This is a genomic window from Enterobacter sp. Lyrl_3, assembly GCF_051948675.1.
Lineage (GTDB): Bacteria > Pseudomonadota > Gammaproteobacteria > Enterobacterales > Enterobacteriaceae > Enterobacter > Enterobacter cloacae.
The window spans coordinates 1-113,731 of sequence record NZ_JAYJLI010000012.1 but is presented as its reverse complement, the minus strand read 5'-3'; the positions used below and the strand labels follow the sequence as shown (position 1 = coordinate 113,731).

General features: G+C 54.6%; 112 protein-coding genes and 3 pseudogenes (1 of these 115 cut by a window edge). 53 read left to right on the top strand and 62 right to left on the bottom strand.

All coding sequences use genetic code 11. The features are described 5' to 3' along the window. The 5 genes from metH to rluF form a co-directional block, all read left to right on the top strand. Positions 1 to 504 carry the 3' end of a methionine synthase gene (gene metH / locus VF709_RS19015; RefSeq protein WP_149896868.1) on the top strand. It extends 3,180 nt beyond the left edge of the window, so only the last 504 of its 3,684 coding nucleotides appear in the window; its start codon lies off the left edge, out of view; the stop codon is at positions 502 to 504. Positions 505 to 619: 115 nt separating this feature from the next. Beyond that, on the top strand, positions 620 to 2,251 hold the full coding sequence (locus tag VF709_RS19010) for a Na/Pi cotransporter family protein (protein WP_038418444.1): 1,632 nt from the start codon (positions 620 to 622) through the stop codon (positions 2,249 to 2,251). Between the two features lie 95 nt (positions 2,252 to 2,346). Next, positions 2,347 to 2,640, top strand: coding sequence for a type II toxin-antitoxin system CcdA family antitoxin (locus VF709_RS19005; protein WP_020686614.1), 294 nt, complete (start codon positions 2,347 to 2,349; stop codon positions 2,638 to 2,640). Then, positions 2,640 to 2,957, top strand: coding sequence for a CcdB family protein (locus VF709_RS19000; RefSeq protein WP_023621410.1), 318 nt, complete (start codon positions 2,640 to 2,642; stop codon positions 2,955 to 2,957). The genes VF709_RS19005 and VF709_RS19000 overlap by 1 nt, the downstream gene beginning before the upstream one ends. A 54-nt stretch (positions 2,958 to 3,011) precedes the next feature. Then, entirely contained in the window at positions 3,012 to 3,881 is an 870-nt protein-coding gene (gene rluF / locus VF709_RS18995; RefSeq protein ID WP_023621411.1) for a 23S rRNA pseudouridine(2604) synthase RluF, read from the top strand. A gap of 67 nt (positions 3,882 to 3,948) precedes the next feature. On the opposite strand, the gene panS is transcribed toward rluF, so the two are convergent. From panS to VF709_RS18900, 19 genes and pseudogenes are all read right to left on the bottom strand, one after another. Next, positions 3,949 to 4,893 (bottom strand): ketopantoate/pantoate/pantothenate transporter PanS, encoded by a 945-nt coding sequence (panS, locus tag VF709_RS18990; protein WP_128311365.1) that lies wholly within the window; start codon positions 4,891 to 4,893, stop codon positions 3,949 to 3,951. A gap of 165 nt (positions 4,894 to 5,058) precedes the next feature. Beyond that, positions 5,059 to 5,514: a hypothetical protein gene (locus tag VF709_RS18985; RefSeq protein WP_149896890.1), complete on the bottom strand. Its 456-nt coding sequence runs from the start codon at positions 5,512 to 5,514 to the stop codon at positions 5,059 to 5,061. A 692-nt stretch (positions 5,515 to 6,206) separates the two neighbouring features. Continuing rightward, positions 6,207 to 6,704, bottom strand: a pseudogene (locus tag VF709_RS18980) (tail fiber protein); the annotation flags it as partial. Beyond that, positions 6,697 to 7,218, bottom strand: a pseudogene (locus VF709_RS18975) (phage tail protein I); the annotation flags it as partial. The pseudogenes VF709_RS18975 and VF709_RS18980, both read right to left, overlap by 8 nt. Next, positions 7,211 to 8,326 (bottom strand): baseplate assembly protein, encoded by a 1,116-nt coding sequence (locus VF709_RS18970; protein WP_149896871.1) that lies wholly within the window; start codon positions 8,324 to 8,326, stop codon positions 7,211 to 7,213. The gene VF709_RS18970 and the pseudogene VF709_RS18975, both read right to left, overlap by 8 nt. Then, positions 8,317 to 8,676, bottom strand: a complete 360-nt coding sequence (locus VF709_RS18965; protein WP_149896872.1) for a GPW/gp25 family protein — start codon at positions 8,674 to 8,676, stop codon at positions 8,317 to 8,319. The genes VF709_RS18970 and VF709_RS18965 overlap by 10 nt, the downstream gene beginning before the upstream one ends. Before the next feature lie 97 nt (positions 8,677 to 8,773). Further along, entirely contained in the window at positions 8,774 to 9,481 is a 708-nt protein-coding gene (locus VF709_RS18960) for a phage baseplate assembly protein V (RefSeq protein ID WP_149896873.1), read from the bottom strand. A gap of 9 nt (positions 9,482 to 9,490) precedes the next feature. Then, the gene (locus VF709_RS18955) at positions 9,491 to 10,531 is read right to left on the bottom strand and encodes a phage late control D family protein (RefSeq protein WP_149896874.1); all 1,041 of its coding nucleotides are present in this window, start codon (positions 10,529 to 10,531) and stop codon (positions 9,491 to 9,493) included. Further along, positions 10,519 to 10,728, bottom strand: a complete 210-nt coding sequence (locus VF709_RS18950) for a tail protein X (protein ID WP_102891703.1) — start codon at positions 10,726 to 10,728, stop codon at positions 10,519 to 10,521. Before VF709_RS18950 ends, VF709_RS18955 begins: the two co-directional genes overlap by 13 nt. Next, positions 10,728 to 11,681: a phage tail protein gene (locus VF709_RS18945; protein ID WP_149896875.1), complete on the bottom strand. Its 954-nt coding sequence runs from the start codon at positions 11,679 to 11,681 to the stop codon at positions 10,728 to 10,730. The genes VF709_RS18950 and VF709_RS18945 overlap by 1 nt, the downstream gene beginning before the upstream one ends. After that, complete coding sequence (locus VF709_RS18940; protein ID WP_149896876.1) at positions 11,681 to 13,942, bottom strand: phage tail tape measure protein; 2,262 nt, start codon at positions 13,940 to 13,942, stop codon at positions 11,681 to 11,683. The genes VF709_RS18945 and VF709_RS18940 overlap by 1 nt, the downstream gene beginning before the upstream one ends. Positions 13,943 to 14,129: 187 nt before the next feature. Beyond that, positions 14,130 to 14,447, bottom strand: a complete 318-nt coding sequence (locus tag VF709_RS18935) for a phage tail assembly protein (protein ID WP_149896877.1) — start codon at positions 14,445 to 14,447, stop codon at positions 14,130 to 14,132. Between the two features lie 52 nt (positions 14,448 to 14,499). Further along, positions 14,500 to 15,024, bottom strand: a complete 525-nt coding sequence (locus VF709_RS18930) for a phage major tail tube protein (RefSeq protein WP_128311344.1) — start codon at positions 15,022 to 15,024, stop codon at positions 14,500 to 14,502. Further along, entirely contained in the window at positions 15,024 to 16,451 is a 1,428-nt protein-coding gene (locus VF709_RS18925) for a phage tail sheath subtilisin-like domain-containing protein (RefSeq protein ID WP_149896878.1), read from the bottom strand. The genes VF709_RS18930 and VF709_RS18925 overlap by 1 nt, the downstream gene beginning before the upstream one ends. After that, positions 16,441 to 16,638, bottom strand: coding sequence for a hypothetical protein (locus tag VF709_RS18920; protein ID WP_128311340.1), 198 nt, complete (start codon positions 16,636 to 16,638; stop codon positions 16,441 to 16,443). Before VF709_RS18920 ends, VF709_RS18925 begins: the two co-directional genes overlap by 11 nt. Then, positions 16,635 to 17,093, bottom strand: coding sequence for a Gp37 family protein (locus VF709_RS18915; RefSeq protein ID WP_128311339.1), 459 nt, complete (start codon positions 17,091 to 17,093; stop codon positions 16,635 to 16,637). The genes VF709_RS18920 and VF709_RS18915 overlap by 4 nt, the downstream gene beginning before the upstream one ends. Positions 17,094 to 17,222: 129 nt before the next feature. Continuing rightward, positions 17,223 to 17,537 (bottom strand): hypothetical protein, encoded by a 315-nt coding sequence (locus tag VF709_RS18910; protein ID WP_149896880.1) that lies wholly within the window; start codon positions 17,535 to 17,537, stop codon positions 17,223 to 17,225. Between the two features lie 12 nt (positions 17,538 to 17,549). Next, positions 17,550 to 18,116: a transglycosylase SLT domain-containing protein gene (locus VF709_RS18905; RefSeq protein WP_375148650.1), complete on the bottom strand. Its 567-nt coding sequence runs from the start codon at positions 18,114 to 18,116 to the stop codon at positions 17,550 to 17,552. 44 nt (positions 18,117 to 18,160) lie between these two features. Further along, entirely contained in the window at positions 18,161 to 18,448 is a 288-nt protein-coding gene (locus VF709_RS18900) for a putative holin (RefSeq protein WP_149896882.1), read from the bottom strand. 417 nt (positions 18,449 to 18,865) lie between these two features. Between VF709_RS18900 and VF709_RS18895 the strand changes: the two genes are divergently transcribed. After that, positions 18,866 to 19,213, top strand: coding sequence for a Mor transcription activator family protein (locus VF709_RS18895; RefSeq protein WP_149896883.1), 348 nt, complete (start codon positions 18,866 to 18,868; stop codon positions 19,211 to 19,213). A gap of 61 nt (positions 19,214 to 19,274) precedes the next feature. Here the strand turns inward: VF709_RS18895 and lysC are convergent, their stop codons facing one another. Further along, a complete protein-coding gene (lysC, locus tag VF709_RS18890) occupies positions 19,275 to 20,624 on the bottom strand; it encodes a lysine-sensitive aspartokinase 3 (protein ID WP_013095032.1) in 1,350 nt (449 codons plus the stop codon). A gap of 375 nt (positions 20,625 to 20,999) precedes the next feature. On the opposite strand from lysC, the gene pgi reads away from it, so the two are divergent. The 5 genes from pgi (at position 21,000) to VF709_RS18865 (ending at position 26,791) form a co-directional block, all read left to right on the top strand. Next, positions 21,000 to 22,649 carry a glucose-6-phosphate isomerase gene (gene pgi / locus VF709_RS18885; RefSeq protein WP_020686615.1) on the top strand — a complete coding sequence of 550 codons (1,650 nt, stop codon included), beginning with the start codon at positions 21,000 to 21,002 and terminating at the stop codon, positions 22,647 to 22,649. Positions 22,650 to 23,016: 367 nt separating this feature from the next. Next, complete coding sequence (gene yjbE / locus VF709_RS18880; protein WP_013095034.1) at positions 23,017 to 23,259, top strand: exopolysaccharide production protein YjbE; 243 nt, start codon at positions 23,017 to 23,019, stop codon at positions 23,257 to 23,259. Positions 23,260 to 23,322: 63 nt separating this feature from the next. After that, a complete protein-coding gene (locus VF709_RS18875) occupies positions 23,323 to 23,961 on the top strand; it encodes a YjbF family lipoprotein (protein ID WP_013095035.1) in 639 nt (212 codons plus the stop codon). Further along, positions 23,958 to 24,695 carry a capsule biosynthesis GfcC family protein gene (locus VF709_RS18870; protein WP_072200518.1) on the top strand — a complete coding sequence of 246 codons (738 nt, stop codon included), beginning with the start codon at positions 23,958 to 23,960 and terminating at the stop codon, positions 24,693 to 24,695. Before VF709_RS18875 ends, VF709_RS18870 begins: the two co-directional genes overlap by 4 nt. Continuing rightward, on the top strand, positions 24,695 to 26,791 hold the full coding sequence (locus VF709_RS18865; RefSeq protein ID WP_029882648.1) for a YjbH domain-containing protein: 2,097 nt from the start codon (positions 24,695 to 24,697) through the stop codon (positions 26,789 to 26,791). Before VF709_RS18870 ends, VF709_RS18865 begins: the two co-directional genes overlap by 1 nt. 55 nt (positions 26,792 to 26,846) lie before the next feature. Here VF709_RS18865 and VF709_RS18860 read toward each other — a convergent pair whose 3' ends face one another. Next, positions 26,847 to 27,299, bottom strand: coding sequence for an acyltransferase (locus VF709_RS18860; protein ID WP_013095038.1), 453 nt, complete (start codon positions 27,297 to 27,299; stop codon positions 26,847 to 26,849). Between the two features lie 96 nt (positions 27,300 to 27,395). Here VF709_RS18860 and psiE point away from each other — a divergent pair, with 96 nt between their 5' ends. The 5 genes from psiE (at position 27,396) to VF709_RS18835 (ending at position 32,295) form a co-directional block, all read left to right on the top strand. Further along, positions 27,396 to 27,806: a phosphate-starvation-inducible protein PsiE gene (gene psiE, locus VF709_RS18855; RefSeq protein WP_000202963.1), complete on the top strand. Its 411-nt coding sequence runs from the start codon at positions 27,396 to 27,398 to the stop codon at positions 27,804 to 27,806. Between the two features lie 146 nt (positions 27,807 to 27,952). Next, positions 27,953 to 29,647, top strand: coding sequence for a PTS transporter subunit EIIC (locus VF709_RS18850; protein WP_013095039.1), 1,695 nt, complete (start codon positions 27,953 to 27,955; stop codon positions 29,645 to 29,647). Continuing rightward, positions 29,644 to 30,687 (top strand): oxidoreductase, encoded by a 1,044-nt coding sequence (locus tag VF709_RS18845; protein WP_040023628.1) that lies wholly within the window; start codon positions 29,644 to 29,646, stop codon positions 30,685 to 30,687. The genes VF709_RS18850 and VF709_RS18845 overlap by 4 nt, the downstream gene beginning before the upstream one ends. A 2-nt stretch (positions 30,688 to 30,689) precedes the next feature. Beyond that, on the top strand, positions 30,690 to 31,550 hold the full coding sequence (locus VF709_RS18840) for a DUF7916 family protein (RefSeq protein ID WP_045294813.1): 861 nt from the start codon (positions 30,690 to 30,692) through the stop codon (positions 31,548 to 31,550). A 40-nt stretch (positions 31,551 to 31,590) separates the two neighbouring features. Beyond that, entirely contained in the window at positions 31,591 to 32,295 is a 705-nt protein-coding gene (locus tag VF709_RS18835; protein WP_062856587.1) for a GntR family transcriptional regulator, read from the top strand. A 103-nt stretch (positions 32,296 to 32,398) separates the two neighbouring features. Here the strand turns inward: VF709_RS18835 and malG are convergent, their stop codons facing one another. The 3 genes from malG to malE form a co-directional block, all read right to left on the bottom strand. Next, a complete protein-coding gene (gene malG, locus VF709_RS18830) occupies positions 32,399 to 33,289 on the bottom strand; it encodes a maltose ABC transporter permease MalG (protein WP_013095043.1) in 891 nt (296 codons plus the stop codon). Between the two features lie 14 nt (positions 33,290 to 33,303). Continuing rightward, positions 33,304 to 34,848: a maltose ABC transporter permease MalF gene (gene malF, locus VF709_RS18825; RefSeq protein ID WP_020686620.1), complete on the bottom strand. Its 1,545-nt coding sequence runs from the start codon at positions 34,846 to 34,848 to the stop codon at positions 33,304 to 33,306. Between the two features lie 113 nt (positions 34,849 to 34,961). Next, positions 34,962 to 36,152 carry a maltose/maltodextrin ABC transporter substrate-binding protein MalE gene (gene malE / locus VF709_RS18820; protein WP_014830274.1) on the bottom strand — a complete coding sequence of 397 codons (1,191 nt, stop codon included), beginning with the start codon at positions 36,150 to 36,152 and terminating at the stop codon, positions 34,962 to 34,964. A 371-nt stretch (positions 36,153 to 36,523) separates the two neighbouring features. Between malE and malK the strand changes: the two genes are divergently transcribed. The 5 genes from malK to ubiA all read left to right on the top strand — a co-directional run bounded on the left by malK (position 36,524) and on the right by ubiA (position 41,632). Next, on the top strand, positions 36,524 to 37,633 hold the full coding sequence (malK, locus tag VF709_RS18815) for a maltose/maltodextrin ABC transporter ATP-binding protein MalK (RefSeq protein ID WP_008500080.1): 1,110 nt from the start codon (positions 36,524 to 36,526) through the stop codon (positions 37,631 to 37,633). A 71-nt stretch (positions 37,634 to 37,704) separates the two neighbouring features. Continuing rightward, positions 37,705 to 39,012: a maltoporin gene (locus VF709_RS18810; RefSeq protein ID WP_013095047.1), complete on the top strand. Its 1,308-nt coding sequence runs from the start codon at positions 37,705 to 37,707 to the stop codon at positions 39,010 to 39,012. A gap of 114 nt (positions 39,013 to 39,126) precedes the next feature. Further along, entirely contained in the window at positions 39,127 to 40,071 is a 945-nt protein-coding gene (gene malM / locus VF709_RS18805) for a maltose operon protein MalM (RefSeq protein WP_023622494.1), read from the top strand. Between the two features lie 180 nt (positions 40,072 to 40,251). Next, a complete protein-coding gene (gene ubiC / locus VF709_RS18800) occupies positions 40,252 to 40,749 on the top strand; it encodes a chorismate lyase (protein ID WP_013095049.1) in 498 nt (165 codons plus the stop codon). 13 nt (positions 40,750 to 40,762) lie between these two features. After that, on the top strand, positions 40,763 to 41,632 hold the full coding sequence (ubiA, locus tag VF709_RS18795) for a 4-hydroxybenzoate octaprenyltransferase (RefSeq protein ID WP_013095050.1): 870 nt from the start codon (positions 40,763 to 40,765) through the stop codon (positions 41,630 to 41,632). A 98-nt stretch (positions 41,633 to 41,730) separates the two neighbouring features. Here ubiA and plsB read toward each other — a convergent pair whose 3' ends face one another. Next, positions 41,731 to 44,151, bottom strand: coding sequence for a glycerol-3-phosphate 1-O-acyltransferase PlsB (gene plsB, locus VF709_RS18790; RefSeq protein ID WP_013095051.1), 2,421 nt, complete (start codon positions 44,149 to 44,151; stop codon positions 41,731 to 41,733). A 154-nt stretch (positions 44,152 to 44,305) separates the two neighbouring features. Between plsB and VF709_RS18785 the strand changes: the two genes are divergently transcribed. The 5 genes and pseudogenes from VF709_RS18785 to VF709_RS18765 all read left to right on the top strand — a co-directional run bounded on the left by VF709_RS18785 (position 44,306) and on the right by VF709_RS18765 (position 47,123). Next, positions 44,306 to 44,674: a diacylglycerol kinase gene (locus VF709_RS18785; protein WP_149896886.1), complete on the top strand. Its 369-nt coding sequence runs from the start codon at positions 44,306 to 44,308 to the stop codon at positions 44,672 to 44,674. Positions 44,675 to 44,782: 108 nt separating this feature from the next. Continuing rightward, positions 44,783 to 45,391 (top strand): transcriptional repressor LexA, encoded by a 609-nt coding sequence (gene lexA, locus VF709_RS18780; RefSeq protein ID WP_013095053.1) that lies wholly within the window; start codon positions 44,783 to 44,785, stop codon positions 45,389 to 45,391. Positions 45,392 to 45,455: 64 nt separating this feature from the next. Further along, the gene (dinF, locus tag VF709_RS18775; protein WP_130627086.1) at positions 45,456 to 46,793 is read left to right on the top strand and encodes an MATE family efflux transporter DinF; all 1,338 of its coding nucleotides are present in this window, start codon (positions 45,456 to 45,458) and stop codon (positions 46,791 to 46,793) included. After that, positions 46,790 to 46,864: pseudogene (locus VF709_RS18770) on the top strand (hypothetical protein); the annotation flags it as partial. The gene dinF and the pseudogene VF709_RS18770, both read left to right, overlap by 4 nt. 49 nt (positions 46,865 to 46,913) lie before the next feature. Continuing rightward, positions 46,914 to 47,123, top strand: a complete 210-nt coding sequence (locus VF709_RS18765) for a CsbD family protein (RefSeq protein ID WP_020686626.1) — start codon at positions 46,914 to 46,916, stop codon at positions 47,121 to 47,123. Between the two features lie 69 nt (positions 47,124 to 47,192). Here VF709_RS18765 and zur read toward each other — a convergent pair whose 3' ends face one another. Beyond that, a complete protein-coding gene (gene zur / locus VF709_RS18760) occupies positions 47,193 to 47,705 on the bottom strand; it encodes a zinc uptake transcriptional repressor Zur (protein ID WP_013095057.1) in 513 nt (170 codons plus the stop codon). 115 nt (positions 47,706 to 47,820) lie between these two features. Here zur and VF709_RS18755 point away from each other — a divergent pair, with 115 nt between their 5' ends. The 4 genes from VF709_RS18755 (at position 47,821) to pspG (ending at position 51,246) form a co-directional block, all read left to right on the top strand. Then, positions 47,821 to 48,309 carry a cupin domain-containing protein gene (locus VF709_RS18755; RefSeq protein ID WP_023620296.1) on the top strand — a complete coding sequence of 163 codons (489 nt, stop codon included), beginning with the start codon at positions 47,821 to 47,823 and terminating at the stop codon, positions 48,307 to 48,309. A 220-nt stretch (positions 48,310 to 48,529) separates the two neighbouring features. Continuing rightward, the gene (gene traF, locus VF709_RS18750; RefSeq protein WP_201747483.1) at positions 48,530 to 49,789 is read left to right on the top strand and encodes a conjugal transfer protein TraF; all 1,260 of its coding nucleotides are present in this window, start codon (positions 48,530 to 48,532) and stop codon (positions 49,787 to 49,789) included. Between the two features lie 82 nt (positions 49,790 to 49,871). Further along, a complete protein-coding gene (dusA, locus tag VF709_RS18745) occupies positions 49,872 to 50,867 on the top strand; it encodes a tRNA dihydrouridine(20/20a) synthase DusA (protein ID WP_130627085.1) in 996 nt (331 codons plus the stop codon). Positions 50,868 to 51,003: 136 nt separating this feature from the next. Continuing rightward, a complete protein-coding gene (pspG, locus tag VF709_RS18740; RefSeq protein WP_013095061.1) occupies positions 51,004 to 51,246 on the top strand; it encodes an envelope stress response protein PspG in 243 nt (80 codons plus the stop codon). 184 nt (positions 51,247 to 51,430) lie between these two features. Here the strand turns inward: pspG and VF709_RS18735 are convergent, their stop codons facing one another. After that, complete coding sequence (locus VF709_RS18735; protein WP_013095062.1) at positions 51,431 to 52,414, bottom strand: quinone oxidoreductase; 984 nt, start codon at positions 52,412 to 52,414, stop codon at positions 51,431 to 51,433. Positions 52,415 to 52,474: 60 nt separating this feature from the next. Here VF709_RS18735 and dnaB point away from each other — a divergent pair, with 60 nt between their 5' ends. The 6 genes from dnaB (at position 52,475) to VF709_RS18705 (ending at position 58,118) form a co-directional block, all read left to right on the top strand. Then, the gene (gene dnaB, locus VF709_RS18730; RefSeq protein WP_013095063.1) at positions 52,475 to 53,887 is read left to right on the top strand and encodes a replicative DNA helicase; all 1,413 of its coding nucleotides are present in this window, start codon (positions 52,475 to 52,477) and stop codon (positions 53,885 to 53,887) included. Positions 53,888 to 53,903: 16 nt separating this feature from the next. Continuing rightward, positions 53,904 to 54,983 (top strand): alanine racemase, encoded by a 1,080-nt coding sequence (alr, locus tag VF709_RS18725; protein WP_095440400.1) that lies wholly within the window; start codon positions 53,904 to 53,906, stop codon positions 54,981 to 54,983. Between the two features lie 125 nt (positions 54,984 to 55,108). Then, the gene (gene tyrB, locus VF709_RS18720) at positions 55,109 to 56,302 is read left to right on the top strand and encodes an aromatic amino acid transaminase (RefSeq protein ID WP_038418465.1); all 1,194 of its coding nucleotides are present in this window, start codon (positions 55,109 to 55,111) and stop codon (positions 56,300 to 56,302) included. A gap of 217 nt (positions 56,303 to 56,519) precedes the next feature. Next, on the top strand, positions 56,520 to 57,233 hold the full coding sequence (gene aphA, locus VF709_RS18715; protein WP_013095066.1) for an acid phosphatase AphA: 714 nt from the start codon (positions 56,520 to 56,522) through the stop codon (positions 57,231 to 57,233). A 112-nt stretch (positions 57,234 to 57,345) separates the two neighbouring features. Continuing rightward, the gene (locus VF709_RS18710; protein WP_013095067.1) at positions 57,346 to 57,762 is read left to right on the top strand and encodes a secondary thiamine-phosphate synthase enzyme YjbQ; all 417 of its coding nucleotides are present in this window, start codon (positions 57,346 to 57,348) and stop codon (positions 57,760 to 57,762) included. A gap of 2 nt (positions 57,763 to 57,764) precedes the next feature. Next, the gene (locus VF709_RS18705) at positions 57,765 to 58,118 is read left to right on the top strand and encodes an MmcQ/YjbR family DNA-binding protein (protein WP_013095068.1); all 354 of its coding nucleotides are present in this window, start codon (positions 57,765 to 57,767) and stop codon (positions 58,116 to 58,118) included. 3 nt (positions 58,119 to 58,121) lie between these two features. On the opposite strand, the gene uvrA is transcribed toward VF709_RS18705, so the two are convergent. After that, a complete protein-coding gene (gene uvrA, locus VF709_RS18700) occupies positions 58,122 to 60,944 on the bottom strand; it encodes an excinuclease ABC subunit UvrA (protein ID WP_013095069.1) in 2,823 nt (940 codons plus the stop codon). 251 nt (positions 60,945 to 61,195) lie between these two features. Here uvrA and ssb1 point away from each other — a divergent pair, with 251 nt between their 5' ends. Both ssb1 and VF709_RS18690 read left to right on the top strand, forming a co-directional pair. Continuing rightward, positions 61,196 to 61,720 carry a single-stranded DNA-binding protein SSB1 gene (ssb1, locus tag VF709_RS18695; RefSeq protein WP_003860284.1) on the top strand — a complete coding sequence of 175 codons (525 nt, stop codon included), beginning with the start codon at positions 61,196 to 61,198 and terminating at the stop codon, positions 61,718 to 61,720. Positions 61,721 to 61,820: 100 nt separating this feature from the next. Further along, entirely contained in the window at positions 61,821 to 62,456 is a 636-nt protein-coding gene (locus VF709_RS18690; protein ID WP_038418467.1) for a hypothetical protein, read from the top strand. 61 nt (positions 62,457 to 62,517) lie between these two features. Here the strand turns inward: VF709_RS18690 and VF709_RS18685 are convergent, their stop codons facing one another. After that, positions 62,518 to 62,799: a YjcB family protein gene (locus VF709_RS18685; RefSeq protein ID WP_008503385.1), complete on the bottom strand. Its 282-nt coding sequence runs from the start codon at positions 62,797 to 62,799 to the stop codon at positions 62,518 to 62,520. Between the two features lie 659 nt (positions 62,800 to 63,458). Here VF709_RS18685 and VF709_RS18680 point away from each other — a divergent pair. Then, positions 63,459 to 65,024 carry an EAL domain-containing protein gene (locus VF709_RS18680; RefSeq protein WP_038418469.1) on the top strand — a complete coding sequence of 522 codons (1,566 nt, stop codon included), beginning with the start codon at positions 63,459 to 63,461 and terminating at the stop codon, positions 65,022 to 65,024. A 6-nt stretch (positions 65,025 to 65,030) separates the two neighbouring features. On the opposite strand, the gene soxS is transcribed toward VF709_RS18680, so the two are convergent. Further along, positions 65,031 to 65,357 carry a superoxide response transcriptional regulator SoxS gene (soxS, locus tag VF709_RS18675; protein WP_013095071.1) on the bottom strand — a complete coding sequence of 109 codons (327 nt, stop codon included), beginning with the start codon at positions 65,355 to 65,357 and terminating at the stop codon, positions 65,031 to 65,033. A 97-nt stretch (positions 65,358 to 65,454) separates the two neighbouring features. On the opposite strand from soxS, the gene soxR reads away from it, so the two are divergent. The 4 genes from soxR to VF709_RS18655 all read left to right on the top strand — a co-directional run bounded on the left by soxR (position 65,455) and on the right by VF709_RS18655 (position 70,342). After that, a complete protein-coding gene (gene soxR, locus VF709_RS18670) occupies positions 65,455 to 65,913 on the top strand; it encodes a redox-sensitive transcriptional activator SoxR (protein ID WP_013095072.1) in 459 nt (152 codons plus the stop codon). 312 nt (positions 65,914 to 66,225) lie between these two features. Next, entirely contained in the window at positions 66,226 to 66,897 is a 672-nt protein-coding gene (locus VF709_RS18665) for a glutathione S-transferase family protein (protein ID WP_149896887.1), read from the top strand. A 298-nt stretch (positions 66,898 to 67,195) separates the two neighbouring features. After that, positions 67,196 to 68,545 carry a guanine/hypoxanthine transporter GhxP gene (ghxP, locus tag VF709_RS18660; RefSeq protein WP_013095074.1) on the top strand — a complete coding sequence of 450 codons (1,350 nt, stop codon included), beginning with the start codon at positions 67,196 to 67,198 and terminating at the stop codon, positions 68,543 to 68,545. 150 nt (positions 68,546 to 68,695) lie between these two features. Further along, positions 68,696 to 70,342: a Na+/H+ antiporter gene (locus VF709_RS18655; protein ID WP_013095075.1), complete on the top strand. Its 1,647-nt coding sequence runs from the start codon at positions 68,696 to 68,698 to the stop codon at positions 70,340 to 70,342. A gap of 75 nt (positions 70,343 to 70,417) precedes the next feature. Here the strand turns inward: VF709_RS18655 and VF709_RS18650 are convergent, their stop codons facing one another. Next, the gene (locus VF709_RS18650; protein ID WP_013095076.1) at positions 70,418 to 71,305 is read right to left on the bottom strand and encodes a LysR family transcriptional regulator; all 888 of its coding nucleotides are present in this window, start codon (positions 71,303 to 71,305) and stop codon (positions 70,418 to 70,420) included. Between the two features lie 102 nt (positions 71,306 to 71,407). Here VF709_RS18650 and VF709_RS18645 point away from each other — a divergent pair, with 102 nt between their 5' ends. Further along, positions 71,408 to 71,818, top strand: coding sequence for a CidA/LrgA family protein (locus tag VF709_RS18645; protein ID WP_020686648.1), 411 nt, complete (start codon positions 71,408 to 71,410; stop codon positions 71,816 to 71,818). Next, positions 71,811 to 72,500, top strand: coding sequence for an LrgB family protein (locus tag VF709_RS18640; protein ID WP_013095078.1), 690 nt, complete (start codon positions 71,811 to 71,813; stop codon positions 72,498 to 72,500). Before VF709_RS18645 ends, VF709_RS18640 begins: the two co-directional genes overlap by 8 nt. Before the next feature lie 31 nt (positions 72,501 to 72,531). Here the strand turns inward: VF709_RS18640 and actP are convergent, their stop codons facing one another. The 3 genes from actP to acs form a co-directional block, all read right to left on the bottom strand. Further along, on the bottom strand, positions 72,532 to 74,181 hold the full coding sequence (actP, locus tag VF709_RS18635) for a cation/acetate symporter ActP (RefSeq protein WP_013095079.1): 1,650 nt from the start codon (positions 74,179 to 74,181) through the stop codon (positions 72,532 to 72,534). Continuing rightward, positions 74,178 to 74,492 carry a DUF485 domain-containing protein gene (locus VF709_RS18630; RefSeq protein ID WP_013095080.1) on the bottom strand — a complete coding sequence of 105 codons (315 nt, stop codon included), beginning with the start codon at positions 74,490 to 74,492 and terminating at the stop codon, positions 74,178 to 74,180. Before VF709_RS18630 ends, actP begins: the two co-directional genes overlap by 4 nt. A 134-nt stretch (positions 74,493 to 74,626) precedes the next feature. Next, on the bottom strand, positions 74,627 to 76,585 hold the full coding sequence (gene acs / locus VF709_RS18625) for an acetate--CoA ligase (RefSeq protein ID WP_013095081.1): 1,959 nt from the start codon (positions 76,583 to 76,585) through the stop codon (positions 74,627 to 74,629). 423 nt (positions 76,586 to 77,008) lie between these two features. Between acs and gltP the strand changes: the two genes are divergently transcribed. Continuing rightward, entirely contained in the window at positions 77,009 to 78,322 is a 1,314-nt protein-coding gene (gene gltP / locus VF709_RS18620; protein ID WP_013095082.1) for a glutamate/aspartate:proton symporter GltP, read from the top strand. 80 nt (positions 78,323 to 78,402) lie between these two features. Here the strand turns inward: gltP and VF709_RS18615 are convergent, their stop codons facing one another. The 3 genes from VF709_RS18615 to fdhF form a co-directional block, all read right to left on the bottom strand. Beyond that, positions 78,403 to 79,077, bottom strand: a complete 675-nt coding sequence (locus VF709_RS18615; RefSeq protein ID WP_038418471.1) for a tetratricopeptide repeat protein — start codon at positions 79,075 to 79,077, stop codon at positions 78,403 to 78,405. A gap of 121 nt (positions 79,078 to 79,198) precedes the next feature. Then, positions 79,199 to 79,351: a Hok/Gef family protein gene (locus VF709_RS18610; RefSeq protein ID WP_440232161.1), complete on the bottom strand. Its 153-nt coding sequence runs from the start codon at positions 79,349 to 79,351 to the stop codon at positions 79,199 to 79,201. 321 nt (positions 79,352 to 79,672) lie between these two features. Continuing rightward, complete coding sequence (gene fdhF / locus VF709_RS18605; protein ID WP_077681898.1) at positions 79,673 to 81,820, bottom strand: formate dehydrogenase subunit alpha; 2,148 nt, start codon at positions 81,818 to 81,820, stop codon at positions 79,673 to 79,675. 252 nt (positions 81,821 to 82,072) lie between these two features. Between fdhF and VF709_RS18600 the strand changes: the two genes are divergently transcribed. Continuing rightward, positions 82,073 to 82,804 carry a response regulator gene (locus VF709_RS18600; RefSeq protein WP_013095088.1) on the top strand — a complete coding sequence of 244 codons (732 nt, stop codon included), beginning with the start codon at positions 82,073 to 82,075 and terminating at the stop codon, positions 82,802 to 82,804. Positions 82,805 to 82,808: 4 nt separating this feature from the next. On the opposite strand, the gene lpxO is transcribed toward VF709_RS18600, so the two are convergent. The 7 genes from lpxO to VF709_RS18565 all read right to left on the bottom strand — a co-directional run bounded on the left by lpxO (position 82,809) and on the right by VF709_RS18565 (position 89,990). After that, positions 82,809 to 83,717, bottom strand: a complete 909-nt coding sequence (gene lpxO / locus VF709_RS18595) for a lipid A hydroxylase LpxO (RefSeq protein WP_023622256.1) — start codon at positions 83,715 to 83,717, stop codon at positions 82,809 to 82,811. 142 nt (positions 83,718 to 83,859) lie between these two features. Further along, a complete protein-coding gene (locus VF709_RS18590) occupies positions 83,860 to 84,867 on the bottom strand; it encodes a carbohydrate kinase family protein (RefSeq protein WP_023622255.1) in 1,008 nt (335 codons plus the stop codon). Further along, a complete protein-coding gene (locus VF709_RS18585; RefSeq protein ID WP_038418474.1) occupies positions 84,867 to 85,727 on the bottom strand; it encodes a ketose 1,6-bisphosphate aldolase in 861 nt (286 codons plus the stop codon). The genes VF709_RS18590 and VF709_RS18585 overlap by 1 nt, the downstream gene beginning before the upstream one ends. Before the next feature lie 10 nt (positions 85,728 to 85,737). Then, complete coding sequence (locus VF709_RS18580) at positions 85,738 to 86,424, bottom strand: D-lyxose/D-mannose isomerase (RefSeq protein ID WP_038418476.1); 687 nt, start codon at positions 86,422 to 86,424, stop codon at positions 85,738 to 85,740. Between the two features lie 83 nt (positions 86,425 to 86,507). Then, complete coding sequence (locus VF709_RS18575; protein ID WP_013095094.1) at positions 86,508 to 87,449, bottom strand: ABC transporter substrate-binding protein; 942 nt, start codon at positions 87,447 to 87,449, stop codon at positions 86,508 to 86,510. A gap of 28 nt (positions 87,450 to 87,477) precedes the next feature. Beyond that, positions 87,478 to 88,473 carry an ABC transporter permease subunit gene (locus tag VF709_RS18570; RefSeq protein ID WP_013095095.1) on the bottom strand — a complete coding sequence of 332 codons (996 nt, stop codon included), beginning with the start codon at positions 88,471 to 88,473 and terminating at the stop codon, positions 87,478 to 87,480. Further along, entirely contained in the window at positions 88,470 to 89,990 is a 1,521-nt protein-coding gene (locus VF709_RS18565) for a sugar ABC transporter ATP-binding protein (RefSeq protein ID WP_038418478.1), read from the bottom strand. The genes VF709_RS18570 and VF709_RS18565 overlap by 4 nt, the downstream gene beginning before the upstream one ends. 181 nt (positions 89,991 to 90,171) lie before the next feature. On the opposite strand from VF709_RS18565, the gene VF709_RS18560 reads away from it, so the two are divergent. From VF709_RS18560 to yjdP, 3 genes are all read left to right on the top strand, one after another. Continuing rightward, positions 90,172 to 92,448, top strand: a complete 2,277-nt coding sequence (locus tag VF709_RS18560) for a hybrid sensor histidine kinase/response regulator (protein WP_062729278.1) — start codon at positions 90,172 to 90,174, stop codon at positions 92,446 to 92,448. Positions 92,449 to 92,568: 120 nt separating this feature from the next. Next, complete coding sequence (locus VF709_RS18555) at positions 92,569 to 93,192, top strand: GNAT family N-acetyltransferase (RefSeq protein ID WP_013095098.1); 624 nt, start codon at positions 92,569 to 92,571, stop codon at positions 93,190 to 93,192. A gap of 78 nt (positions 93,193 to 93,270) precedes the next feature. Then, positions 93,271 to 93,594, top strand: a complete 324-nt coding sequence (gene yjdP / locus VF709_RS18550; RefSeq protein WP_013095099.1) for a DDRRRQL repeat protein YjdP — start codon at positions 93,271 to 93,273, stop codon at positions 93,592 to 93,594. A 52-nt stretch (positions 93,595 to 93,646) separates the two neighbouring features. On the opposite strand, the gene phnP is transcribed toward yjdP, so the two are convergent. From phnP to VF709_RS18470, 16 genes are all read right to left on the bottom strand, one after another. Further along, positions 93,647 to 94,405, bottom strand: coding sequence for a phosphonate metabolism protein PhnP (gene phnP / locus VF709_RS18545; protein WP_013095100.1), 759 nt, complete (start codon positions 94,403 to 94,405; stop codon positions 93,647 to 93,649). 9 nt (positions 94,406 to 94,414) lie between these two features. Next, positions 94,415 to 94,849, bottom strand: a complete 435-nt coding sequence (gene phnO / locus VF709_RS18540) for an aminoalkylphosphonate N-acetyltransferase (RefSeq protein ID WP_013095101.1) — start codon at positions 94,847 to 94,849, stop codon at positions 94,415 to 94,417. After that, positions 94,842 to 95,393, bottom strand: coding sequence for a ribose 1,5-bisphosphokinase (gene phnN / locus VF709_RS18535; protein WP_086528220.1), 552 nt, complete (start codon positions 95,391 to 95,393; stop codon positions 94,842 to 94,844). The genes phnO and phnN overlap by 8 nt, the downstream gene beginning before the upstream one ends. Further along, positions 95,390 to 96,526 (bottom strand): alpha-D-ribose 1-methylphosphonate 5-triphosphate diphosphatase, encoded by a 1,137-nt coding sequence (phnM, locus tag VF709_RS18530; RefSeq protein ID WP_062729273.1) that lies wholly within the window; start codon positions 96,524 to 96,526, stop codon positions 95,390 to 95,392. Before phnM ends, phnN begins: the two co-directional genes overlap by 4 nt. Then, a complete protein-coding gene (gene phnL / locus VF709_RS18525) occupies positions 96,523 to 97,203 on the bottom strand; it encodes a phosphonate C-P lyase system protein PhnL (protein ID WP_040023663.1) in 681 nt (226 codons plus the stop codon). The genes phnM and phnL overlap by 4 nt, the downstream gene beginning before the upstream one ends. Positions 97,204 to 97,288: 85 nt before the next feature. Next, positions 97,289 to 98,044: a phosphonate C-P lyase system protein PhnK gene (gene phnK / locus VF709_RS18520; RefSeq protein ID WP_013095105.1), complete on the bottom strand. Its 756-nt coding sequence runs from the start codon at positions 98,042 to 98,044 to the stop codon at positions 97,289 to 97,291. After that, on the bottom strand, positions 98,041 to 98,886 hold the full coding sequence (phnJ, locus tag VF709_RS18515) for an alpha-D-ribose 1-methylphosphonate 5-phosphate C-P-lyase PhnJ (RefSeq protein ID WP_013095106.1): 846 nt from the start codon (positions 98,884 to 98,886) through the stop codon (positions 98,041 to 98,043). The genes phnK and phnJ overlap by 4 nt, the downstream gene beginning before the upstream one ends. After that, positions 98,879 to 99,943, bottom strand: a complete 1,065-nt coding sequence (locus VF709_RS18510; protein WP_038980855.1) for a carbon-phosphorus lyase complex subunit PhnI — start codon at positions 99,941 to 99,943, stop codon at positions 98,879 to 98,881. Before VF709_RS18510 ends, phnJ begins: the two co-directional genes overlap by 8 nt. Then, positions 99,943 to 100,527 (bottom strand): phosphonate C-P lyase system protein PhnH, encoded by a 585-nt coding sequence (gene phnH, locus VF709_RS18505; RefSeq protein ID WP_014830323.1) that lies wholly within the window; start codon positions 100,525 to 100,527, stop codon positions 99,943 to 99,945. Before phnH ends, VF709_RS18510 begins: the two co-directional genes overlap by 1 nt. Continuing rightward, positions 100,524 to 100,976 (bottom strand): phosphonate C-P lyase system protein PhnG, encoded by a 453-nt coding sequence (gene phnG, locus VF709_RS18500; RefSeq protein WP_014830324.1) that lies wholly within the window; start codon positions 100,974 to 100,976, stop codon positions 100,524 to 100,526. Before phnG ends, phnH begins: the two co-directional genes overlap by 4 nt. Then, complete coding sequence (phnF, locus tag VF709_RS18495) at positions 100,977 to 101,702, bottom strand: phosphonate metabolism transcriptional regulator PhnF (RefSeq protein ID WP_013095110.1); 726 nt, start codon at positions 101,700 to 101,702, stop codon at positions 100,977 to 100,979. A 20-nt stretch (positions 101,703 to 101,722) separates the two neighbouring features. Then, the gene (gene phnE, locus VF709_RS18490; protein ID WP_013095111.1) at positions 101,723 to 102,502 is read right to left on the bottom strand and encodes a phosphonate ABC transporter, permease protein PhnE; all 780 of its coding nucleotides are present in this window, start codon (positions 102,500 to 102,502) and stop codon (positions 101,723 to 101,725) included. Between the two features lie 116 nt (positions 102,503 to 102,618). Next, positions 102,619 to 103,635: a phosphonate ABC transporter substrate-binding protein gene (gene phnD, locus VF709_RS18485; protein WP_038980858.1), complete on the bottom strand. Its 1,017-nt coding sequence runs from the start codon at positions 103,633 to 103,635 to the stop codon at positions 102,619 to 102,621. A 23-nt stretch (positions 103,636 to 103,658) separates the two neighbouring features. Continuing rightward, a complete protein-coding gene (phnC, locus tag VF709_RS18480) occupies positions 103,659 to 104,447 on the bottom strand; it encodes a phosphonate ABC transporter ATP-binding protein (RefSeq protein ID WP_013095113.1) in 789 nt (262 codons plus the stop codon). A gap of 173 nt (positions 104,448 to 104,620) precedes the next feature. After that, positions 104,621 to 105,064, bottom strand: a complete 444-nt coding sequence (gene yjdN, locus VF709_RS18475; protein WP_013095114.1) for a VOC family metalloprotein YjdN — start codon at positions 105,062 to 105,064, stop codon at positions 104,621 to 104,623. Between the two features lie 80 nt (positions 105,065 to 105,144). Next, the gene (locus tag VF709_RS18470) at positions 105,145 to 105,480 is read right to left on the bottom strand and encodes a zinc ribbon domain-containing protein YjdM (RefSeq protein WP_013095115.1); all 336 of its coding nucleotides are present in this window, start codon (positions 105,478 to 105,480) and stop codon (positions 105,145 to 105,147) included. A 600-nt stretch (positions 105,481 to 106,080) separates the two neighbouring features. Here VF709_RS18470 and crfC point away from each other — a divergent pair. Continuing rightward, on the top strand, positions 106,081 to 108,435 hold the full coding sequence (gene crfC, locus VF709_RS18465) for a clamp-binding protein CrfC (RefSeq protein ID WP_013095116.1): 2,355 nt from the start codon (positions 106,081 to 106,083) through the stop codon (positions 108,433 to 108,435). Continuing rightward, complete coding sequence (locus tag VF709_RS18460) at positions 108,432 to 109,307, top strand: diguanylate cyclase regulator RdcB family protein (RefSeq protein ID WP_045294841.1); 876 nt, start codon at positions 108,432 to 108,434, stop codon at positions 109,305 to 109,307. The genes crfC and VF709_RS18460 overlap by 4 nt, the downstream gene beginning before the upstream one ends. Positions 109,308 to 109,350: 43 nt before the next feature. On the opposite strand, the gene kdgT is transcribed toward VF709_RS18460, so the two are convergent. Next, on the bottom strand, positions 109,351 to 110,343 hold the full coding sequence (kdgT, locus tag VF709_RS18455) for a 2-keto-3-deoxygluconate transporter (RefSeq protein ID WP_013095118.1): 993 nt from the start codon (positions 110,341 to 110,343) through the stop codon (positions 109,351 to 109,353). A 649-nt stretch (positions 110,344 to 110,992) separates the two neighbouring features. Between kdgT and proP the strand changes: the two genes are divergently transcribed. After that, positions 110,993 to 112,495 carry a glycine betaine/L-proline transporter ProP gene (proP, locus tag VF709_RS18450; RefSeq protein WP_013095119.1) on the top strand — a complete coding sequence of 501 codons (1,503 nt, stop codon included), beginning with the start codon at positions 110,993 to 110,995 and terminating at the stop codon, positions 112,493 to 112,495. Positions 112,496 to 112,528: 33 nt separating this feature from the next. On the opposite strand, the gene VF709_RS18445 is transcribed toward proP, so the two are convergent. After that, the gene (locus tag VF709_RS18445) at positions 112,529 to 113,482 is read right to left on the bottom strand and encodes a nickel/cobalt transporter (protein ID WP_063252913.1); all 954 of its coding nucleotides are present in this window, start codon (positions 113,480 to 113,482) and stop codon (positions 112,529 to 112,531) included. Between the last annotated feature and the right edge of the window lie 249 nt (positions 113,483 to 113,731).

Sequence of the window (113,731 nt, the reverse complement as noted above, 5' to 3'; positions counted from 1 at the left end):
TTCGCCGTGACCGGAGGTCTGGAAGAGGACGCCCTGGCGGACGCCTTTGAAGCGCAGCACGATGATTACAACAAAATCATGGTCAAAGCGATTGCCGATCGTCTGGCGGAAGCGTTCGCAGAGTATCTGCATGAGCGCGTACGCAAGGTTTACTGGGGCTACGCGGCGAATGAAAATCTCAGCAATGAGGAGCTGATCCGCGAAAACTACCAGGGGATCCGCCCGGCACCCGGCTACCCGGCCTGTCCGGAACATACCGAAAAGGGCACCATCTGGCAGCTGCTGGACGTTGAGGCCCATACCGGAATGAAACTGACCGAATCTTACGCGATGTGGCCTGGGGCATCGGTATCCGGCTGGTACTTCAGCCATCCGGACAGCAAATACTTTGCCGTGGCGCAGCTGCAGCGCGATCAGATTGAAGATTATGCACTGCGTAAAGGCATGAGCGTCTCTGAAGTGGAGCGTTGGTTAGCGCCGAATCTCGGCTACGACGCCGACTGACGTCACTTTTCCTTACAACTAACAGGGCGCTCATTGAGCGCCCTGTCTCTTTCTTACGTTTAAACCCTTATACTGACCTAAGGAAAATGAATAACGATAAGGAGGATAACCTTCCGTGCTGACCCTGTTACATCTGCTCTCGGCAGTCGCACTGCTGGTCTGGGGCACCCATATTGTCCGTACCGGCGTGATGCGCGTGTTTGGCGCACGTTTACGTACCGTTCTCAGCAGCAGCGTGGAGAAGAAACCGCTCGCCTTCTGCGCGGGCATTGGCGTAACGGCGCTGGTTCAGAGCAGTAATGCGACCACATTGCTCGTGACATCGTTTGTCGCTCAGGATCTGGTGGCGCTGGCCCCTGCACTGGTTATTGTGCTGGGCGCTGACGTGGGTACCGCGCTGATGGCACGTATCCTGACTTTCGATCTCTCCTGGCTGTCGCCGCTGCTGATATTTATCGGGGTCATCTTTTTCCTTGGACGTAAGCAGACGCGCGCTGGTCAGCTTGGACGCGTGGGGATTGGCCTCGGGCTGATTCTGCTGGCGCTGGAGCTGATTGTGCAGGCGGTCACGCCCATTACCGAAGCCAACGGCGTGCAGGTTATCTTCGCCTCGTTAACCGGCGATATTATGCTGGATGCGCTCATCGGCGCGGTGTTTGCCATCGTCAGTTACTCCAGCCTGGCGGCGGTGCTGCTGACGGCCACGCTCACCGCCGCAGGGGCGATCTCCTTCCCGGTCGCACTGTGTCTGGTGATCGGGGCTAACCTCGGCTCGGGCCTGCTGGCGATGCTCAATAACAGCGCTGCCAATGCTGCCGCGCGCCGCGTGGCGCTCGGCAGTCTGCTGTTTAAGCTGGTGGGCAGCCTGATTATTCTGCCGTTTGTGCACCCACTGGCGAACCTGATGGACAACCTCTCTCTGCCGAAGGCAGAACTGGTGATCTACTTCCACGTCTTCTACAACCTGGTGCGCTGCCTGGCGATGGTGCCGTTTGCCGAACCAATGGCGCGCTTCTGCGAACGGCTTTTACGCGATGAACCGGAGCTGGATGCGCGCCTGAAACCGAAGCATCTGGATACCTCCGCGCTGGATACTCCTGCACTGGCGCTGGCCAATGCCGCCCGCGAGACTCTGCGCATGGGTGATGCCATGGAAACCATGCTCGAAGGCCTGCAAAAGGTGATGCACGGCGAGCCGCGGGAAGAGAAAGAGCTGCGCCGGCTGGCGGATGATATCAACGTGCTCTATACCGCTATCAAGCTCTATCTGGCGCGCATCCCGCAGGATGAACTGGCGGAAGAGGAGTCCCGCCGCTGGGCGGAAATCATAGAGATGTCGCTTAACCTTGAGCAGGCTTCGGATATTGTGGAACGGATGGGCAGTGAAATTGCTGACAAATCTCTGGCCGCCCGCCGCGCGTTCTCCGTCGAAGGGCTGAAGGAGCTGGAAGCCCTGCACGAACAACTTCTGAGCAACCTGAAGCTGGCGATGCTGGTCTTCTTCTCAAGCGATGTGCCGAGCGCACGCCGTCTGCGCCGCAACAAGCATCGCTTCCGTATCCTCAACCGCCGCTACTCGCACGCCCACGTTGAACGTCTGCACCAGCAGAACGTGCAGAGTATCGAAACCAGCTCCCTGCACCTGGGGCTACTGGGGGATATGAAACGCCTTAACTCATTGTTCTGTGCGGTGGCGTACAGCGTGATGGAACAGCCGGATGAAGATGACGAGCGGGATGAGTATTAATCCCTGAAAGCGCCTCGCAAAACCCATTTGCGAGGCGTGACGCTTTATAAAGAGCAATTTACTCTTCAGACCTTATATTTTGAAGGGAATAGAAAATGCTCGTTTATTACGCTACACTTCGCCAATTCATGCGCATTCCAATGGGGGTTCTCATGCGCACTACCCATGGTATTAAAAAATCGGTCAATGTTTCGTTAGCACCTGAAATTCTTGAAGAAGCGCGACGGCTTAAACTCAATCTCTCTGCTGTACTCACGACCGCTCTACAGGAGCAGTTTCGTGCGCATCAGCGCGCAGAGTGGTTAGCAGAAAATAAAGCGTCTATAGAGGCCATCAACCAGTGGGTTGATGAAAACGGCTCCTTTAGTGATTTTCAGAGGTCGTTCTGATGGAGCAATATTTTGCTTATGAGAATGAAGGCAATGGGAGAAAAGCCTATCCATGGCTTATTAATATGCAGCACCCTGTTGCTAATGTGATGAAACATGTACTTGTCGCTCCCGCCGTTGAATTAAGCCTGCTGGGCGGCATTCGTCCGCCTGCGAAAGTGTGCCCTGTCGTTGAAATCGCGGGTAAGCCCTGCGTTGTCATGATGCATATGCTGTCAGGCATATCTTCAAAAGAGTTAGGTGAACGTGTTGCCGATCTCACTGACAACAGTGCTTCATTGCGGGATGCACTCGATTTTCTGATCAACGGTTACTAGGACTTTTTTGTCAGCCGCAAGGTAAGGTATATTTCGCCCTTCACAGGAGAAACTATGCTGCCAACTCAATCAACCCGATTAAACAAATACATTAGCGAGAGCGGGATCTGCTCACGTCGCGAGGCGGACCGTTACATCGAACAAGGTAATGTGTTCCTCAACGGCAAACGCGCCACTATTGGTGACCAGGTGATGCCTGGCGACGTGGTCAAAGTGAATGGTCAGCTCATCGAACCGCGTGATGCAGAAGACCTGGTGTTTATCGCGTTGAATAAACCGGTTGGGATTGTCAGCACCACAGAAGATGGCGAGCGGGACAACATCGTTGATTTCGTTAACCACAGCAGCCGTATCTTCCCGATTGGCCGTCTGGATAAAGACTCGCAGGGGCTGATTTTCCTCACTAACCACGGCGATCTGGTGAATAAGATTCTGCGTGCCGGGAATGACCACGAGAAAGAGTATATCGTGACGGTGAATAAGCCGGTCACGGACGAATTTATTCGCGGCATGGGCGCCGGTGTACCCATCCTCGGTACCGTCACGAAAAAGTGTAAGGTGAAGAAAGAAGCGCCGTTCGCGTTCCGCATTACCCTGGTGCAGGGCCTGAATCGTCAGATCCGCCGTATGTGCGAATACTTCGGTTATGAAGTGACGAAGCTGGAACGCACGCGCATCATGAACGTCAGCCTGTCCGGTATCCCGCTGGGCGAGTGGCGTGATTTAACCGATGATGAACTGATCGAGCTGTTTAAGCTTATCGAGAACTCCTCGTCTGAAGCAAAGCCGAAGGCCAAAGCCAAACCGAAAACTCAGGCGATTAAACGCCCGGTCGTGAAAGCACCGCAGTCGGAAGAGAAAGGGCGAGGCAAGCCCGCGGGTAAACGCTTTACGCAACCGGGACGTAAAAAGAAGGGGCGTTAAGCCCCTTTTTTCCCCGGCTTGCGCCTGCGGAGAGTGTAGGTCGGGTTAGCGTAGCGCCACCCGACTGTTAAAGACGATATTCATCTGTTTTCTGTGGTTTTTCTTCTATCGGTTTGCCGGACCAGTATCCCGCCAGCAGCGAACCGGACAGGTTATGCCAGACCGAGAAGAGCGCACCAGGCAGAGCCGCCAGCGGCGAGAAGTAAATTTTCCCGAGTGCCGCTGCCAGACCGGAGTTCTGCATCCCTACCTCAATTGCCAGCGTCCGGCAGGTGGATTCATCGAAGCCAAACAGTTTCCCGCCCCAGTATCCGCCCAGCAGGCCAATGGTGTTATGCAACACTATCGCGATAATCACGACAAAGCCCACGGATGCAATGTGCGACGCAGAACCGGCCACCACGGCGCTGATGATGGCCAGAATACAGACCATCGAAAACGCAGGCAGATAGGGCTCAACGGCTTTTACCACGCGCGGGAACAGGTGGTGAATGACAAGGCCCAACGCGATCGGAATCACCACGATTTGCAAAATGCTCAGCAGCATTCCCATCACGTCCACCTGAATATGGGCGTCAACGTACAGGCGTGTTAGCAGCGGCGTGGCAATCACACCCACCAGCGTGGATACCGAAGAGATGGTCACGGAGAGCGCCACATCGCCTTTTGCCAGATAGATCATGACATTGGAGGCGGTTCCGCTGGCCACGCTGCCCACCAGCACCATCCCGGCGGAGAGGTCGGGTGGCATCTTAAAGGCCATTGCCAGCAGCCAGGCCGCAAGGGGCATCACCAGGTAGTGCAGGAAAATCCCTGCAGCAACCGGAGCCGGGCGCGAGAGCACGCGTTTAAAGTCGTCGATTTTTAGATGCACACCCATGCCGAACATAATCAGCATCAGCAACGTGGTCACCCACGGACCAATGCCCGTGAACGTAGTGGGGGTGTAATACGCGAGTATGGAGAGCAGCAGCGCCCATAACGGGAACAGCCGGGTGATGGCGGCAAGCATAATGTTTTCCTTGCGATCGATATAGTTGAGTTTGCTTTTTATAAACTGACCTGGATCGAGCCAGACCATAGCAATGGTGTATCGCTTAAGGGATATTTATTCAAATAAATTATATTCATAATCCGTAGTGAAGGATTACCCGGCCTGGTTAAAGCCGGGTATTGTTTACGGATTGAATTGCCAACTGCTGACGAGAGCATACAGGTGATTGGGTGAGTAGCGCCAACTCTCATTGAGCTGAAGAAATTCAGCGCAGAACTCACTGCAAAATAACCGTTCGCGTTTTTCCCGATTGCCTAATACGATACCTATTGCACCCTGCCAGTCGTAACGTTTTCCGCTATGTTTACGAAAAAATGCTTCCACTTCCTGTTGACTCGCCTGCAATGGTAATTTATCCCACTTGTCGTCAGGCAATGGCATCAATTTTCCCCGTACGCCACGATCGCGAAACGACGCGGAGTAGCATAGATACTCATTTCCGCCGTGTTCTATCGCCAGTTCACAGTGAGAGTAGATACCGCGGGTGACTTTGCGAGTCACCCAGTCGGCCAGTCTGGCAATGCCACGGTGTTCCGTTCTCCCCTTATAGCAGGCGAGCCAGACTGTGTTTGTGCTCATGGTTGCCATGCCTATGGGACCATAATAAGATCAGCAATAAGAACAAGATAGAGTTCGTATACAGTTTGTATCCTTTTTTATTACCATATAACCTTTACAAATCCCTGAGATCCATTGCCAGCGGGATATATTGCAGAAGAACCAGGCAGAGAAGCTACTCCTGAACCGCCTGCTCCATACCCTGAAGCATTATTACTTAAAATGTGTATGTTGCCGTTTATTAAATTATAAACTCCCTTCCCGCCTATCCCGTAGGGGCTATTTTCACCATCCCCTCCGGGAACTGCTTTATAAGCAAGATCTGTCTCAGTGGGACAAGGATTGTGTATGCCAGAAAGATAATGTCCATTTCCACCAAGAGCTTTTAGAGTGCCAAAATAGGAGTCTCCTCCGGGCGAGCCAGCAGAATCTGAAGTAATACTCGAGGGATTTCCAATTCCACCCGCCCCTCCCTTTCCTACGATAATGTTAATCTTTTCACCTGGTGTAACTATTACCGTTGACATAATCGGTGAGGCAGCTAATCCTCCTGGTCTGTATTTATTTGAACCGAAATTTCCCATGCCACCATTACCACCACCAATTAACTCAACAAAGACCTTTGTCACTCCTTTAGGTACAGTAAACACTCCATCTTCAGTATAAAAAGCAAAATTGCCTAAATATCGTGTATCGGCATCAGAACTACTTAAAGCTGCATTCGCCTTATCCATAGCCGCTTTCACCGCGCTCGGCGTCGCTGCTTCGGTGGTACTTGTGCTGTTGGTCGCGTTATTAAGCTTTACAATCCCTTTTTGCGTCAGCGTACCGTCAGGAACACCGCTAATCTGATTCCAGGGATGAGTATGACTAGCCGGTGCTGCTGCATTGGCCTTATCCATTGCCTCTTTTACCGCACTTGGTGTAGCCGCTTCGCTAGTGCTGGTACTTTTAGTCGAAGCATTAAGCTTAACAATACCTTTTTGAATCAACGTACCGTCCGGAATGCCGGTAATCTGGTTCCAGGTATGTGTATGATTCCGCGCTTCAATCATTGCCGCTTTTACCGCTTTCGGGGTGGCGGCTTTGGTTTCATCGTCACTATCAGTGGCATTACTAAGCTGCGTAAAACCTTTCTGCGTGAGTGTTGCATCCGGGTGATGAGTTGAGTTTTCATGTTCGTCCAGCCGTGTATCCACATAATCCCGTGTAAAGGGCGCAGCCAATAACAGGGATAGCGCTTTGGTTAATTATCCAGACGATTAGTGCTTCCAGTTTGGAGCGCACATTTTTGTATTCATGAATAAGATCTACAAGGTTATTAAATAGATGCTCGTTCATGCCTTGATTGCTTAAGTTAACTTCTACTTTAAAGAAGTAAGCTTTCCCGTCATATTCAAACCATTCGGAAACGATACCCGGCAACGAGAGTATTTCGAGTACGCGACGAACGGCCCAAGGGGTTCCTTTATATTTATGTAACTCTATTGCCTGTTTAATTAAATTTCGTCTCTCCTGCTCATCTTTCGCAAATAACCAGCCCTCAAGTCCCTGTATATGAAATTGTGAAGCCAGCGACGGTAGTGCTGAGGCATCAACTAAATCGACCAGATAAACCAGCAGTACTGTAAGATCGATTTGTGAAAAACGTTCGGCAGCTATATTTGCCAGAATAGAGAAACGCTCGTCACTGGCCAGCGGTGGTGGCAAAAGCAATTTATCCATCGCTAACTCCAGCAATGGTCACCTCAATGGCGGTACATTCCGCCCATTCATGTGCTTTTAATACCTTTTTGAGCGGCATATCCAACGCAACATCGTAAACGCCTTCGACCTGTAGCACTTTGATAATCTGGTTTGGCACAATATCCTGGCCTAACCGGGTCTGGCGTTGTTGAACCCATGTACTCAAGGCTTCGCGTGCGGCAGCCAGCGTCGTTTCCTGATCGGCGGTGGTAAAGAGCGTCAACCGAGCGAAAATTTGATAAGGCACTCGTGGCGATTTTTTGGCGCTGACCTTATCGGTTAGCGGACGCTTTTTCTCTTTACAGACTTCCCGTTCGATCTGTTCAAGGAGTTCAGCACCAGGCAGACCGTTCAGGGTAAGCGGATAAATCTCTACGCAGCCTTCCGGCAGTCCTTCATCCGGCCCCAGCACAGCGACGTCAATGATCGACTGGCTGACGGAAAGGGTATGAAAACGATAAGCACCATAGCTTCCTGCGTTACTAAAACTTTCTGGTGCCAGCCGGATTCGCTCACGCAGCGCGTCATCGCTTTCTTCACCACAACCGCCTGTAGATTCGGTCAGGTTAATGACAGTGATATCGTAACCACTCACGCTATCCACCAGCGCACTGATTTGCGCTGGTTGCCAGCCGTTGCCGGATTCTCCAGCGACGACACAGGTTGCGGTTATGGCAACGCTCAGACTTCCAGAGGGGAGGAGGATATCCTCATCTGTGGCGAACATCACGCTGTCGGATGCGCTGGCACGGGTTCCCTGTGGAATCAGTACGTTGCTTTTACAGGCATTTGCCACAGAAAATTGCAGCGTGGTTTTTGCCGCCTGTGGCGGCAGGCGATGAACACCAACCAGTTCACCTAAATAATCCAGCATAGGGGCGCGTGAATACGCGACCAGGTTTTGCTTCGCCGCCTCCTGAACGGCGATGCGGACAAGGTTTTCACGATAAGCAAACAGGTCAATGAGCAGTCGCTCAGCCTGCGCCGGGTAGAGTTTTTTACCGCTGGCTTCTTCATACTGTGCGATCATTTCACTGGTGATTTGCGCAGGGTCGCGATCGATAAAATTGGGTTCGGCTATCGCCATAACACCTCCGTAGAGTTGATTACGCCGTCTGCGGCACGCCATTGCACGTGTAATGTCAGATGTTCACCGTCAATAGCTGGCGTCACCTTCAGCAACTGGCAGCGAGGTTCCCATTTGCGAATAGCTTCCACGGATTCCCGTACAACATGTGGAATGGCTCGCTCGATCGGATAATCGATGTAGCGCCACAGATTGCTGCCAAAAAGTGGCCTGTGGGGATCGCTGCCGCGTGGTGTGCGCAGAATGATATGTATCGCCTGATGAATGTCGTCCAGCCCACAGACATGTTCTTCAGGACGTTGCAAGGCAGGTTGCCAGTGCAGGGTTGAGGGTCGTGTTTTTGTATTCATGGGGCTATTTTCACCCCGATATGATGCGAACGATAATAAAGCGCTTTAGGAAAATATTTGATTAAAAAAGAAAAACCCGCCTTAGCGGCGGGCTGGATTAATAGCCGTGGGAATGGTGATTTGAGTTTCCTCCGCCGTCCATAACGGAACCGCTGACGTTCACGTTGCCCTGAACGTTGACATTGCCGGTGATTACCGCACTGCTGCCAACGCCTCCGCTACCCATCATGCCACCGAGCCAGGTCAGCTTTTTCATTATCGTGACATCACCGGTAAAGGTAGTGAGTGGCGCATTGACGGCAACGTCCAGAGCCTTCACGTCAACAGTCGATGCCTCAATGCTCACATTCGTCGCTTTTACATTTACGGTGTCAGATGTCACCAAAACATGCTGCGCTTTAACCTCAACCTGTGGTGAGGTGAGACGAGTTGTATCCCTTACCTCAATAATAATTTTTTCAATCCCACCGTTAACGGTGAGCTGGTGAGACTTTCGATCGTATTCAAAGGCTGCCCCATCAGAAAAATGTACGTAGCGCTTATCGCGTGATACGAGTGGTGCAGTATCGACGGTAGAATAGACAGCTCCCAGAACAACACCATCTTCACCATTGTTATCAAGCAGAACCTCCACCTGCTCGCCAATATCCGGTAACCAGTAGTCTTTATTTTCTTGCGTATTGCGTTGCAGGACGGGAAGCCAGTTGCTGCGTAAGTTATCGCATTCTGGCAAGGTGACTCTGACGCGAACCGCCGTTTCATCAATATCGCTGATAATGCCTGTCTGACGCGTTACTCCTTTCATATTGCCTCCTTACTGGCTGGTTGCCGGCCCGCGTGAAACGTCGATTTCCGTGGTGTAGCCGCTACGCGAGAAGCGGTGGATTGTTTTATCAATCAACCACTGGCCGGAAAGTACACCAAAACCGTTCAGTTCGATCTTATTACCTGCCGTGAGCTGAGGACAGCCCATCATACTGAGCGTACCGGTCTGCTGGTATTCGTTGTGGCTATCCAGTGCGGCATTGGCCTTCGCCTGAGCTGTACCTGCATCTGGCGCCCGGATGTTTATTTTCAGGGTATCGGCGCTGGTTGCTGCACCGCGTGCAGACGGTTTTTGTTGGCCATCATGCGTATAGATAACCAACTCTTTTTGTTTACTGTTCTGGTGTTGCACCGTGGCATTTTTGTAGATGCGGTTGATCGTATCCTTGAATGAATAGTGTGAAATATCAATTCGGTTAAGCGTCTTCACCGGCGCCAGACAGCGCAACGTCGGCAGATGCGAAAAGATGAGTTCTTTCGTCGTTACCTTCACGGTATAACCATATTCTCCTGCAAGACGTTTCAGAAACGCTACGTCAGTTTCCGCATATTGTGTGACGCGATCGATAGTTAGTGATTCGATTTGTCCGACCAGTGTCAGACCATGCTTTTGTGCAATACGACTGGCGATGGCGAAAAGTGTTGTTTCTTCGAAGCCCTGACTGTTCTTCGTGCGCAGCGCTTTGCTAACGGAAGTGGCTATTCCGTCAATATTGACCGTTGAGGGTGGCGCACTAATATCTATTTTATCAATGACATAAGACCCGCAATTCAGTAGATCCTCACCCTGATATCCCAGATGGAGCGTCAGTGTGTCGCCTTTACCTGGGTACCATTCATTTATCCAGCGTCCGGTACTATCTTCCAGCGTAATTGCAATCACATCCGATTCGTTTTTAATACTGTCGCTGTAGCTGATACTGGTGACATAAGGTGCTATGTCGTAGGTAATTTCCTTATGACCGTACCAAAGGGTGAAAACAGGCGTCAGGGTAGCAATCCCCCCGCCGGAAACCGTTATCTCAGCCATGGTGGTAACTCCGAGGACGTTTGCGTGATGCTGATGACAGGAATAATCAACCGCATGCCTGACGGTAAAACAGGAAGGATCGCGACATGTGGGTTGGCCGCAATGATTCGCTCGTAGGCCAATGCATCGCCGTAATAGCGCCAGGCGAGGTTATCCCAGCGTTCACCCTCTGTCGTAACATGTTCAAGGTAGCGCATTACAAACTCCTCGTAATATCTGCAGCAGCAAGTTGGCTTACTTCAGACGCGCTTTTTTGCATAGTGCTGCGCCCCTGATTGACCAGCAATGCGGCGCTATCGTAAGTGGCTTCTGCTACGCTGCTAGTGATGACATTAAACAGAGATTCGGCTTGTTCAATGAGTGTTGAGGCGTCCCTGGCGCATTCGCGGATCCCCGGCAGGCTGCCTATTAGCGCCTGTATTTTTGCTGCCAGCGCTTTGGGCAGTCCTGCCAGGGTTTGCAGATCCAGAGGTTGTCGCAATAGCGCTTCCACCGAGTCGATCGTCTTTTTCAGTGAGTCGATAATATCGCTACACTTCTTCTTCAACGCTTTGGCTTCCTTAACCAGCTCTTGTGCCTGTGCGACCTTTTTTTTAATGTCATCAATGGTGTCGGCCATGTCGTCCATCATCTCTTTGGCATCGCGCATTCCATCCTCAGCAGCGCTCATAAGGTCATCGAACCAGGCGTCGCTGAGCTCAGGGAAATCATCCAGCATTTCGTCAATATTCGGCTCCTGAGTGGTAATAGCCGGAGGCAGCAGCGGATCCTTCGGATCGCCAGTGTATTCCTGCAACGTCAGGCTCCCGCTCTGGGCTATAACATTGCCACAGGGATCTGTGTGCTGGTGGCTGGCGCTCAGATCGGTAATTACAAACCAGCCGCGATAATCCCCATTGCCAAATACCAACGCCATCGCCTGATGTGCAGTCATCGCGGTGCGCAAGCGATTGAATTCTGTTGACGGCTGGCAAAACTGGCTGTGAAAACTGAATTGCAGAGTGATTTTTTCCAGCTTATCGCCAATAAATTGCACGCCAGGTTTGCCTTCAATACGAGCATGGCTGGCATAATCTACGCCCAGTGTGGTTTCAAAGGCGTCCCAGTATGCAACGACTTCAAATTCAATCTCTCCTAAAACGGCATACATCAGGCATACCCCCGGCGCTGTTGTTGCGCCATTACGTCATTAATCATTTTCTCCAGTTCCCGTTTGCATAGCGTCATGACGTTTTTAACCTCGCCAGCCGTGTTTTGCCCGTGGCCCTGGACTGTAACCTGCGGTGAAAAGTGCACCTGGATATTGCCCAATGATCGGGACGGCAGCGTATAAGATTTTGAGCGGTGTGATGCAGGCGCTGTCGCTGTTGAGGATGTTGCGGCGGGTTTAACCCCAGGCGTGAGTGCCGTTCCGGCTATACTGGCGCCTGGTTTTTCCGTGTTGATCCCTAATGTGCTTTTTGCCCAGTCCGGGATAAGACCTTTTATTTTCTCAATTGCGCTATTCAGGAACGGCAGGGCTTTGAGAATGCCATTGATCAGACTATCCAGAATATTGCTGCCGAATTCGCTAAAGCTGGCGGGAAGAACAATACCAAACCAGTCCAGAACGCTGGCGAAGACGTTATAAAATAGCCCCAGCGGTGACCAGTCCATAATTAGGCGTGTAATACCGCCAATACCACCGTCAAAAGCCGCTTTAATATGAGTCCAGAGGCCGGAGAAGAAACCGGAAATAGGTTCCCAATAGCGATAGATTAAATAGGCTGCGCCAGCGATGGCGGTGATAGTCAGGCCGATAGGGTTCATCAGCAGCGCGCGGCCGAGCCAGATAAATGTTTGGCCGACCAGTTTCAATCCGCCAACCAGAGCACGGCCCAATAAAGACGCCACTATTTTTACGCCGTTTCCAAACGATCTAAGCACCGATAGCGCAGTACTGGCCGCCCCGCCCAATGCGAGGCTGGCTTTTACCCGCAGGAAGATATCGATCAGGCGAATAAAAGGCGATGCGATAAGGTTCGCTGCCAGTTTCATAATATTCAGCGCACCGCTGAATAACCAGATAATACCAACAACCTTAGCGATGCCCTGCACTAGCGCCGGGTTTTCCCGCAGCCAGGCGCTGAATTGCCTCACTAGTGGCGTAATATTTTGTGTCAGTTCACTCATCGCCGGCAAAAGCTCCTGGCCAACGGTAAGCCACAGGTCGTTAAGGGTGAGCTGTAGTGCTTTGGTTTGCTCTGCCGACGATGTCATTCTCAGGTCAAAATCATTATTGATAAGATCTTGATCTGCTGCCCGTATTGTCGACGCTTTTAGCTGACGGTATTCATCCAGATTTGCCAGCATAGGGGCAAGGAAATCAAGCGTTTGCGTATCGCCAAACAGGGCGCCGAGGTTAAATTTATGCGCCATTGCAATTAGCGCCTCTCTACGAGCGGACTGATCCTCCATTTTCATAGTCTGTTTGAAGGTTTCAAGGATCTGTGGATGCATTTTTTCCAACTGCATCTGCACGATATGTGCCATCGCTTCCGTCACGCCTATCCCGTTTTGCTGATGCTCCAGCAACGATCCCTGGAGATCCACGCCCTGACTGGCAAACCAGTTATCCGTCTCTTTTGAAAAGGTTGATTTGAGGAAATGATCGAAATTTTCCGAAGCTGCTCTGAAGCTCGAGCCATTTTTCATGGCGATTTGCATCGTTGCGGTCAGCTCCGCAAGTCCTTCTTTTCCTTGTAGATTGGTTTTGTCGGCAAAAACATTAATCCACTGTGTTTGTTCTTCAACAGAACCGCCACCGCCTTTTGCGACGCTGTACAGCATGTTTTGTGTGGAACGGAAGTTATCAGACGCAATTTTCAGTTTGTCATGGGTGGCAATCGCCGCCCGCGCCCATATTTGCGCACTGTCGCGGGTTGTCGTTGCGGCTTTGGCGATATCAGGCACGTAGTGGCTAAGATCCTGCAATGCGGTGACGCCGCCCTCAACCATCGTGAAAGTAGCGTTTTGCAGCTCTTTTTGATCCTGATTGAACGCAAGGCTCCAGTCACGGATATTCGAGTTTAAGGCGTCCTCCGTGGCATTATTCATGCTGCCTTTAACCGCTATATTGACCATATTGTCCTGGAATTCGTAGGGTAGCTTCCAGTCGGGCGTCTCGACGTTTAAAAGTTTGCCTGATTGTCCGACAAAACTTTGCGTTTTTCCCACTAATTCAGTGAGTTGCTTGTCGTTTTCTTCCCGTCGGAGGGCTGACTCAGTAAGCTGTTGTGTCAGCTTGGTTATTTTAACTTGCTCGGTACTGAGTGTTTGTAGCGTGCTGGCGTTTAGTGAGCCGTAACGGGCTATTGCCTGCGTCAACGCCTCATTACGCGCCTGGAGCTGAGTAATAACATCGTTGGCCAAAATAATTTTCCGTATAAGTGAATAGTGCCCGGTAACAGGTTTGCCAGAAAAGGAGCAGAGAAGAGGTGAACCGGGGCCGGGCCAGGAAACCCGCAGGCGTTAAGCCTGCGAATCGTATTCGTGTTTAATCTGAGTGCCAGCTTCATCCAGCCAGCAGGCGAAATCGTCAGTAGTCAAAGCATCAATTTCAGCTGGCTGAAAGTGAAACCACTTCGCCAGCAACGCCATCGCCTGCCACAACAGCTGTGGGTTCTGTAGCCATACTAAGCATGGATTGAAATCGTTTCTGCAGCGCCTGATAGTCGAGCAAATCCATCTCTGAGAGATCTTCCGGTACCAGCCCGGTCATTGCTGCCATTAGCGGTTCGTCCCATTCTTCCGGTTTATCACTGGCGCGGCGAGCGGTGCGCATATCTTTTACCTTCAGACGGCGTAATCGAAGTTCGGCGATATGTTCTCCGGTGGCAGAGGTAAATGGAAACTGGAGAGTATATTTTTCGGTCATGTTGTAATCCTTATTAATAACTTTAAATTCGGGGCCGAAGCCCCGAAAAAAATCAACCGCCGATATTATTGCGGTATGCGTTTAGCTGATCCGTCCCGTTAACGCGGAAAATATTAGCCAGATAATCCAGTTCCAGCAGTGTTTCACCGTCAATGACCTGTTTAATATAGGTACAACCAAAGGCGCTGCTAAATTCTGGATTTTCATTCTGTTTGAATGTACCCAGCGGATTCTTTTTAAACATCACTGTCATATGCGTGACCAGTGCTAATTGATCTGCTTTCCCCTGAGAGTTATAGCAGTCAATACTGGAGCGGCATTGTAAAGCGACTGCCTGCCACGGATTGGCCGTTTTGCGCATTACTTCATGATAGAAAGAGTTCCATTTAATCTCTCCTTCCAGTTTATCAAAACCCGCTGGCAGCTCGATTTTCCCAACCATACCAAGCGCCTTATGTTCTTGCATAATCATGCTGACATCAGGCAGTTTAATTTCGGTTGCTCGACCTAAAAGATTATTACCATCGAGATAAATATTCGCATTGGTAATACGGTTGATTTGAATTTTTCCAGCCATTAGTGATTGCTCTCCAGAGAAACTAAATATTCAGAGGTAATTTCTGTTTCAAATGTCAAACGCTCCAGTGGCGGTGGCGGTGTGAATTTGTAGCTCAGCAGCAAATGACCGGCAGCCAGTTCCGTTTGTTCGTTACGCGCTGGGTCGTACCAGCATTCGAAACCTAAGAGCGCGCCATCTGCAATGAGTTTGCGTCCCCAGGTATTAACCGATTCAGTTAACGCATCAATCAGCGCCTGGTTAATTGGCATATCCATATATTGTTGACTGAAATAACGAATAGATTCGTTAATAACATCGCCAGTACGGCGCACGTTTTCAAAATTGCGCATATGCGTCACTGTCGGCCAGGCCGCAGTACGGTTACCCCACAGACGCAAACCAGAGCCATAACTATTGAAAACCGTCGTGATACCGTTTTCGTTGAGTTGATTCACTTCACTTTGGGGATCGTCGATCATGGCGCTCAGAGAACGTTCTACGCCGGTAATACCCTGAATTTCCTGGTTTGAGTTGCTCCACCAAAATCCTTTTTCCAGATCGATTTTAGCGCGCAGGCCCGCTGCTCGGGACGAGAGCGGCTCCAGGACTTCCGTATTTGCTGTGCTGTCGTATACTTTTACGTGTGGATAGCACAGGCGAGCACGGTCGGAACTTGTATTAAAATTAATCGTGCCCGTCGATCCTCGCCCTGCCAGTACTTGCTGGAAGGTCGTACCGATCGGCGCATCGATATAACTAATCGCACCCAGATTTTCAGCCTGAGCAATCAGCTCAGTTGCCACAGATTTTTGGGTACAGAATACAGGGGCAATTAAAATTTTTGCAAAAAAACCGAACAGGTTATACGTATCCTGTAGCACTTTCATTCCGGTGCGATCGCCTGCGGCATTTACGGTACCAATTATTTCAGCTGCAGTAACTTTCGTTGGGTCGGAATAGGTATAATTAACAAACGCTTTGGTTCCTGGTGTTAAGTTATTACCCATGCAGGTAATTCTACCCGTCAACATATCGACGGTATAATCTGAATCTTTTGTATAAGGAATGCCGGCATTAATGCTGCGACCAATAGCCAGGGACTGGATTCCCCCATGTTTAAGTTGAATCTTGCTATTGTCATCAACTGTAACGCTTTCACTTGCGATCGTACTTTTGTGTACTGACGGATCTAATACGTTAATGACTACTACGGTGCCTGCACCATGATCATAGATGGCATTTAGCGCCTGCGGAATGGTCGTATTGGCTGTTGCAAAACCAAACTGCGCGGCATCGCTTTCAGAAAGGCATAACGTTGCCTTATTGACAGGACCGCTGATGGCTGTACCAATCAGACCAATCACTGCGGATTTTACTGCTTTAACCGGACGTGGACCGGCTTCGATTTCAAGGGTTTCTACACCATGTAGGTAATTAGCTGCCATGTACAACATCCTCTGCGTTAGTTTCTGTTTCTTCCGTGACAACTGGCGATAGGTGCCGGCGAGCAATCATAGTTTTGACCCACTCATTGTCTTCAGGCAGATCGATCTCGCTATTTGTCCACAATAAAATTTCCTGGCCATTGGAGAGCGTGACGCCGCTTGCCGGGCCGTGATAAACATATTTCATACAGTTTCGTCCTTATAGTTAACGACCGTAAGCAGGGGTAAATCCTTGCTTACCTGATTAGCAATAAACGGCATGCTGGAGGCCAACTCCAGTATGTAACGGCAAAGGCCTGAGTTCTCACCGAGATACTTTTCGTTATCTGGCCAAAGTGGACGATCGCATCCGGGAAGAATAATTCCTCCCAACGCATCACGAATACGATCCAGTGCATTTATTGCTTCACTGATTTTTGGAACAATTACGGTAGCAGCCATCTTGAGTGTTCGTTTCAATACAATTGCATCAGTACTTTCCAGAGAGGTAAAGGTCGAGCCACAATATTGTAATAGTACAGTCACCTTATTTGCTGCTGGAATATATTCCAAGGGGTCTATCTCTGAAATAAACACATCCAGTTCAGGAACGGATTTTTGTAGTCTATTGATTACAGTATTGATAATGGTTAATGTTTCCAATGTCACTCTCCTTAGTTGTCCGGTGAGAGTTGTCTCCCCCCTCCGTAATAGTTCGGGTATATCTTTACTGATTTATCCTGAATTTTCTTCTAATTTAATTTAGTAAAAAAATAAAAGGTGCTTTTTAGATTAATGGCTTCCACGTTGAATGAGTTCTATCTTGCTATAAACGGCATCCAGCTTTGCTTCTATAACAGCTTGTCCTCGAAGGTAGTCTTCTCTGCGAACATAATGCAGAGGAAGGTCTGCTCTGAATTCCAGAAATTCACGTTCTAGTCTTGTCCATCCAATTTCTGTTTCACGCCGGGCAATTTCAAGTGTTTCAAAACGTTCATTCAACTGCTTTAAAATTTGCGCTAAAAGAAGCTTTCCGCATGCAAACATTAATCCTGCGAACGAAAGCAGGAATGAGATAAGTTCCCAAAAATCGATACTGAGCTTCATTATTACCTCTGTTTAAGAGATGCAACTTGCTGGCCCCCATAACAAATAAAGTGATGCCCGATTAAATAAAATGTTTTTGGGATAATGTCGATTCTCACGCCAGTTTGCCGCACTACGTCCGGCATTAACCCGTTCTACATGCCCAAACCAGAGGGAAGGATCAAGTCCTTTTGATGTGGCCAGCCTTTTATCTTTATTAACCCAACCTTGCCCACCATTGTATGCACTCAGCGTAAATGCCATTCGTTGGCAGTTATCTCTCGCCTGGAGAGAATTCCAGAGTCGACGGTCATATTGCACCAACGCACGTATGGCCCAGGTGGGGTTGTAAGGCGCATTATCGCGTAATTCTGGATAAAGCTTGCTTATCCATGTTGCCGTTTCGGGCATAAACTGTGCCATACCGGTAGCCCCCGCCGGAGAGCGCGCCATGATATTCCAGCCTGATTCTTGATGTATTTGTCCGGAGAAATCTGCGACAGGCGCGTTAAGCCCCCAAATTTCTCTGGTGGTACGAATCAGTTCATTTCGCCATTGTAATGATTCACGCGGAGGGCTTTTTGCCTCGGCCATTGGCATACTGGCGATTATATATAACAAGTAAATGAATCTTTGCCGCATAGTTACAACCCCAGTGCAACAGCAAGACAGGTCGCCGCAACGAGAATAGCGCGGCGAATCATTGCTGCCGCGCAGCACAAAGATTCTTCCCAGGGACAAAAAGAGTCAGGGCGAGCCCAGGGAAAAAGGCTACGGTCGAGCCAATAACCAACCACCGCTGAGAGTGATACAAGGCTGAGTTTGTAAATAGCAACAGGAATTTGTGCGGGTGATGTCCAGCCGATAAGTGCAAAAAGCAATACAGATGAGATTAACCAACCTGATAGCCGGGGAATCGTTTTCTTTGGCATAAACTGTCTCCTGATAAGTGGAATTCCATACTCACGACATAGCCGGTAAAAAGAACGAAAACCACTTTAGAAAATAATTTCTGTCATCTATTTTTAGTTTTTTTGAAATTTGTTTAAAAGATTTATTAAAAGTGAGGCGTACGATTTCTTTGATGACGCCGAAAAGCGCTTATAAGATGGTGTGCATTATAGATGTCCAATCTAAGGATAAATTCAATGAATGATATAGCGATATGTTCAGATGAATAATTTCTATGGCTAATTAATTAACTCATAATAACTAACTGATTGAGATATATGAGTAAATGTATTCATTAAAAATTTATATGTATTTATGGTGAGTTATTGCTTTTTTCTGATTTCCGCACCTACAACAGTACTGGAAAATACCTGGTGCAAAAAACATGGAGATGAAAAATGATTGATAAGTCTGTGGAGATGACTCGGTTCCCTGAAATTATTAACGATCTGGCGTTTCATGCGTCCCAGGTGCTTATTGAAAGCATAAATCTTGATAGCGAATCAGCAACGAATGTTGGCCAGGCTATAGCTGACAGGATGATGAGGAACTGGGGGGGACAAAGCATCTATTTCCCCAAGGGCATTTCTGGTAGGGCTTCTGAACGGGATTACAAGATCTATAGTGAATGTGACGGTCGTAACTATGCCGAGCTGGCAAAAAAATACAATCTGACGCTACAGTGGATCTACAAAATCGTAAAGCGTGTACATAAGGAAAAGCAGAAACATCAGCACATTGCATAAGGTACAGGCTCGAATATGGCGTAAAGCATTCTACGCAATACGCCATAGTTAGTATTGACGCTTATTCAAACAAATTCTGATGAAGTTTCTGCACCACCTGTTCTGCCTGCTCAGCAGGCACCAGGAAGCAGAGGTTGTAGCTGGAGGCACCGTAGCAAATCATGCGGATATTGAACGGGTCGAGCACACCGAAGACCTCTTTGCCCACGCCACAGGCGCGCGACAGCTTATTGCCGATGATGGCTACCAGCGCCAGGTTTTCTTCTACTTCCACGCGGCACAGTTCTGACAGCTCAATCAGCAGCGACTGCGTCAGCAGGGTGTCACCCGTTGAGGTTGAACCGGTGGTGTCCAGCGTCAGTGCGATACTCACTTCGGAGGTGGTGATCAGATCCACGGAGATGTTATGACGCGCCAGGATGCCAAACACTTCCGCCAGGAAGCCGCGCGAGTGCAGCATATTATGGCTGTGCAGCGTAACCAGCGTTTGCTTACGGCGCAGGGCCAGCGCGCGGAACAGCGGTGGATTTTCGGTTTTCTTGCACACCAGCGTACCGCCCGCTTTCGGATCTTTACTTGAACCGACGAAGACCGGGATATCACTACGCACGGCAGGCAGCAGCGTTGCCGGGTGCAGCACTTTGGCACCGAAGGTCGCCATTTCCGCCGCTTCTTCAAACGCAATCACATCAATACGTTTTGCCGCAGAGACGACGCGTGGATCGGTGGTGTAAATCCCCGGGACGTCAGTCCAGATATCTACACGGGTCGCGTGCAGCGCTTCACCCAGCAGCGCCGCGGTGTAATCACTGCCACCACGGCCAAGCGTGGTGGTGCGTCCTTTGGCTTCGCTGCCGATAAAGCCCTGGGTGATCACGATCCCCTCATCCAGGCGCGGGACCAGCTGCTGATTGGTCAGCTCGGCCAGCGCTTCCACGTCCGGCTCGGCGCGGCCAAAGCGATCGCTGGTGCGCATGATTTTACGCACGTCGAACCACTGTGCCTGAACGTTACGTTCACGCATGATTTCAACAAACAGCAGGGTGGACATGAGCTCACCGTGGCTGACCAGCTCATCGGTCAGGGCGGTGGAGGTGGCCAGAGAAGCCGCTTCTGCCAGCGTGGTGATATTTTCCAGCAGACGCTCCACTTCTTCGCGGATCACGTTCGGGTTCTGCAGACGTTCAAGGATATCGAACTGAATTTTGCGCAGTGCGTCCAGCTTAACGAAGCGCTCGGTGGCCTCCAGCCCTTCAGACAGAGAAACCAGCAGGTTCGTCACGCCAGCAGAGGCAGAAAGCACTACCAGGCGGGTATTCGGATCGGCCAGCACCACATCGGCGCTGCGGTTCATGGCATCGTAATCTGCCACACTGGTGCCGCCAAACTTGGCGACCACAAAACTCGTCATAACAACCTCGTGTCAGGGAATGAATAAAGCGACCATGGCACAAGAATGAAACGAAAACAGGTGCAGGCGCAAAATACGGCCCTATAAATAAAATGCGGGGGAGGTCCTGTCAATGCCGGGATTATGCGGATTTTTCATGGGGGGGTACCCCTGAGAAACAGGACTTATAACAGGGCCATATTTTATGCTTCGTTTTCCCCGGTTTTGACCGACATTTCGCCGCCACGGGTGGGCGCGTCAGCAGCTATACTTTTCGGGTCTTTTCACCTGCGTTTGATGCAGGCCAGGGCAATGGCATAAAAACCATCACAATTTTTATTTGCAGGCGCTACAATCGACCGCAGTCACAATTCTCAAATCAGAAGAGTATTGCTAATGAAAAACATCAACCCAACGCAGACCGCTGCCTGGCAGGCACTACAAAAACATTTTGATGAAATGAAAGACGTCACCATCGCGGAGCTGTTCGCGAAAGATGCCGATCGTTTCAACAAATTCTCCGCGACCTTCGATGATCTGATGCTGGTGGATTTCTCCAAAAACCGCATCACCGAAGAGACGCTGGCGAAACTGCAGGATCTGGCGAAAGAGACGGAACTGGCAGACGCCATCAAATCCATGTTCTCCGGTGAGAAGATCAACCGTACCGAAGACCGTGCCGTGCTGCATGTGGCTCTGCGTAACCGTAGCAATACGCCAATCATCGTTGACGGCAAAGATGTGATGCCGGAAGTGAACGCGGTGCTGGAAAAGATGAAAGCCTTCTCTGAAGCAATCATCTCCGGAAGCTGGAAAGGCTATACCGGCAAAGCCATCACCGACGTGGTGAACATCGGTATCGGCGGTTCTGACCTCGGCCCGTTCATGGTGACCGAAGCGCTGCGTCCATACAAAAATCATCTCAACATGCACTTTGTCTCCAACGTCGATGGTACCCACATCGCCGAAGTGCTGAAGAACGTGAACCCGGAAACTACACTGTTCCTGGTGGCCTCTAAAACCTTCACCACCCAGGAAACCATGACCAACGCCCACAGCGCGCGCGACTGGTTCCTGAAAACCGCAGGTGACAACAAGCACGTGGCGAAACACTTCGCAGCGCTGTCCACCAACGGTAAAGCGGTTGGCGAGTTCGGTATCGACACCGCGAACATGTTCGAGTTCTGGGACTGGGTTGGTGGCCGCTACTCTCTGTGGTCTGCGATCGGTCTGTCCATCATTCTCTCCGTGGGCTTCGACAACTTTGTTGAGCTGCTCTCCGGCGCGCACGCGATGGACAAACACTTTTCCACCACCGCACCTGAGAAAAACCTGCCGGTGCTGCTGGCGCTGATCGGTATCTGGTACAACAACTTCTTCGGCGCAGAGACCGAAGCGATCCTGCCGTACGACCAGTACATGCACCGCTTCGCGGCTTACTTCCAGCAGGGCAATATGGAATCCAACGGTAAATACGTTGACCGTAACGGCAACGCGGTGGATTACCAGACTGGCCCAATCATCTGGGGTGAGCCAGGCACCAACGGTCAGCACGCGTTCTACCAGCTGATTCACCAGGGGACCAAAATGGTACCGTGCGATTTCATCGCCCCGGCTATCACCCATAATCCACTGTCTGATCACCATCCTAAACTGCTGTCTAACTTCTTTGCTCAGACCGAAGCGCTGGCGTTTGGTAAATCCCGCGAGGTGGTAGAGCAGGAATATCGTGACCAGGGTAAAGATCCGGCCACCCTGGAACACGTTGTGCCGTTCAAAGTTTTCGAAGGCAACCGTCCAACCAACTCCATCCTGCTGCGTGAAATCACGCCGTTCAGCCTGGGTGCGCTGATTGCCCTATATGAGCATAAGATCTTCACGCAGGGCGCAATCCTGAACATCTTCACCTTCGATCAGTGGGGCGTTGAGCTGGGTAAACAGCTGGCGAACCGTATTCTGCCTGAACTGGGTGATGACAAAGCGATCAGCAGCCACGACAGCTCGACAAATGGTTTGATTAACCGTTATAAAGCATGGCGCGCGTAATTAAATCGTCATAAAAACGTGCCGGCGATATGCCGGCATTTTTTTATCAGACAATTCCTGATGTCTGTTATTTAACTCAAATTCCCGTTATGAGTTTTATCCGAAAATACCTTTTAACCCGTTAATGAGTGCGGTTTATTTTAGGATTATACGGAGAGTTCTTTTTGTCTTGTGTAATTATATCTTTTTGATTTTTAACGTATAATTTATTAGTTAATTATTCTTATACTTCACATTTATCCAATATTCCGAAAACCCTTCCTCTATTTATCCGTACGGCAAACCCTCTGCTTTAGTTGTGTATACTCGAATCCGCCTGAATTTCTTTTCGGGCAAATCTCCATTCATTCATTGAAGGGAAATTGTTATGAAGAAAGTACTGTATGGCATTTTTGCCATATCTGCACTTGCGGCGACATCTGTCTATGCAGCTCCGGTTCAGGTCGGGGAAGCAGCAGGGTCGGCAGCGACGTCTGCGTCTGCGGGGAGTTCTACCGCGGCCAGCACCAGCACCGTAAGTTCAGCCGTGGGTGTCGCGCTGGCGGCAACCGGTGGCGGTGATGGCTCCAATACCGGAACCACGACCACTACGACGACCAGCACCCAGTAATTCCGGGTGTTTTAATCATAACCACACTTCGGTGTGGTTATTTCGCCCCTTCGGAGAAGAGTCGTGAAGCGACCTGCAATCATCCTGATTTGCCTGCTGTTGCAGGCGTGCTCGGCCACCACCAAAGGGCTGGGCAACTCACTGTGGGACAGCATATTCGGTACGCCGGGTGTGCATTTGACCGATGATGAACTTCAGAACATGCCGTATGCCAGCCAGTACATGCAGCTCAACGATGGTCCGCAACTGTTTGTGGTGCTCGCTTTCGATGAAAACGGGCAGCAGAAATGGGTGACGCAGGATCAGGCCACCATCGTGACGCAACATAGCCGTATTGTGAAAACCCTGCTCGGTGGCGATAACCTTCTTGAGGTCAACAACCTTGCGGCCGATCCGCTCAGCAAACCGAACCAGATCACCGACGGGGCAAGCTGGACGCGGACAATGGGCTGGACGGAACACAAGCAGGTACGTTACGCCACCGCCCGCTCTACCTTCCGCTGGGACGGTACGGACAGCGTCAGGGTAGGCAGCGACGAAACCCGGGTTCGCGTACTGGATGAAGAGGTCACGACCGATCGGGCGACCTGGCATAACCGTTTCTGGGTGGATGATGAAGGGCAGATCCGCCAGTCCCTGCAATATTTGGGTGCCGGATTCTTCCCGGTTAAAACCACGCTGATCAAGGCCGCGAAATCATGAAAACACTTATTCGCGTTGCGCTGATCGCAAGCTTTGCCACACCGCTCGCCTGGTCTGCCGGGACGGTGAAGGTCTACACGCCGGACAGCACGCAGCCCAAAACGTTGACGAACGCCGGCCACCTGATCGATCTCGTCGGCCAGCCAAGGCTGGCAAACAGCTGGTGGACAGGTGCGGTGATCGCCGAGCGGCAGGCAACGGTGGCGGCGGAACAAAAGCACAAGGCGCTGCTCGCCAGATTAACGGGGTTAGCAGAGCAGGAAGACGGCGACGATGCGGCAGCCATTAACAGCCTTCGCCAGCAGCTTCTGGCGCTGAAGGTTACCGGAAGACAAAACATCAATCTCGATCCGGATGAAGTCCGCGTGACGGAAAAAGGCAATCCGGCTCTGGAGGGAGATTACACGCTCTGGCTCCCTGCGCAGCCTTCCACCATCACGGTGATGGGGCTTATCAGCAGCCCGGGTAAAAAACCGTTTACTCCTGGCCGCGACGTGGCGAGCTATCTCGACGAGCAGAGCCTGCTGAGTGGTGCGGATAACAGCTACGCCTGGGTGATTTATCCTGACGGGAACACGCAAAAGGCGCCGGTCGCGTACTGGAACAAGCGGCATGTCGAACCCATGCCAGGCAGCATCATTTTTGTCGGTTTTGCCGACCATTTCTGGACGAAGGCATATGACGGGCTGAATGCCGATATCCTTCATTCCCTGACACAGCGGATACCGGAATAATGAAAAAGACCTATCTCTACAGCATGCTGGCACTGTGTGTGAGTGCCGCCTGTCATGCAGAAACGTATCCGGCACCCATTGGTCCGTCTCAGTCAGACTTCGGTGGCGTCGGTTTACTGCAAACCCCTACCGCGCGTATGGCGCGAGAAGGGGAAATTAGCCTTAACTATCGTGATAACGACCAGTACCGCTACTATTCTGCATCCGTACAGCTGTTCCCATGGCTCGAAACCACGCTGCGCTACACCGACGTACGAACGAAACAGTACAGCAGCGTGGATGCGTTCTCCGGCGATCAGACCTACAAAGACAAAGCCTTCGATCTCAAACTGCGCCTGTGGGAAGAGAGCTACTGGATGCCGCAGGTATCCGTGGGGGCCAAAGATATCGGCGGTACCGGCCTGTTCGACGCGGAGTACATTGTCGCCAGTAAGGCCTGGGGGCCGTTTGACTTCTCGCTGGGGCTTGGCTGGGGCTATCTCGGCACCAGCGGCAACGTGAAAAACCCGTTCTGCACCTACAGCGACAAATTCTGCTATCGCGACAACAGCTATCAGAAAGCGGGTTCCATTAACGGTGACCAGATGTTCCACGGCCCGGCTGCCCTGTTTGGCGGCGTGGAGTATCAGACGCCGTGGCAGCCGCTGCGCCTGAAGCTGGAGTACGAAGGTAACGACTACTCGCAAGAGTTCGCCGGAAAGATTGAGCAAAAGAGCAAGTTTAACGTCGGCGCCATTTACCGCGTCACCGATTGGGCCGACGTTAACCTCAGCTACGAGCGCGGCAACACCGTGATGTTTGGCTTTACGCTGCGCACCAACTTTAACGACATGCGGCCGCACTATAACGACAACGCGCGGCCTGCATACCAGCCGGAGCCGCAGGATGCCATTCTGCAGCACTCCGTGGTGGCCAACCAGCTGACGCTGCTGAAGTACAACGCCGGTCTGGCGGATCCGAAAATCCAGGTGAAAGGCGATACGCTGTACGTGACCGGTGAGCAGGTGAAATACCGCGACTCGCGGGAAGGGATCGAACGTGCAAACCGGATCATCATGAACGATCTGCCGGAGGGGATCCGCACGATCCGCGTAACGGAGAACCGCCTGAACCTGCCGCAGGTGACGACGGAAACGGACGTGGCCAGCCTGAAGCGCCATCTGGAGGGTGAGCCGTTGGGGCATGAAACCGAGCTGGTACAAAAACGCGTTGAGCCGATCGTGCCGGAGACGACCGAGCAGGGCTGGTATATCGATAAATCGCGCTTCGATTTCCACATCGACCCGGTGCTAAACCAGTCTGTCGGCGGGCCGGAAAACTTCTACATGTACCAGTTGGGCGTGATGGCAACGGCGGATCTGTGGGTGACCGACCACCTGCTGACCACCGGCAGCCTGTTTGGCAACATTGCCAACAACTACGACAAGTTCAACTACACTAACCCGCCGAACGACTCGAAGCTGCCGCGCGTGCGTACCCGCGTGCGTGAGTACGTGCAGAACGATGCCTACGTAAACAACCTGCAGGCCAACTACTTCCAGTACTTCGGCAATGGCTTCTACGGCCAGGTCTACGGCGGTTATCTGGAAACCATGTATGGCGGCGCGGGGGCGGAAGTGCTTTATCGTCCGGTGGACAGCAACTGGGCGTTTGGTATTGATGCTAACTACGTTAAACAGCGTGACTGGCGCAGCGCGCAGGACATGATGAAGTTCACCGACTATAGCGTGAAAACCGGCCACCTGACGGCCTACTGGACACCGTCGTTCGCCCAGGACGTGCTGGTGAAAGCCAGCGTGGGCCAGTACCTGGCGGGCGATAAGGGCGGCACGCTGGATATCTCCAAACACTTCGACAGCGGAGTGGTGGTCGGTGGTTACGCCACCATCACCAACGTCTCGCCGGACGAATACGGGGAAGGGGACTTCACCAAAGGGGTGTATGTGTCGATTCCGCTGGATCTGTTCTCATCCGGTCCAACCCGCAGCCGTGCGGCCATTGGCTGGACGCCGCTGACGCGCGACGGGGGCCAGCAGCTGGGTCGTAAGTTCCAGCTGTATGACATGACCAGTGATAAGAACATTAACTTCCGCTGATAGCCCTCATCCTTTTCTGTTGTAGGCCCGGTAAGCGCTTGCGCCACCGGGCCACTCACAAGCGGCGCAGCAGCCTCGCCGGGTTTCCCGCATAAACGCCTTTCTCGGTGATGGATTTGGTCACCACGCTCCCCGCACCAATCACCACCCCGTCGCAGATGGAGACCGCCAGGATGGTCGCCCCGCTGCCTATCGACACATCATTTCCCACAGTAATGCGTCCCCAGCTGTTCCGGTCAGTATTGGGTTTGCCGTCGCGGAACATATCGTTGGCAAACATCACCCCATGGCCAATGAAACAGCGTTCGCCCAGGGTGACGTATTCGCAAATGAAGGTGTGCGACTGAATTTTGCTCTCGTCGCCAATGCGCGTATTGCCCTGAATTTCAACAAACGGGCCGATAAACACACCGTTGCCAAGCACGCAGTCATAGAGATTGCAGGGCTCATACAGGGTGACATTTTCACCACAGGTTACGTTGCGAACCCCGGTAGGTCTGCGCTCCATTCGTTACCTCCGTACATAAAACATAATTAAAAAATATAGATCCACGTCACATTTTTGCGTTATACAGGAACCTCGCCCTGGAGAATGAGGTGCTGTATGACATCCCTGACTCGCCCGCGCGTTGAGTTCATCTCAACTATCCTCCAGACCGTGCTCAACCTCGGTCTGCTGAGCCTTGGCCTGATCCTGGTCGTCTTTTTGGGTAAAGAGACGGTGCATCTGGCGGATGTACTGTTCGCCCCCGAGCAAACCAGCAAATATGCGCTGGTGGAAGGCCTGGTGGTCTACTTTCTCTACTTTGAATTTATCGCCCTGATTGTGAAGTATTTCCAGTCAGGCTTTCACTTCCCGCTGCGCTATTTTGTCTACATTGGGATCACCGCGATAGTGCGGCTGATCATCGTCGATCATAAATCTCCCCTTGATGTGCTGATCTACTCGGCGGCGATCCTGCTGCTGGTGATCACGCTCTGGTTGTGTAATTCGAAGCGGCTGAAGCGCGAATAGGCGCTCTGACGCGGAAGAGATGCGGTCAAAATGTGATCTATATAGATTTAATTTAAAACTATATAGTTTTAAATGTGTGGCAGTTCAGGAATACGCGGTACTGAAATTAACTGCCACATACTTAATCTATTCGACAGGTGATCTGCATGGCCCACTCTTCAATACTGGAGCGGATAACTGACGTCTCGCAAAAGCTGGCATCAGAAGTCCATCTTCGAAGTCTACGGGACAGTTTTATTATTTCTGTCCCGTTCCTTGTCCTGGCTGGACTCTTCATTATGCTTAATTATGTTTTTCTCGATCCGAAAGGCATATTGAGCGGTCTGTTATCCACTGACACCCTGGTACAGCTACGCAATATTGGCGAGCGCGTTCTTAACGGAACAATGAATATTTTATCGCTGATGCTGGTGATATTAATTGCGTATCATATTGCCAGTAAGAAAAAACACCCTACGCCAGTCATACCCGCTATGGTTGCGCTGGCGGTGTTTTATGCATTAATGCCCATTGAAACCGTGCAAACCCTGGCCGATGGTCAGCAGGCTCGGCTTACCGGGATGGTCTCCTATGGCAGTACCAATGCTGGCGGTGTCTTTCTGGCAATACTGACGGCGGTGTTATCAACAAATCTTTTTTTATGGATTTCGAAAAATAAAAAATTACAGATCCGGCTAGGAGATGATGTGCCTTCCATGGTGGTGCAATCCTTCCAGTCGATGTTTTCAATTATGCTAACCGTCGCTATTTTCGCGCTGGTTGCATTTAGCGTTAATCTTTTCCTTCATACTGAAATCCCGACGCTGATTCAGCATCTCATCCAGGCGCCGCTGGTACATTTAACGACTAATTTATCCGGTTTTCTGGTGTTAACGACCCTGACAAATCTTCTCTTTTCGTTGGGGATACATCCGGGTGGGATTATTAATCCCATTCTTGAACCTCCCTTGCTGGTAGCGATGCAGGAAAACATGTCCGCCTTTGCCAGCGGGCAGATCCCACCCCATATTATCGTTCTGCCATTTCGCGATCTGTATGGTCATATGGGAGGAACCGGGAGCACGCTGGCCCTGCTGCTGGCAGTGTTTGTTCGAAGCCATATGTCCAGCCACCGTAACTTTTCCAGAACGGTGATTGCCCCAGGCATTTTTAATATTAACGAGCCGGTCATTTTTGGTTTCCCGGTACTCTACAACCCGTTAATGATGATCCCTTTTATCCTTTATCCGCAAATTAATTTTACGATCGCGTACTTTGCAACCGCCTGGGGGTGGGTCTCAAAAATTGTTGCCTACGTTCCCTGGTCAGTGCCTCCGCTTATTTCTGGCTGGCTCGGATCCGGCGGTGATTTTCGTAATGTCATTTTGCAGATCCTGCTATTAGCGCTTGGGGTCGTAATCTATTTACCTTTTTTAACCGCCTATGAGCGTTCGTTAATCAAACGCAGCAATGAAACGATAATTAATACTCTCGCCTCTGAGTCAGAAATAACGCTGCAGGAGGACAATGATATTCATCGGTTGGATGGGAAAACCATTATTCTGGCCTGCAATGAAGGTATGTCGACCTCTTTGATGGCCAGCAAAATGCGAAAATATTGCGAAAGCCAGAATTGTACGCTCAATGTGTATGCCGTGAATGCAGGTAAACTGGTCGATGAATATAAAAACGCCCAGCTTATTTTGCTGGGTCCGCAAATCGCGTATCTCCAGGAAACCATTCTTCAGGATATCAATCACCACTGCCCGGTGATCCCCCTTGACCCTCAGCACTTCAGCAAACTTGATGGACCGGAGGTAATTCATGCCGCCCTGCCATACTTTAAAAAGGAATCCGTATGATTAACTGCGCCTATATTGGCTTTGGTAAAAGCGCCACGCGCTATCATCTCCCTTATGTTTTATGCCGCAAGGATAAATACAACGTAAAGCGTATTTATGATATTGCGCGTAAGCCAGAGGTTGAAGCGCAGCCGCACTATCAACACATCTGTTTTACCTCCCGGCTGCAGGATATTCTGGAAGATAATACGCTTCAGCTGGTGGTTATCTGCACCCATCCTGATAGCCATTTTGAGTATGCCCGGCTATGTCTGGCACACGGCAAAAACGTGCTGGTCGAGAAACCTTTTACAACCACCCCAGAAGAAGCGAAAACGCTGTTTGCTCTGGCGAGAGAAAAGGGCTTAACCGTCTCTCCGTTTCAAAACCGACGTTTTGATAGCTGTTATTTGACCATGAAACAAGCGATTGAGAGTGGTAAACTGGGGGAAATTGTCGAGATCGAAAGCCATTTTGACTATTTTCGCCCGGCGTCGGAAACCTGTCCCGGCAGTTATTTCGACGGCGCGTTTTATGGCCTTGGCGTGCATACGCTCGATCAAATTATCGCCCTGCTGGGGCGTCCGCAGCAGGTCGGGTACCATCTTCAGCGCCAGAGAAACCCGCTCAACCCTGACGACGCCTTCACCGTTCACCTCTATTACCCGAAGACGACCGCGATCGTGAAAACCAGCCATCTGGTGAAAATACCCTCGCCGAGATTCACGGTACACGGTACGCGAGGCTCGTTTATTCGCTATGGTATCGACCAGCAGGAAACCAGCCTGAAGGCGGGCATTATGCCTGGGCACCCAGGGTTTGGTGAAGATCGTGAATGCGCGGTGCTGGAGTATATTGATGACGCGGGATGTTCTGTCCGGGAGGAACTGCCGGCGGTACCCGGCGACTACGGACGCGTTTATGACGCGCTTTACGACACACTCTCCTCAGGCAAGGCCAACTATGTCAGCGAGCATGAAGCGTTAACCAATCTCGACATTTTGCAAAAGGCATTTCAACAGCCAACGCCTGCCATCGTTTCTCTCGAAGAGGAGGCGTAAAGATGAAACGGCTTCTGAATTGCCGGGCCAGCGACTTTCGTGGCCCCATTACCGGCGATAGCTTACGAGATGCCATCAGCGCCAGCGAAGGGCGCGTCATTATGGCCGAAATTGCCGTGCAGGCGCCCCCGCTGTTTGCAGAGGTGACGAATGCGGAATTGTTGTGCGCGTTTGGCGCCGACCTTCTGCTGCTCAAGGGGATCCATTTTCAGCGGCCCGCATTGAACGGCGGAGAAGAACGTTTTGGCGCCGATCCTGTCAGCCAGGTGAAATGCCTGACGGGGCGTTTAACAGGCGTCAATTTTGAAGTCCTGCCCGCAGACGATCTCTCCAGCCCCGGCGCTTTTCTGCCTGCGCATCTGGAGGCAGTGCGGCATGCGGATTTTTACTGCCTGACCGGCTATGACAAACCCGGGGTGACGGCCGGGCGTATGTGTCAGGCGATAGCGGCGCTCAGGGCGCAAACCGATAAGCTGATTCTGGCCGCGAAATTTTATACTTCCGGGCTGGCGCAACCTCAGGAGTATGCTGGCTATATCAGTGCAGGCGCAGATGGCGCTATCTTTTCGGCACCAGGCGGATGCCGGGGGGCATCGGAAGGGCGCGTCAGCCACATTGCGCAGGCAGTGCAGTCGCTGGGAGGGCTTGCCATCACCACGCTGAGCAGTAGTCAGGAAGGTGCGGATTGTGCTACGGTGCGCGACATTGGCCTGGCCAGTAAACGTTGCGGTAGCGACATGCATAATTTTGGCGACGCAGGGGTGGCAGGCATGGCCGACCCGGAAGCGCTGAATGCCTTATCCCTCGCTATCCGTGGCCGACGGCACACCTGGGTGCGTATGGCAGCATCCCTGTCTCGTTAATTTGAGTCGGCCCTGTAAGGGGCCGTTTGCGGAGAGCGTTATGCCTAAGTATATGGAGATCTACCATGAAGTGCGGCGGCGCATTATGGTGGGCATCTATGCTCCCGACAAAAAATTGCCCGAAGGGGCAAGGCTCGCCGTTGAATTTGGATGTAGCGAGCTAACCATCACCAAAGCGCTGGATTTGCTCGTCCGCGAGGGACTGGTGCTGCGCAAGCGTGGGCTAGGCTCGTTTGTTAAGCGCCAGGTTTCTGCGGCAAGCAACTCACACCTGATAGGCACCGCGCAGCGCTGCGCCACTCAGGGGAAAACCCTTACCACTCGCGTGCAGTTATATACCGCCGTGCCTGCCTCTGCCGATATCGCGCAAAAATTGCAAATCCCTGAGGGTGAACTGGTGCATGAAATCCACAGGGTACGCGTCATAGCGGAGATCCCTTCCATCGTGGAGTACACCTGGATGCCTGTCGCGCTCTTTCCTCGTCTGGCTCTGAGCCATGTTCAGCATTCCATTTACGCGTACATTACCCATGAGCTGGGGTGTACCGTCCATAGCGCACATATGAAAGTCACCGGGCGAAACGCCAGCGAGCAGGAAAGGGTGTGGCTGGAGCTGACCGAACCTACCACGCTTATACAGGTGGAACAGACGGCATTTCTCGATAACGGCAAGCTGTTTGAATACTCCTGCGCCCGCCATCTCTGGCATACCTTTAACTTTGAGACTGACTTTGTGCGTGTCTGACCCATAAAAAAATGGCGCTCCGAAGAGCGCCTAACAACAGTCACAAGTTGGGTTAATACAATACGTCTAAAGTTGAGGGTTGCAGTGGCATAACAGATGAAACTTAACCTTTCACACCGCCCGCCGTCAGGCCGTTGACCAGCCAGCGCTGCGCCAGCAGGAACACCACGGTAATCGGGATGGCAGAGAGTACGGCCGCCGCGGCAAAGTCGCCCCACAGGTAGTTTTGCGGGTTGAGGTATTGCTGCATACCCACGGCCAGGGTGTAACTATTCACATCACGCAGTAACAGAGACGCGACCGGCACTTCGGTGATGGCGGCGATAAACGACAGGATAAATACCACTGCCAGGATAGGCACCGACAGCGGCAGCAGAACCAGACGGAACGCCTGCCATGGTGTCGCGCCATCCAGCGCCGCCGCTTCTTCCAGCGAGCCGTCGATGGTTTCGAAATAACCTTTGATGGTCCACACATGCAGGGCGATACCGCCAAGATAGGCGAAGATCACGCCGCCGTGGGTGTTCAGGCCGATAAACGGCACATACTGGCCCAGGCGGTCAAACAAGGCATACAGCGCCACCAGAGAGAGCACCGCCGGGAACATCTGGAAAATCAGCATCCCTTTCAGCAGTGAAGCCTTGCCCGGGAACTTCATACGGGCGAAGGCGTACGCACAGGTGGTGGAGAGCGTCACGATGCCGATCGCGGTGATGGTCGCCACTTTCACCGAGTTCCAGAGCCACAGCAGTACCGGGAACGGCGGCGGGGTAACGCGGCCATCGGCATGCTCCACGCTGAAGCCCAGCGCAAGCTTCCAGTGCTCCCAGGAGATTTCGTCCGGGATCAGGCTGCCGGTAGCGAAGTTACCCGAACGCAGGGAGATGGCGATGACCATCAGCAGCGGGAACATGATCGCCGCAATAAAAATCAGCAGCCCTAAATGTGTCGCCAGGAGGCGCAGTTTCTGAGATTTGGGTTGTACCATAGCCATGATCGATGCCCTCCTTAGTCAAATTTCATACGTGTGGCTTTCAGGTTCACTATCGCCAGCGCGCCAACCAGCAGGAAGATCAGGGTGGCAATCGCTGCCGCCAGACCAAAGTCCTGACCGCCGCCGCCTTCAAAGGCGATGCGATAGGTGTAGCTCACGAGCAGGTCGGTATAGCCGGCTGGCGTGGTGGTACCGAGACGATCCGGGCCACCGTTGGTCAACAGCTGAATCAGCACGAAGTTGTTAAAGTTGAAGGCAAAGCTGGCAATCATCAGCGGAGTCAGCGGCTTGATGAGCAGCGGCAGCGTAATCTTAAAGAAGTTCTGGAACGGACCCGCGCCATCCATTGCCGAGGCTTCATACAGGTCGTCCGGGATAGCCTTCAGCAGGCCCATGCACAGGATCATCATGTACGGATAACCCAGCCAGGTGTTGACGATGATAATCATCGAACGGGCGGTGGTCGGGTCGCTGAACCAGGCCGGTTTGATGCCGAACAGCGCGCTCAGCATCATGTTGATTTCACCGAAGCTCTGGTTAAACAGCCCTTTGAAAATCAGAATTGAGATAAACGACGGTACGGCATACGGCAGGATCAGCAGCACGCGGTAGATCGCTTTGCCTTTCAGGGCTTCCCACTGCACGAGGCAGGCCAGCACCATACCCACGGCAACGGTCAGGAGTACCGTCAATACGGAGAAGACCACCGTCCAGACGAAGATAGCAAAGAACGGCTTCTGGATCCCTTCGTCGGTAAACACGCGGGTAAAGTTGTCCCAGCCGATAGTCACGGTATAGCCCGGGCTGAGTTTGTCATCGCCCCAGCTGCCGTCGGCGTTTACAGACTGATAGAAACCAATATCGTTGTTCGGACGGTACTTCACGCCGCTCTGGTTATTCGTCAGCGTGCCGTCATCCGCCAGGGTATAGAGTGGCTGCGTGCCGGAGAACTGGCGCAGCGAGCTCATGGTCACTTTGCTTTCGTCCGGCAGCACGGCGGTGAGCTGAGTCAGCGCCTGACGGTTCTGGGTAATGATACGCAGGTTAGCGCGTTCGCCTTCCGGCAGGGCAGGGGCCTCTTTTAAGGCCAGCTTCTGCTCGCCGCCAAATTTGAAAGCATCGGAAATATAGGTTTTGCCGCTCTCGCCGTCAGTCAGTGCTAATTTCCATTCGTCGCCCGCAGGATACAAACCAAAGTTGAAGGTCTTTCCTGCCTGATAAGAACGGTCCAGAAGCACCTGAGTGGCGCGCTCTTGCGCGAGCTGGTTGGTGCTGCTGTAGTTAGTGAATGCGATAGCGATAGTACAGATCAGCGGGAACAGGACAAACAGCCCCATCCCGGCCACGCCCGGATAGACATAACGCCAGGCATATGCCTTACGGTTGGCGAAAATATACAGGCCAGCAGAGCTTAAAATCAGCGTCATGATGGCGAACAGATATTCCCCTTGTACGTACATTAAAACAACAAGGTAACCCACCAGCAGACAGAGCAGACCGATCGCTGACCACTTCAGCACGTCGCTTTGCCACCAATGTTTCTTTTTAATGACATCCATGGGGTTCTTCCTCTACAACGTTTGATCTTTTCTCCCTCTCCTGGGGGTGAGGGCGTGCGGATAGCGACAACCCTCACCCTAACCCTCTCCCAGAGGGAGAGGGGACTACGGCATTACTTAGTAATACGACCCTGCGCATCTTTCAGCGCGGCATCGACAGTCTGACGACCGCTTGCGGCGTTAATCACCGCAGTACGGGTGGCATACCAGAACGCGGCCATCTGTGGGATGTTCGGCATGATTTCGCCTTTCTGGGCGTTATCCATGGTTGCCGCGATGCGTGGGTCTTTCGCCAGCTGATCCTGGAAGGATTTCAGCGCAACGGCACCCAGCGGTTTGTCCTTGTTCACTTCATCCAGACCCTGATCGGTCAGCAGGTAGTTTTCGAGGAACTCTTTCGCCAGCTCTTTGTTCGGGCTGGCGGCGTTGATACCTGCGCTCAGCACGCCAACAAACGGTTTAGACGGCTTGCCGTTGAAGGTTGGCAGCAGCGTCACGCCATAGTTGATTTTGCTCTTGTCGATGTTGGTCCAGGCCCACGGACCGTTGATGGTCATCGCGGTTTCGCCTTTGTTGAACGCCGCTTCCGCGATGGAGTAATCGGTATCCGCGTTCATGTGTTTGTTCTTGATCAGATCGACCAGGAAGGTCAGACCCGCTTTCGCACCCGCGTTGTCCACGCCCACGTCTTTGACGTCATATTTGCCGTTTTCAAACTTGAACGCGTAACCGCCATCGGCAGCAATCAGCGGCCAGGTGAAGTACGGCTCCTGCAGGTTGAACATCAGCGCGCTCTTACCTTTCGCTTTCAGCTCTTTATCCAGTTTCGGGATCTCTTCCCAGGTTTTCGGCGGGTTAGGCACCAGGTCTTTGTTATAAATCAGAGACAGGGCTTCCACTGCAATGGGATAAGCGATCAGCTTGCCGTTATAGCGAACGGCGTCCCAGGTGAACGGGAACAGTTTGTCCTGGAAGGCTTTATCAGGCGTGACTTCCGCCAGCAGGCCGGATTGTGCATAACCCCCGAAACGGTCATGCGCCCAGAAGATGATGTCCGGGCCGTCACCGGTTGCCGCAACCTGCGGGAATTTCTCTTCCAGCTTGTCCGGGTGTTCTACGGTGACTTTGATACCGGTGTCTTTTTCGAATTTTTTACCCACTTCGGCCAGGCCGTTATAGCCTTTGTCGCCGTTAATCCAGATAACCAGCTTACCTTCTTCAATTTTGGCGAGAGCCGGTGCGGAAATCATCATTGCTGCAAGGGCGGACAATGCGAAAACGCGTGCGCCAGTCTTGATCTTCATATCTGCCATCCTTTTTTGGTGATGTGCTCGTGGATACATAAGGTGGTTCAACGTCACTCAGTCTCCTTATTTGACATCCTCTTTCCATCCTCCCAACCCCTACGCCCCACCCCCGGTTTGTGTGATCTGTGTTGCATAAATTTAAGTTATGAGTGCTGGCGCACATAAAAACACGCTGAATTTTGCAGGTGGGGTCACGAATTTCGCCTCAGCCCGCCAGCTGCGGTCGCAGAGCCTGCTCTCTCATCCTCCCGCCTCCTCCCCCATAAAAAAGCCGGGGGGTGGAGGATTCGCGAAAGTAATGGATACCCCATAGTGAACTTATCTTGAATGTTTCTGTCGGTGACAGGTTGTAACGAAGGGAGAAGGGCATGGCGAGCGTACAGCTGCGTAATGTAACGAAAGCCTGGGGCGACGTAGTGGTGTCAAAAGACATCAATCTCGACATCCACGAAGGTGAATTCGTGGTGTTTGTTGGCCCATCTGGCTGCGGTAAATCAACTCTGCTGCGTATGATTGCCGGTCTTGAAACCATCACCAGCGGTGATTTGCTGATTGGTGATACCCGAATGAACGACATTCCGCCTGCCGAACGTGGCGTTGGCATGGTGTTCCAGTCTTATGCACTTTATCCCCATCTCTCCGTCGCCGAGAACATGTCCTTTGGCCTGAAGCTGGCGGGGGCGAAAAAAGAGGTAATTAACCAGCGCGTCACGCAGGTGGCGGAAGTGTTACAGCTGGCACACCTGCTGGAGCGTAAACCGAAGGCGCTTTCCGGTGGTCAGCGTCAGCGCGTCGCGATTGGCCGTACGCTGGTTGCCGAACCACGCGTCTTCCTGCTGGATGAACCACTTTCTAACCTGGATGCCGCGCTGCGCGTCCAGATGCGTATCGAAATCTCCCGTCTGCATAAACGTCTTGGCCGCACGATGATTTACGTCACCCACGATCAGGTCGAAGCGATGACGCTGGCCGACAAAATTGTGGTGCTGGACGCAGGCCGCGTGGCACAGGTGGGTAAACCGCTGGAGCTGTATCACTATCCGGCAGACCGCTTTGTTGCGGGCTTTATTGGCTCGCCAAAGATGAACTTCCTGCCCGTCAAAGTCACGGCGACAGCCATTGAACAGGTACAGGTGGAGTTGCCAAACCGTCAGCAAGTCTGGCTGCCGGTCGACAGCGCCAACGTACAGGTGGGGGCCAACATGTCCCTCGGTATTCGTCCTGAACATTTACTGCCGAGCCACATCGCCGATGTGACGCTGGAAGGTGAAGTTCAGGTCGTCGAACAACTTGGTCACGAAACACAGATTCATATCCAGATCCCCGCCATCCGTCAGAACCTGGTCTACCGCCAGAATGACGTGGTGTTGGTAGAAGAGGGTGCCACATTCGCTATCGGTTTGCCGCCAGAGCGTTGCCATCTGTTCCGCGAGGATGGCACTGCATGTCGTCGGCTGCACAAAGAGCCAGGCGTTTAAGCAATCCCAAAAGAAGACACGAAACCGACAGGTCAAGTGTTCAAAGAAAAGCAATGATCTCAGGAGATAGAATGATGATTACTCTGCGCAAAGTCCCTCTGGCACTCGCCATTGCGGCAGGCATTATGTCTGCCCAGGCAGGCGCTGTAGACTTTAAAGGTTATGCTCGTTCCGGCATTGGCTGGACCGGGAGTGGCGGTGAACAACAATGTTTCCAGGCAACCGGTGCTCAAAGTAAATACCGTCTCGGTAACGAATGTGAGACGTACGCTGAGCTGAAACTGGGCCAGGAAGTGTGGAAAGAGGGCGACAAGAGCTTCTATTTCGACACTAACGTAGCGTATTCCGTTTCTCAGCAGAACGACTGGGAATCCACCAGCCCGGCCTTCCGTGAAGCTAACGTGCAGGGTAAAAACCTGATTGAGTGGCTGCCAGGCTCCACCATCTGGGCCGGTAAGCGCTTCTATCAGCGTCATGACGTTCACATGATCGACTTCTACTACTGGGACATCTCAGGTCCTGGTGCCGGTATTGAAAACATCGATCTGGGCTTTGGTAAACTCTCTCTGGCAGCTACTCGCTCTTCTGAATCAGGCGGTTCTGCAACCTTCGCCGATCGTGATGCCAACGGCGACCGTGTTTATGACAACGTTGTACCTAACGACGTCTTCGACGTGCGTTTAGCCGGTCTGGAAACTAACCCGGGCGGTACGCTGGAGCTGGGCGTTGACTATGGTCACACCAACATTCCTGACGACTACTACCTGCAGCCTGGCGCTTCTAAAGATGGCTGGTTATTCACTGCTGAACACACCCAGAGCATGATGAAGGGCTTCAACAAGTTCGTACTGCAGTACGGTACGGATTCCATGACCTCTAACGGCAAAGGTATTCCACAGGGCGGTAGCGTTGATAACGATGGCTCCATGTGGCGTGTGCTGGACCACGGTGCAATCACCCTGGCAGACCGTTGGGACCTGATGTACGTCGGTATGTACCAGAACATCGATCGTGACAACAACAACGGTACCGAGTGGTGGACCGTGGGTGTTCGTCCGATGTTCAAATGGACGCCAATCATGAGCACCCTGCTTGAAGTGGGCTACGACAACGTCAAATCTCAGAGAACTGACGAGAAGAACAGCCAGTACAAAATCACCCTGGCACAGCAATGGCAGGCAGGCGACAGCATCTGGTCCCGTCCGGCTATCCGTGTCTTCGCAACCTACGCGAAGTGGGATGAGAAATGGGGTTACGCAAACAACAGCGACACTGGCTACACCTCCGGTGTGGCTTACAGTGACACCTCTGCGAAAACCTTCAGCCGTGGCGACAACGATGAGTGGACCTTCGGCGCCCAGATGGAAATCTGGTGGTAATTCGTTAGACCTGACGTAATGACCTGAAAAGAGGGGCGCAAGCCCCTCTCTCCTTAGGGTGCTGCGCGCTATTGCCTGGCCACCGCAGTGCTCACGCTATCAGAGGTAATAACAATGAAAATGAAGAAAAGTCTCGTCGCGCTGTGCCTCTCTGCGGGGCTGTTAGCCTGTGTTCCGGCCGTCTCCTTTGCAGACGTGAATTTCGTGCCACAAAATACCAGTGCTGCGCCCGCTATCCCGGCAGCGGCACTCCAGCAACTGACATGGACGCCGGTTGATCAATCCAAAACGCAGTCGACTCAGCTCTCTATGGGTGGCCAACAACTGAACGTGCCGGGAATTTCTGGCCCCGTTGCGGCTTATAGCGTACCGGCGAACATTGGTGAATTGACCCTGACGCTGACCAGCGAAGTGAACAAACAGACCAGTGTGTTTGCGCCAAACGTCTTGATCCTCGATCAAAACATGACGCCATCGGCGTTCTTCCCGAGCGACTATTTTAGCTATCAGGAACCGGGCGTGATGAGTGCGGACCGCCTGGAAGGCGTTATGCGCCTGACGCCTGCTCTGGGTCAGCAAAAGATTTACGTGCTGGTATTCACAACAGAGAAAGATTTGCAGCAGACAACAAAGCTGGTTGACCCGGCGAAAGCTTATGCCAAAGGCACCGGTAACTCTGTCCCGGATATTCCGGATCCGCTTGCCCGCCATACCACTGATGGCCTGGTCAAACTGAAAGTTTCCACCAACAGCGCTTCCAGCGTACTCGTTGGCCCACTGTTTGGCTCGTCTGGTCCTGGTCCGGTGACTGTGGGGAATACCGCTGCACCTGTTTATACCGCGCCAGCGGCTACGGCAGCCGCGACCGCAGCCCCAGCTCCGGCGAAGAAAGCTGAGCCGGTACTGAACGACACCGAAGAATACTTCAACAACGCCATTAAGCAGGCGGTGAAGCGCGGCGATGTCGATAAAGCGCTGAAACTGCTTGATGAAGCCGAACGTTTAGGTTCAACCACTGCCCGTTCCACCTTTATCAGCAGTGTAAAAGGCAAGGGGTAACCGTTTCCCCACAGTGCTGATTTGTTAGTAGTTTAGTGCGCCTGAGTGGGCGCACTTTTTTTCGTGCCGCTCACGCTGTTGCACCATTGTTGCGATAGTGATCGCTAAATAACGTTTGACCGCCCTCAATGCGCTTTTCTGCGATACAATGCCATTACGTTATGTATCGGAGAGTCCGGCATGTCACACCCTGCGCTAACGCAACTGCGTTCGCTGCGCTATTTCGACCAAATACCTGCGCTTGACCCGCAGCAGCTTGACTGGTTGCTGCTGGAAGATTCCATGACTAAACGTTTTGAGCAACAGGGCAAGACGGTTACGGTGACGATGATTCAGGAAGGGTTTGTCACCTCCGCTGACATTGCCAGTGAGCTGCCGCTGTTACCAAAAGAAGAACGCTACTGGTTGCGTGAAATTCTGCTCTGCGCGGATGGTGAGCCGTGGCTCGCCGGACGAACCGTGGTGCCTGAATCCACCCTTTCCGGGCCTGAGCTGGCACTGCAACGGCTGGGAAATACCCCGCTCGGGCGGTATCTTTTTACCTCGTCTGAACTTACCCGTGATTTTATTGAAATTGGACGCGATGCCGAACTGTGGGGACGTCGTTCCCGTCTTCGCCTGAGCGGTAAACCGTTAATACTGACGGAGCTTTTTTTACCGGCATCGCCGTTGTACTGAGAGGAAGAAAAAAATGGAGTGGAGCCTGACGCAGAACAAGCTGCTGGCCTATCACCGCTTAATGCGTACCGATAAACCCATCGGCGCGCTACTGCTGTTGTGGCCGACATTATGGGCGCTATGGGTGGCGACGCCGGGCGTTCCACCGCTGTGGATCCTGGGCGTGTTTGTGGCCGGTGTCTGGCTGATGCGTGCGGCGGGCTGTGTGGTCAATGACTACGCCGATCGTAAATTCGACGGACATGTGAAACGGACAGCCAATCGTCCGTTACCCAGCGGGCAGGTCACAGAGAAAGAGGCCCGCGTGCTGTTTATCGTGCTGGTGCTGCTCTCCTTCCTGCTGGTGTTAACCCTCAACACCATGACCATCCTGCTTTCCGTTGCGGCCCTCGCGCTGGCATGGGTCTATCCGTTTATGAAACGCTATACCCATCTGCCGCAGGTGGTGCTCGGCGCGGCGTTTGGCTGGTCGATCCCGATGGCGTTTGCGGCGGTCAGCGAGTCGGTACCGCTGAGCTGCTGGCTGATGTTCCTGGCGAACATTCTCTGGGCCGTGGCTTATGACACGCAATATGCGATGGTCGACCGCGATGACGATCTGAAAATTGGCATTAAATCGACCGCCATTCTGTTTGGTCGTCACGACAAGCTGATTATCGGTATCCTGCAGGTCGCCGTGCTGGCGCTGATGGTGGCGATTGGTCGCCTGAACGGGCTCAACTGGGAGTTTTACTGGTCAGTGCTGGTGGCGGGTCTGCTGTTTGCTTATCAGCAAAAGCTGATCGCAAAGCGTGAGCGTGACGCCTGTTTTAAAGCGTTTATGAATAATAACTACGTGGGCCTGGTGCTGTTCCTGGGGCTGGCGATGAGCTATTTTGGCTGAAAAAAAGCCCGGTGACGCTGAAGCTTACCGGGCCTGCATGATATGAAGCGTCAGATTGTGAGCCGGGTAAGGCGAAGCCGCCACCCGGCTTTTTCACATCACTCGCCCTGCGTCGCACTCTCAATCGTCAAACGCACGTCGGAGGTAATCAGCTCTGCCAGCATCTGATACACCTTCAGCGTCTCTTCCGGCTCGGCATCGCCCGTGTCGCTAATGAACCCTTCATCACGCAGCGTCAGTACCAGTGAACTGAAGACCGCTTTGTCGAAGAATTCCGGGGCGTTGATGCCGTGCAGAACGGACAGGCGCTGTGCCAGCGTCCGGCTCTCTTTCTCCAGCGTACCGCGGTTAATGGAGGGGTTCGCGCTCAGCAGCCAGAAGGTGATAGCGTAGCGCTGCAGCGTTTCACGCGCACCCGCCGCCAGCAGTTGCAGCGTGCGGGAGCGTGACGGATTGATATGCAGCTCGTCGTTAACAACGGTAATCAGCCCCTGACGACGCAGCTCCTCGGTCATTTTATCCAGCTCAATCGCCAGTTCATCCTTGCTCCAGCGCAGGAACAGCTCTGCTTTCAGCATCGGATAAAGCGTCTCTACATGACGCAGCAGCTCCTGACGAGAAATACGGCGATGCTGGGTAATGATCGCCGCCATCAGCGACGGCAGCATCAGCATATGCGCGATATTGTTACGATAGTAGGTCATCAGCACCGCCTGCTCGCGCGGGAGAATGATGATGTCGCCAATCGTATCTTTCTCGACTTCAAACTTGTTCATCTGCAGCGCATGGTCGATCAGCTCGCTCGCCGTGCTGGCAGGCGTCGTTGAATCCACCGAGTAGGGAACGTTGCGCATCAGGTCAAGATAGCAATCCAGCTGCTCCGTAAGCTGTTCACGGGTCAGGGAGCGTTGACGTGACGCCAGCAGCGCCGTACAGCACAGGTTCATGGCGTTTGCGGCACCGGCGTTGTTAATACGCACCATCAGCTCAGCCGCGATACCGTTAACCGTTGGCGTCAGCCAGGCTGGACGCACCGCTTCGATAGGATCGATAGACTCGCGCCAATCGGGAACATGGTTGTTCAGATACGTCATCAACGGCATCGGCTCGCCGAAGTTTACGTAGCCCTGACCAAGATTGCGTAGCTTGCTCAGCCCGCGCAGCATCTGCGGCAGGCTCTCTTTCTCTTTAGTCGCCCCGCGCAGCTCTTTGGCGTAAGTTCCCACTTCCATGACGTGCTCATAGCCAATGTAAATGGGCACCAGCGTGATGGGGCGAGTGCCGCCGCGCAGCATCGCCTGGATGGTCATCGACAGCGTGCCGGTTTTCGGATCCAGCAGACGGCCGGTTCGTGAACGACCCCCCTCCACGAAGTACTCAACGGAATAACCGCGGCTGAACAGCTCGCCCAGATATTCACGGAATACGGTGGAGTAGAGCTTGTTGCCCTTAAAGGTACGACGAATGAAGAACGCTCCCAGGCGGCGGAAAATCGGGCCTGCTGGCCAGAAGTTCAGGTTGATACCGGCTGCGATGTGCGGTGGCACCAGCCCCTGGTGATAGAGCACATACGAGAGGAGCAGGTAGTCCATGTGGCTGCGGTGGCAGGGCACATAAACAATTTCATGCCCGTCATGCGCCAGTTGGCGAACGCGCTCGGCGTTATGGACGTTAATGCCCTGATAGAGGCGGTTCCATGTAAAGCCCAGGATGCGGTCAGAAAGACGGATCATCTCATAGGAGAAGTTCGCGGCAATCTCTTCCATCAGCGCAATGGCGTTCTGCTGTGCTTTTTCATGAGAAATCTTTTTACTGCGCGCTTCGTCTTCAACAGCACGGGCGATCGCTTTGGAAGCCAGCAGCTTGTTGAAGAGATCCTGACGCGCCGGAAGGCGAGGGCCAACGGCGGCCAGACGCTGACGAGCGAAATGCATGCGCGCCACGCGCGCCAGTTTTTGCGCGATGATCTTATCGGTGCCGTGCTCGTCGGCCATCCGGCGTAGCGAGACGGAAGGGGAGAAGCGCACAAAGCTGTCGCGCCCCAGCCAGGAGACGGCGAAGAATTTCTGGATGCCATTAAGCATGCGTAACGGTGGGTTCTCTTCCCCTTTTTCGCGGCCCGGACGACGACCAAACATCACCGACACCGGCACCATCTGCACATCCAGATCGGGATTGCTGCGATGCAGGTCGAGATAGTCGTGGAACAGCTTAATGGACTCTTCTTTTGGCGTGTAATAGGTAAACACGCGTGGCCCACCGTGAATGAACACGTATCGCGGCAACAGCGTACCGTCGACTTCTAACGGTTCAAGCGGGTCAGGTAAATCATGCGCCAGACACTGGGCGCGAAGCGTCAGCAAGTCTGCCTTCGAGTTATAAGGCAAAACATACATAATAGGGCGCGACGTATCGAGCCCCAATTCCAGCGCGGGTTCTGCTGGGATAGACTTACTTTTTACCAGGACGCTTAATGGTAAATTAAGTAATTTGTAGTAAATTCGTGGCCAGCCAGACATAAACGATGTAAAGCCTCTGGTTAATAATGCAATTGCGGCGCAAGGATAACAGAAAGCGCGCGAAATTACTGTTGTTACCCGTCATACTTCAGGCTACAGCGCAACACGTTGCGCCTCCTGTTATTGACGCTATTTCAAATAAAAGGTTCTTTTAATGGCCAATAATACCACTGGGTTAACCCGTATCATTAAAGCTGCTGGCTATTCCTGGAAAGGTTTTCGCGCCGCTTGGGTCAACGAAGCCGCGTTTCGCCAGGAGGGTGTCGCCGCGATTGTCGCGGTGATTATCGCCTGTTTCCTTGATGTTGATGCCATTACCCGCGTGCTTCTGATCGGCTCCGTGCTGTTGGTGATGATAGTGGAAATTATTAATAGCGCTATTGAGGCCGTTGTGGACCGTATTGGCTCTGATTTCCACGAACTTTCTGGCCGGGCAAAAGACATGGGCTCTGCTGCCGTGTTGCTGGCGATTATCACTGCGGTCATCACCTGGGTCATGCTGCTTTGGTCACATTTCCGATGAGCCTCGAGGAATAATTAAGTCCCTGGTTTTTTGTGCAGTTTTTGGTTCCAAAATCGCCTTTGACTGTATATACTCACAGCATAACTGTATATACACCCAGGGGGCGGAATGAAAGCGTTAACGACCAGGCAGCAAGAGGTGTTTGATCTCATTCGGGATCATATCGGCCAGACGGGTATGCCACCCACGCGTGCGGAAATCGCGCAGCGTCTGGGCTTCCGTTCTCCGAACGCTGCCGAGGAACACCTGAAAGCGCTGGCGCGTAAAGGCGTAATTGAGATTGTATCGGGTGCTTCACGCGGTATCCGCCTGCTGGTGGAAGAAGAGACGGGTATTCCGCTGGTGGGGCGCGTCGCGGCAGGTGAACCTCTGCTGGCGCAACAGCATATTGAAGGCCACTACCAGGTTGATCCCGGCATGTTCAAGCCGAGCGCGGATTTCCTGCTGCGCGTAAGCGGTATGTCCATGAAAGACATCGGTATTCTTGACGGCGATCTGCTTGCGGTGCATAAAACGCAAGACGTGCGTAACGGCCAGGTTGTGGTGGCGCGCATCGATGATGAAGTCACCGTTAAACGCCTGAAAAAGCAAGGTAATACGGTTCAGCTGCTGCCGGAAAACAACGAGTTTTCCCCCATTGTGGTAGACCTCCGCGAACAAAACTTCTCTATCGAGGGGCTGGCGGTAGGGGTCATTCGCAACGGAGAATGGCTGTAATCTCATCCTGACAGGCTACGGATCTGCCGTGGCCTGATTCCTTATCCACTCCCGGTATTTTTTCATGTCACTGCTTACGGCATCCGATAAGGCATTGTGGCGTCTTGCACTGCCGATGATTTTTTCCAATATCACCGTTCCTCTGCTGGGGCTGGTGGATACGGCAGTTATTGGTCACCTTGATTCACCCATCTATCTGGGCGGCGTGGCGATTGGCGCGACGGCGACCAGCTTCCTTTTTATGCTCCTGCTCTTTTTGCGCATGAGTACCACCGGGCTTACGGCGCAGGCGTACGGTGCTAAAGATCCTTTGCGTCTGGCGCGTGCGCTGGTTCAGCCGTTAATTCTGGCGCTTGGGGCAGGCGCGTTAATCGCTATATTACGTACCCCACTGATTGATCTGGCGCTGCATGTCGTTGGCGGCAGCGAGGCGGTACTGGAGCAGGCACGACGCTTCCTGGAAATTCGCTGGCTCAGCGCGCCCGCGTCGCTGGCCAATCTGGTTCTGTTGGGGTGGTTACTCGGCGTGCAGTATGCCCGCGCGCCCGTAATCCTGTTGGTGGTAGGCAACCTCCTCAACATCGTGCTCGATCTCTGGCTGGTGATGGGCCTGCACATGAACGTGCAGGGTGCGGCACTGGCGACGGCGATTGCCGAATACGGGACGTTTATCCTTGGTCTGTGGATGGTCTGGCGGGTGCTGGTCATGCGCGGGATCTCCGTTACACTGCTCAAGAGTGCATGGCGAGGCAATATCCGCACCCTGCTGGCGCTTAATCGCGACATTATGCTGCGCTCATTGCTGCTGCAGCTCTGTTTCGGCGCACTGACGGTCTTTGGCGCCCGGCTTGGGCCAGATATCGTCGCGGTGAATGCCGTTCTGATGACGCTGCTGACCTTTACCGCCTATGCACTGGATGGCTTTGCCTATGCTGTGGAAGCGCATTCCGGCCAGGCATACGGCGCACGTGAGAGTGGTCAGTTGCGGGATGTCTGGCGGGCGGCCTGTCGGCAGTCGGGGCTGGTGGCGCTGGCGTTCGCGCTGATTTACGCCTGGTTTGGCGAACAGATTATTGCGTTACTCACCTCCCTTCCTGCACTGCGCGAGCTGGCAAGCCATTACCTCATCTGGCAGGTCATTTTGCCGGTGGTGGGGGTCTGGTGCTATCTGCTGGACGGTATGTTTATCGGCGCGACGCGAGGAGCGGAGATGCGTAACAGTATGGCGGTGGCGGCGGCTGGTTTTGCCCTGACGCTGCTCACGCTCCCCTGGCTGGGTAACCATGGTTTATGGCTCTCCCTGGCGGTCTTTCTCGCGTTGCGAGGCCTGTCACTGGGCTTTATCTGGCACCGGCACTGGCAAAACAATACCTGGCTTCCTTCCCGCAACGATATATCGTGACGGTTAAAGATTCCGAATATGAAATCAACTGCCGAATCCTTAACTACAATTATTATCACGTCCAGCAGAAAAGAACGTAACGGACGTTACGACCCGACGCTTAACTAAGAGGACACGATGATGAATAAAGACGAAATCGGCGGCAACTGGAAGCAGTTCAAAGGTAAAGCGAAAGAACAGTGGGGTAAGCTGACGGATGACGATATGACGGTCATCGAAGGTAAACGCGATCAGCTTGTCGGTAAAATTCAGGAACGCTACGGTTACGAGAAAGACCAGGCGGAAAAAGAGGTCGGCGACTGGGAAAAACGCAACGACTACCGTTGGTAACCGTGTGATACCCGACAGTACAAGGAAGTACTCCCTGAGGGCGGCCATGGGCCGCCTTTGTTTTGGCTGTTAACGCGGCTTTTTCTTTACGAGGATAGAGTGGTCATGGTGGCACGCGTCCTGATGCCGGCAGGCCTCCACTTCTACACACGCAGAGCATAATCCGTGTGCTTCAATGACGTTATGGCGCAAGGCAAAGCCCATTCTGGCCGCCAGCGTATGCATAATATCTTCTACGCCTTCCGCCCCTTCTTCTTTCACCACGCCACAACGGTCGCAGATAAACATGGCCGACGTATGGGTTGGCTGGTCAAAAAGATGACACAACACATAACTGTTTGTTGATTCGACCTTGTGTACAAACCCTTGTTCCAGCAGAAAATCTAGCGCACGATAGACCGTAGGCGGTTTAGCCTGTGGCTCGCTTTCGCGCAGCAGGTCGAGCAGGTCGTATGCGCTGATGGCGCCCTGCTGCAGGGTCATCAGACGCAAGACTTCAAGGCGCTGCGGAGTCAGGCGCACATTGCGTTGCGCGCACAGCTTCTCTGCCTGCGCTAACAGCTCTTTTGTGGACTTATCCATTTAGCACCTCGGATGTTATAGGCTGGAAAACCCTCACTTTACCATGTTCTGGTAAAAACGCCGAGATCCGCCAGGCTGTGCTATACCTGACCCATCGCAAACCGGGAAATTAATGATGAAAAAACCTGACTGTATTCGGCACTGGCGAGACGTGGAAGAGCCAGATAATTCAACCTATCCCGACAGCAACGAGCTTTTCTCCATCGGTGCACCGTTGGCTCGTCACCTGGGGCTCAGGCGAATCGGTATTCACCACGAGCGTTTGCCGCCCGGGCGTCGAACCTCCTATCCCCACGCGGAAAGCGACGAAGAAGAGTTCATCTATGTGCTGGAAGGGTATCCGGAAGCCTGGATTAACGGCTATTTGTGGAAGCTAGAACCCGGCGACAGCGTAGGGTTTCCTGCTGGCACCGGCGTCTGCCATACCTTTATTAATAACACCGAAGAAGAGGTGCGATTACTGGTTGTTGGCGAGGCTAACAAGAAGCACAACCGAATCTACTATCCGCTTAATCCGGAGTATGCCGCCACGCGTGAAGATCGCTGGGTTGATCATCCCCCTCAGTTCTTTGGGCCGCACGATGGAAAACCTGGGAAAAAATAATTTCCTCTTCTATAAATATTGAGGGCCGTCACAAATAACAACAGGCCTGTCCGGAGTTTTACTTAAGGAAATAGCGGGTCTTTTTGTACTTATTCACAGCAATAGTTCGTTCCTGTTTGGGTGATAACAAACAGGGTGATGTTATTAACGACAATAAGACGAGCATACTGTGAAAAAACATTTAAAATTTTCGGTGGTTAGCATCGCTGTCTCCCTGTTTATGGCAAATCAGGCGGGAGCAGCCAATACCTGGACAGAATCACGTAGCGACGCAATGGGTGGCACGGGCGTCGCTTCGGGCAGCTATGGCAGCGGGGCGTTAATCAACCCTGCGTTGTTGGCAAAGGCGAAACCGGACGATGATGTGACGGTTATTTTACCGTCCGTCGGCGTGCAGGTGACGGATGAAGACAATCTTCAGGATGAGATTGATACCATCAACGATAAAATCAATCACTATAAGGATGTGGTTGATAGCCTGACCCCCATCGAAGTGATTACCAACCCGCTGGGCTCAATCAATCAGTTCCAGGGAGCGGCAAAAGATCTTGCCGATGAACTGGACTATCTCAAAGGCAAAACCGCACGCGCTACGGCAGGCGCGGGGATTGCGGTGAGTATCCCTAACGATGTGCTCTCCGTGGCCTTTATGGCGAAAGGCTATGCCCACGGGCGCGTCAGCTCTTCTATCGATCAGCAAGATATTGATTACCTGCGCAGTATCCAAAACAGCGATGCGGTGGCGGCGGGCGTGGCACTGGATGCGGCGCTAAACGGTACCGATCAAATCACGAAAAACCTTAACTCTACGGCGTCTGGCCGGGCGGCAATTGTCTCCGATTATGGTGTTGCCATTGCCCGTCAGTTCGATCTGGGTGGCGTCCCGGTTTCCCTTGGCGTCACGCCAAAACTGCAGAAAACCTGGATCTACAACTACACCACCTCAATTTACGATTACGACAGTAACAAGTGGAACGACAGCCGCTACCGGAAAGACGATACCGGCTTTAACGTGGATGCCGGTATCGCGGCCGATTTCGGCGAGCACTGGACGGTCGGGGTGAGCGGGCAAAACCTGATGTCGCGCGATATCGACACCAAGGACATTCGCATCCGCAACGGGCGCACGGGGGAAGTGGTGAGCTATAAAGACACCTATCAAATCCGTCCGCTGGTGACGGCCGGTGCCGCCTGGCACAACGATCTGGTGACTCTGACCGCCGATGGCGATCTGACAGAAACCAAAGGCTTTAAAAGCGAAGATACCTCGCAGTATGTTGGCGTGGGTGCGGAAGTGACGCCGCTGAGCTGGCTGGCCGTGCGGGCGGGTTATCGTGCCGATATGAAAGGGAATGACAGTAACGTCTTTACCGGTGGTGTCGGTTTTGCACCGTTTAACACGGTCCACGTCGACCTGATGGGGCTCTACGGTGAAGATGAAACCTGGGGCGCAGGGGCGCAGTTGAGTATGACGTTCTAAAGGGCACCGGAGGCGTTGCGCCTCCGGCTTTTCTTTATGCTATAGTAGCGCCCCTTTTCCACCAGATGCTTAAAACTTCGCCATGTCGTCAGAACACCAGACTGCCTTTCCCGCACACCGTTTCTCCATTGCGCCCATGCTCGACTGGACGGACAGACACTGCCGCTATTTCCTGCGCCAGCTCTCCCGCCATACGCTGCTGTACACCGAAATGGTCACCACCGGTGCAATTATTCACGGTAAGGGCGACTATCTGGCGTACAGCGAAGAAGAGCATCCGGTTGCCCTGCAGCTGGGTGGCAGCGATCCGGCTGCGCTGGCGCACTGTGCGAAGCTGGCTGAAGAACGTGGCTACGACGAAATTAACCTTAACGTTGGCTGTCCGTCCGATCGCGTGCAAAACGGCATGTTCGGCGCCTGTCTGATGGGGAACGCACAGCTGGTAGCGGACTGCATCAAGGCGATGCGTGATGTGGTCTCCATTCCGGTGACGGTGAAGACCCGTATCGGTATTGATGACCAGGACAGCTACGAATTCTTGTGTGATTTCATCAATACGGTTGCCGGAAAGGGCGAGTGCGAGATGTTTATCATCCATGCGCGTAAAGCCTGGCTCTCTGGCCTTAGCCCGAAAGAGAACCGCGAAATTCCGCCGCTGGACTACCCGCGTGTGCATCAACTGAAGCGGGACTTCCCGCACCTGACCATGTCGATCAACGGTGGTATCAAGTCGCTCGACGAGGCCAAAACACATCTGGCGCATATGGATGGCGTGATGGTCGGTCGCGAGGCATATCAGAATCCGGGTATTCTGAGGACGGTCGATCGCGAGATCTTCGGCGATGAAGGCGCAGACACTGACCCGGTTGCCGTAGTGCGGGCCATGTATCCGTACATTGAACGTGAGCTGAGTAACGGCACTTACCTTGGCCATATCACGCGTCATATGCTTGGCCTGTTCCAGGGGATCCCGGGCGCACGCCAGTGGCGTCGCTATCTGAGCGAGAACGCGCATAAAGCTGGCGCGGATATCGAAGTGCTGGAACAGGCGCTACGCCTGGTTGCAGATAAACGATAAATCTCGCTAAAAATTCGTCAAATTCACCACGCCCTGCACAGCCTTGCGGGGCGTTTTGCTTTTATAACAACACGTTAGAGTTGGCATGGATCTTGTAATGATTGCGACATCATTCGGGAACTCATGGGAGAGAACCATGTTGGAACTGCTTTTTGTGATTGGCTTTTTTGTCATGCTGTTAGCCACCGGCGTGTCGCTGCTCGGCATTCTGGCAGCGCTTGTGGTAGCGACAGTGGTCATGTTTATTGGCGGATTATTTGCCCTGACGATCAAACTTCTGCCGTGGCTGCTGCTGGCCGTTGCGGTGGTGTGGGTTATACGGGCGATTAAATCACCAAAACTGCCCACTTATCAGCGTAATAACCGCTTTCGTTACTAAGGTATTGAGGGGTTCGTCACATACCTGCAACTTTTCCGGCGGCATTGCTTAGAACGGAATAGGATTTACTTATCGAATCTGTCACTATGGCTGCCGCTAAAGAATTCATCGAGCTGTACCCTACATACAGCCGAACTAAAAAAAGAAAGGGCTTCCTCAGGGAAGCCCAATTTCTTTTATGGGATCAGGGAATTAACAGGCTTGACCCCTGCGTTGACCGGCTCTCCAGCACCTCATGCGCACGTTGCGCATCGCTTAGCGCGTACTTCTGCGCATCAGCCACATCCACTTTGATGACCCCGCTGGCAATCAGCGAGAACAGTTCGTTACTGGCTTCGAGCAACTCTTCGCGATTGGTGATGTAGCCCTGCAGGGATGGACGAGTGACATACAGCGAGCCTTTCTGGTTCAGAATACCCAGATTCACACCGGTCACCGCGCCTGACGCGTTACCGAAGCTCACCATCAGACCGCGGCGCTGCAGGCAGTCCAGAGACGCTTCCCAGGTATCTTTCCCTACCGAGTCATATACCACGCGCACTTTCTTGCCGCCGGTTACCTCTTTTAAGCGTTCAACGATGCTCTCTTCCCGGTAGTTAATCACCTGCCAGGCGCCGGCCTGCAGCGCGCGCTGGGCTTTTTGCGCGCTCCCTACGGTGCCGATCAGTTTTGCGCCTAACGCTTTGGCCCACTGGCAGGCGATGAGTCCTACGCCGCCCGCAGCCGCATGGAACAGGAACTGCTCGTCGGGTTTGATTTCATAGGTTTTGCGCAGCAGATAATAGACCGTCAGCCCTTTCAGGAAGGAGGCCGCGGCCTGTTCAAACGAAATGGCATTGGGCAGGAGGGCAACTTTGTCAGCCGGAACGTTGTGTACGGAGCTGTAAGCGCCCAGCGCCGATTGCGCATACACCACGCGATCGCCTTCTTTAACATGCTTAACGGCGCTGCCCACTTTGCTGACCACGCCCGCCGCTTCGGTACCCAGACCGCTCGGCAGTGACGGCGGTGGATAAAGACCGCCGCGAATATAGGTATCGATGTAGTTAATGCCGATGGCTTTATTTTCAACCTGCACTTCATTTTCGCCAGGCGCGGCGGGGGTAAACTCCACCGCGTTGAGTACGTCAGGGCCACCATGCTTGTGAAATTCAATACGTGTTGCCATGCTTCCTCCAGAATGTGGTAATCTTTCGACCCACTCTTTATCTCGGTAACTCCATTCACTATGGCAGGAAACAAACCCTTCAACAAACAGACTGAACCTCGTGAGCGTGATTTTCAGGTCGCCGGGTTAAAAGTCCCGCCGCACTCGATTGAAGCGGAACAGTCGGTGTTGGGCGGTTTAATGCTGGATAACGAGCGCTGGGACGACGTCGCCGAGCGCGTCGTGTCCGACGATTTCTACACCCGCCCGCACCGCCACATCTTCACCGAAATGGCGCGCCTGCAGGAGTCCGGTAGCCCGATTGACCTGATTACGCTCGCGGAATCGCTGGAGCGGCAGGGGCAACTGGACAGCGTTGGCGGTTTTGCTTATTTAGCAGAACTGTCGAAAAACACGCCAAGTGCAGCGAACATTAGCGCTTATGCGGACATCGTTCGCGAACGCGCCGTTGTTCGTGAGATGATCTCGGTCGCGAATGAAATCGCCGAAGCGGGCTTTGATCCGCAGGGTCGCACCAGCGAAGACCTGCTCGATCTCGCGGAATCCCGCGTCTTTAAAATCGCTGAAAGTCGCGCCAATAAAGACGAAGGCCCGAAAAACATCGCCGATGTGCTCGATGCCACCGTCGCCCGTATTGAACAGCTCTTCCAGCAGCCGCACGATGGCGTAACCGGAGTTAACACCGGCTATGACGATCTCAATAAGAAAACCGCAGGCCTGCAGCCGTCGGATTTGATTATCGTCGCCGCGCGTCCGTCGATGGGTAAAACCACCTTTGCGATGAACCTCGTCGAAAACGCGGCGATGTTGCAGGATAAACCGGTCTTAATCTTCAGTCTGGAGATGCCATCTGAGCAGATCATGATGCGTTCTCTGGCGTCGCTTTCTCGTGTGGATCAGACCCGTATCCGTACCGGTCAGCTCGACGATGAGGACTGGGCGCGTATCTCCGGCACCATGGGGATCCTGCTGGAAAAACGTAACATTTATATCGATGACTCCTCCGGCCTGACGCCGACAGAAGTGCGCTCCCGTGCGCGCCGTATCGCCCGCGAGCATGGCGGTATTGGCCTTATCATGATCGACTACCTTCAGCTGATGCGCGTGCCGTCGCTCTCCGATAACCGTACGCTGGAGATTGCGGAAATTTCCCGCTCGCTCAAGGCATTAGCCAAAGAGCTGCATGTGCCTGTCGTGGCGCTCTCGCAGCTTAACCGCTCCCTGGAACAACGTGCCGACAAACGCCCGGTCAACTCCGACCTGCGTGAATCCGGCTCCATCGAGCAGGATGCCGACTTAATCATGTTCATCTACCGTGATGAGGTTTATCACGAGAACAGCGACCTGAAAGGGATCGCCGAAATTATTATCGGTAAACAACGTAACGGCCCTATCGGTACGGTACGTCTGACCTTTAACGGACAGTGGTCGCGTTTCGACAACTATGCCGGTCCTCAATATGATGATGAGTAATTTCTAAGGAAATCAAATGCAAGCGGCAACTGTTGTGATTAACCGCCGCGCTCTGCGACACAACCTGCAACGTCTGCGTGAACTAGCTCCTGCCAGTAAACTTGTTGCAGTCGTGAAAGCGAACGCTTACGGACACGGTCTTCTTGAGACCGCGCGAACGCTCCCCGATGCCGACGCCTTTGGCGTTGCCCGTCTTGAAGAAGCCCTCCGCCTGCGCGCGGGGGGGATCACCCAACCGATTTTGCTGCTCGAAGGCTTTTTTGAGGCTGCAGACCTGCCGACCATTGCAGACCAGCATCTGCACACGGCGGTACACAACGAAGAACAGCTTTCCGCTCTCGAAACCGCTGAGCTGAGCGAGCCAGTCACCGTCTGGATGAAGCTCGACACGGGCATGCACCGTCTGGGCGTACGTCCGGAACACGCGCAGGCGTTTTATCAGCGTCTGTGCCAGTGCAAAAATGTCCGCCAGCCGGTAAATATTGTCAGCCATTTTGCCCGGGCTGATGAGCCTGACTGCGGCGCTACTGAACAACAACTCGACACCTTTAACACCTTCTGCGAAGGCAAGCCGGGGATGCGCTCTATCGCGGCCTCCGGTGGCATTCTGCTGTGGCCGCAGTCGCACTTCGACTGGGCGCGTCCGGGGATTATTCTTTACGGCGTATCGCCGCTGGAGAACAGACCCTGGGGGCCGGACTTTGGCTTCCAGCCGGTGATGTCCCTGGTGTCTAAGCTGATTGCGGTGCGTGAGCACAAGGCGGGGGAACCGGTGGGTTACGGCGGCACCTGGACCAGCGCGCGTGACACCCGGCTGGGTGTGGTGGCGATGGGGTATGGCGACGGTTATCCACGTGCTGCGCCGTCCGGTACGCCGGTTCTGGTCAATGGCCGCGAAGTGAAGATTGTCGGTCGCGTGGCGATGGACATGATTTGCGTAGATCTCGGCCCCGATGCCCAGGATAAAGCGGGCGACGATGTGGTGATGTGGGGTGACGGTTTGCCCGTCGAACGCATCGCGGAAATCACGAAAGTGAGTGCTTACGAACTTATAACGCGCCTGACATCAAGGGTGGCAATGAAGTACATCGATTAAACTGCTGTGAATGCCGGGGGGCAGCGTTGCCTGACCCGGCATGGAACAGGTTAAACGCTCGATCTTCTGTCATATCCGGTTTATTGTTGAATTCCCTGCCTCATCGAATTCCGGAGAACCATCGCGTGTTTCAGAAAGTTGACGCCTACGCCGGCGACCCCATTCTCTCCTTAATGGAGCGTTTCAAAGAAGATCCTCGCAGCGACAAAGTGAATCTCAGCATTGGTCTGTATTACAACGAGGACGGCATTATTCCTCAGTTGAAAGCCGTTGCTGAAGCGGAAGCGCGTCTTAACGCCGCCCCGCACGGTGCTTCTCTTTATCTGCCGATGGAAGGGCTCAATACTTACCGTAACGCCATCGCGCCGCTGCTGTTTGGTGCCGATCACGCGGTGCTCGCACAAAAACGTGTGGCAACCATCCAGACCCTGGGCGGTTCAGGCGCGCTTAAAGTGGGTGCGGACTTCCTGAAAAAATACTTCCCGGATTCAGGGGTATGGGTCAGCGATCCCACCTGGGAAAACCACGTGGCGATTTTTGAGGGTGCTGGCTTTAAGGTGGCGACCTATCCATGGTTCGACAGTGAAACCAACGGCGTGCGCGTTGACGCGCTGCTGGAAAAACTGAATACCCTGCCAGAGCGCAGCATAGTGCTGCTGCACCCGTGCTGCCACAACCCGACCGGGGCAGATCTCACCAACGCTCAGTGGGATGCGGTGATTGAGGTGCTGAAAGCGCGCAACCTGATCCCCTTCCTCGACATCGCCTATCAGGGCTTTGGCGCAGGGATGGAAGAAGATGCCTATGCCATCCGTGCCGTGGCCAGCGCCGGGCTGCCTGTTCTGGTCAGCAACTCGTTTTCAAAAATCTTCTCCCTGTACGGCGAGCGCGTGGGTGGCCTCTCTGTGGTGTGCGAAGACGCCGAAGCGGCAGGTCGCGTACTGGGGCAACTGAAGGCGACCGTGCGCCGCATCTACTCCAGCCCGCCAAACTTTGGCGCGCAGGTGGTGGCGACTGTGCTGGGAGACGAACAGCTAAAAGCCAGCTGGCTTGCAGAAGTGGAATCCATGCGTAAGCGTATTCTGTCGATGCGTCAGGAGTTGGTTAACGTGCTGAAAGAGGCCGTACCGGGGCATAACTTCGACTATCTGCTTAAACAGCGCGGGATGTTTAGCTACACCGGGCTGAGCGCCGCACAGGTTGAACGTCTGCGCGAAGAATTCGGCGTCTACCTGATTGCCAGCGGACGTATGTGCGTGGCGGGTCTGAATGCCAGCAACGTTCATCGCGTGGCGCAGGCATTTGCTGCAGTAATGTAAGTACTTACTCACCATCCCTCTCCCCGTGGGAGAGGGCCGGGATGAGGGCATCAGGCCGCACAAACAGGTTGCCCGGCATTCTGTGATCTTCTTCTTTTTATCCAACCTCATAAGCAAAAACTCCTTCCCTTCATCTCCCGCTGGGGTTATGGTCGGATAGATTTTTGACCAGTCGCTCAAATTAAAACGATAACAAACTGAATATTCAGGGGAAAATATGCGCAAGATCACACTGGCGCTCAGCGCCGCCTGCTTATTGTTCTCGCTTAACAGTACGGTCGTCGCGCGCGCTTCCGCACCGACGCCGCTTTACACCGGCACTACCGCCGCTATTCTGGCTGAACAAGCCCCCATTCACTGGGTCTCTGTAGCCCAGATTGAAAACAGCCTGATGGGCCGCCCGCCAATGGCCGTGGGCTTTGATATTGACGATACCGTTCTCTTCTCCAGCCCCGGGTTCTGGCGCGGTAAAAAAACATACTCACCGGACAGCGAAGCGTATCTGAAAAACCCGGAGTTCTGGGAAAAGATGAACAACGGCTGGGACGAATTCAGCATCCCGAAAGAGGTGGCCCGCGCGCTTATCGCCATGCATGTAAAACGCGGCGACAGCATCTACTTCGTTACCGGACGCAGTCAGACCAAAACGGAAACCGTCTCTAAAACCCTGCAGGATGATTTCCTGATCCCGGCGGCCAGCATGAACCCGGTGATTTTCGCAGGTGACAAACCGGGACAAAACACCAAAACCCAGTGGCTGGAGCAGAAACATATCAAAGTCTTCTACGGTGATTCAGATAACGATATCAGCGCCGCGCGTGATGTGGGAGCCAGAGGGATCAGGGTGTTACGCGCCTCAAACTCGACCTATCGCCCGCTGCCAATGGCCGGGAAGTTTGGCGAAGAGGTTATTGTGAACTCAGAGTATTAAACCGTCGGCGGTGAGTTTGGCTCTTTTTTAATCAAATCTCGTCGCTGCGGGTTTTACCTTTCGTCTTCTTGCTGCACACTTAGAAAGATTCACTTTCATAACGGAGCAGCACATGTGGTACCAACAAACCCTGACCTTAAGCGCTAAACCTCGCGGATTTCACCTGGTGACGGATGAAGTTATCGGGCAGATCCGCGATCTGTCGCGCGTCAAAACGGGTTTGCTGCATCTGCTGCTTCAGCACACGTCGGCCTCTCTCACGCTTAATGAAAATTGCGATCCCACCGTCCGGTCTGATATGGAGCGGCATTTTCTGAAAACCGTTCCGGACAACGCCTCCTACGAGCATGACTATGAGGGGGCGGACGACATGCCTTCGCATATCAAATCTTCTCTGCTGGGCGTATCGCTAATGCTGCCGGTACACAACGGGCGGCTTCTGCTGGGAACATGGCAAGGGATCTGGCTGGGAGAACATCGCATTCACGGTGGTTCGCGTAAAATTATCGCAACGCTACAAGGGGAATAAAGATGACAATTTCGGAGCTACTGCAGTACTGCATGAGTAAGCCAGGCGCGGAGCAGAGCGTTCACAGCGACTGGAAAGCCACGCAGATTAAAGTGGGAGATGTGTTGTTTGCGATGGTGAAAGAGGTGGAAGGCCGCCCGGCGGCGTCGCTGAAAACCAGCCCGGAGCTGGCGGAGCTATTACGTCAGCAGCACGACGATGTCCGGCCGAGCAAACATTTGAACAAAGCGCACTGGAGTACGGTCTATCTTGACGGTTCACTCCCGGGATCGCAGATTTACTACCTGGTGGACGCGTCTTATCAGCAGGCGGTTGAGCTGCTGCCGGAAGCGACCCGACAGCAACTCTCCGTGTGACAATTACAGCAACGGTTTAAGGAAGCGCGCGGTGTGCGAGGCTTCGCACTCTGCAACGGTCTCTGGCGTACCGGAGACGAGGATTTCACCGCCGCCGCTGCCGCCTTCCGGGCCGAGATCGACAATCCAGTCCGCGGTTTTAATCACGTCCAGGTTGTGCTCAATGACCACAATAGTGTTGCCCTGATCGCGAAGCTGGTGCAGAACGTCGAGCAACTGCTGGATATCCGCAAAGTGCAGACCGGTGGTCGGCTCATCGAGAATGTACAGCGTCTGCCCGGTACCGCGTTTGGACAACTCACGCGCCAGCTTCACGCGCTGCGCTTCACCTCCAGAGAGCGTGGTCGCTGACTGCCCCAGACGAATGTAGGTCAGGCCTACGTCCATCAGCGTCTGCAGCTTACGCGCCAGCGCAGGCACGGCATCAAAGAACTCGCGCGCCTCTTCGATGGTCATATCCAGCACTTCGTGGATGGTCTTGCCTTTGTACTTAATCTCCAGCGTTTCACGGTTATAGCGTTTGCCTTTGCACTGGTCGCACGGCACGTAGATATCCGGCAGGAAGTGCATCTCAACCTTGATCACGCCGTCGCCCTGACAGGCTTCACAGCGGCCGCCGCGAACGTTAAAGCTGAAACGTCCTGGCGTGTAGCCGCGCGAACGCGCTTCCGGTACACCGGCGAAGAGTTCACGGACGGGCGTGAAGACGCCGGTATAGGTCGCCGGGTTGGAACGCGGCGTACGGCCAATCGGGCTTTGGTCGATGTCGATAACTTTATCGAAATGTTCCAGCCCCTGAATGTCGCGGTACGGTGCAGGTTCGGCCAGCGTCGCGCCGTTCAGCGCCGTCTGCGCAATCGGGAACAGCGTATCGTTGATCAGCGTCGACTTACCGGAACCGGATACGCCGGTGATACAGGTAAACAGCCCGACGGGCAGCGTCAGCGTCACGTCTTTCAGGTTGTTGCCGCGAGCGCCGGTGAGCTTCAGCACTTTTTCCGGGTTCGCCGCCACGCGCTGTTTCGGCACTTCAATTTTGCGCTTGCCGCTCATGTACTGACCAGTTAACGACTCTGGCACCGCCATGATGTCTTTCAGGGTGCCTTCCGCGACCACCTGGCCGCCGTGCACGCCCGCGCCCGGGCCGATGTCGATCACATGGTCGGCAGCACGGATCGCATCTTCGTCGTGCTCGACCACAATCACCGTGTTGCCGAGGTTACGCAGATGAATAAGCGTTCCGAGCAGACGCTCGTTGTCTCGCTGGTGCAGGCCGATGGACGGTTCGTCCAGGACATACATGACGCCCACCAGGCCCGCGCCAATCTGGCTGGCCAGACGGATACGCTGGGCTTCACCGCCGGACAGCGTCTCTGCGGAGCGGGAAAGCGTCAGGTAGTTCAGGCCGACGTTCACCAGGAATTTCAGACGGTCACCGATCTCTTTCAGTACTTTTTCGGCAATCTTCGCACGCTGGCCGGAGAGCTTCAGGTTGTTGAAGAAGTCCATTGCGTGACCGATGCTCATGTCTGAGATGGTCGGCAACGCCGTGTTTTCGACAAACACGTGGCGCGCTTCGCGACGCAGACGCGTGCCCTCACAGGTGGCGCAGGAGCGGTTGCTGATGAACTTCGCCAGCTCCTCGCGCACCGCGCTGGATTCGGTCTCTTTGTAGCGGCGCTCCATGTTGTGCAGCACCCCTTCGAACGGGTGGCGACGCACGGAGGTATCGCCGCGATCGTTCATGTATTTGAACTCGATGTTCTCTTTACCGGAACCGAACAGGATCACTTTGTGCACGTTCGGGCTCAGGCTGGCCCACGGCGCTTCCACGTCGAACTTATAGTGCTCTGCCAGCGATTTAAGCATCTGGAAGTAGTAAAAGTTACGCTTATCCCAGCCACGGATCGCACCGCCAGCCAGCGACAGTTCAGGATTCTGGATCACGCGGTCCGGGTCAAAATACTGCTGTACGCCCAGGCCGTCACACGTCGGGCAGGCTCCCGCCGGGTTGTTAAAGGAGAACAGACGTGGCTCCAGCTCACGCATGCTGTAGCCGCAAATCGGGCAGGCAAAGTTGGCGGAGAAGAGCAGTTCTTCCGCGTTCGGGTCGTCCATATCGGAGACCACCGCCGTACCGCCAGAGAGTTCCAGCGCAGTTTCAAAGGATTCCGCCAGACGGGTCGCCAGATCGTCACGCACTTTAAAGCGGTCAATCACCACTTCGATGGTGTGTTTTTTCTGCAGCTCCAGCTTAGGGGGATCGGACAGGTCACACACCTCGCCGTCGATACGGGCGCGGATATACCCCTGGCTTGCCAGGTTTTCCAGCGTTTTGGTGTGCTCGCCCTTACGCTCTTTAATGATTGGGGCAAGCAGCATCAGGCGTTTGCCTTCTGGCTGCGACAGCACGTTATCCACCATCTGGCTCACGGTCTGCGCCGCCAGCGGCACGTCGTGATCCGGGCAGCGCGGCTCACCTACGCGGGCATACAGCAGACGCAGGTAGTCATGAATTTCGGTAATGGTACCGACCGTTGAACGCGGGTTGTGGGAGGTGGACTTCTGCTCAATAGAGATAGCAGGCGAAAGCCCCTCGATATGGTCTACATCCGGTTTTTCCATCAATGACAGGAACTGGCGCGCATACGCAGAGAGTGATTCAACGTAACGGCGCTGTCCTTCGGCATACAGGGTGTCGAAAGCCAGTGAGGATTTGCCAGACCCCGAAAGCCCGGTCACGACGATGAGTTTGTCGCGAGGGATTATGAGGTTGATATTCTTGAGATTGTGGGTGCGGGCGCCCCGAACTTCGATCTTATCCATTCACCTTTCCCGGTTGGAACACGGATTGCCTGGTTTGTTTGAAGGACAAACGGCTGTCAGAAACGGCTAATTATGACACAATTTAACCTGTTTGAATATACAGTATTGGAATGCATTTTCTGAATAGCTGTGTAACAATGCCGAGTTCGCGAGAGATTTCTGAACCCGCCACGCAACTATGCAAATTGACGCGTGGAAATGGTACACTCGCGCGTTTACACTATTAAGAAACGTATTCAGGAGACACGAACATGGCCAGCAGAGGCGTAAACAAGGTGATTCTCGTCGGTAATCTGGGCCAGGACCCGGAAGTACGCTACATGCCGAGTGGTGGCGCAGTTGCCAACATTACGCTGGCTACTTCCGAATCCTGGCGTGACAAAGCGACCGGTGAGATGAAAGAGCAGACCGAATGGCACCGCGTTGTGCTGTTTGGCAAACTGGCAGAAGTGGCCGGTGAGTATCTGCGTAAAGGCTCTCAGGTGTATATTGAAGGCCAACTGCGTACCCGCAAATGGACCGATCAATCCGGTCAGGAAAAGTACACCACTGAAGTGGTGGTAAACGTTGGCGGCACCATGCAGATGCTGGGTGGCCGTCAGGGCGGCGGCGCACCAGCAGGTGGCGGCCAGCAGCAGGGCGGTTGGGGCCAGCCTCAGCAGCCACAGGGCGGCAACCAGTTCAGCGGCGGCGCGCAGTCTCGTCCACAGCAGCAGTCCGCACCGGCACCGTCTAACGAACCGCCAATGGACTTCGACGACGACATTCCGTTCTGATTGTCTTCAGCACTAAAGAAAGCCCTGCTGTTGCAGGGCTTCTTGTTTAATTCTCATCACGTTATATTTGGTGCCTGACCCATCTCATCCGCGAGGAGCTATGCCACAACAACTCTTTGATCCCGCAGACGTTCAGAAGACATTCGCAATGCTCACGGTGGATAACCACAACGCTGCGTTGCTGAACGAAATTTCTCCTTGCGCGTCAGTGGATGAAGAACTGTGCTTTGGCCCATTCCCGCCGGGATATCATTTTGTCAGAGCTGAAAATCGAATTGCTGATATTCCTAATGAGCACTTTGAACTGGCGCTGGTCAATGAAATTACGCAGGAGATTGTTTACTACAATCGCGTGATTTATCAGAAAGATGCATTTTTAAATTACATGCCAGTGACGCAAATTCTGATATGGCGCTCGCCTAAACCGTCGCACCGTGGCGTGTTGCGCGATTTGCCAGGAAAAGTGTTTTCTCAGTATTTGCTGGAAAAATACAATGTTATCATCACAGACCGTCACCAGACACGTGATGGTATGAGTTTCTGGCAATCACGTCTGTATGATGCTATCGCCAGCGGCCATCATTTGTACGCCTATGACATGATTACCTGTGAAATGAGACCGATAATGAAAGACAGCGATATCGGCAATCAGGTTGATTGGCTATGGGGCGATGAGGAGCATCATCAGAACCGGCTGGCGATCATCAGTAAACTCCCGCTGCCTGCTGTGGATTGATGCCTTGAAAATAAAAAAGCCTCGTAAGAGAGGCTTTTAACATGCTGTTATGAAACGACCATCAGGTAATCACCATCGGCCAGTCTGGTGGCGTATGGCTCATTGCCTCAACCATCACTACTTTAATATTTTCCCAGACGGCGGCAATATCCAGCAGGGTGATACCAAGCAGACCCGTTGCAAACCAGCAAGCCGCGCCCAGTCCTAACAGCGTACTGATAACCGCAAGACCCGCGTAGTCAGATTTACGAAACTGAATGTTCAGCGTGCTGGCTAAAAACATCAGTACCGCACTCAACAAAGGCCAGCGCAGGAGAACCATGCTGGTCGTAATGGTTGCCATAAAACCCATCCTCTCCAAAACAGACGAACTGAATGAAACAGTGTTTCTCGTTACATGATATGTGTGAACTATATCACATTTGTTGATTTATTCGCCAGTGTCTGTGCGAGCAGATTGGGGATTTTATTACGCTGAAAAAGAGAGGCGGCAGGATGGGGTTGCCTTCGACATCGGCGGATGCGAACCCACCACGTGCCGGGAGCAACCTCCTTCGAACGAGCGGAGGAGGGCAACGGCGTTCCCAGCGATGCCTTTTTATAAGTGAAGCGTTATTCTCTGATGATCCTGGAAATAATGTGGTAATAGCCGAACGTTTATAAAACATTGATCAAATTACATCCGCGCAAATAGTATAAAACGTCATGTTGATGTTGTACTTTTTTCATGCTGCCAGAAGTTTGGCTTAATCAACGATCCTCTGTTGCGTTATCTTCAATCCCCCCGTTCAGGCTGGATAAATATTTCCCTTAATAGAAACGGAACGAATACTTTTAGTTTAGCTTACGGACAAATATTATCGTCATAACGAAATTTAAGATTTTTAATACTAAAAGTCAGTTGCTAACTTCGCATGATTCATGCAACGTAATCACCTGTTTATCAAAGCATCCGGCCTTCATTACTACAGGCGTACAACATGCAGGGATATAGGGCGGGAAATGAATCGTAGCGCGCGGCGCAAGATGCTCAGAGTGGTAGGGATCATCATGGTAGTTATGCTGCCGGTGATGCTTGCGCTATGGTTTGCCCAGCTAAGAGCAGTGTCGGAAACAAGCGCGCAGTTACGCACATTTGCTGAACTGGCTTTAGACAAAACTGAACTGGTTATTGAACAGGTTGATCTGGCCCGGGCCGAAGCGGAAAAATATCAGGGTAAAGTTTGTACGCCGTCACATCGGCAATATATGTTGAACGTGGTTCGCGGCCGTCTGTTCATCGCTGATTTAATTTATGCCGAAGGCCAGAATTTTCGTTGTTCATCCATTTTTACCCCGGATCGGCCCTATGCGATCTCCCCCGCTAATTACATCCGAAAACCCGATATCGCTATCTATTATTACCGTGATACGCCATTTTTCACTGGCTATAAAATGACATATATGCAGCGCGGGAATTATGTCGTGGTGGTTAATCCGCTCTCGTACAGTGAAGTGATGTCCACCGATCACTCTCTCTCATGGGGCGTGTACGATACGGTAACGAATGCCTTCTTTTCCGTCAGTCAGAAAGCCAACGTTTCTTTATTAAACTCGATGATTCGGGATAAGGACGTGGTATTTCAAAAAGATGACCGTTTTTATACGGTGGTAAAATCGGATAAACGTCCGATTGCCGCCATCGTTTCAACGTCGAATAAACGCTTCTATGAAACGCTCTACCATCAGGCGACGTTGACGCTGCCGCTGGGAATGATCTGTAGCATCATTATTTTGCTGGTCTGGTCGCGCACCCACCGTGAGCTGAACTCCCCAGGACGATTGCTGCATCGGGCGCTGAATAAACGTCAGCTTTGTGTCCATTATCAGCCAATCATCGATATCAAGAATAATCAGTGCGTGGGGGCAGAGGCGTTGTTGCGCTGGCCTGGTTTTAACGGGCCTGTCATGAGCCCGGCGGAATTCATCCCGCTGGCGGAAAAAGAGGGGATGAGTGAACGCATCACGGATTATGTTGTAGAAGAGGTCTTCAGCGATCTGGGCCATTTCCTGGCCGCGCATCCTGGCCTCTATATTTCGATCAACCTGTCGGCGACGGATTTTCACTCTTCGCGGCTGATCGCCATGATTTCCGACAAAGCGCGGCACTATGCCGTGCGTGCGCAGCAGATCAAAATCGAAGTGACGGAGCGCGGATTTATTGATGTGCCGAAAACTACGCCGGTTATCCAGGCTTTTCGTCAGGCGGGTTATGAAGTGGCAATCGACGATTTTGGTACAGGTTACTCGAACCTGCATAATCTCTACTCGCTGAATGTCGATATTCTGAAAATCGACAAATCCTTTATCGACACCCTAACCACCAACAGCACCAGCCATCTTATCGCCGAGCATATTATCGAGATGGCGCAGAGCCTGCGGCTCAAAACCATTGCGGAGGGGGTAGAAACTGCCGAGCAGGTAAGCTGGTTGTTGAAGCGCGGCGTACAGTTCTGTCAGGGATGGCACTTCGCGAAAGCGATGCCGCCCCAGGAGTTTATGACCTGGCAGCAGCAACCTTTGCACTGATAAACCTTAATTCAACTGGTGACGGTAATCGCTTGGCGTGCGGTCAAACTCGCGCCGAAACACGCGGGAAAAGGTTTGTTGCGACACATACCCCAGATCCATCGCGATATCAAAAATAGGCCGCTGCGTAGAGCGTAACGCCTGCGCTGCCAGCAGTAACCTGCGCTGACGAATGTACTCACCCAGCGTCTGGTGCATTACGGTCCGGAACATTCTCTGTAAATACCATTTCGAATAGCCCGACTTTTTCGCGACCACATCAATGTTCAACGGTTGGTCGATATGTTCATCAATCCATTCAATAAGTGTCTGAATAATTTGCTGATGCGACATAAGGTTGCCCTCTGTAGATACAACTTTCCTGGTTGATTCGTCGTTTTCTCTGTGGGGGAGTATAATTCCTCAAGTTAACTTGAGGTAAAGAGGTTTTATGGAAAAGAGATTGCCGAGAATAAAAGCGCTTTTGACCCCGGGTGAAGTGGCTAAGCGAAGCGGTGTGGCAGTATCGGCGCTCCACTTCTATGAAAGTAAAGGGTTAATCAAAAGCATCCGTAACGCCGGAAACCAGCGTCGCTACACCCGTGACGTGCTCCGCTACGTGGCGATTATTAAAATTGCGCAACGAATCGGAATTCCCCTGGCCACTATCGGTGAGGCGTTCGGCGTGTTACCGGAAGGCCACACGCTGAGCCCGAAAGAGTGGAAAGAGCTTTCATCCCAGTGGCGTGAGGAGCTGGACCGGCGTATTCATACGCTGGTGGCGCTGCGTGACGAACTGGACGGGTGCATCGGTTGCGGCTGTTTGTCGCGCAGCGATTGCCCGTTACGCAACCCCGGTGACAAACTGGGCGAACAGGGGACGGGGGCGCGGCTGCTGGAAGAAGATTGAGATCTGTTTGCCGGGTGGCGGCTGCGCCATCCAGCAAAAAGCATAATAAAGAACTAAAGCGCCACATAAGGGCGCTTTAGTTTTTTCCGGTCTTTGTCTTTCTCTCTATCCCGCTGGCTCACGGGAGGGTTTCCCCCGACATCAGCACCCCTCATGTCGAGCTGGTTGAGGAGGTTCCGGTTTGTGCTGACACTTTAATTCTATGTAAGGGCCGCTTTTTCGCCAGTCACCGGGGCCGCTTTTTTGGCGAATATTTTTCGCGGTGTTGTTCAATTTTCTATAGTTAAAAAGTATGAATAACAGGAGACCTCTATGCTCACGGTACATCACCTTAACCAGTCGCGCTCACACCGCGTGATCTGGGCTCTGGAAGAACTTTCTCTGCCCTATGAGATTGTTCACTACCAGCGCAAAAAAACGATGCTGGCTCCCGAGTCCCTTAAACGCGTGCATCCGTTGGGCAAGTCACCGGTCATTGAAGACAACGGACTGATCCTTGCTGAATCCGGTGCCATTCTGGAGTATCTGCAGGAAACCTACGACGCAGAATCGCAGCTTAAGCCGCTGGATCCTGCCCACAAGGTGCAATACCGCTTCTGGCTACACTATGCAGAAGGTTCTCTTATGCCGCTGCTGTTAATGAAGCTGGTATTTAGCAGCCTCGGTAAACCGCCCGTGCCGTTTGGAATACGCACGCTGGGGAAAGCGCTGGGTCAGGGTGTGCAAAAAGCCTATCTCAATCCCCAGCTCGAAACCCACGCGCGTTTTATTGAATCTCACCTGGCTGAAAATAGCTGGTTTGCCGGAGAGACTCTCAGCATGGCCGATATTCAGATGAGTTTCCCGATTTTTGCCCTGCTGGCGCGTGGCGGTGTCGAGGATCTTCCGCACACCCATGCCTGGAAGAAAAAGGTCGAAAATCGTCCTGCCTGGCAGAGAACCCTGGAACAAGGTGGGCCATTAACGATCCCTGGCGAGGCGTAATTTGTAACCCCATTGCGCATAAACGATAACGTTTGCGCATCCTCTGCTTATTTCTTCATCGTCATAAGGGAAATTTAGCGAAAAACGAGAAAGTTCAGTTGAAAAGGGCGGTGATTAGGCTGGATAATCGTTTGCCTAAATTTGACCACCCGTTTTGTAAGCGCGGAGCTAAACGTTTGCTTTTTTTGTGACGCCCCTTTTCGTCGCAAACGCAGCACAAGGATTTGACGTTTTGCTGGCAGTGGAGTCTCCACCACGCTTACGGACTTTCTATAAAAACTCTCAGGGGATGTTTTCTATGTCTACGCCATCCGCGCGTACCGGCGGTTCACTTGACGCCATCTTTAAAATTTCTGCTCGCGGCAGCACCGTGCGCCAGGAAATCGTTGCCGGTCTGACAACGTTTCTGGCAATGGTGTACTCCGTCATCGTTGTGCCGGGCATGCTCGGTAAAGCAGGCTTCCCACCGGCAGCGGTCTTTGTTGCAACCTGTCTTGTCGCCGGTGTTGGCTCCATCGTAATGGGGCTGTGGGCGAATCTGCCGATGGCGATTGGCTGTGCCATTTCCTTGACCGCCTTCACCGCGTTTAGCCTGGTGCTGGGCCAACACATCAGCGTACCGGTTGCCCTGGGCGCCGTCTTCCTGATGGGCGTGCTGTTCACCATTATCTCGGCAACCGGCATTCGTAGCTGGATTTTGCGCAACCTGCCGCACGGCGTAGCACACGGCACCGGTATCGGTATCGGGCTGTTTCTGCTGCTGATTGCCGCCAATGGCGTGGGTCTGGTCATTAAGAACCCGCTGGACGGTCTGCCGGTGGCGCTGGGTCACTTCGCCAGCTTCCCGGTGATCATGTCCCTGATTGGCCTGGCGGTGATTATTGGTCTGGAAAAACTGAAAGTCCCAGGCGGCATTCTGCTGACCATTATCGGTGTGTCCATTGTTGGCCTGATTTTCGATCCGACCGTGCATTTCTCCGGTATTTTTGCCATGCCGTCACTGAGCGATGACAACGGTAACTCCCTGATTGGCAGCCTGGATATTGTCGGCGCGCTGAACCCGGTGATCCTGCCAAGCGTGCTGGCGCTGGTGATGACGGCGGTGTTTGATGCCACCGGTACCATCCGTGCGGTGGCCGGTCAGGCGAACCTGCTGGATAAAGACGGTCAGATTATCGACGGTGGCAAAGCGCTGACCACCGACTCCCTGAGCAGCGTCTTCTCGGGTCTGGTAGGCGCTTCTCCGGCTGCGGTCTATATCGAGTCCGCTGCGGGCACCGCGGCAGGCGGTAAAACTGGCCTGACCGCCATTACCGTTGGTGTGCTGTTCCTGCTGATCCTGTTCCTCTCTCCGCTCTCTTATCTGGTGCCAGCCTACGCTACGGCTCCGGCACTGATGTACGTCGGCCTGCTGATGCTGAGCAACGTGGCGAAAATTGACTTTGCGGACTTTGTGGACGCGATGTCAGGCCTGATCACTGCGGTATTTATCGTGCTGACCTGTAACATCGTGACCGGCATCATGATCGGCTTCGCGTCGCTGGTGATTGGTCGCCTGGTCTCCGGTGAGTGGCGCAAGCTGAACATTGGCACCGTGGTTATCGCCGTTGCGCTGGTGGTGTTCTACGCGGGCGGCTGGGCAATCTAAATTGTCCTTTGATGCGAAAACGGGTGGCTCAGGCCGCCCGTTTTTATTTTCAGGACTCATCCCGTTGCCTTTTGCGTTACTCTGGGGAAGATAGAATAAAAGGCACGACGCCTTCCGTAGTACATAAGTAACACAGCAAACAGGGAACGCATGGAAATCTTTTTCACAATACTCATCATGACCCTTGTGGTCTCATTATCCGGGGTGGTTACACGCGTACTGCCCTTTCAGGTCCCCCTGCCATTAATGCAAATTGCCATCGGCGCGCTGCTGGCGTGGCCGACGTTTGGCCTGCACGTTGAGTTCGACCCGGAACTGTTCCTCGTGCTGTTTATCCCGCCACTGCTGTTTGCTGATGGCTGGAAAACACCCACGCGCGAGTTTCTGGAACATGGGCGCGAGATCTTCGGTCTGGCACTGGCGCTGGTCGTCGTGACCGTGGTCGGGATTGGTTTCCTGATCTATTGGGTGGTTCCGGGGATCCCGTTAATACCCGCTTTTGCGCTGGCCGCAGTCCTGTCGCCAACCGATGCCGTGGCGCTGTCCGGCATTGTGGGTGAAGGGCGGATTCCGAAGAAAATCATGGGCATCTTACAGGGAGAGGCGCTGATGAACGACGCCTCCGGTCTGGTTGCCCTGAAGTTCGCCGTGGCCGTCGCGATGGGAACGATGATCTTTACCGTGGGTGGCGCGACCCTGGAATTCTTTAAGGTTGCTATTGGCGGTATCCTGGCGGGCTTCGTGGTGAGCTGGCTGTATGGCCGCTCGCTGCGCTTCCTCAGCCGCTGGGGCGGTGATGAACCCGCAACGCAGATCGTACTGCTGTTCCTGCTGCCGTTTGCCTCCTATCTGATTGCCGAACACATTGGCGTGTCGGGCATTCTGGCAGCGGTCGCGGCAGGGATGACCATCACCCGCTCCGGCGTAATGCGCCGCGCGCCGCTGGCCATGCGTCTGCGTGCAAACAGCACCTGGGCAATGCTGGAATTTGTCTTCAACGGCATGGTCTTCCTGCTGTTGGGTCTGCAGCTGCCGGGCATTATGGAATCCTCTCTGGTGGCGGCGGAGGCCGATCCGAACGTTGAAGTCTGGATGCTCTTTACCGACATCGTGCTGATCTACATGGCGCTGATGCTGGTGCGCTTCGGCTGGCTGTGGACGATGAAAAACTTCAGCGTGCGCTTCCTGAAGAAAAAGCCGATGGAGTTTGGTTCGTGGACCACGCGTGAGCTGCTGATTGCCTCCTTTGCGGGGGTACGCGGGGCGATTACCCTGGCCGGTGTGCTCTCCATTCCGCTGCTGTTGCCGACGGGCGATGTCTTCCCGGCGCGTTATGAACTGGTCTTCCTGGCGGCGGGCGTGATCCTGTTCTCACTGTTTGTCGGGGTGATTATGCTGCCGATTTTGCTGCAGCATATCGACGCCGGGGACGCCACGCAGCAGCATAAAGAGGAGCGGATTGCCCGCGCCGCCACTGCCGAAGTGGCGATTGTCGCTATTCAGAAAATGGAAGAGCGCCTGGCCGCCGATGCCGAAGAGAACATCGACAATCAGCTGCTGACGGAGGTGAGCTCACGCGTGATTGGTAATCTGCGTCGCCGGGCTGACGGCCGTAACGATGTGGAAAGCTCGCTGCAGGAGGAGAACCTGGAGCGCCGGTTCCGTCTGGCGGCGCTGCGCTCCGAGCGTGCCGAGCTGTACCACTTGCGTGCCACGCGGCAAATCAGTAATGAAACGCTGCAAAAGCTGCTGCACGATCTGGATCTGCTGGAAGCGTTGTTGATAGAGAATCAGTAACGCTGTTTTTGCCCGGTGGTGCTGCGCTTACCGGGCCTACGTGCTCTATCGGTTCCCTCTCCCTGTGGGAGAGGGTTACGGTGAGGGCACCCAAAATCCCTCACAACATTGCAGCCACGCCTGGGCGCTGTGCGACAAATATATCCCTTCTCGCCAGATCATCCCCAACTGCCAGTGCAAATCGCTTTCGAGTGGGATCCAGCGCAGCGTGTTTTTATCCAGACGCTCGCAAATCGGCTGCGGCAGAATGGCAATCCCCACGCCTGCCTGCACCATCGCTGCCAGGAAATCCCACTGGCCGCTGCGCACCGCAATGCGCGGCTTCACGCTATGTTGATTAAACAGCGTCATCAGCTGGCGGCTGAGGGCGAAATCTTCGTTGTAGATCAGCAGAGGGTATTCGCCGAGCAGCTCAGGTTTCACTGAGTCTCGCTTCAGCCAGTCGCCGGAGCGGGGAACCAGCACGCACAGCGGATGGCTAAAGAGCGGAAGCGTCGCCAGACCGCTCTCTTCCTCAACGGGGAGGGCTGTCATGGCGACGTCCAGCTCGCCGTTGGTTACGGCCTGCTGGACGGTTAATCCACCAAACTCCGAAATTTTGAGTTCAACGCCGGGGTAACGCTGGCGAAACAGGCTAATCGGCCCGGCCATCATCATCCCGACCATCGGCGGAATACCAAGGCGCAGCACCCCTTTGGTCAGGTGGTTAATATCGTCTAGCTCCGCTTCCAGCTGACGAAACTCGGCCAGGATCGCCAGGCCACGTTCAAACACCACGCGCCCGGTATCGGTAAGCAACAGCTTGCGTCCGTCGCGGATCAGCAGGGTACAGTTGAGTTCATCTTCGAGGTTTTTCAGCATTTTGCTGATGGTGGGCTGGGTAACAAATAACTTCTCCGCTGCGCGGGTAAAACTCTGCTGGCGAACCACTTCGACAAAATAGCGCAGCGTTCTTATGTCCATGATTATTCCTCGAAACTATACCTTCGATGATTTTAATTCATTTCAGTCCATACCGTGCGCTCACTATACTGGCGCCTCGTCTCATTTTTGAGGAAAACCCCCATGGCCGTGGCGTTAAGCCGTGTTACGCCTGCCGTTGTGCAACGACTCCAGGTACCGGTTCAGGTACTGCTCTACGCGGGACTGTTTGTTTTTGCGGAATATCTTGTCGGCTGGCTGCATCTGCCGCTGCCTGCCAACCTGGTGGGGATGGTGTTGATGCTGACACTCATTCTCTGCCGCGTTATCCCCCTTAGCTGGGTGCGTGCCGGCGCGCGCTGGCTGCTGGCAGAGATGTTGCTGTTCTTTGTTCCTGCCGTGGTGGCAGTGGTGAACTATGCGCAACTGCTGATGGTGGACGGCTGGCGGATCTTCGCGGTCATCGCCCTGAGCACGCTGATGGTGCTGGGCGCCACCGCCTGGGTGGTGGACAAGGTTTATCGCTTCGAGATCCGCAGGCAAAAACATGACTAACTTCCAGATAAGCGTGCTGTGCCTGATTGCCACGCTGGTTATCTACTTTGCCAACAAACGCCTGTATCGTCGCTTTCACGCGCTGCCGCTGATGCCGCTGGTCTTCACGCCGATCCTGCTGGTGCTGATGCTGGTTTTTGGCCATATCTCCTGGCAAAACTACATTGGTGAATCCCACTGGTTGCTGTGGCTACTGGGGCCAGCCACCATCGCCTTTGCGGTGCCGGTGTACGACAACCTGAATATCATTAAACGTCACTGGATGTCGCTCAGCGCGGGGGTGATTACCGCCACGGTGGTGGCGGTCTGTAGCTCCGTCTGGCTGGCGCGGCTGTTTACGCTGCCCGATGAAATTCAGCGTAGCCTGGCCGTGCGCTCGGTAACGACGCCATTTGCGCTGGCAGCCGCTAAACCGCTCGGCGGACAGCCGGATCTGGTGGCGCTGTTCGTGGTTGTCACCGGTGTCTTCGGTATGGCGGTAGGCGATATGCTGTTTCTGCGGCTTTCTATCCGTGAAGGGTTGGCAAAAGGGGCGGGATTTGGCGCGGCGTCACACGGCGCGGGAACGGCACGCTCTTATGAGTTGGGCCAGCAGGAGGGGGTTGTAGCAAGCCTGGTGATGATGCTCTCCGGCGTGTTGATGGTGCTGATTGCGCCGCTGGTGGCATGGGTGATGTTCTGAACTCCCCGGCCCGAAGGCCGGGGATCAAGACTCAGTGTGCGCGGCCTTGTTCCACGCCCAGGCCGGTTTGTGAGCGGATAAACTGGGCGCGGAATTTCTCACGCTCCAGGTTCCCCTCCGGCGAGTTGTCGGTTGCAGAGAAGATCCAGATACCGATAAACGCCACGGCGATTGAGAACAGCGCCGGGTACTCATACGGGAAGAGCGCCTTTTCGTGACCGAGGATCTGCACCCAAATCGTCGGGCCGAGGATCATCAGGATCACCGCGGTCAGCAGCCCCAGCCAGCCGCCTACCATTGCGCCACGGGTGGTCAGTTTAGACCAGTACATGGAGAGCAGGATGATAGGGAAGTTACAGCTCGCCGCAATTGAGAAGGCCAGCCCCACCATGAAGGCAATGTTCTGCTTCTCGAAGAGGATCCCCAGCAGGATCGCCACCACACCCAGAATCAGTACGGTGATTTTGGAGACTTTGAGCTCTTCACGCTCGGTTGCGCCTTTGCGGAACACGTTCGCGTACAGGTCATGCGACACCGCAGATGCACCGGCAAGCGTAAGCCCGGCAACCACGGCAAGGATGGTGGCAAAGGCCACGGCTGAGATAAAGCCGAGGAACAGATTGCCGCCTACCGCATCCGCCAGATGCACTGCCGCCATGTTGTTCCCGCCAATCAGCGCGCCCGCCGCGTCTTTAAATGCCGGGTTCGCTCCCACCAGCATGATGGCGCCGAAACCGATGATAAAGGTCAGTATGTAGAAGTAACCCATAAACCCGGTGGCGTAGAAGACGCTCTTGCGCGCTTCGCGGGCATCGCTCACGGTGAAGAAACGCATCAGGATATGTGGCAAGCCTGCGGTACCAAACATCAGACCCAGACCGAGTGAAAGCGCGGATATCGGGTCTTTCACCAGCCCGCCCGGGCTCATGATCGCTTCCCCTTTCGGGTGGACCGCCATCGCTTCGGTAAACAGGTTGTTGAAGCTAAAGCCGACGTGTTTCATCACCATAAAGGCCATGAAGCTCGCACCGAACAGCAGCAGAACCGCTTTGATAATTTGCACCCAGGTGGTTGCCAGCATGCCGCCAAACAGGACGTACATCACCATCAGCACACCCACCAGCACCACCGCGACGTGGTAGTTCAGGCCGAACAGAAGTTCGATCAGTTTGCCTGCGCCAACCATCTGGGCGATCAGATACAGCGCCACCACCACCAGCGAACCGCAGGCGGAGAGAATACGAATCGGACCCTGCTTCAGGCGATACGAAGCCACGTCAGCAAAGGTAAAACGCCCCAGGTTGCGCAAGCGTTCGGCGATCAGGAACAGAATGATCGGCCAGCCCACCAGGAAGCCGAGAGAGTAGATCAGACCATCGTAGCCGGAGGTGTACACCAGCGCGGAGATCCCAAGGAAAGACGCGGCAGACATAAAGTCGCCCGCAATCGCCAGCCCGTTCTGGAAACCGGTAATATTACCGCCCGCAGTGTAGTAATCATTACGGGAACGGACGCGTTTCGACGCCCACCAGGTGATATACAGCGTCAGCACCACGAAAATCAGGAACATGATAATCGCCTGCCAGTTGGTTGGCTGGCGCTGAACCTCGCCGGTAATGGCATCTGCGGCGTGTGCCGCAAAGGGAAGTGTGGCGGCAAGCGCCGTCAGGACTCTCTTCATGATGCTTTTACCTCACGCAGTACCGCTTTATTAAGACGATCGAATTCGCCGTTCGCGCGCCAGACGTAGACGCCGGTCAGCACAAACGAAATCACAATCACGCCAATGCCAATCGGAATGCCCCGTGTGACGCTGGTGCCCTCATGCAGCGGCGTACCCAGCCAGTGTGGGGCAAAGGCGATAAGCAGAATAAAGCCGACGTAGATAATCAGCATGATGATGGAAAGTAAGAAGGCAAACCGTTGCCGTTTATCAACGAGCTCCCTGTAGTGCGCACTATTCTCTATCTGCTGACAAATATCGTTATTCATCACAGAGTTCTCCAGAAGTAAGGTTGGTTTGTTTTATCCCCTCTCCCCTATGGGGAGAGGGTTAGGGTGAGGGGAGGAAGGTGCGGTCTGATGCCCTCACCCCGGCCCTCTCCCACAGGGAGAGGGAGAAAAGGTTACGAAGGCATTGCGATGGACTGCTTCTCTTCGAGCAGTTTTTCCACCACGCCCGGATCGGCGAGCGTTGAGGTATCACCAAGGTTGCTGGTGTCCCCTGCCGCAATTTTGCGCAAGATACGGCGCATAATTTTGCCGGAACGAGTTTTCGGCAGTGAGTCAGTCCAGTGCAGCACATCCGGCGTGGCAAGCGGGCCAATCTCTTTGCGGACCCAGTTGCGCACGTCGGCATACAGTTCTGGCGATGGCTCTTCACCGTGGTTCAGCGTCACGTAGGCGTAAATCGCCTGGCCTTTAATGTTATGCGGGATCCCCACAACGGCGGCTTCGGCAATCTTCGGATGCGATACCAGCGCGGATTCAATCTCCGCGGTGCCCAGACGGTGGCCGGAGACGTTCAGCACATCGTCCACGCGCCCGGTGATCCAGTAATAGCCATCCTCGTCGCGACGCGCGCCGTCACCGCTGAAGTACATGTTTTTAAAGGTTGAGAAGTAGGTCTGCTCGAAGCGTTCGTGGTCGCCAAAGAGCGTACGTGCCTGGCCCGGCCAGGAATCGACGATCACCAGGTTGCCTTCGGTGGCACCATCCAGCGGATTGCCTTCGTTATCCACCAGCGCAGGCTGGACGCCGAAGAACGGTTGGGTCGCTGAACCGGCTTTTAAGCGGGTCGCACCCGGCATTGGGGTGATCATGAACCCACCGGTTTCGGTCTGCCACCAGGTGTCCATTACCGGGCATTTTTCGTTGCCGATCTTCTTCCAGTACCACTCCCAGGCTTCCGGGTTGATAGGCTCGCCGACGGAGCCGAGGATGCGCAGGGAAGAGCGGTCAGTGCCTTCTATCGCTTTATCCCCTTCCGCCATCAGCGCACGGATCGCCGTTGGCGCGGTGTACAGAATGTTGACCTGGTGCTTATCGACCACCTGGCACATCCGCGCCGGGGTTGGCCAGTTTGGTACACCTTCAAACATCAGCGTTGTTGCACCGCAGGCCAGCGGGCCGTACAGCAGATAGCTGTGACCGGTGACCCAGCCCACGTCGGCGGTGCACCAGTAGATATCGCCCGGATGGTAGTCGAAAACGTATTTAAAGGTGGTGGCCGCATAGACCAGATAGCCACCGGTGGTATGCAGTACGCCTTTCGGTTTGCCGGTGGAGCCGGAGGTATAGAGGATAAACAGCGGATCTTCCGCGTTCATCTCTTGCGGTTGATGCTGGTCGCTTGCTTTTTCAATCAGGTCACTCCACCACAGGTCGCGCCCTTCATTCCAGTCGATCTTGCCACCGGTACGCTTAAGGACGATAACGTTGCTGACGGTTTTGACGTTCGGGTTTTTCAGCGCTTCGTCGACATTTTTCTTCAGAGGAATACCGCGCCCGGCGCGCACGCCTTCATCAGCGGTGATCACCAGTTTCGAACTCGAGTCGACAATACGCCCGGCAACCGCTTCCGGCGAGAACCCGCCAAAGATAACGGAATGGATCGCGCCGATGCGCGCGCAGGCCAGCATCGCCACCGCCGCTTCCGGCACCATCGGCATATAGATGGCGACCACATCGCCTTTTTTAATGCCCTGGTCCAGCAGCACGTTAGCGAAGCGGCACACGTCGCGGTGCAGCTCTTTATAAGAGATATGTTTGCTCTGAGAGGCGTCGTCGCCTTCCCAGATAATGGCCGTTTCGTTACCGCGTTCGGCAAGGTGGCGATCGAGGCAGTTCGCCGCAAGGTTTAGCGTGCCGTCTTCATACCATTTAATAGAAACGTTACCCGGCGCAAAGGAGGTGTTCTTCACCTTCTGGTAAGGTTTGATCCAGTCAAGAATATGGCCCTGCTCGCCCCAGAAAGCGTCAGGATCAGAGACAGATTGCTGATACTTCTCGTGGTACTGCTCCGGGTTGATCAGGCAACGGTCCGCAATGTTAGCGGGAATGTCGTGTTTGTGTATTTGGCTCATGGCTTTTTTTCTCCTTGTAAGATGTTAATAATATGTCGCAAAAACGTTAATAGTAGGGGCTTTACAAGCTTTGTTTATTATTTGGGCGGCAGATCACGCATTGTTTGAAGCGTATGAAAAATGAGCGAATGAAACTTTGAAGAAAAATAATTTACCGGACGGATTATTCACATTTGCGCATAAAAAATCGTTTTTATAACAAATGGTTATTTATGAGAATTATCGTAAACTCGCGTCATAACGGCTTTTCGTAGTGAAATGCGTTGTTCTTTAAGGCTTGCGCAACACACCGCGCAGATGATACTCATACGCCGCGTTAAAAAATCCCATAAACCAACGCAACACAATTCATACCCTTTCAGTATGTCTCCATATTCATGCAGTCTGCATGAATAGGGCGCTTCATTGAGGAAGTCAGTTTCTATGAAAAACGTTAAAGTCAGCCTGGCCTGGCAAATCCTGCTGGCCCTTGTGCTGGGTATCCTGCTGGGTAGCTATCTCCATTATCACAGCGACAGCCGCGAGTGGCTGATTGCGAACTTGCTCTCCCCGGCGGGCGATATCTTTATTCATTTGATCAAAATGATCGTGGTGCCGATTGTCATCTCGACGCTGGTGGTCGGTATTGCCGGAGTCGGTGATGCAAAACAGCTGGGCCGCATCGGTGCAAAAACCATTCTCTATTTCGAAGTGATCACGACGATTGCCATCATCCTTGGCATTACCCTGGCGAATGTCTTCCAGCCAGGTTCCGGGATCGATATGTCGCAACTCGCGACGGTGGATATTTCGAAATACCAAAGTACGACCGCTGAAGTGCAGAGCCATGCACACGGCCTGATGGGTACCATCCTGTCGCTGGTGCCGACTAACATTGTGGCGTCGATGGCGAAGGGCGAGATGCTGCCAATCATCTTCTTCTCGGTGCTTTTTGGTCTGGGTCTTTCCTCTCTGCCTGCCACGCACCGTGAACCGCTGGTCACCGTGTTCCGCTCCATCTCTGAAACCATGTTTAAAGTGACCCACATGGTGATGCGTTACGCGCCGGTTGGGGTGTTTGCGCTTATCGCGGTAACCGTGGCGAACTTCGGTTTTGCCTCCCTGTGGCCGCTGGCGAAGCTGGTAATTCTGGTGCATTTCGCCATCCTGTTCTTCGCGCTGGTGGTACTGGGCATTGTGGCGCGCCTGTGTGGGCTGAGCATCTGGATCCTGATCCGCATTCTGAAAGATGAGCTGATTCTGGCGTACTCCACGGCCAGCTCTGAAAGCGTGCTGCCGCGTATTATTGAGAAGATGGAGGCCTATGGTGCCCCGGCTTCTATCACCAGCTTCGTGGTGCCAACCGGCTACTCCTTTAACTTGGACGGCTCGACGCTGTACCAGAGCATCGCGGCCATCTTTATTGCCCAGCTGTACGGCATTGATCTGTCGCTGTGGCAGGAAATTGTGCTGGTGCTGACGCTGATGGTGACCTCAAAAGGGATCGCGGGCGTGCCGGGTGTCTCCTTCGTGGTGCTGCTGGCGACGCTTGGCAGTGTCGGTATTCCGCTGGAAGGCCTGGCGTTTATCGCCGGTGTTGACCGTATCCTCGATATGGCGCGTACGGCGCTGAACGTGGTTGGAAACGCGCTGGCAGTGCTGGTTATCGCCAAGTGGGAACACAAGTTCGACCGTAAAAAAGCGCTGGCGTATGAACGCGAGGTGCTGGGTCGTTTTGATAAGACGGCTGACCAGTAACATCCTAAGCCCGGTGGCGCTGCGCTTACCGGGCCTACGGGTTTTGTAGGCCGGGTAAGGCGAAGCCGCCACCCGGCACGTTATTCTCCGCTCAACGCATCAAACTCTTCACATCCCGTATCAAACCCTTCCGTACAGCTCAGGTTCAACCAGTAGAGCGCCTTCTGTTTATTGGGCGTGATAAAGCCTTTCTCGCCCTGCTGGAACAGCATCCCTGCCCAGTATTCGGCATAGCCAGTGCGTGACAGAGACGAGCTGCGCTTAAACCATGATGCCGCCAGAGCGTCGTCCTGGGCCACTTCTACACCGTTGGCATAAATCAGACCCAGCAGCATTTGCGCATCTACCGCAGAGTCGTTGTCGATATCTTCGGTGGCCGTCTGCAGCAGTTTGATGGCCTGCGGGTAGTCTGTTTTGCCACCCTGGGTATTCACCAGGACGCGTGCCAGCATAATGGCGCCACGCTTGCTGCCCGCAATCGTGGCCTGCTGTGCCAGCGCTTTAGCCTGAGCGTAATCGCCCTGAGTAAAGTGGATCTGAGACAACAGGGCCATGGCATCGATGTCGCCCCCTTTTGCCGCTTTCTCTGCCCACATCGCCGCCTGCTTGCTGTCGCCGGAGCTGAACCAGGTGTCGGCGAGATAATACTGAGCGCGTGCATCGCCCGCCTCCGCCTGTGCTTTGTACTGGCTGCCAATCTCATCGGCATGGACGGACGACGTAACAAGTAATAACAACAGTAAAAATGGTTTCATGGATTCTTATCATCTGGGTACACGCCGCGCAGTATAATCGCGGCCATAGAATAAAAAAACGGGTGCGTTAAGACCTCAGCATCCTGCAAGCCGGGCGGAACTGTCATTCCGCCCGCAGAGGTTAGCCTGCAACGCAGGCTAATTTCGCCGCCACCTCCTGATGTTCACTCTTTATTGTCAGTTCGCATAACTTTCCGCAAGTGATAAAGGTAAAGATCACTATCGTCAGGCAGATAATAAAGACAATGCCTAACGCAGTTTTTAATGGCGTCATGCCTTTTACTCCTTGTCAAAAAAAGAATAAGAGGCTACTCTCAACCTGTAGGTTGTTGAGGGGTAGCCTCGGGTAAATGAATATTGCCCGGGGCTTTCCACTTTCTGTCCCTCAACAATGCTCAAGACAGAAAGTCTTAAGCACCCGCTGCACATCTTATCCATCTGAATCAAAATGCAAAGATGTAATTCTTTTTCGTGCAATTTACATTATTTCTGCGAGCAGCTTTCAAGATTAATAATTGATATTTTTAATGAGTTAGGCGGAAATAAAAAGGGAGTGAATATTTCACTCCCTTTATTCATCAATTAAATAATACCATTATCCCATCGCACTTTCGCGCAAGCGGGCTTTCAGCTTGTTATATTCGTCGATCACATACTGTTCCGCAGCGTGCTGATCCGCAATCGGCTCCACGCGTACGGCGCAGTACTTATACTCCGGCGTTTTGGTTATCGGGCTTAAGTTCTCCGTCACCAGTTCGTTACAGGCGCCAATCCACCACTGGTAGGTCATGTACACCGCCCCTTTGTTGGGACGATCGCTGACCTGCGCACGGGTAATGATCCTACCTTTACGCGAGTTCACCCATACCAGCGCTTCGTCTTCAATGCCAAGACGTTCAGCGTCGGCGGTGTTGATCTGCGCATAACCAGGTTCGTCCGCCAGCGCTGCCAGCGCCGCGCAGTTGCCGGTCATCGAACGGCAGGAGTAGTGGCCCACTTCACGCACGGTGGAAAGCACCATTGGATACTCATCAGTGAGTTTATCAATGGGGGCAACCCAGTCGCAGGTGAAGAACTGTGCCAGCCCATTTGGGGTGTCGAATTTCTCTTTAAAGAGATATGACGTGCCCTGGTCGGCCTCAGACTCATCCCGGCACGGCCACTGGATATACCCCAGTTCACCCATTTTTTCATAGGTTGCACCGTAGAAGTCCGGACACAGATGCCGCAACTCGTCCCAGATCTCCTGAGTGTTGTTGTAGTGCATCGGATAACCCATGCGGGTGGCAATTTCGCTGATGATTTGCCAGTCGGTTTTCAGATCCCACTTCGGCTCCACCGCTTTAAAGAAGCGCTGGAAGCCACGGTCTGCCGCCGTGTAAACCCCTTCATGCTCGCCCCAGGACGTTGACGGTAAAATCACATCCGCCGCTGCCGCGGTTTTGGTCATAAAGATGTCCTGAACAATCACCAGCTCCAGATCCTCAAACCCTTTACGCACCGCAGAGAGCTCGGCGTCGGTCTGGAGAGGATCTTCGCCCATGATGTAAGCCGCCCGCACTTCACCATGTGCCGCCCGGTGCGGCAGCTCGCTGATGCGATACCCGGTGTGCTCCGGCAAACTTTCCACGCCCCACGCTTTGGCAAACTTCGCGCGGTTTTCCGGGAACTTCACGTACTGATAGCCCGGATAGGTGTCCGGCAGCGCACCCATATCGCAGGCACCCTGCACGTTGTTCTGACCGCGTACCGGGTTCACCCCGACGTGTGCCTTGCCAAGGTTGCCGGTCAGCATGGCGAGGCTGGTCAGGGAACGCACGGTTTCCACGCCCTGATAGAATTGGGTCACGCCCATGCCCCACAGAATGGCGGCGGTTTTCGCCCCGGCGTACATCCTTGCTGCCTGACGGATCTCCTGCGCGCTGACGCCGGTGATCGCTTCGACAGATTCTGGCGTATAGCCTTCGACAATTTTCCGATACTCTTCAAAACCTTCCGTACGAGTGGCGACAAACGCCTGGTCGTAGAGGTTCTCCTCAATAATGACGTGCCCCATGGCGTTCAACAGCGCGATGTTCGAGCCGTTTTTCAACGCGATGTGCATATCTGCAATACGAGCCGTTTCGATTTTGCGCGGATCGCAGACGATGATTTTCGCCCCGTTCTGTTTGGCGCGAATAACGTGGTTCGCGACAATCGGGTGAGAATCCGCCGGGTTATAGCCGAAGATAAAGACGAGATCGGTGTTGTCTATCTCGTTAATTGCATTACTCATTGCGCCGTTTCCGACCGACTGGTGCAGACCTGCAACCGATGGGCCGTGTCAGACGCGAGCGCAGCAGTCGACGTTATTGGTTCCAATAACGGCGCGCGCGAATTTTTGCATTACATAGTTGGTTTCGTTACCCGTCCCGCGCGATGACCCGGTGGTCTGGATCGCATCCGGGCCATATTTTGCCTTAATGGCGCTCAGGCGGGTGGCGACGTAGTCCAGCGCCTCGTTCCACGAGACGGCTTCCAGCTTGCCACCGCGTTCACGGCGGATCATGGGGGTTTTCAGGCGCGGGGTGAGGATTTGGGTATCGTTAATAAAATCCCAGCCGTAGTACCCTTTCAGGCACAGCGTGCCCTGGTTGGTTTTCCCCTGTGCGGCCTCCGCCCGGACGATTTTGCCGTTATCGACCACCAGGTGGATCTTGCAACCTGAGGCACAATAAGGGCAAACCGTGACGACTTTTTTCATCAGTCTGCTCCAGTTAATCATTTCGCAGCCATAATGCAGCTTTTATGCCATGTTTTTCGTGTGGGTATCACTCGACTTTACGGGCGTTCTCCTGGCAAAACCCTGACGAAAAGCAGGCAATCGTCAAAATTGACGTGTCGAAAAGGCAGCGGATGTGACATGGGTTGTAATTCCGTCACGTAAAAATCCATTTGGCTGGAGCCGACGGCAGAATAGTTCAGACTTAACATAATCCCCTGACGGAAGCATGCGATGAAACCGGCGATTCTGGTGGTTGATGACGATACGGCAGTGTGCGAGCTGCTGCAGGATGTGCTCAGCGAGCACGTCTTTACGGTGCTCGTCTGCCATAACGGACAGGACGCACTGAACCGGGTTCATCAGGAACCGGGAATTGCCCTGGTCCTGCTGGACATGATGCTGCCGGATATCAACGGCCTGCAGGTCCTGCTGCAGTTGCAAAAGCAACGCCCGGATCTGCCGGTAGTGATGCTTACCGGGCTGGGGAGTGAGTCTGACGTGGTGGTAGGGCTGGAGATGGGGGCCGACGACTACATTGGCAAACCGTTTAATCCGCGTGTGGTGGTCGCCCGGGTTAAAGCCGTGCTCAGGCGTACCGGAGCGCTGGCGGCTGACACGCCCGCGCCACGAGTGGCGGGCATTGCTTTTAATGGCTGGACGCTGGATACCACCCGCTGCGAACTGATCGATCCGCAGCGTAACCCCGTACCGTTGACCCAGGGTGAATACGGCCTGCTGCTGGCGCTTACCCAGAATGCCCGCCGGGTACTGAGCCGCGAGCAGCTGCTTGAGCTGACCCACAGCGAAAGTGCCGATGTGTTTGACCGCACCATCGACGTGTTGATCATGCGCCTGCGCCGGAAAATCGAAGCCAATCCGCACCAGCCCGCATTAATCAAAACGATCCGCGGGCTGGGCTACGTCTTTGCCGCCGATGTCTGTCATCCCGATAGGGCGGCGTAAGTGCTTACGTTATGGCAGCGACAATAAGCGCGGCGAAAATCGCCGTGATGACCAGGTACTTCAGTGCGTAATAGAGCTTCCGATTACGCTTCTTCAGACGCTGACCGCGTTCTCGCCCGGCGTGCACATATTTGAAGATACGGTTAATTCCCCCGGTGCGGTCGTTATCGTCATTGGGGGAGCTGGCCGCTGACATCAGCGTTGTCCCGACCCAGTGGTTAACCGCCTGCGCCCAGCGCCATTTCATCGGACGTTCGATATCGCAGAAGAGAATAATCCGCGTGTGATCCGATTTATTCTCCGCCCAGTGCACGTAAGTTTCATCAAAGATGACAGCCTCACCGTCACGCCAGCTGTGGCGCTGCTGGTCAACCTCTATAAAGCAGCGATCGTCATTTGGCGTGACCAGGCCTAAATGGTAACGAACCGAGCCGGCGTAGGGATCGCGATGCTTGCCGAGCTTCGCGCCCGCCGGGAGTTCGGCAAACATTGCCGCTTTCACGGACGGGATCTCACTCACCAGTTGTGTCGTAACGGGGCACAGGGTCTGAGCCGAGGGATGCGCATCGGCATACCATTTGAGGTAAAACCGTTTCCAGCCGCGTTTAAAGAAAGTGTTAAAACCGGCATCGTTATGATTTTGTGCCGCCTTAATATGATCCTGCAAACGCAGCGCCTCTTCGCGAATGACCTCCCAGTTTTCCGTCAGTTTATTTAATTCCGGAAAGCGCTCGGTTTCAAAAAAGGGCTGTCTGGCGGGCAGCGAAGAGAACGCCGTCATAAACATATTGATAGGCGCCATAAAGGTGGAGTGGTCGAAAAGTTGACGGGAAAGCGTCTGTTTTTCTTTGCCGCGCGAATGCGCATAAATAACACTGATAATAAATATAGCGATGATAATTGCTGCGAACATTTTTCCTTGTCCTCTGTATCTCTCATTTCGGAAAAGCGTGTGGGCAATATGTTGCCCACGCCGAATGTGCCAGACGCAGAGAGTGTAGTTCGGCTATGCAAAATTCATAGAACTGTAATCAAAAATCGCAATTTTTGTTAATTTAGGCGTTGCTCTCCTGAATAAAGCGCGTCAATTCCTCCAGCGTTTTTGCTCCATCAATGGCATTCGCGGCCAGCAGGCTTGCCCGGGCGCAGGCATGCGCCAGGTAAATACTCTCTGCCAGCGGCAGCGATTCATGACAGCCATATAAGAAACCGGCACAAAAGGCGTCACCCGCGCCAACGCTGCCAATAATCTCCTCCTGAGTCAGCCTCCATGAGGGGATCCAGCGTCCTTCTTCGTTTGCGGCTTCTCCCCAGGCACCTTCCGGGCAGTGGATCACCACCCGTTGCCGGACGCCTGCCGCCAGCAGCTGCGCGGCGGCTTCAGCGATGTGGGCAACGTGCGGTGCGTCGTTGCCGTCGCGCATCTCAAGGCCGCTAAATTCTCCGGCTTCCAGTTCGTTAATGACCAGATAATCGAGATGACGCAGGGCAGGGAGGACCAGCGGCTGATAGCGCGGATCGCCCTTACGGGAGACCAGATCGAGCGAGGTTTCATACCCCTGTTCGCGCATCTGCGCCAGCAGCCGTGCGCTGCGGGTGCCGTATTCGTCATCTGGCATATCCAGACTGTCGAGCAGCAGCAGGTAGCCGAGGTGGAAGATTTTCATTGTGCCGTCGAGACGGTCAAACGCGGGGAGATCCAGCAGGCGGTTGGCCCCGGGAGAGTGGAAAAAGGTGCGCTGTCCGCTGGGGTCGGTCATCACCTGCGACATGGAGGTTGGCGCAAAGGTGGTGCGCTGTACGCGTTGCCGATTGACGTGATACTGGTCGAGCATTGCCAGAATGTAGTCCCCGTCGCTGTCTTCGCCAATCAGCCCCACCGCCTGCAGCGGCAGGCCGACGTGCATTTTCGCCAGCGTCAGCAGGACGTTAAGCGGCGCGCCGCCGGTGGAACGCTCGCTGTGGGTAATTTCTGCCAGCCAGCCGCGTTCCGGCCATTGCACGATCTGGTGAACGTGATCCACCAGCATATTGCCCGCGGCGATGATCCCTTTGCGTTCCATTATGCCTGCCCCGCGCTGCCAAAGATGCGCATCTGTTCGGCAACCGTATCGGTAATCGCCTCTTCTATGCCCAGCAGCAGCTCGGCAAACTCATCGTACAGCGGCTGGCGGTGGGCCATACGCTGCTCAACGGCGGAAAGGGCGGCCTGGGACATGCCGGTATAGAAATTGATTTTATGAATACCAAGTTCAATGGCGCGACGAAAATCAGCATCGCTGATCCCGGAGCCGCCGTGCAGCACCAGTGGCAGCCCGGTCTGCTGGCGAATGGCGTCCAGACGGGGGAAATCGAGCTTTGGCTCGCCTTTATACTTGCCGTGCGCGTTGCCAATGGCGACGGCCAGCGCGTCAATGCCGGTTGAATCGACAAATTCCCGTGCCAGCTGCGGGTCGGTAAAGTACGCTTCATCCGCATGGCCGTAGAGCGCTCCGCCTTCATCGCCACCGACGGCACCTAACTCTGCCTCCACCGACACGCCCACCGCGTGACACATCTTCACCACTTCACGCGTCTGACGAATATTCTCCTCGTAGCTCAGTGTCGAGCCATCGAACATCACGGAGCTGAACCCTAAGCGCAGGGCGCGCACCACGGCGTCAAAGTGCAGGCCGTGGTCGAGGTTGAGTACCATGGGGATCGCGTGGCGGGCGGCTTCGTACTTAACCGCTTCGACAAGCGACTCCAGCGACACGTATTTAAAATGCACTTCGGCGATGTTGATGATAAAAGGCGAGCGCTCCTGCTTCGCCGCGGCAAACAGGGCGCGCAGGAAGTGGGTGTCGAGAACGTTGAACGCGCCCAGCGCGTAGCGATGTTGCCTGGCGTGCGCAAGACCGTCGGCAAGAGAAATCAATGGCATCATTTACCCCTTATATCCGAAACAGGTTGTACTCGTTGCACAGCACCAGCACCGCCGGTTCGTCTTCTTCGATGTTGTTATAGCGGGCAACGGGCTGCAAAAAGTGGTTGTCGTGTTCATCGTCATTGACCGATGACACTTCGCCCACCAGCACGTCGCCAAAACCGCGTTCACCCCAGAAACTGTGGTACAGGCCGGGCGTCAGGCAGATGCTCTCCCCTGGTGTAAGGCGCAGCTGGCTGCCGGGGGCGTGGGTCTGCCGGCAACCGTCTATCGTGACGGTGACGTCCGTGTTTTCGGTCTCTGCATGTGCACCGGCATTCCATAACTCAATAATGAGATTTCCACCGCCGCGGTTGATGATGTCCTCCCGTTTGCGCCAGTGAAAATGCATGGGCGTGAGCTGACCGTCGCGTACGTGCATGATTTTTTCGGCGTAGCATTTTTCATACGGCGTGCCGTTTGGTGAGCCGTTGCGCAGGGTAAACAGCGTGAGCCCCTGCGCGGCAAAGCTGCTGCCGCCAAAGGCCGTTACGTCCCAACCGAGCTTAAGGTCAAACACTTCTTGCCAGGCGGCCTGATCGAGCTGTTGCCATTTTGTGGGTGGGAAGCTGGCAAAAGGGGGGAGATGCACGTCGTGCATGGAGAAAAACTGCCGCGTGTGGCCGAGGATTTCGTTGATTTCGGAGCGTTTCATGGGGACTCCTTGTGTTTTTTGTCGGCCCAGTCCCCTCTCCCTGTGGGAGAGGGTTAGGGTGAGGGCATCGGGCCGCGCAATTGTTACTTAACCGTCCACCCCTTATACGTGCCGACGTTCTTTTTATCGATCATCGTCACCGGGATCAGCACAGGCTCTTTCGGTGCCGGTTTGCCCTGTAGAATGTCATAGCCGATCTCAACCGCTTTTGCCGCCATGACCTGCGGATCTTGTGCCGGCGTCGCCACAAACAGGGAGTTTTCCCGCTTCAGGGCTTCTTCGCCGTCCGGGCTACCGTCCACACCAACGATAAAGAACTCGTTGCGTTGTGCTTGTTTCGCCGCCAGATCGGCACCGATCGCGGTCGGATCGTTAATCGCGAAGACGCCATCGATCTTCGGATTGGCCGCCAGCAGCGAGGTCATGACTTCCAGACCCCCTTCACGGCTGCCCTTGGCGTTCTGGTTATCGGAGAGCACTTTGATATCCGGGTGTTTTTTGAACTCTGTCTGGCAACCTTCCACACGGTTCTGGACGGCAGAGACCGGTGGTCCGTTGATGATCACCACATTGCCTTTGCCGTTCAGGCGGTCGGTGATGTACTTACAGGCCATTTCGCCCGCCTGGGTGTTATCGGAGGTGATCGTCGCGTCTGCACCTTCTGCCGCCACGTCAACCGCGACCACCACGATCCCGGCCTCTTTCGCGCGTTTCACCGCCGGGCCGATCCCTTTGGAATCTGCGGCGTTGAGGATGATCATGTCCACTTTGGCGGCAATAAAGTTGTCGATCTGCGCCACCTGCTGGCCCAGATCGTACCCGCTGGAGACCAGCGTCACTTTGACGTTATCCCCCGCCAGCTTGCGCGCCTCCAGCTCGGCACCTTTGGTGATCTGCACGAAGAACGGGTTGGCCAGGTCACCCACCGTTACGCCGATGGACTTCAGATCTTTCGCCTGCGCAAACGGCGTTGCGGCAAGCAGCGCGCCAGCACAGAGCGCGGTCACTAAGGGCTTCAATCTCATGCTCTCTTCCTCACGTAGGGTATTGTTGTTATGCACTTTGATGGTGTCGGGTACGGTATTTGTCGATCAGCACCGCAATGATGATCACCGCCCCTTTGATCACCAGTTGCCAGAAGTAGGAGACGCCCATCAGCGTCATGCCGTTGTTGAGGGTGGCGATAATCAGCGCTCCCACCAGCGTGCCGGTGATCGTGCCGATCCCGCCAACAAAGCTGGTGCCGCCGAGGATCACCGCCGCAATCGCATCCAGCTCGTAACCCATGCCCAGGTTTCCGTTGGCGCTGTAGAGGCGCGACGCGCTCATCACACCGCCTAACCCGGAGAGCAGGCCGCTCATGCCATACACAAACAGCAACACCAGCCAGACTTTGATGCCCGTTAAGCGTGCCGCCTGCATGTTGCCGCCTACCGCATAGATGTGAACGCCAAGCGTGGTGCGACGCAGGATAAACCAGCACACCACAATCACCGCCAGGGCAATCACCACCAGCCACGGCACGGGGCCAAGATAGTTATTGCCTATCCACTCAAAATTGATGTTCGAGTTAATCACCGTCGTGCCATCGGCCAGCAGGTACGCTGCGCCCCGCAGTGCCGTGTAGGTGCCGAGGGTGACAATAAACGGTGGCAGTCCGGCAAAGGCCACCAGCGCGCCGTTGAACAGCCCCAGCACCAGGCCGAGCATCAGCGCGGCGGGAATAGAGAGCCCGGCGAATTCCGGTATTAACGACACCACCATCGCGGCGACCGCCGTGGTACCCAGAATCGACCCGACGGAGAGGTCAATCCCCCCGGTCAGGATGATGAAGGTCATCCCTGCCGCCAGCACGATGTTGATCGACGCCTGGCGGGTAATGTTGAGCAGGTTGCTTTCGGTAAAGAAGTTAGGAGCGATAAAGCCAAAAACCGCCACGATCAGGATGAGAATGGGCAAAATGCCGACCGTTTGCATCAGATCGCTCATCAGCATTTTTTTGGCGGAGGCAGATTTTGCCACCTGCTGCGGATGGGTTGGAGTTGTCATAGTTGCACCGCCTGATGATGTGAGTCGTTCACGCCGGTTGCCAGCGTCATGATGTTTTCCTGAGAGATGTCGTGTCCATGGAGCTCCCCGGCGATGCTGCCTTCACGCATTACATAGACGCGGTCGCTCATGCCCACCACTTCCGGCAGTTCGCTGGAGATCATCAAAATCGCCACGCCCTTGCGCGCCATCTGGTTCATGATGCGGTAGATTTCGCTTTTTGCGCCGACGTCGACACCGCGCGTCGGTTCGTCGAGGATCAGAATACGCGGGCCAATTGCCACCCAGCGGGAGATCAGCAATTTCTGCTGATTACCGCCTGACAGACCGCCCGCGCGGACCTGTGCGTGAGGCACGCGGATATTCAGCAGGGCGATGGCATCGTCAGAAATGGACTGCGCTTTTTTGCGGTTAAGCATGCCGAAGGTGGCGTCGCGCTCCAGCGTCGCCATGGTGATGTTCTCCTGCGCCGCCAGCTCCAGGAACAGCCCCTGCTCCTTGCGGTTCTCGGTAAGAAAACCGATCCCGTTTTCAATGGCCGCGCGCGGGGAGTGGATCACCACCGGCTCGCCGTCCACTTCAATCATTCCGCCGGTGGCTTTACGTACGCCAAAGATGAGCTGTGCCAGCTCGGAGCGACCGGCACCGACCAGCCCCGCCAGGCCGACGATTTCCCCTGAGCGCACCTGCAGGCTGCAGGGTTGGACTTTTTTACCGTCGGTGAGGTGATGCACGTTAAGACGCGGGTTGCCGAGCGGGATATCGCGCTCTTTGTTGAACAGATCGCTTAAGGGACGACCCACCATCATTTTCACCAGCTCAGATGCGTTCAGTTTGTCGCGCGTCAGGCTACCGACGTATTGCCCGTCACGCAGGACGCTGACCCGGTCAGAGAGTTCGTACACTTCCGCCATGCGGTGGCTGATATAGATGATCGCCATCCCTTCATCCCGCAGGCGCAGGATCAGCTCAAACAGACGATGGGTTTCACGCGAGGAGAGGGCGGCAGTGGGTTCATCCATCACCAGAATGCGGCTGTTACGGTGCAGCGCGCGGGCGATTTCCACCTGCTGTTGTTCAGCGATAGTCAGCTTCATCACCAGGTCGGTGGCGTTGAAGTTTGCACCCAGACGGTCGATGACCGCCTGAGCCTGGGCGGCCATCTCTTTACGCTGCACCAGTCCGCCGCGCGAGAGTTCGCTGCCAAGAAAGATGTTTTCCGCAACCGTCAGGTTGGGGGCGAGTTGCATCTCTTGATAAATCAGGGTAATGCCTGCGGCCAGCGCATCCTTCGGGCCTTTAATGTGATACGGCTGACCGTCAATCAGGATCTCGCCGCTGGTCGCGGTGTAGGCGCCCGCGAGGATCTTCATCAGCGTGCTTTTTCCCGCGCCGTTTTCACCCATCAGCGCGTGGATCTCACCGGGAAAGACCGTCAAATCCACACCCTTGAGCGCGTGGAAGTTGCCAAACGTTTTGGCAATGCTGCGCATCTCCAGTACCGGGGTTCTGCTCATGGCGGATCTCCTGTGAAGGTTGATATCTGCACTTCATCACAGGTGCGTAAATGCAAAATGTCAGAAGCCGTTCATATTTGTCATAGTTATGAATAGCTAATCGCCGTCACATTTCTCTTTTCCCTCTGCCTGTGGGAGAGGGCCAGGGTGAGGGCACCCATTTGCAGAGGAGCCCAATCCCATGCCATCACGCTCGCCGTTCTTCGCCAGTGCCCGCGGTCGTCTGCTGATCTTTAATCTGTTGGTGGTGGCGGTGACGCTGATGGTCAGTGGTGTGGCGGTGCTGGGTTTTCGGCATGCCAGCCAGATCCAGGAACAGGTACAACAGCAGACGCTGGATGACATGACCGGCAGCATGAACCTCGCCCGTGATACCGCCAGCGTGGCAACCGCGGCGGTTCGGCTTTCGCAGGTGGTGGGGGCGCTGGAATACAAAGGAGAGGCCGAGAGGCTGAAGCAGACCCAAATGGCGCTGCGGCACTCGCTGGAACAGCTCGCAGATGCGCCCTTAGCGCAGCAGGAGCCGGGGCTGGTGGCGCGCATTATTCGTCGCAGTAATGAGTTACAGCAAAGCGTGACGGGCATGCTGGAGCGCGGACAGCGGCGCCATCTGCAGCGTAACGCGCTGCTTAGCTCGCTGTATCAAAGCCAGAGCTATTTACGCCATCTGCAGGATATTAACCGTCGGTTTGGCAGCAACATCCCGGATGCGCAGCAGCTTGCGGAAATGGACAGGCTGATTCTCGCCGCCATCGATACCCCCTCACCGCGCGCCACCCTACAGCAGCTGGACGCCGTTAGCGCAACGTTGCCCCATCGCGCGACGCAGCCCGTGGTGAATCTTGTTCTGCCCGATTTCAACGACGAGCTACGCAGGCTTGCCCCGCTGTCAAAGCAGCTTGAAGAGAGCGACCTGGCGATAAGCTGGTATATGTTCCACATCAAGGCGCTGGTGGCGATATTAAACAGCGATATCAATCAGTACGTTGAGCAGGTGGCGGAGGCTTCCCGGCTGCGTACGGCCCAGAGTCATCAGGAGCTGCGGTCCATCAGCGTGTTTATCAGCATATTCGCCGTACTGGCGCTGATCATCACCGGTTGCGCCTGCTGGTATATCTACCGCAATCTGGGCTCCAACCTGACGGCGATCTCCCGGGCGATGTCGCGTCTTGCCCACGGCGAGCAGGACGTTTCGGTGCCCGCGCTGCAGCGGCGTGATGAGCTGGGAGAGCTGGCTCGCGCGTTTAACGTCTTTGCCCGCAATACCGCCTCGCTGGAGCACACCACCCGTCTGCTGAAAGAGAAAACCTCCCAGATGGAGATCGACCGCATCGAGCGTCAGGGACTGGAGGAGGCGCTGCTGCACAGCCAGAAGATGAAGGCCGTTGGTCAACTGACGGGCGGGCTGGCACATGATTTCAACAACCTGCTGGCGGTGATAATCGGTAGCCTGGAGCTGACCGATCCCGACTCCAGTGATGCCCCACGTATCGCCCGCGCGCTCAATGCCGCCGAGCGCGGTGCGTTGCTGACCCAGCGTCTGCTGGCTTTTTCCCGCAAGCAATCCCTGACTCCGCATGCGGTAGAGATGAAACCGCTGCTGGAGAATCTCAGAGAGCTGATGCGCCACTCCTTGCCCGCCACCCTGAGCCTGGAGATAGAGGCTCAATCCCCGGCCTGGCCGGCGTGGATTGACGTTGGCCAGCTCGAAAACGCCATTATCAACCTGGTGATGAACGCCCGCGACGCGATGGAGGGGCAGACGGGCGTGATTAAGATCCGCACGTGGAATCAGCGCGTCACCCGCAGTGACGGGCGCAGGCAGGATATGGTGGCGCTGGAGGTGATCGACCGCGGCAGCGGTATGACGCAGGAGGTCAAATCCCGGGTGTTCGAGCCGTTCTTCACCACCAAGCAGACCGGCAGTGGCAGTGGGTTAGGGCTGTCGATGGTGTACGGTTTTGTGCGTCAGTCCGGCGGCCGCGTCGAAATTGAAAGCGCGCCGGGACAAGGCACCACCGTGCGGCTCCATCTGCCGCGCTCAACGCTGCCCGTCGTCCCTGAAGATGAAACGCACTCTGCCACCGCATCCGCTGAAAACGAACGGCTGGTGCTGGTCCTGGAAGATGAGGCCGATGTTCGTCAGACCCTGTGCGAGCAACTGCATCAGCTTGGCTACCTGACCCTTGAAGCGGAAAGCGGTGAGCAGGCACTGAACATGCTGGCGGCCTCGCCGGATATCGGCATGTTTATCAGTGATCTGATGCTGCCGGGCAGCCTGAGCGGGGCGGAGGTGATTAACCACGTGCGCAGCCACTACCCGCAACTGCCGGTGTTGTTGATCAGCGGTCAGGATTTACGTCCGACGCACAACCCGCAGTTGCCGGATGTAGCGCTACTGCGCAAACCGTTTACCCGCGTACAGCTGGCGCAGGCGCTGCGGAAAATCAGCGCTTAAACAGCGAATTTAGGATTTCATCAAGAGCCTGAGTAAAGTCGGCGATGCTAATCTGCGCAAAATTTAGCGGATTAAGATATAAAGGGAATTATGCCGGTACTCACAAGAGGGGACTCACAAATGATCGTGATGCCTACAACGTACAGCCCGAATACGGTTGCCAGGTCATTTACGCTCGTAGATGAATTTGAACTCTCCGGTCGGGTGTTACATGTCATTTATGACAGCCAGACGCCCCGGGCTGCAATTATTGAAGCAGATATCGAAACCTTTGATGGCGTTCCCCGGCATCGGGTTGTTGCTGCTCTGGATTTACAGCATAAAGCCCATCTGGGAAAGGACATTATCGCAGTCGAACGATGCTGGGAAGATACTCGCGTTGTCCAGGTAGAAGGCATTTGTGTCGATCCTGCCGAACGAGACAAAGGGCTGGCGACTCGTCTCTATGAAGCGTTGGTCTTACATTGCGGCGTGACCTTAATCAGCGACTTCGAGCAATATGAGGGTGGAAAGATGCTCTGGCAGAAAATAGCCCGTGAATCCGACCAAATCGCTGTTTTTGTACTCGACACAGAGCAGGGAGCATTCTGGCCTTATGATGGCAGCAAGGTGATATATGACGGAGGATGTATTCCTGAAGACCGCATCTGGAGTCATTCTCCGGACCAAAAATGCTCCGGGATTGTGCTGGTCGCAGAGAATAAACAGCGAGTGCGTCAAATAATGGAAGCGTCGCCTCGCTAAAGAATTTGAGATTCCTCCGCTACCTCTCCCGTTTGCGGTTAATTACCGTAAGGCCAGTTCACCTGCGAGTCTGGCCTTATGAAACGTTACTCTACCGCTCTGTTATTTGGTCTGCTGTCACTCTCCAGCCAACTGGCGCATGCCGATGTGATTGATGATGCCATTGGCAACATTCAGCAGGCGATCAACGATGCCTATAACCCCGGCAGCAGCCGCAGCAACGATGATGACGATCGTTATGACGATGACCGTCGCATTGATAGCCGTCAGTATGACGACCGCCGTCGGCAGCTTGAAGACAGACGCCGCCGTTTAGACGAGCGTCAGCGCCAGTTAGATGACGACAGACGACGCCTGGAAGAGGATGAGCGGCGGTTAGAAGAGGATTACGATCGCGGTTAAGTGCGGCCTGTTGCCCTTACCTCAACCCTCTCCCACGGGAGAGGGAGAAAACCTAATCCAGCACCAACACCATGCCGTCATATCCCGCTTCGATGCCGTCCGGCAGCGGGTTATCCATCATCCACACGTCAAACTGATGGCTGATATGGGTCAGGATCACCTGCGGGCAGCCAATCACCTCGTTCAGTGCCACCACGGTGTTTAAATCGCAATGGTTGCGCGGCGTCTGTGGGCGCGGTTCATGGCTACAGTCGATGATCATCGCCTGTGGCTGGTTGTTGAGCAGAAATTTCACCGTTTTCTCCGGCAATCCGGCGGTATCAGAGAGCCACGCCACGCGGCTGTGGGCGGACTCCAGCAGATAACCAAAGGTGAGCTTCGAGTGGTTGAGCGGCAGCGGCGTCACCCGCAGGCCCTGCAGCTCAAACATCACAAACGGCTCCAGCATATGGCTGAAATCCAGAATGCCCGGGTGTTTGAAGAGATCGTCACATCCGGCTTCATCCGGCGGGCCGTAAACGGGGATCGTCGCGCCAACGCCCCAGCGCAGGGGAAACAGCCCCTGAACGTGATCCATATGGTAGTGGGTCAGCAAAAACTGCTGAAAGCTGCCGGCTGGCCAGTCGTCCATCAGGTGCGGAATACCCGCGTCCAGTAGCGTCACCGCATCATTGAATTTGACGGCCGCGCTACAGGGCCGACGACGATAATTCTCCTGCAGACGTGCCCGGCGGCATGCCGCGCAATCGCAGCCAAACACCGGGACCAGCTGGGCACTGCCGGTGCCCGTTAACGTGATGGTCAGACTCATCGTGCACCTCTACAACGGTTTGGTGAAACGAAAATGGCTCTGCGTATACCCTTCACGAACATAAAAACGGTGGGCGTCCAGCCGCCGGACGCTGGTGGAGAGCTCCGTCAGTTCCGCGCCCGCCTGCCGCGCGGTGTCCTCTGCCCATGCCAGCAGTTGGCTCCCCACTTTAAGACCACGCGCCTCGGGCATCACCACCAGCTCCTGGATTTCGCCGATCCATCTGGCGTGGTGCAGGTGAAACTGCATATGCAGGCCAATCATACCCACCACCTGTCCATTCAGCTCTGCCAGCTGATAACGCATATTGTGGTCCTGCAGATTGGCCAGATACCCGGCGTGGAACGCCTGATGATCAAATTCGGCCTGTTTTAACTCGCAGATCAGCGCGTAAACGATTTGCGCATCATCGGCGGTGGCGGGGCGAAGCGTGCAGTCAGGCATGCTGTTTCTCCTTCTGACGGATAAGCGATAAAACGTTATCGACTGACTGTAGCAAACTTCCGTCGTTGTTGAGGATGTGGCAATCCGCCGGGGTATAGCGCGCTGCGCGTTCGAGTCTCTGCGCGATCTCTTTTTCGCTTTCGCGTCCGCGGCTTTGCAGGCGGCTGCGCAGGACATCCGGCGAAACCTGCAGACAGACCGGCAGCAGCGCCGAGGCATACCGGGCGCGTGCCTGGGGAAGATGCGCACGAGAGCCGTTGACCAGCACGTCAAAACCCGCGTGCAGCCACAGGTCGATCTCAATGCCGATCCCGTAGTAGTAGCCGTTGGCGTGCCAGCTGAGCGCCAGCAGATTCTGCCCGGCGCGAGTGAAAAATTCCTGTTCGCTCAGGGCGATATGGTTTTCACTACCGGCATTCGCCGCCCGGGTAATATAGCGATGTGCGACCAGCAGCTGCGGGTGCTCCCGCTGCCGTAAGGCGGACAGCAGGCTGTCCTTCCCGGAGCCGGAGGGCCCCATTAACCAGATGACTCTTCCCATCAGAACACCCTTTTTCCCTGACGCCAGACGTGGTCGATATGGATGTGCTCGCCCTTACGGTGGGCCAGCACCAGATCCGCCCGTTTTCCTTCGGCTATCTCGCCCCGGTCGTGAAGATTAAGCGCGGATGCCGGGTTCTTCGTTACCAGGCGAATTGCCTGCGGCAACGTGAAGCAGTTGCTGTCGTCATTCGCGACGCGGAAGGCGGCGTCCAGCAGGCTGGCGGGGTAGTAGTCGGAAGAGAGGATATCCAGCAGGCCGAGCGAGGCGAGTTTGCTTGCCGCCACGTTGCCGGAATGCGAGCCGCCGCGCACGATGTTCGGTGCCCCCATCAGCACGTTCATGCCATGCGCGCGGGAGGCCTCTGCCGCCTCAAACGTGGTAGGAAATTCAGCGATCACGCTGCCAAGCTGGTGGGATTCGCGGACATGGTTGTGCGTGGCATCATCATGGCTGGCCAGCGCGATGTTACGGTCCCGGCACATTGCGGCAATCGAAACACGGTTCGGCTGTGACCACTGTGCCGCCAGCGCCAGCTGCTCTTCCTCGTAGCGCGCCATCTCCACATCGTTAAGAGAATATTTGCCCTGGTAATACTCGCGGTATTTTTCGAGGCTGGCGAACTGGCGCTGCCCCGGCGAGTGGTCCATCAACGAGACCAGCGACACTGGCTCGCGGTCTACCAGCTTTTCAAACAGCGGCAGGGTGGTGTGATGCGGCAACTCGCAGCGCAGGTGCAGGCGATGTTCGGCGCGGTTAAGACCGCGCTTTTGCGTCTCTTCCACGGCGTTGATCATCTTTTCCAGATTCTCCAGCCGATCGCCGCCGTCGCGTACGTCACCAATCGCCACCGCATCCAGCACGGTGGTGATGCCGCTGGCAACCATCAGCGCGTCGTGGCTGCTCATCGCCGAATGGGCGGGCCAGTCCACCTTCGGCCGTGGGGTGAAGAATTTATCCAGATTATCGGTGTGCAGCTCAATCAGCCCTGGCAGCAGCCAGCCGCCTTCGCCGTCCATCGCTTCGGGCAAATGGCTTCGGGTTTCGGCATACGCGCGGATCGCGCCGTCGCGGATCTCAATCGAGCCGTCGATGACCTCATTTTCCAGCACCAGCTTGACGTTATTGATAATCATACGCTTGTCCCCATCGGGTGCAGCCTGTCCGCCACGCGGTTGCGAACGCTCTCGTCGTGGAAGATCCCGACGATCGCCGCGCCGCGCGCTTTGGCCTGTTCGATCAGTTCCACCACTGCCGCGCTGTTTTTGCTGTCGAGCGAAGCGGTGGGTTCATCAAGAAGTAAAATCGGGTAGTCGACGATAAATCCGCGAGCGATATTCACGCGCTGCTGTTCGCCGCCGGAAAAGGTCGACGGGGCAAGATGCCAGAGGCGTTCCGGGACGTTGAGGCGCGTCAGCAGGCTGGCGGCTTTGGCGGCGCAGGTTTCGCGCGGCACGCCGAGATCCAGCAGCGGCTGCATTACCACATCCAGAGCGGAGATCCGCGGGATCACCCGCAGAAACTGGCTCACCCAGCCGATCGTCGAGCGGCGGACTTCCAACACCTTACGCGCGGGGGCCTGAACCAGGTCGACCCATTCATCGGCATGGCGAATATGAATGTGCCCCTCGTCCGGCAGATAGTTGGCGTACAGGGAGCGCAGCAGGGTGGATTTTCCGCTGCCGGAGTGGCCGTGCAGCACCACGCATTCGCCGCTGTTCACCTTCAGAGAGGCATTTTGCAGCACCGGCAGACGCACGCCGTTTTGCTGGTGGAGCACAAAGGTTTTACTTACGTTTTCTACGTGGATCATTTTGGCCTCGTGGCGTTTTCTTGCCGGGTGGCGCTTCGCTTACCCGGCCTACAAGGTACGGCGTTCGTTTTGCCGGGTGGCGCCCTCAATTCTGCAATACGGATGACACCAGCAGCTGGGTGTAAGGATGGAGCGGATCGTCGAGCACGCGGTCGGTTAACCCACTTTCCACCACCTGACCCTGCTTCATTACCAGCAGACGGTCTGCCAGCAGGCGAGCGACGCCCAGATCATGGGTGACAATCACCACCGCCAGGTTCAGCTCCACCACCAGACCGCGCAGCAGGTCGAGCAGGCGCGCCTGCACGGAGACGTCCAGCCCACCGGTGGGTTCATCCATAAACACCAGCTTCGGGTGGGTGACCAGGTTACGGGCGATCTGCAGGCGCTGCTGCATGCCGCCGGAGAAGGTGGTGGGCAAATCGTCGATGCGCGAGGCGGGGATCTCCACATCGGTCAGCCAGCGCTGTGCGGTTTCCCGGATGTTGCCGTAGTGCCGCGCGCCGGTCGCCATCAGCCGTTCGCCGATATTGCCTCCCGCCGAGACCTGACGACGCAGTCCGTCCAGCGGATGCTGATGTACCACGCCCCATTCGGTGCGCAGCAGGCGGCGGCGTTCAGCCTCGCTCATGCCATAGAGGGAGGCGCCCTCATACAAAATCTCGCCGTTCTGCGGGGCCAGGCGAGCGGAGATGGACTTCAGCAGGGTGGTTTTACCCGAGCCGGATTCACCGACAATCCCCAGCACCTCGCCCGGCCACAGCTCGAAAGAGACGTCGCTGAAGCCTTTGCCCGGCGCGTAAAGGTGGGTCAGGTTGTTCACTGAAAGCAGCGGTTTCATTGGCTGTTCGCCTCGCTCTGTTGGCGGCAGTAATCGGTGTCGGAGCAGACAAACATCCGTTTGCCCGTGTCATCCAGCACCACTTCATCCAGATAGCTGTGCTTCGAGCCGCAGATGGCGCACGGCTCGTCCCACTCCTGCACCGTGAACGGGTGGTCATCGAAATCGAGACTCTCCACGCGGGTGTAGGGCGGGACGGCGTAGATGCGCTTTTCGCGCCCGGCACCGAACAGCTGCAGGGCAGGCATCATGTCCATTTTCGGGTTGTCGAATTTCGGGATCGGCGACGGATCCATCACGTAGCGCCCGTTGACCTTCACCGGGTAGGCGTAGGTGGTGGCGATATGGCCGAAGCGGGCGATATCTTCATACAGCTTCACCTGCATCACCCCGTACTCTTCCAGGGCGTGCATGGTGCGGGTTTCGGTTTCGCGCGGCTCGATAAAGCGCAGCGGCTCCGGGATCGGCACCTGGAAAATCAAAATCTGATCTTCAGTGAGCGGCGTTTCGGGAATGCGGTGGCGGGTCTGGATAAGCGTCGCATCTTCGGTTTTTTCGGTGGTGTTGACGCCCGTCACGCGCTTAAAGAAGTTGCGAATCGACACGGCGTTGGTGGTGTCGTCGGCTCCCTGGTCGATGACCTTCAGCACGTCTGACTCACCGATGACGCTGGCGGTAAGCTGAATGCCACCGGTGCCCCAGCCGTAAGGCATCGGCATTTCTCGACCACCAAACGGCACCTGATAGCCGGGGATAGCGACCGCTTTCAGGATGGCGCGGCGGATCATGCGTTTGGTTTGCTCGTCCAGATAAGCAAAGTTGTAGCCGCTTAGGTTAGCCATTTTCACGCTCCCGTTGCAGACGTTTCAGCAGTTCCAGTTCGGCCTGGAAGTCAACGTAATGCGGCAGCTTGAGGTGCGAAACAAAGCCCGCCGCCTCGACGTTATCCGCGTGGGCCAGCACAAACTCTTCGTCCTGTGCCGGGCCGGAAATCTGTTCGCCGTAGTCCGGCGCCTGCAGGGCGCGGTCAACCAGCGCCATCGCCATGGCTTTACGCTCGCTCATGCCAAAGACCAACCCGTAACCACGGGTAAAGTGTGGGGTGTCGTCGTCAGGTGCGACAAAACCATTCACCATTTCACACTCGGTCATTAGCAGTTCACCGACGTTCACAGCAAAACCCAGCTCTTCGGGGATGATTTCGACGTCGAGATAGCCGCTGCGGATCTCCGCCGCAAACGGGTGGTTACGCCCGTAGCCGCGCTGCGTTGAATAGGCCAGCGCCAGCAGATAGCCTTCGTCCCCGCGCATCAGCTGCTGCAGGCGAGACGAGCGTGAACAGGGGTAAACGGGAGGCGTGCGGGTGATGTCGTCGGGTTGTGCTCCGGTCTCTTCTTCAGCCTTTGCCAGACCCTGCTTCGCCAGCAGGCTAAAGACGTGCGGAGACGCTTCCTGCCCGGTCTCCGTGGTGCTGAGCGGCGGCGTTTCGCCGTTCGCCAGCAGGGTGAAATCCAGCAGGCGGTGGGTGTAGTCGTACGTAGGGCCAAGGAGCTGGCCGCCGGGAATATCTTTATAAACGGCGGAAATTCGCCGCTCCAGGCGCATTTCTGCCGTATTGACCGGCTCGCTCACCGCCAGGCGGGGAACGGTGGTGCGCCAGGCGCGCAGCAAAAAGATGGCTTCGACGTTGTCGCCGCTGGCCTGCTTCAGCGCCAGCGCTGCCAGCTCGCGGTCGGCGACGCCGCCTTCGGTCATCACCCGATCCACCGCCAGGTTCAACTGCTGCTCAATCTGGGCGACGCTCAGCTCGGGAAGCTGTTCATCACCCCGTCGTCTGTGCGCCTGTAGCGCATGGGCGGCGGCGATGGCCTTCTCGCCCCCTTTGACGGCAACGTACATCAGCACACCTCCACGTGGGTGGTTCGCGGGATCGCCAGCAGGCGCTCGCCGCAGGTCAGGATCAGGTCAATACCCAGCGGGAACGGATGCGGGCGTTCGGTCAGCTCATGAATAATGCACTCCGGCAGCTGTGGCGCGACCATGCGTTCGTCGGCAATCCCCGCCCCGGTCAGGCGCAGCATGCGACCACCGCTCAGGCTGGCGACCTGCAGGATCAGCGTGGCGCTGGTCTCCGGTGCTACCGCGCTGCCTTCACTCAGGGCATTGAGCTGCTCATGGCTGATTTGCTCATCGGCAACGGCAAACACCGCCTGACGGGGCTGCTCAACCAGCGGGGCGTTAGTGTGAAAACGCAGATTCTGGCTGGCGATGTCATTGGATAACGTCCCCGAAAGCCACACCGGGGTATCGTTGTCGGCGAGAGTCAGCAGTACGCTGGTGGTCGCCAGGTTCAGCGGCAGCCAGCCCTGGGAGAGCTGATGCAGGGAGACAATCACGCCAGGCTCGCTCATGGCTTTCAGCAGGCGACGAAAACTGTGTTGGGCATCCTGGACAGCCAGGGTAAAAGCGGGTTGAAGCGTCATGCGTTATCTCCGCGAACAAGCGTAAAGAAGTCGACCCGGCTGGTATTGACTTGCGCCTGACGTGCGGCAGTGCGCGCGGCGAGGTCGGCTTCCAGCGGGGCAATCAGGGTTTCCATCAGGGTCTGGAAATGGGGTTGTTCCTGCAGCAGGGCGTCGATCACCGCGCAGCGCTCGGCGTGCGGTTTATCGCGACCGAGCACGTAGCTGTAACCCAGCGTGCCGCTGCTCAGACGAATGACCGCGCGGGTGAGGGCGGCATCACCGGCGAAAAAGCGCTCCCCGGTACCGCCCATTCTTGCCTGGATCTGTACCAGGCCAATTTCCGGCGCGCGGAGCGTTTCATAGTCTGGCGTCAGGTTAAGCGCGTTCATGCGGCTCGCCAGTGCAGCAGGCTGGCTATGGGCCAGGGCGCGCATCCAGCGCTGACGGGTGGAGGTGTCGAAATGCATTCAGTGCTCCATGGTGAATTCAATCATGTCGGCGCGGGTCAGGCTGACGGAGTACTCCGTTGCGTTGATCTCGCCGTCACGGTGGTTGAGGGTGCGCACGCAGAGCAGCGGAGCCATGTTGGGGATCTCCAGCACCTTGCTCTCTTTCGCCTGCGCGCGGCGGGCGCTGATACGCGTCTGGGTACGTTTGAGCACAAGACCCGTGGCGTCCTGCAAAAAGTCATGCAGTGAACCGCTGGAGAAGTGTTGCAGCACCGGCCAGAGGCTCAGGTCGCTGAAGTAGTGATCTATCTGGCAGACTGCCACGCCATTGACCCGGCGCAGGGTGCGCAGATGCACAACGTTGTCGCCCTCCTGAATACCCAGCGCATCGGCTACATGGCTGGAGGCCGGACGCAGCACGGAGAGCAGTTTTTCGCTGGTGGGATGGCTTCCCTGGTCGAGCAGGTTCTGACTAAAGCGCGCCTGGGCATTGAGCGGGTAGTCGAACGGGCGCATCAGCACCAGCACGCCGACGCCCTGACGGCGCTGTACCCATCCGCGCTCAACCAGCTGATCGATGGCGCGGCGCAGGGTGTGGCGATTCACTTCATAGCGGTCGGCAAGCTGCTGTTCGGCTGGCAGGTAGTCTCCGCAGCGATAATGGGTGCGCAGCTCCACTTCGAGCTTTGCTGCAATCTCTTGCCAGCGGGTAGGGTAACTGGTCGGATGTCTGGATAAGTGCATACCAATCAAAGCCTCGCTTCTCAGATGAAGTGCTTACGCAAACGTTGAGAGAGGAAATCCAGCAGGCTGACGGTGATGATGATGAGTACCATCAGGGCGCAGGTTTGCTGGAACTGGAAACCGCGGATCGCCTCCCACAGGGTGACGCCAATGCCCCCTGCGCCGACCATGCCGACGACGGTGGCGGAACGGACGTTAGATTCGAAGCGGTAGAGCGAATAGGAGATCAGCAGCGGCATGACCTGGGGCAGCACGCCGTAAAGGATCTCTTCAATTTTGTTGGCGCCGGTGGCGCGAATACCTTCGACCGGGCCGGGTTCAATGGCTTCCACGGCTTCGGAAAGCAGCTTGGAGAGCACGCCGGTGGTGTGGATGAACAGCGCCATCACCCCCGCGAACGGCCCCAGACCCACGGCGACCACGAACAGCATCGCGAACACCATTTCGTTAATGGCGCGGCAGGCGTCCATCAGGCGGCGCATCGGCTGATAAATCCACCACGGAACGATGTTTTCCGCGCTCATCAGGCCAAACGGAATGGAGAGGATGACGGCCAGGGCGGTCCCCCAGACGGCGATTTGCAGGGTGACAGCCATTTCGCCGAGATAGTCCTGCCACTGGCTAAAATCGGGCGGGAAGAAGTCGGCAGCGAAGGTGGCCATGTTACCGGCGTCTTTAAACAGCAGCAGCGGATCCATCTCCGCGCCCTTCCAGGAGATAACCAGCACCGCCAGCAGGATGGCCCAGCTAAATAGCGAGAACCAGCTGCGTTTCGGCGGTGGGAGGGTGATGGTTTGCATGTTGACTCCTTTGTGTTTAGTTCCCTCTCCCACCGGGAGAGGATTAGGGTGAGGGGAAAATGTGCGCGCTGATGCCCTCACCCCGGCCCTCTCCCACAGGGAGAGGGAGAAAAGCGTTACTGCACCGCTTTATTCACACTGGTCATTGCACCAAGCGCGGCGGTCAGGCGGTCCAGGTCTTCCAGCTGGGCCTGAATAGCTGCCACTTTGCTGGTCTTCTCCTCGTCCTTAAGCCCCTTGTTGTCCTTCACGCCCTGCATCTCTTTAAACAGCGCCAGCTGGCGAATCGGGACCAGCTGCAGGTCGCTCGACGGGCGGAACGGTGCCCAGCCCAGACGCGTCAGCACGGCTTTCTCTTCCGGCGTTTTGCCGTAGGTCATAAAGAAGTCGTACACCTTGTCCTTGGTGCCTTCAGAAAGGTTTTTGCGCCAGACAATCGGGTCACCCGGGATGAGAGGGGATTTCCAGATCACCTTCAGCTCTTTCAGCTTGTCCGGTGCGGAGGTCTTCAGCTTGTCGAGGTTTTCGGTGTTGTTGGTGGCGACGTCCACCTGCTTGTTGGCCACGGCCAGAGCGTTGGTTTCATGGCTGGCATTGACGGTGCGTTTGAAATCGCTGGCAGAGGCATTATTTTTGGCGAAGACGTAATAGCCCGGCACCAGGAAGCCTGAAGTGGAGTTTGGATCGCCGTTGCCGAAGGTCAGTTCTTTGCGTTTGGCGAGCATATCGTTGAGGTTATTGATCGGGCTGTCTTTGTTGACGATCAGCACGCTCCAGTAACCCGGAGAGCCATCTGCAGCAACGGTCTGGGCAAAGACCTGGCCGTTTGCACGATCCACCGCTTCCATGGCGGAGAGGTTGCCATACCAGGCGATGTCCACTTTGTTAAAGCGCATCCCCTGGATGATGCCCGCGTAGTCCGGGGCGAAGAAGGCGTTTACTTTGATCCCCAGTTTGGTTTCCATATCTTTCAGGAAGGGTTCCCACTGAGGCTTCAGGTTCTGCTGTGATTCCGTCGAAATAATGCCAAAGTTCAGCGCTTTTTCCTGCTCCTCGGCGTACGCAGGGCTTAACAGGGTGCTGATGCTGAACATGCTGGTGAAAGCCAGCGCGGCAACCGTTTTATAGCTCATTTCCATTCCTCGTAGTGGGGACGTTATGCAGCCTTCGCGTTCTCTTCGACACGGTTAATGCTGCGGTAGAGATGGTCAAAACGTTCGTTATCAAACTGGTGGCTTGCGCCATCAAAGAACACATGTCCCTGACGCAGGGCGACAATGCGCTCGCAGTAGCGCAGGGCGTAATCCACCTGATGCAGCGTCACCACCACGGTGATGCCGTCGTTCTGGTTAATGTCATGCAGGGTTTCCATCACGATGCGGGCGGATTCCGGATCCAGCGAGGCGATGGGCTCGTCGGCAAGGATGATTTTCGCTTTCTGCATCAGGGCACGGGCGATGGCCACGCGCTGCTGTTGTCCACCGGAGAGGGTGGAGACGCGCTGATGGGCGAAGTGCGCCATGCCTACGCGGGTGAGTGCCCGCAACGCCTCTTGCTTCTGTAACGGGGAGAACCAGCGCAGACAGGTGCGCCAGAATGGGGTGCTGCCGAGCGCGCCAATCAGCACGTTCTCCAGCACCGTCAGTCGATTTACCAGATTAAATTGCTGGAAGATGCAGCCTGTCTGCGCGCGGCTTTTGCGGATATCCCGCGCCAGTCGCCCTGCACGCTGTACGGTGTTGCCCAGCAGTTCGACGTGGCTTTCCGGGATGCTATCGCCGGTAATCAGGCCGCTTAAGTGACGCAAAAGGGTGGATTTACCTGAACCGGATGGCCCCAGCAGCGCTACCATGTCGCCCTGCTGGACGGTCAGATCAACGGCATGCAGAGCCTTGTTGTGATGAAAGGTCTTGCTCAGTTTCTCGACGCGGATGACGGTTTGCATATGCTGGGCCTCACAATAAATGTGGCCTCATGCTGGCGCATCAATATGACATTTGGGTTAAGTGCAGGTTGCGGGAGTTTGAAGAGTTGAAGTGAAAACGATGACAATCTTTCCAGACCCGGTCAGCGCAGCGCCACCCGGGGTTGTTGCCGGATGCGCTGCGCTTATCCGGCCTACGAACTTTGTTGCTGCTTAACGACGTTAATCATCCACGGCACGCCGTATTTGTCGGTGACCTTACCGAAACCGTGCGCCCAGAAGGTCTCCTGCCAGGCCATTTCAATATTTCCGCCATCCGCGAGATTGTCGAACCAGCGTTGGCCTTCATTGACATCCTGTGTGTCGAGAACCAGCGTGAATCCGGCATACTGCGCCTTACTGCCCGGCGGCAGGCCATCGCTCATCATGATATCGCTGCCCGCAATGCGAACGTTGGAGTGGGCTATAGCGGAGTCCGGGAACTGCATGCCAGACGGGCAGCCTTCTTCGCTGCTCTCGCTTTTTGGCATTTCGCCGAAGGTGATTTTATAGAGGAGTTCTGCGCCGACGGCCTGCTGATAAAAGGCGGTTGCCTCTGCACAGTTGCCGGCGAAAGAGATGTAGGGACTTAACGGCATAATCTTTACCTCACGTAAGAAAAGCCCATTAAGTGTAGTGGGTGTGTGCCCGGTAAGCGAAGCGCCACCGGGCGGGCAAATCAGTTCTTTTTCACAAACTCAGATTTCAGTTTCATTGGACCAAAACCGTCAATTTTGCAGTCGATATTATGATCGCCTTCAACCAGACGGATATTCTTCACTTTGGTCCCGATCTTCAGCATGGAAGAGCTGCCTTTAACCTTCAGGTCTTTGACGACGGTGACGCTGTCGCCATCTGCCAGCAGGTTACCGTTAGCATCTTTTACAATCAGCACGTCAGCATCCTGCGACGGCTCTGCGTCGTTCCATTCGTGGGCGCATTCCGGGCAAATGAACATGCCATTATCTTCATAGGTGTATTCAGAATTGCATTTCGGGCAGTGTGGAAGTTGCATCGGGGGTATCCTCAAAAAAGTGCTTAACACGCTGGAAAGTGCCAGCAAAATGACGGCAGAGCGCCGAAAAAGAGGGCAAGTATAACGCAAATCCACACGATTGTCGGTGATATTGTTTAATAAAAAAAAACCGAAAAGCGTGTTGCGGGTGACACTTTCTGTCAGTCGGTTAAGCGATGCTAACGCCATTAACGTGTTGGGAAGAATTGACACTGAATATATCGAATATTTTATTGCGGCAAATTGCTACGTTCCGCCATTTCGGATAAGGTGAAGCGACACATTGTTATTTATCGCCGGTTTTCGTCGTCGTACATCTGTTATGACGCTGAACCATTCCCTCTCTTTTTAGGTGGGTAAATAATGATGATATATCCTGAAGTTTCTTAAAAATGGGCTACGCTTTTTATCTTTTGACTATCAGGTCAGGAGAAAAGCTTTTCACGCCATGCAAGGATAGCGATTTATTTCTGATTGTCTTCAATCAGTTATATTTCGGTGAACATGTTTTCCACACGTGATCATATAAGCCGAAAAACATAATTAAAACCCGGTGGCTTAATAAAAGTAATAAATTTGCGTTAAGGAAAGGCTTTTATCATGCACACACAGACAATTTTTGAATTAAGCCAGGAAGCAGAACGGTTGCTACAACTCGCCCTGCAAAACCTTGATACCTTGAAATCAATGCCGATAGCGATGCTGGAGAGTACCGCGACGGCCATTACGGGTGAAAAGAACAACGTTTTACCTTTGCATTTTAGCGCGCGTGGTGTCGAAGCACAGCAGGCGATGCTGAATAGTGAATTACGCAAAATAACCCGTCTGGAAATGGTGCTGGCTATTGTTGGAACCATGAAGGCGGGGAAATCGACCACCATTAATGCGATTGTGGGCACCGAAGTATTGCCCAACCGCAACCGTCCGATGACGGCGCTCCCGACCCTTATTCGTCATACGCCGGGCCAGAAAGAGCCGGTACTGCATTTTACGCATGTCTCTCCCATTGATGATTTGATCCAACTGCTACAGAAAAAGCTCTGCGATGACGATCGCGGCAAGCTGGCGCAGCGTCTGGAAATCGATAAAGACATGAATACGCTGCTGGAGAGAATTGAAAGAGGCGAGGCTTTCGAGAAGCACCACCTTGGGGCGCAGCCGATATTTCATTGTCTGAAAAGCCTGAACGACCTGGTGAGGCTCTCTCAGGCGCTGGACGTGGCCTTCCCGTTCTCAGAGTACGCGGCGATAGAGCATATACCGGTGATTGAGGTGGAGTTTGTGCATCTTGCGGGTCTGGATGCGCACCTGGGGCAGCTGACGCTGCTGGACACGCCTGGGCCAAATGAAGCCGGGCAGCCCCATCTGCAAAAAATGCTCACCGAGCAGTTGTCCCGCGCCTCCGCGGTGCTGGCGGTGATGGACTATACCCAGCTCAAATCGATTTCTGATGAAGAGGTTCGTCAGGCCATTTCGGTAGCGGGAAAATCGGTGCCTTTGTATGCGCTGGTGAATAAATTCGACCAGAAGGATCGCAACAGCGACGATGAAGAGCAGGTCAGGGCGATGATCTCCGGGACCTTAATGAAAGGGAACATCTCTCCGGGACAAATTTACCCTGTTTCGTCGATGTGGGCCTATCTGGCAAACCGCGCCCGCTATGAGATGGCGAACCATGGGCAGCTACCGGATCACCAGGAACAGCGCTGGGTACAGGACTTTGCCGAGGCCGCGCTGGGGCGTCGCTGGCGTACGGCAGACCTGGACGATATCGAACATATTCGCCATGCGGCTGATTTGCTGTGGGAAGATTCGTTATTTGAACAACCTATCCGCAAACTGATTTACGCCGCCTATGCCAATGCGTCGTTATTTGCGCTGCGTTCGGCGTCGCATAAGCTGCTCAACTACGCCCAAAATGCCAGAGAGTATCTCGATTTTCGCTATCAGGCCCTGACGGTGGCCTTTGAATCGCTGGAGCTGAATATTACGCGTCTTGAAGAGGATATGGCTCTGTTGCAGACACGGCAGCGCGTGGCCAGCGAAGAAGTCAAACACGAAGTGGAGCAGGCCCTCCACGCCACTGACGATTTTATGGCGTTGCAGAAAGGAGCCCTTCAGCAGGCGATTGGCCATATCTTCAACAGCCACACGCTACTTGATTTGGCAGGTATTGATCCGCTGAATCATCGGCAGGATGCGCCGGAGGCGCTGACGCAGCTGGTGCTGGATGATGAAAGGCAGGCGCAAACGGTACTGAACAGCATCCGCTCCGCCTGCGAGCAGGTCATGCTGGACGCACAGACGAAAATCAGCCGGGAGCTGGCGCTTCGCTTCGATCAGCTGGAGTCTACGCTGGCGCGTTCGCTTAATGAGGCGATGCGGCCCATTGAGCTGCGTATTAAAGAGCAGCTCAGCCATGCCGGTTTTCGGGCGCGGATCAGTTTCCCGGCATTTCAGGCAAATCAGCTGAACTTCAATACGCGGGCGCTGTTTACTGATGCCATCGCGGAGGATACCCGTCCGGCAGGCCAGCCATCGGCTGCGGGAAGTGTACGGGAAACGGTGTCGCGCTGGCTGAACAATCCTGGCTGGGGCTGGGAAGATTATGTGGCGACGCGCACGCGATACGTTATTGATATTGCGCAGCTGCATGACAAGTTTATGCAGCATATTGATCAATTTTGTGAACAAATCCGTAAAGCTTTAACCGCGCAGGTCGATGTCTCTGTTACGGCGGGTATGGCAACGTTCTTTGCAGAATTTTCGTTATGCCTTGCCGGGTTACAGGAAAGCTTGCGTGATAGCCTCGCAGTCCGTCAGCAAAATGAGCATTCGACCCGATCGCTCAGCCAGCTGTTGAAACAAAGTATCACGACTGCGACGTGGATTCAGGAAGATACCCGACTGTTACGCGATGATATTCAAACTCTTTTCGCGGCAGAGCAACCATGACAACACAGCTACTGGACGGTCCCGGGCGGACGCTGGAGTGTATCCATCCTAAATTTATGGTCGATCTGGTCCAGGGGGTAGACGCGCCGCGTCATACCCATCTGGGGCCGCAACAGCTGCAGTTTCGTGAGCGTTTGACGCAGGAGATCATGACGCACACCCGGCTGCGACCGTGGGCAATGGCGGGAATGCTCAACGAAAATGCGGCTCTGCGCCTGGGGCTGGCGGAAAAGCTGGCCGGCATGCTGGATCCGGGGCATCTCGCGCTGACGCGTATGGCCGATAAACTGGTTGCCCTGCGCCAGCAAACCTCTCTGCGTACGCAGCCCTCGCCGGGCCTGGTTCAGCAGTACGCTGAACTCTCTTCCCATTTTCTTCAACGCGCAGCCTATAAAGAAAAGGCGTTGTCCCAGCGTGGGTTAACGGTCCAGGCGGGCGAGCATAGCGAGCAGATTTTTACCCGCTGGCGGGCCGGTCACTATGATGGCTGGTCGCTGGCCGGGCGTTGCTACATTGTGCTGGAAGAGCTGCGCTGGGGAGCATTTGGCGATGCCTGTCGTCTGGCGAATGCGGACGTGGCGGCAATGCTCAAGGATAACCTGCGCAGCATGGCGGCAAATTATCTGGCGCAGGGGATCAATGCTTCTCCCACTACCCGCCATTTTTATCACCAGTGGCTCACAACCCCCTCTACGCCGGGGAGCATCGATCATAAAGATATGCTGGGCTGGCTGGGGGACTGGTGTCAGGCGGACAGCCACCCGGTGAGCTGGTCAGTAACCCAAAACTGGCAAACGGTCGCGCTGGGTATGCCGAGACTCTGTTCGGCAAAGCGGCTGGTGGATGGGATGGTGGAAGAAATTTTTGGTTGAACCCCTCACCCGGTGGGGAGAGGGGCCGGTCTTATGCGGTGCGTTAATGATGAAGCTCTACCGCTTTCGGTTCTGTATCCGGCTCGGGGAGATTGCCGAAGCGCTTCGCATACAGGGCCGTGATGATGGGCACCAGAATGGCGGTGACGATCACGCTGGCGGCAACCAGCGCCGTTGCCGAGGCCGCAACCGGTTCGAAAGCCGGGTTAATCTGGGCAATGATCACCGGATTCGCCACGGCTGCCCCGGCGGCTGAAGAGGCGGCTACACCTGCCGTTCCGTTTCCTCCGCCAATTACGCGATCGGCAATGATCAGCGGAATGCCGGTGATAATGATAACAGCCACGCCCAGGACAATACCCAGCAGACCGGTATCGAGGATCACCTTCAGGTTAATGGTATTCCCCAGCGCGAAGCCGAAGAACGGGATCAGCACCGGCGTGGCTTTGCTGAAGAAATCGCGCAGATCGTGGTCCAGATTCCCCAGCGCAAAACCGATCAGGAAAGGCAGGATCGCGCCGACAAAGTGGTGTGGTTCAAACGAGGCCAGTCCCGCCGAGCCCAGAATCAACATCGTCATCAGCGGACCGGACTCCAGAGACATCAGCACAAAGGCGCCAGACTCCTCTTTTGTGCCGTACTGGTTCATCAGGCTGGCATAGAGCCCACCGTTAGTCATATCCATCGCGGAGACAATAGCCAGAACGGATAATCCGGCGAAGAATCCGGTCTGAATGCCATTCTCCGGAATGAACAGTGCACAGACCATTGCCACAACCCAGGCAACCGCAATTTTCGTTATAACCAGCGTTCCGGATTTACGTAATACGGTGCCCGTTGCCCGCAGGTTAATAGATGCTCCAATACAAAAGAACCAGACGGCCAGAATGGGCACGGTTCCCGTAATCATTCCTTTTGTGAAACCACCAAAATAAGCACCGGTATCAGGTGCCAGGGTATTCAGAATGGCGCCAAGCACCAGAGGAACCAGCATCATCCCGCCGGGGATGCGTTCTATTGTGGCTTTAATCTTCATGTACAACCCTCACATCGTGTCCCGCGTGGCGGACGGAATGCTATCGAAAATAAAATCAACAAATTCAATTAATTGAAAGGATGCTTAGCCTGGCGCTTCGTTATCCTTTCAGGGAAATTAATCGCGTGCTCTTGATTCATGCCGCTCAAAAGCCCGCTGGACGTTGCGTTCGGATTTATCATGCGATCATTGGAATAATGATTCAATGAAAATAAAACAGTGTTTTAGTTATCTCTATCACATATTCAGCGTAAATATTCGAACCGCGTTTTAATATTTAAAATTTATGTAAATCTGATGTGACGCAGTATGGTTTTGAGAATTGTTGTGCAGGCGATAATAACGTGCGTGAGCATGTTCTTTTTAGGTGGATAAGAAAGAGCTGATGGGCGGCAATTGACAAATATTGAACTCAATTGACGATACGGAAAAATATATGTGAAGTTGATCACAAATATAAACGCTGGTAGGGTAAAAAGGTCATTAACTGCCCAGACAGGCGTCAACAGGTTCGGTTGTATCGACGTAAAACGTCAATGTAAGTAAACCTGCTACGCTTGAATAAGGCGATTCGCATGGAGCGGATCCCCGTTTCACGGTTCACCAGATGGCCGGTGAAATGGACAGGGCTGAGTCTACGAGGAAAGCTATGCTTAGAAGGAAAAAGATTAAACCCATCACGCTTCGCGACGTCACCATCATCGATGATGCAAAACTGCGTAAAGCGATCACTGCCGCCTCGCTCGGTAATGCGATGGAATGGTTCGATTTTGGTGTCTACGGCTTCGTGGCCTATGCGTTAGGTAAAGTGTTCTTCCCCGGCGCTGACCCCAGCCTGCAGATGATTGCCGCGCTGGGTACGTTCTCGGTTCCCTTCCTCATTCGCCCGCTGGGTGGTCTGTTCTTCGGTATGCTTGGTGATAAATATGGTCGTCAGAAGATCCTGGCCATCACCATTGTCATTATGTCGATCAGTACATTCTGTATTGGCCTGATCCCGTCTTATGCTTCGATTGGCATCTGGGCGCCAATATTGCTGCTGCTCTGTAAGATGGCTCAGGGATTCTCCGTAGGGGGAGAATATACCGGTGCCTCGATCTTCGTTGCAGAGTACTCCCCGGACCGTAAACGTGGCTTTATGGGAAGCTGGCTGGACTTTGGTTCCATTGCCGGGTTCGTCATGGGTGCGGGCGTGGTGGTGCTGATTTCAACCGTGGTTGGTGAGGCGAACTTCCTTGAATGGGGCTGGCGTATTCCGTTCTTCCTCGCGCTGCCGCTGGGGATCATTGGCCTGTACCTGCGTCATGCGCTTGAAGAGACGCCTGCGTTCCAGCAGCACGTTGATAAGCTTGAGCAGGGTGACCGCGAAGGTCTGCAGGATGGCCCGAAAGTCTCCTTTAAAGAGATCGCGACCAAACACTGGCGCAGCCTGCTGGTCTGTATCGGCCTGGTGATCTCCACGAACGTGACTTACTACATGCTGCTGACCTACATGCCGAGCTATCTGTCGCATAACCTGCACTACTCGGAAGACCACGGTGTGCTGATCATTATCGCCATCATGGTGGGTATGCTGTTTGTGCAACCGATTATGGGGCTGTTGAGTGACCGCTTTGGCCGTCGACCGTTCATTATTCTGGGTAGCGTTGCGCTGTTTGCCCTTGCTATTCCGGCATTCATTCTGATTAACAGCAATGTGCTGGGCCTGATTTTTGCCGGCTTGCTGATGCTGGCGGTGATCCTCAATTGCTTCATTGGGGTGATGGCCTCTACACTACCGGCCATGTTCCCGACGCATATTCGCTACAGTGCGCTGGCGGCGGCCTTTAACATCTCGGTTCTGATTGCCGGTCTGACGCCGACGCTTGCCGCCTCTCTGGTGGAAAGCACGCAAAACCTGATGATGCCCGCTTATTACCTGATGGTTATCGCGGTGATTGGTTTGATTACGGGTATTACCATGAAGGAGACGGCGAACCGTCCTCTGAAAGGGGCGACGCCTGCGGCATCGGATATTCAGGAAGCGAAAGAGATCCTGCGCGAGCACTACGATAACGTCGAGCAGAAGATTGAAGATATTGACGCAGAGATTGAAGAACTGCAGAAGAAACGCTCCCGACTGGTGGACCAACATCCACGCATCAACGAGTAATCAAAAAACCCGCCGCTGGCGGGTTTTCTTTTATTAGCATCCTGCGGCGATGTAATCGCCATTGGCGCTGATGGGGATCACCGTCAGGAACAGGATGGTCGCAAACAGGATCAGAACAATCCCGCCAGCAATCTTGACCGCCGGAACCAGCCACTTCAGCGAGGTGTCGCCACCAAACCAGGCGACCGTGCGCTCCCGGGCGTAACGCACGGCCAGCGATAGCCCCATAATCGACAGCGCGGTTCCCAGCGACATGGTCATTACCGCGGCCATTCCCCAGGTGACGATGCCCAGCGCATTCGAAAACATCAGGATCATAATGGCCCCACTGCACGGACGCGCGCCGATCGCCAGAATTACACCCAGACGGGTTTTCCAGTCACCCTGCGCAAGGTCTGCCCCTACGCCGTGATGGCCGCAGCCACAATGTTCATCATGCTGGTGAAGGGGCGTGATGGCGGAGATTGCCATCCTGCGCGGGCGCAGGCTTTTCAGCGCCTGGTAAATGATAAACGCGCCGAATGCGCCAATGAGGACCGCGCTTATCTTCTCGACATACCAGCGGCTGGTACTGATATCCCCGGACGCCAGGTTAAACCCCACCGCCAGAATAAAGACAAACAGAATGGCGCTGACGCCCTGCAGCATACTGCCAAAAAAAGGAACGACCCGGGCAGCCAGTTCGCTCTCTTTATTTGTACTGAGATAGGTAGTGACAATGAATTTGCCGTGCCCCGGCCCGATAGCGTGAAGTACGCCATAGAAGAACGCGCCGGTTAATAGCCATAAGCCACCGCTGTACTGATGGTTATTAAGCTGCAACAGGTACATCACCAGATAACGGTGCAGGGTGATTTGCGTAGCAAGACACCATTGGATGAAAGCCCCCCAGTGTGCGTGCAGAGTGAAGCCCGCAATAAGGAGTAGCAGCGTCATGAGGCCAGCGCCAGGAATGCGCCAGTCTCGGGTGAGGCGTTGTGTGACCATGGATATTGTCTGTCAGGGAAAATATTTGCCAATAGTATAGTTGATTATCCCCCTCAATCCGTGGGTTCTTATGAAGCTTACGCGTTGTATTGTGGATAAGTCTGTGTGTAAAAGGGTATAAAGCGGGGTTTTGCTGGGGAATACAGCAGTCAGTCATCTTTTTGCAACTTTTCGGTTGCGGTCGCTCGGGAACTCCCTATAATGCGCCTCCATCGACACGGCGGATGTGAATCACTTCACAAACAGCCT

Coding starts and splice junctions, on each gene's coding strand:
- VF709_RS19005 (WP_020686614.1), top strand. CDS start 2,347: ATGCTCGTTTATTACGCTACACTTCGCCAATTCATGCGCATTCCAATG.
- VF709_RS19000 (WP_023621410.1), top strand. CDS start 2,640: ATGGAGCAATATTTTGCTTATGAGAATGAAGGCAATGGGAGAAAAGCC.
- rluF (WP_023621411.1), top strand. CDS start 3,012: ATGCTGCCAACTCAATCAACCCGATTAAACAAATACATTAGCGAGAGC.
- panS (WP_128311365.1), bottom strand. CDS start 4,893: ATGCTTGCCGCCATCACCCGGCTGTTCCCGTTATGGGCGCTGCTGCTC.
- VF709_RS18985 (WP_149896890.1), bottom strand. CDS start 5,514: ATGAGCACAAACACAGTCTGGCTCGCCTGCTATAAGGGGAGAACGGAA.
- VF709_RS18970 (WP_149896871.1), bottom strand. CDS start 8,326: ATGGCGATAGCCGAACCCAATTTTATCGATCGCGACCCTGCGCAAATC.
- VF709_RS18965 (WP_149896872.1), bottom strand. CDS start 8,676: ATGAATACAAAAACACGACCCTCAACCCTGCACTGGCAACCTGCCTTG.
- VF709_RS18960 (WP_149896873.1), bottom strand. CDS start 9,481: ATGAAAGGAGTAACGCGTCAGACAGGCATTATCAGCGATATTGATGAA.
- VF709_RS18955 (WP_149896874.1), bottom strand. CDS start 10,531: ATGGCTGAGATAACGGTTTCCGGCGGGGGGATTGCTACCCTGACGCCT.
- VF709_RS18950 (WP_102891703.1), bottom strand. CDS start 10,728: ATGCGCTACCTTGAACATGTTACGACAGAGGGTGAACGCTGGGATAAC.
- VF709_RS18945 (WP_149896875.1), bottom strand. CDS start 11,681: ATGTATGCCGTTTTAGGAGAGATTGAATTTGAAGTCGTTGCATACTGG.
- VF709_RS18935 (WP_149896877.1), bottom strand. CDS start 14,447: ATGACCGAAAAATATACTCTCCAGTTTCCATTTACCTCTGCCACCGGA.
- VF709_RS18930 (WP_128311344.1), bottom strand. CDS start 15,024: ATGGCTGGAAAAATTCAAATCAACCGTATTACCAATGCGAATATTTAT.
- VF709_RS18925 (WP_149896878.1), bottom strand. CDS start 16,451: ATGGCAGCTAATTACCTACATGGTGTAGAAACCCTTGAAATCGAAGCC.
- VF709_RS18920 (WP_128311340.1), bottom strand. CDS start 16,638: ATGAAATATGTTTATCACGGCCCGGCAAGCGGCGTCACGCTCTCCAAT.
- VF709_RS18910 (WP_149896880.1), bottom strand. CDS start 17,537: ATGAAGCTCAGTATCGATTTTTGGGAACTTATCTCATTCCTGCTTTCG.
- VF709_RS18905 (WP_375148650.1), bottom strand. CDS start 18,116: ATGCCAATGGCCGAGGCAAAAAGCCCTCCGCGTGAATCATTACAATGG.
- VF709_RS18900 (WP_149896882.1), bottom strand. CDS start 18,448: ATGCCAAAGAAAACGATTCCCCGGCTATCAGGTTGGTTAATCTCATCT.
- VF709_RS18895 (WP_149896883.1), top strand. CDS start 18,866: ATGATTGATAAGTCTGTGGAGATGACTCGGTTCCCTGAAATTATTAAC.
- lysC (WP_013095032.1), bottom strand. CDS start 20,624: ATGACGAGTTTTGTGGTCGCCAAGTTTGGCGGCACCAGTGTGGCAGAT.
- pgi (WP_020686615.1), top strand. CDS start 21,000: ATGAAAAACATCAACCCAACGCAGACCGCTGCCTGGCAGGCACTACAA.
- yjbE (WP_013095034.1), top strand. CDS start 23,017: ATGAAGAAAGTACTGTATGGCATTTTTGCCATATCTGCACTTGCGGCG.
- VF709_RS18870 (WP_072200518.1), top strand. CDS start 23,958: ATGAAAACACTTATTCGCGTTGCGCTGATCGCAAGCTTTGCCACACCG.
- VF709_RS18865 (WP_029882648.1), top strand. CDS start 24,695: ATGAAAAAGACCTATCTCTACAGCATGCTGGCACTGTGTGTGAGTGCC.
- VF709_RS18860 (WP_013095038.1), bottom strand. CDS start 27,299: ATGGAGCGCAGACCTACCGGGGTTCGCAACGTAACCTGTGGTGAAAAT.
- psiE (WP_000202963.1), top strand. CDS start 27,396: ATGACATCCCTGACTCGCCCGCGCGTTGAGTTCATCTCAACTATCCTC.
- VF709_RS18850 (WP_013095039.1), top strand. CDS start 27,953: ATGGCCCACTCTTCAATACTGGAGCGGATAACTGACGTCTCGCAAAAG.
- VF709_RS18845 (WP_040023628.1), top strand. CDS start 29,644: ATGATTAACTGCGCCTATATTGGCTTTGGTAAAAGCGCCACGCGCTAT.
- VF709_RS18840 (WP_045294813.1), top strand. CDS start 30,690: ATGAAACGGCTTCTGAATTGCCGGGCCAGCGACTTTCGTGGCCCCATT.
- VF709_RS18835 (WP_062856587.1), top strand. CDS start 31,591: ATGCCTAAGTATATGGAGATCTACCATGAAGTGCGGCGGCGCATTATG.
- malG (WP_013095043.1), bottom strand. CDS start 33,289: ATGGCTATGGTACAACCCAAATCTCAGAAACTGCGCCTCCTGGCGACA.
- malF (WP_020686620.1), bottom strand. CDS start 34,848: ATGGATGTCATTAAAAAGAAACATTGGTGGCAAAGCGACGTGCTGAAG.
- malE (WP_014830274.1), bottom strand. CDS start 36,152: ATGAAGATCAAGACTGGCGCACGCGTTTTCGCATTGTCCGCCCTTGCA.
- malK (WP_008500080.1), top strand. CDS start 36,524: ATGGCGAGCGTACAGCTGCGTAATGTAACGAAAGCCTGGGGCGACGTA.
- VF709_RS18810 (WP_013095047.1), top strand. CDS start 37,705: ATGATGATTACTCTGCGCAAAGTCCCTCTGGCACTCGCCATTGCGGCA.
- malM (WP_023622494.1), top strand. CDS start 39,127: ATGAAAATGAAGAAAAGTCTCGTCGCGCTGTGCCTCTCTGCGGGGCTG.
- ubiC (WP_013095049.1), top strand. CDS start 40,252: ATGTCACACCCTGCGCTAACGCAACTGCGTTCGCTGCGCTATTTCGAC.
- ubiA (WP_013095050.1), top strand. CDS start 40,763: ATGGAGTGGAGCCTGACGCAGAACAAGCTGCTGGCCTATCACCGCTTA.
- plsB (WP_013095051.1), bottom strand. CDS start 44,151: ATGTCTGGCTGGCCACGAATTTACTACAAATTACTTAATTTACCATTA.
- VF709_RS18785 (WP_149896886.1), top strand. CDS start 44,306: ATGGCCAATAATACCACTGGGTTAACCCGTATCATTAAAGCTGCTGGC.
- lexA (WP_013095053.1), top strand. CDS start 44,783: ATGAAAGCGTTAACGACCAGGCAGCAAGAGGTGTTTGATCTCATTCGG.
- dinF (WP_130627086.1), top strand. CDS start 45,456: ATGTCACTGCTTACGGCATCCGATAAGGCATTGTGGCGTCTTGCACTG.
- VF709_RS18765 (WP_020686626.1), top strand. CDS start 46,914: ATGAATAAAGACGAAATCGGCGGCAACTGGAAGCAGTTCAAAGGTAAA.
- zur (WP_013095057.1), bottom strand. CDS start 47,705: ATGGATAAGTCCACAAAAGAGCTGTTAGCGCAGGCAGAGAAGCTGTGC.
- VF709_RS18755 (WP_023620296.1), top strand. CDS start 47,821: ATGAAAAAACCTGACTGTATTCGGCACTGGCGAGACGTGGAAGAGCCA.
- traF (WP_201747483.1), top strand. CDS start 48,530: ATGGCAAATCAGGCGGGAGCAGCCAATACCTGGACAGAATCACGTAGC.
- dusA (WP_130627085.1), top strand. CDS start 49,872: ATGTCGTCAGAACACCAGACTGCCTTTCCCGCACACCGTTTCTCCATT.
- pspG (WP_013095061.1), top strand. CDS start 51,004: ATGTTGGAACTGCTTTTTGTGATTGGCTTTTTTGTCATGCTGTTAGCC.
- VF709_RS18735 (WP_013095062.1), bottom strand. CDS start 52,414: ATGGCAACACGTATTGAATTTCACAAGCATGGTGGCCCTGACGTACTC.
- dnaB (WP_013095063.1), top strand. CDS start 52,475: ATGGCAGGAAACAAACCCTTCAACAAACAGACTGAACCTCGTGAGCGT.
- alr (WP_095440400.1), top strand. CDS start 53,904: ATGCAAGCGGCAACTGTTGTGATTAACCGCCGCGCTCTGCGACACAAC.
- aphA (WP_013095066.1), top strand. CDS start 56,520: ATGCGCAAGATCACACTGGCGCTCAGCGCCGCCTGCTTATTGTTCTCG.
- VF709_RS18710 (WP_013095067.1), top strand. CDS start 57,346: ATGTGGTACCAACAAACCCTGACCTTAAGCGCTAAACCTCGCGGATTT.
- VF709_RS18705 (WP_013095068.1), top strand. CDS start 57,765: ATGACAATTTCGGAGCTACTGCAGTACTGCATGAGTAAGCCAGGCGCG.
- uvrA (WP_013095069.1), bottom strand. CDS start 60,944: ATGGATAAGATCGAAGTTCGGGGCGCCCGCACCCACAATCTCAAGAAT.
- ssb1 (WP_003860284.1), top strand. CDS start 61,196: ATGGCCAGCAGAGGCGTAAACAAGGTGATTCTCGTCGGTAATCTGGGC.
- VF709_RS18690 (WP_038418467.1), top strand. CDS start 61,821: ATGCCACAACAACTCTTTGATCCCGCAGACGTTCAGAAGACATTCGCA.
- VF709_RS18685 (WP_008503385.1), bottom strand. CDS start 62,799: ATGGCAACCATTACGACCAGCATGGTTCTCCTGCGCTGGCCTTTGTTG.
- VF709_RS18680 (WP_038418469.1), top strand. CDS start 63,459: ATGAATCGTAGCGCGCGGCGCAAGATGCTCAGAGTGGTAGGGATCATC.
- soxS (WP_013095071.1), bottom strand. CDS start 65,357: ATGTCGCATCAGCAAATTATTCAGACACTTATTGAATGGATTGATGAA.
- soxR (WP_013095072.1), top strand. CDS start 65,455: ATGGAAAAGAGATTGCCGAGAATAAAAGCGCTTTTGACCCCGGGTGAA.
- VF709_RS18665 (WP_149896887.1), top strand. CDS start 66,226: ATGCTCACGGTACATCACCTTAACCAGTCGCGCTCACACCGCGTGATC.
- ghxP (WP_013095074.1), top strand. CDS start 67,196: ATGTCTACGCCATCCGCGCGTACCGGCGGTTCACTTGACGCCATCTTT.
- VF709_RS18655 (WP_013095075.1), top strand. CDS start 68,696: ATGGAAATCTTTTTCACAATACTCATCATGACCCTTGTGGTCTCATTA.
- VF709_RS18650 (WP_013095076.1), bottom strand. CDS start 71,305: ATGGACATAAGAACGCTGCGCTATTTTGTCGAAGTGGTTCGCCAGCAG.
- VF709_RS18645 (WP_020686648.1), top strand. CDS start 71,408: ATGGCCGTGGCGTTAAGCCGTGTTACGCCTGCCGTTGTGCAACGACTC.
- VF709_RS18640 (WP_013095078.1), top strand. CDS start 71,811: ATGACTAACTTCCAGATAAGCGTGCTGTGCCTGATTGCCACGCTGGTT.
- actP (WP_013095079.1), bottom strand. CDS start 74,181: ATGAAGAGAGTCCTGACGGCGCTTGCCGCCACACTTCCCTTTGCGGCA.
- VF709_RS18630 (WP_013095080.1), bottom strand. CDS start 74,492: ATGAATAACGATATTTGTCAGCAGATAGAGAATAGTGCGCACTACAGG.
- acs (WP_013095081.1), bottom strand. CDS start 76,585: ATGAGCCAAATACACAAACACGACATTCCCGCTAACATTGCGGACCGT.
- gltP (WP_013095082.1), top strand. CDS start 77,009: ATGAAAAACGTTAAAGTCAGCCTGGCCTGGCAAATCCTGCTGGCCCTT.
- VF709_RS18615 (WP_038418471.1), bottom strand. CDS start 79,077: ATGAAACCATTTTTACTGTTGTTATTACTTGTTACGTCGTCCGTCCAT.
- VF709_RS18610 (WP_440232161.1), bottom strand. CDS start 79,351: ATGACGCCATTAAAAACTGCGTTAGGCATTGTCTTTATTATCTGCCTG.
- VF709_RS18600 (WP_013095088.1), top strand. CDS start 82,073: ATGAAACCGGCGATTCTGGTGGTTGATGACGATACGGCAGTGTGCGAG.
- lpxO (WP_023622256.1), bottom strand. CDS start 83,717: ATGTTCGCAGCAATTATCATCGCTATATTTATTATCAGTGTTATTTAT.
- VF709_RS18590 (WP_023622255.1), bottom strand. CDS start 84,867: ATGGAACGCAAAGGGATCATCGCCGCGGGCAATATGCTGGTGGATCAC.
- VF709_RS18585 (WP_038418474.1), bottom strand. CDS start 85,727: ATGCCATTGATTTCTCTTGCCGACGGTCTTGCGCACGCCAGGCAACAT.
- VF709_RS18580 (WP_038418476.1), bottom strand. CDS start 86,424: ATGAAACGCTCCGAAATCAACGAAATCCTCGGCCACACGCGGCAGTTT.
- VF709_RS18575 (WP_013095094.1), bottom strand. CDS start 87,449: ATGAGATTGAAGCCCTTAGTGACCGCGCTCTGTGCTGGCGCGCTGCTT.
- VF709_RS18570 (WP_013095095.1), bottom strand. CDS start 88,473: ATGACAACTCCAACCCATCCGCAGCAGGTGGCAAAATCTGCCTCCGCC.
- VF709_RS18565 (WP_038418478.1), bottom strand. CDS start 89,990: ATGAGCAGAACCCCGGTACTGGAGATGCGCAGCATTGCCAAAACGTTT.
- VF709_RS18560 (WP_062729278.1), top strand. CDS start 90,172: ATGCCATCACGCTCGCCGTTCTTCGCCAGTGCCCGCGGTCGTCTGCTG.
- VF709_RS18555 (WP_013095098.1), top strand. CDS start 92,569: ATGATCGTGATGCCTACAACGTACAGCCCGAATACGGTTGCCAGGTCA.
- yjdP (WP_013095099.1), top strand. CDS start 93,271: ATGAAACGTTACTCTACCGCTCTGTTATTTGGTCTGCTGTCACTCTCC.
- phnP (WP_013095100.1), bottom strand. CDS start 94,405: ATGAGTCTGACCATCACGTTAACGGGCACCGGCAGTGCCCAGCTGGTC.
- phnO (WP_013095101.1), bottom strand. CDS start 94,849: ATGCCTGACTGCACGCTTCGCCCCGCCACCGCCGATGATGCGCAAATC.
- phnM (WP_062729273.1), bottom strand. CDS start 96,526: ATGATTATCAATAACGTCAAGCTGGTGCTGGAAAATGAGGTCATCGAC.
- phnL (WP_040023663.1), bottom strand. CDS start 97,203: ATGATCCACGTAGAAAACGTAAGTAAAACCTTTGTGCTCCACCAGCAA.
- phnK (WP_013095105.1), bottom strand. CDS start 98,044: ATGAAACCGCTGCTTTCAGTGAACAACCTGACCCACCTTTACGCGCCG.
- phnJ (WP_013095106.1), bottom strand. CDS start 98,886: ATGGCTAACCTAAGCGGCTACAACTTTGCTTATCTGGACGAGCAAACC.
- VF709_RS18510 (WP_038980855.1), bottom strand. CDS start 99,943: ATGTACGTTGCCGTCAAAGGGGGCGAGAAGGCCATCGCCGCCGCCCAT.
- phnH (WP_014830323.1), bottom strand. CDS start 100,527: ATGACGCTTCAACCCGCTTTTACCCTGGCTGTCCAGGATGCCCAACAC.
- phnG (WP_014830324.1), bottom strand. CDS start 100,976: ATGCATTTCGACACCTCCACCCGTCAGCGCTGGATGCGCGCCCTGGCC.
- phnF (WP_013095110.1), bottom strand. CDS start 101,702: ATGCACTTATCCAGACATCCGACCAGTTACCCTACCCGCTGGCAAGAG.
- phnE (WP_013095111.1), bottom strand. CDS start 102,502: ATGCAAACCATCACCCTCCCACCGCCGAAACGCAGCTGGTTCTCGCTA.
- phnD (WP_038980858.1), bottom strand. CDS start 103,635: ATGAGCTATAAAACGGTTGCCGCGCTGGCTTTCACCAGCATGTTCAGC.
- phnC (WP_013095113.1), bottom strand. CDS start 104,447: ATGCAAACCGTCATCCGCGTCGAGAAACTGAGCAAGACCTTTCATCAC.
- yjdN (WP_013095114.1), bottom strand. CDS start 105,064: ATGCCGTTAAGTCCCTACATCTCTTTCGCCGGCAACTGTGCAGAGGCA.
- VF709_RS18470 (WP_013095115.1), bottom strand. CDS start 105,480: ATGCAACTTCCACACTGCCCGAAATGCAATTCTGAATACACCTATGAA.
- crfC (WP_013095116.1), top strand. CDS start 106,081: ATGCACACACAGACAATTTTTGAATTAAGCCAGGAAGCAGAACGGTTG.
- VF709_RS18460 (WP_045294841.1), top strand. CDS start 108,432: ATGACAACACAGCTACTGGACGGTCCCGGGCGGACGCTGGAGTGTATC.
- kdgT (WP_013095118.1), bottom strand. CDS start 110,343: ATGAAGATTAAAGCCACAATAGAACGCATCCCCGGCGGGATGATGCTG.
- proP (WP_013095119.1), top strand. CDS start 110,993: ATGCTTAGAAGGAAAAAGATTAAACCCATCACGCTTCGCGACGTCACC.
- VF709_RS18445 (WP_063252913.1), bottom strand. CDS start 113,482: ATGGTCACACAACGCCTCACCCGAGACTGGCGCATTCCTGGCGCTGGC.